This is a genomic window from Pseudomonas canadensis (assembly GCF_000503215.1).
Taxonomy (GTDB): domain Bacteria; phylum Pseudomonadota; class Gammaproteobacteria; order Pseudomonadales; family Pseudomonadaceae; genus Aquipseudomonas; species Aquipseudomonas canadensis.
The window spans coordinates 685,057-766,715 of record NZ_AYTD01000017.1 but is presented as its reverse complement, the minus strand read 5'-3'; the positions used below and the strand labels follow the sequence as shown (position 1 = coordinate 766,715).

At 60.2% G+C, this 81,659-nt stretch carries 83 protein-coding genes (1 of these 83 running past the window's edge); 43 read left to right on the top strand and 40 right to left on the bottom strand.

Going from position 1 to position 81,659, the window contains the following annotated elements; all coding sequences use genetic code 11:
- Positions 1-509 precede the first annotated feature (509 nt).
- Entirely contained in the window at positions 510-1,730 is a 1,221-nt protein-coding gene (locus U367_RS0122305) for a CaiB/BaiF CoA transferase family protein (RefSeq protein ID WP_028618677.1), read from the bottom strand.
- A gap of 12 nt (positions 1,731-1,742) precedes the next feature.
- Positions 1,743-2,924: an acyl-CoA dehydrogenase gene (locus U367_RS0122300; protein ID WP_003187423.1), complete on the bottom strand. Its 1,182-nt coding sequence runs from the start codon at positions 2,922-2,924 to the stop codon at positions 1,743-1,745.
- A gap of 157 nt (positions 2,925-3,081) precedes the next feature.
- On the opposite strand from U367_RS0122300, the gene U367_RS0122295 reads away from it, so the two are divergent.
- From U367_RS0122295 to U367_RS0122200, 20 genes are all read left to right on the top strand, one after another.
- Positions 3,082-3,981 (top strand): LysR family transcriptional regulator, encoded by a 900-nt coding sequence (locus U367_RS0122295; protein ID WP_028618676.1) that lies wholly within the window; start codon positions 3,082-3,084, stop codon positions 3,979-3,981.
- Positions 3,982-4,433: 452 nt separating this feature from the next.
- Complete coding sequence (locus U367_RS0122290) at positions 4,434-5,555, top strand: Re/Si-specific NAD(P)(+) transhydrogenase subunit alpha (protein ID WP_028618675.1); 1,122 nt, start codon at positions 4,434-4,436, stop codon at positions 5,553-5,555.
- Positions 5,556-5,570: 15 nt separating this feature from the next.
- Positions 5,571-5,891, top strand: a complete 321-nt coding sequence (locus U367_RS0122285) for an NAD(P) transhydrogenase subunit alpha (RefSeq protein ID WP_003187417.1) — start codon at positions 5,571-5,573, stop codon at positions 5,889-5,891.
- The gene (locus tag U367_RS0122280) at positions 5,891-7,327 is read left to right on the top strand and encodes an NAD(P)(+) transhydrogenase (Re/Si-specific) subunit beta (protein ID WP_028618674.1); all 1,437 of its coding nucleotides are present in this window, start codon (positions 5,891-5,893) and stop codon (positions 7,325-7,327) included. Before U367_RS0122285 ends, U367_RS0122280 begins: the two co-directional genes overlap by 1 nt.
- A 179-nt stretch (positions 7,328-7,506) precedes the next feature.
- Complete coding sequence (locus U367_RS0122275; RefSeq protein WP_028618673.1) at positions 7,507-9,000, top strand: acetyl-CoA hydrolase/transferase family protein; 1,494 nt, start codon at positions 7,507-7,509, stop codon at positions 8,998-9,000.
- A gap of 318 nt (positions 9,001-9,318) precedes the next feature.
- Complete coding sequence (locus U367_RS0122270) at positions 9,319-9,534, top strand: DUF1127 domain-containing protein (RefSeq protein ID WP_010168694.1); 216 nt, start codon at positions 9,319-9,321, stop codon at positions 9,532-9,534.
- Positions 9,535-9,796: 262 nt separating this feature from the next.
- Entirely contained in the window at positions 9,797-9,982 is a 186-nt protein-coding gene (locus U367_RS0122265) for a DUF1127 domain-containing protein (protein ID WP_028618672.1), read from the top strand.
- Between the two features lie 136 nt (positions 9,983-10,118).
- Entirely contained in the window at positions 10,119-10,439 is a 321-nt protein-coding gene (locus U367_RS0122260; protein WP_028618671.1) for a DUF2388 domain-containing protein, read from the top strand.
- A gap of 80 nt (positions 10,440-10,519) precedes the next feature.
- Positions 10,520-10,828, top strand: a complete 309-nt coding sequence (locus tag U367_RS0122255) for a DUF2388 domain-containing protein (protein WP_028618670.1) — start codon at positions 10,520-10,522, stop codon at positions 10,826-10,828.
- A 38-nt stretch (positions 10,829-10,866) separates the two neighbouring features.
- On the top strand, positions 10,867-11,187 hold the full coding sequence (locus U367_RS0122250; protein ID WP_028618669.1) for a DUF2388 domain-containing protein: 321 nt from the start codon (positions 10,867-10,869) through the stop codon (positions 11,185-11,187).
- Positions 11,184-13,145 carry a DUF7844 domain-containing protein gene (locus U367_RS0122245; protein WP_028618668.1) on the top strand — a complete coding sequence of 654 codons (1,962 nt, stop codon included), beginning with the start codon at positions 11,184-11,186 and terminating at the stop codon, positions 13,143-13,145. Before U367_RS0122250 ends, U367_RS0122245 begins: the two co-directional genes overlap by 4 nt.
- Before the next feature lie 239 nt (positions 13,146-13,384).
- Complete coding sequence (locus tag U367_RS0122240; RefSeq protein WP_028618667.1) at positions 13,385-14,692, top strand: CitMHS family transporter; 1,308 nt, start codon at positions 13,385-13,387, stop codon at positions 14,690-14,692.
- A 64-nt stretch (positions 14,693-14,756) separates the two neighbouring features.
- Positions 14,757-15,524, top strand: a complete 768-nt coding sequence (locus U367_RS0122235) for a TerC family protein (protein WP_014716354.1) — start codon at positions 14,757-14,759, stop codon at positions 15,522-15,524.
- Positions 15,525-15,734: 210 nt separating this feature from the next.
- A complete protein-coding gene (locus U367_RS0122230; RefSeq protein ID WP_016978808.1) occupies positions 15,735-17,393 on the top strand; it encodes a Na/Pi cotransporter family protein in 1,659 nt (552 codons plus the stop codon).
- A 57-nt stretch (positions 17,394-17,450) separates the two neighbouring features.
- Positions 17,451-18,833 (top strand): M16 family metallopeptidase, encoded by a 1,383-nt coding sequence (locus U367_RS0122225; protein WP_028618666.1) that lies wholly within the window; start codon positions 17,451-17,453, stop codon positions 18,831-18,833.
- Positions 18,834-18,905: 72 nt separating this feature from the next.
- A complete protein-coding gene (locus U367_RS0122220; protein WP_028618665.1) occupies positions 18,906-19,937 on the top strand; it encodes a DUF5924 family protein in 1,032 nt (343 codons plus the stop codon).
- 54 nt (positions 19,938-19,991) lie between these two features.
- A complete protein-coding gene (locus U367_RS0122215; RefSeq protein ID WP_028618664.1) occupies positions 19,992-21,140 on the top strand; it encodes an ABC transporter permease in 1,149 nt (382 codons plus the stop codon).
- A complete protein-coding gene (locus U367_RS0122210) occupies positions 21,137-21,940 on the top strand; it encodes an ABC transporter ATP-binding protein (protein WP_028618663.1) in 804 nt (267 codons plus the stop codon). Before U367_RS0122215 ends, U367_RS0122210 begins: the two co-directional genes overlap by 4 nt.
- A 1-nt stretch (position 21,941) precedes the next feature.
- Positions 21,942-22,880 carry an MlaD family protein gene (locus U367_RS0122205; RefSeq protein ID WP_028618662.1) on the top strand — a complete coding sequence of 313 codons (939 nt, stop codon included), beginning with the start codon at positions 21,942-21,944 and terminating at the stop codon, positions 22,878-22,880.
- Positions 22,877-23,488, top strand: coding sequence for an ABC-type transport auxiliary lipoprotein family protein (locus U367_RS0122200; RefSeq protein ID WP_028618661.1), 612 nt, complete (start codon positions 22,877-22,879; stop codon positions 23,486-23,488). The genes U367_RS0122205 and U367_RS0122200 overlap by 4 nt, the downstream gene beginning before the upstream one ends.
- A 103-nt stretch (positions 23,489-23,591) precedes the next feature.
- Here the strand turns inward: U367_RS0122200 and U367_RS0122195 are convergent, their stop codons facing one another.
- The 5 genes from U367_RS0122195 to U367_RS0122175 form a co-directional block, all read right to left on the bottom strand.
- A complete protein-coding gene (locus U367_RS0122195; protein WP_016978801.1) occupies positions 23,592-24,821 on the bottom strand; it encodes a nucleoside recognition domain-containing protein in 1,230 nt (409 codons plus the stop codon).
- Positions 24,822-24,919: 98 nt separating this feature from the next.
- A complete protein-coding gene (gltP, locus tag U367_RS0122190; protein WP_028618660.1) occupies positions 24,920-26,251 on the bottom strand; it encodes a glutamate/aspartate:proton symporter GltP in 1,332 nt (443 codons plus the stop codon).
- Between the two features lie 719 nt (positions 26,252-26,970).
- Positions 26,971-27,438: an inhibitor of vertebrate lysozyme family protein gene (locus tag U367_RS0122185; RefSeq protein WP_028618659.1), complete on the bottom strand. Its 468-nt coding sequence runs from the start codon at positions 27,436-27,438 to the stop codon at positions 26,971-26,973.
- Positions 27,439-27,440: 2 nt separating this feature from the next.
- Positions 27,441-27,605 carry a DUF1328 domain-containing protein gene (locus tag U367_RS1000000131110; protein ID WP_003170804.1) on the bottom strand — a complete coding sequence of 55 codons (165 nt, stop codon included), beginning with the start codon at positions 27,603-27,605 and terminating at the stop codon, positions 27,441-27,443.
- A 77-nt stretch (positions 27,606-27,682) separates the two neighbouring features.
- The gene (locus U367_RS0122175) at positions 27,683-27,967 is read right to left on the bottom strand and encodes a hypothetical protein (RefSeq protein ID WP_028618658.1); all 285 of its coding nucleotides are present in this window, start codon (positions 27,965-27,967) and stop codon (positions 27,683-27,685) included.
- Positions 27,968-28,345: 378 nt separating this feature from the next.
- Between U367_RS0122175 and algB the strand changes: the two genes are divergently transcribed.
- Complete coding sequence (gene algB / locus U367_RS0122170) at positions 28,346-29,692, top strand: sigma-54-dependent response regulator transcription factor AlgB (protein WP_028618657.1); 1,347 nt, start codon at positions 28,346-28,348, stop codon at positions 29,690-29,692.
- Positions 29,693-29,702: 10 nt separating this feature from the next.
- Positions 29,703-31,490 (top strand): KinB sensor domain-containing domain, encoded by a 1,788-nt coding sequence (locus U367_RS0122165; protein ID WP_028618656.1) that lies wholly within the window; start codon positions 29,703-29,705, stop codon positions 31,488-31,490.
- Here U367_RS0122165 and U367_RS0122160 read toward each other — a convergent pair.
- The 6 genes from U367_RS0122160 to U367_RS0122135 form a co-directional block, all read right to left on the bottom strand.
- Positions 31,487-32,263, bottom strand: a complete 777-nt coding sequence (locus U367_RS0122160; RefSeq protein ID WP_028618655.1) for an N-acetylmuramoyl-L-alanine amidase — start codon at positions 32,261-32,263, stop codon at positions 31,487-31,489. The two genes, U367_RS0122165 and U367_RS0122160, sit on opposite strands and share 4 nt — an antisense overlap.
- Positions 32,264-32,351: 88 nt before the next feature.
- Positions 32,352-34,400: a diguanylate cyclase gene (locus U367_RS0122155; RefSeq protein WP_028618654.1), complete on the bottom strand. Its 2,049-nt coding sequence runs from the start codon at positions 34,398-34,400 to the stop codon at positions 32,352-32,354.
- A complete protein-coding gene (locus U367_RS0122150; protein WP_028618653.1) occupies positions 34,397-35,275 on the bottom strand; it encodes an endonuclease/exonuclease/phosphatase family protein in 879 nt (292 codons plus the stop codon). The genes U367_RS0122155 and U367_RS0122150 overlap by 4 nt, the downstream gene beginning before the upstream one ends.
- Positions 35,276-35,285: 10 nt before the next feature.
- Positions 35,286-35,921: a thiol:disulfide interchange protein DsbA gene (gene dsbA / locus U367_RS0122145; protein ID WP_010207835.1), complete on the bottom strand. Its 636-nt coding sequence runs from the start codon at positions 35,919-35,921 to the stop codon at positions 35,286-35,288.
- A gap of 168 nt (positions 35,922-36,089) precedes the next feature.
- Positions 36,090-36,701 carry a c-type cytochrome gene (locus U367_RS0122140; RefSeq protein WP_016978792.1) on the bottom strand — a complete coding sequence of 204 codons (612 nt, stop codon included), beginning with the start codon at positions 36,699-36,701 and terminating at the stop codon, positions 36,090-36,092.
- A gap of 34 nt (positions 36,702-36,735) precedes the next feature.
- The gene (locus U367_RS0122135; RefSeq protein ID WP_016978791.1) at positions 36,736-36,957 is read right to left on the bottom strand and encodes a c-type cytochrome; all 222 of its coding nucleotides are present in this window, start codon (positions 36,955-36,957) and stop codon (positions 36,736-36,738) included.
- A 192-nt stretch (positions 36,958-37,149) separates the two neighbouring features.
- Here U367_RS0122135 and yihA point away from each other — a divergent pair, with 192 nt between their 5' ends.
- Positions 37,150-37,791 (top strand): ribosome biogenesis GTP-binding protein YihA/YsxC, encoded by a 642-nt coding sequence (gene yihA / locus U367_RS0122130; RefSeq protein WP_028618652.1) that lies wholly within the window; start codon positions 37,150-37,152, stop codon positions 37,789-37,791.
- A 269-nt stretch (positions 37,792-38,060) separates the two neighbouring features.
- Here yihA and polA read toward each other — a convergent pair whose 3' ends face one another.
- Positions 38,061-40,838 carry a DNA polymerase I gene (gene polA / locus U367_RS0122125; RefSeq protein WP_028618651.1) on the bottom strand — a complete coding sequence of 926 codons (2,778 nt, stop codon included), beginning with the start codon at positions 40,836-40,838 and terminating at the stop codon, positions 38,061-38,063.
- A 74-nt stretch (positions 40,839-40,912) separates the two neighbouring features.
- On the opposite strand from polA, the gene U367_RS0122120 reads away from it, so the two are divergent.
- Both U367_RS0122120 and U367_RS0122115 read left to right on the top strand, forming a co-directional pair.
- Positions 40,913-41,203: a DUF2782 domain-containing protein gene (locus U367_RS0122120; RefSeq protein ID WP_012721523.1), complete on the top strand. Its 291-nt coding sequence runs from the start codon at positions 40,913-40,915 to the stop codon at positions 41,201-41,203.
- A 56-nt stretch (positions 41,204-41,259) separates the two neighbouring features.
- Positions 41,260-42,213 carry a homoserine kinase gene (locus U367_RS0122115; protein WP_028618650.1) on the top strand — a complete coding sequence of 318 codons (954 nt, stop codon included), beginning with the start codon at positions 41,260-41,262 and terminating at the stop codon, positions 42,211-42,213.
- Between the two features lie 27 nt (positions 42,214-42,240).
- On the opposite strand, the gene znuA is transcribed toward U367_RS0122115, so the two are convergent.
- Positions 42,241-43,170, bottom strand: a complete 930-nt coding sequence (gene znuA, locus U367_RS0122110; RefSeq protein ID WP_032864434.1) for a zinc ABC transporter substrate-binding protein ZnuA — start codon at positions 43,168-43,170, stop codon at positions 42,241-42,243.
- 58 nt (positions 43,171-43,228) lie between these two features.
- Between znuA and U367_RS0122105 the strand changes: the two genes are divergently transcribed.
- Genes U367_RS0122105 through U367_RS0122090 form a run of 4 tightly spaced genes read left to right on the top strand, consistent with a single transcriptional unit; the run spans position 43,229 to position 46,034 of the window.
- Positions 43,229-43,711: a Fur family transcriptional regulator gene (locus U367_RS0122105; RefSeq protein WP_028618648.1), complete on the top strand. Its 483-nt coding sequence runs from the start codon at positions 43,229-43,231 to the stop codon at positions 43,709-43,711.
- Complete coding sequence (znuC, locus tag U367_RS0122100) at positions 43,711-44,496, top strand: zinc ABC transporter ATP-binding protein ZnuC (RefSeq protein WP_028618647.1); 786 nt, start codon at positions 43,711-43,713, stop codon at positions 44,494-44,496. The genes U367_RS0122105 and znuC overlap by 1 nt, the downstream gene beginning before the upstream one ends.
- Positions 44,489-45,277 (top strand): zinc ABC transporter permease subunit ZnuB, encoded by a 789-nt coding sequence (znuB, locus tag U367_RS0122095; RefSeq protein WP_028618646.1) that lies wholly within the window; start codon positions 44,489-44,491, stop codon positions 45,275-45,277. The genes znuC and znuB overlap by 8 nt, the downstream gene beginning before the upstream one ends.
- A gap of 37 nt (positions 45,278-45,314) precedes the next feature.
- Complete coding sequence (locus tag U367_RS0122090) at positions 45,315-46,034, top strand: PA5502 family lipoprotein (RefSeq protein ID WP_028618645.1); 720 nt, start codon at positions 45,315-45,317, stop codon at positions 46,032-46,034.
- A gap of 87 nt (positions 46,035-46,121) precedes the next feature.
- On the opposite strand, the gene katE is transcribed toward U367_RS0122090, so the two are convergent.
- Positions 46,122-48,335, bottom strand: a complete 2,214-nt coding sequence (katE, locus tag U367_RS0122085) for a catalase HPII (RefSeq protein ID WP_269078565.1) — start codon at positions 48,333-48,335, stop codon at positions 46,122-46,124.
- Positions 48,336-48,528: 193 nt separating this feature from the next.
- Between katE and U367_RS0122080 the strand changes: the two genes are divergently transcribed.
- Genes U367_RS0122080 through U367_RS0122070 form a run of 3 tightly spaced genes read left to right on the top strand, consistent with a single transcriptional unit; the run spans position 48,529 to position 51,032 of the window.
- The gene (locus tag U367_RS0122080; RefSeq protein WP_028618643.1) at positions 48,529-49,536 is read left to right on the top strand and encodes a methionine ABC transporter ATP-binding protein; all 1,008 of its coding nucleotides are present in this window, start codon (positions 48,529-48,531) and stop codon (positions 49,534-49,536) included.
- Positions 49,536-50,210, top strand: coding sequence for a methionine ABC transporter permease (locus U367_RS0122075; protein ID WP_010207814.1), 675 nt, complete (start codon positions 49,536-49,538; stop codon positions 50,208-50,210). Before U367_RS0122080 ends, U367_RS0122075 begins: the two co-directional genes overlap by 1 nt.
- A 51-nt stretch (positions 50,211-50,261) precedes the next feature.
- Complete coding sequence (locus tag U367_RS0122070; protein WP_028618642.1) at positions 50,262-51,032, top strand: MetQ/NlpA family ABC transporter substrate-binding protein; 771 nt, start codon at positions 50,262-50,264, stop codon at positions 51,030-51,032.
- Positions 51,033-51,192: 160 nt separating this feature from the next.
- On the opposite strand, the gene U367_RS0122065 is transcribed toward U367_RS0122070, so the two are convergent.
- The 5 genes from U367_RS0122065 to U367_RS0122045 are packed head-to-tail and all read right to left on the bottom strand — an operon-like array spanning position 51,193 to position 55,116.
- Complete coding sequence (locus tag U367_RS0122065) at positions 51,193-51,828, bottom strand: SCO family protein (protein ID WP_028618641.1); 636 nt, start codon at positions 51,826-51,828, stop codon at positions 51,193-51,195.
- Complete coding sequence (cyoE, locus tag U367_RS0122060) at positions 51,825-52,724, bottom strand: heme o synthase (RefSeq protein ID WP_028618640.1); 900 nt, start codon at positions 52,722-52,724, stop codon at positions 51,825-51,827. Before cyoE ends, U367_RS0122065 begins: the two co-directional genes overlap by 4 nt.
- Positions 52,712-53,791: a COX15/CtaA family protein gene (locus tag U367_RS0122055; protein ID WP_028618639.1), complete on the bottom strand. Its 1,080-nt coding sequence runs from the start codon at positions 53,789-53,791 to the stop codon at positions 52,712-52,714. The genes cyoE and U367_RS0122055 overlap by 13 nt, the downstream gene beginning before the upstream one ends.
- Positions 53,792-53,801: 10 nt before the next feature.
- Complete coding sequence (locus U367_RS0122050; protein ID WP_028618638.1) at positions 53,802-54,386, bottom strand: hypothetical protein; 585 nt, start codon at positions 54,384-54,386, stop codon at positions 53,802-53,804.
- Positions 54,352-55,116 (bottom strand): SURF1 family protein, encoded by a 765-nt coding sequence (locus U367_RS0122045; protein WP_028618637.1) that lies wholly within the window; start codon positions 55,114-55,116, stop codon positions 54,352-54,354. Before U367_RS0122045 ends, U367_RS0122050 begins: the two co-directional genes overlap by 35 nt.
- Before the next feature lie 28 nt (positions 55,117-55,144).
- On the opposite strand from U367_RS0122045, the gene U367_RS0122040 reads away from it, so the two are divergent.
- Entirely contained in the window at positions 55,145-55,348 is a 204-nt protein-coding gene (locus U367_RS0122040) for a twin transmembrane helix small protein (RefSeq protein ID WP_016978774.1), read from the top strand.
- A 6-nt stretch (positions 55,349-55,354) separates the two neighbouring features.
- Here U367_RS0122040 and U367_RS0122035 read toward each other — a convergent pair whose 3' ends face one another.
- Genes U367_RS0122035 through coxB form a run of 4 tightly spaced genes read right to left on the bottom strand, consistent with a single transcriptional unit; the run spans position 55,355 to position 59,623 of the window.
- Positions 55,355-56,242, bottom strand: a complete 888-nt coding sequence (locus U367_RS0122035) for a cytochrome c oxidase subunit 3 (protein WP_028618636.1) — start codon at positions 56,240-56,242, stop codon at positions 55,355-55,357.
- Positions 56,243-56,277: 35 nt separating this feature from the next.
- Positions 56,278-56,829: a cytochrome c oxidase assembly protein gene (locus tag U367_RS0122030; RefSeq protein WP_028618635.1), complete on the bottom strand. Its 552-nt coding sequence runs from the start codon at positions 56,827-56,829 to the stop codon at positions 56,278-56,280.
- A gap of 21 nt (positions 56,830-56,850) precedes the next feature.
- Complete coding sequence (ctaD, locus tag U367_RS0122025) at positions 56,851-58,437, bottom strand: cytochrome c oxidase subunit I (RefSeq protein WP_028618634.1); 1,587 nt, start codon at positions 58,435-58,437, stop codon at positions 56,851-56,853.
- A gap of 58 nt (positions 58,438-58,495) precedes the next feature.
- Positions 58,496-59,623, bottom strand: coding sequence for a cytochrome c oxidase subunit II (gene coxB / locus U367_RS0122020; protein ID WP_028618633.1), 1,128 nt, complete (start codon positions 59,621-59,623; stop codon positions 58,496-58,498).
- Between the two features lie 367 nt (positions 59,624-59,990).
- On the opposite strand from coxB, the gene U367_RS0122015 reads away from it, so the two are divergent.
- Positions 59,991-60,638, top strand: coding sequence for a hypothetical protein (locus U367_RS0122015; protein ID WP_028618632.1), 648 nt, complete (start codon positions 59,991-59,993; stop codon positions 60,636-60,638).
- A gap of 68 nt (positions 60,639-60,706) precedes the next feature.
- Here U367_RS0122015 and U367_RS0122010 read toward each other — a convergent pair whose 3' ends face one another.
- The 6 genes from U367_RS0122010 to U367_RS0121985 all read right to left on the bottom strand — a co-directional run bounded on the left by U367_RS0122010 (position 60,707) and on the right by U367_RS0121985 (position 68,280).
- Complete coding sequence (locus tag U367_RS0122010) at positions 60,707-62,248, bottom strand: SulP family inorganic anion transporter (RefSeq protein ID WP_028618631.1); 1,542 nt, start codon at positions 62,246-62,248, stop codon at positions 60,707-60,709.
- An 85-nt stretch (positions 62,249-62,333) separates the two neighbouring features.
- A complete protein-coding gene (locus U367_RS0122005) occupies positions 62,334-63,065 on the bottom strand; it encodes a carbonic anhydrase (protein WP_028618630.1) in 732 nt (243 codons plus the stop codon).
- A 227-nt stretch (positions 63,066-63,292) separates the two neighbouring features.
- Entirely contained in the window at positions 63,293-64,351 is a 1,059-nt protein-coding gene (locus U367_RS1000000131930; protein ID WP_028618629.1) for a PA0069 family radical SAM protein, read from the bottom strand.
- 81 nt (positions 64,352-64,432) lie between these two features.
- Positions 64,433-65,728, bottom strand: coding sequence for a cytochrome c (locus tag U367_RS0121995; RefSeq protein ID WP_028618628.1), 1,296 nt, complete (start codon positions 65,726-65,728; stop codon positions 64,433-64,435).
- A 12-nt stretch (positions 65,729-65,740) separates the two neighbouring features.
- Positions 65,741-67,525: a GMC family oxidoreductase gene (locus U367_RS0121990; protein WP_028618627.1), complete on the bottom strand. Its 1,785-nt coding sequence runs from the start codon at positions 67,523-67,525 to the stop codon at positions 65,741-65,743.
- A gap of 2 nt (positions 67,526-67,527) precedes the next feature.
- Positions 67,528-68,280: a gluconate 2-dehydrogenase subunit 3 family protein gene (locus tag U367_RS0121985; protein WP_028618626.1), complete on the bottom strand. Its 753-nt coding sequence runs from the start codon at positions 68,278-68,280 to the stop codon at positions 67,528-67,530.
- A gap of 230 nt (positions 68,281-68,510) precedes the next feature.
- Between U367_RS0121985 and U367_RS0121980 the strand changes: the two genes are divergently transcribed.
- Positions 68,511-69,191, top strand: a complete 681-nt coding sequence (locus U367_RS0121980) for a phosphatase domain-containing protein (protein WP_028618625.1) — start codon at positions 68,511-68,513, stop codon at positions 69,189-69,191.
- 25 nt (positions 69,192-69,216) lie between these two features.
- Here the strand turns inward: U367_RS0121980 and U367_RS0121975 are convergent, their stop codons facing one another.
- Both U367_RS0121975 and prlC read right to left on the bottom strand, forming a co-directional pair.
- A complete protein-coding gene (locus tag U367_RS0121975) occupies positions 69,217-69,492 on the bottom strand; it encodes a YheV family putative zinc ribbon protein (protein ID WP_010207776.1) in 276 nt (91 codons plus the stop codon).
- The gene (prlC, locus tag U367_RS0121970; protein WP_174890971.1) at positions 69,489-71,588 is read right to left on the bottom strand and encodes an oligopeptidase A; all 2,100 of its coding nucleotides are present in this window, start codon (positions 71,586-71,588) and stop codon (positions 69,489-69,491) included. The genes U367_RS0121975 and prlC overlap by 4 nt, the downstream gene beginning before the upstream one ends.
- 54 nt (positions 71,589-71,642) lie before the next feature.
- Between prlC and U367_RS0121965 the strand changes: the two genes are divergently transcribed.
- Complete coding sequence (locus U367_RS0121965; protein ID WP_016978759.1) at positions 71,643-72,185, top strand: gamma carbonic anhydrase family protein; 543 nt, start codon at positions 71,643-71,645, stop codon at positions 72,183-72,185.
- Entirely contained in the window at positions 72,182-72,841 is a 660-nt protein-coding gene (locus U367_RS0121960; RefSeq protein ID WP_028618623.1) for an HAD family hydrolase, read from the top strand. Before U367_RS0121965 ends, U367_RS0121960 begins: the two co-directional genes overlap by 4 nt.
- A 76-nt stretch (positions 72,842-72,917) precedes the next feature.
- Here the strand turns inward: U367_RS0121960 and U367_RS0121955 are convergent, their stop codons facing one another.
- Positions 72,918-73,961 carry an aminopeptidase gene (locus U367_RS0121955; protein ID WP_028618622.1) on the bottom strand — a complete coding sequence of 348 codons (1,044 nt, stop codon included), beginning with the start codon at positions 73,959-73,961 and terminating at the stop codon, positions 72,918-72,920.
- Between the two features lie 141 nt (positions 73,962-74,102).
- On the opposite strand from U367_RS0121955, the gene U367_RS0121950 reads away from it, so the two are divergent.
- The gene (locus tag U367_RS0121950) at positions 74,103-74,525 is read left to right on the top strand and encodes a PA0061/PA0062 family lipoprotein (protein WP_028618621.1); all 423 of its coding nucleotides are present in this window, start codon (positions 74,103-74,105) and stop codon (positions 74,523-74,525) included.
- On the opposite strand, the gene U367_RS0121945 is transcribed toward U367_RS0121950, so the two are convergent.
- Entirely contained in the window at positions 74,526-74,765 is a 240-nt protein-coding gene (locus U367_RS0121945) for a DUF1161 domain-containing protein (RefSeq protein ID WP_016969660.1), read from the bottom strand.
- 216 nt (positions 74,766-74,981) lie between these two features.
- Positions 74,982-75,413: an OsmC family protein gene (locus tag U367_RS0121940; protein WP_003170750.1), complete on the bottom strand. Its 432-nt coding sequence runs from the start codon at positions 75,411-75,413 to the stop codon at positions 74,982-74,984.
- A gap of 217 nt (positions 75,414-75,630) precedes the next feature.
- On the opposite strand from U367_RS0121940, the gene U367_RS0121935 reads away from it, so the two are divergent.
- A complete protein-coding gene (locus U367_RS0121935; protein ID WP_028618620.1) occupies positions 75,631-76,632 on the top strand; it encodes an LLM class flavin-dependent oxidoreductase in 1,002 nt (333 codons plus the stop codon).
- Between the two features lie 59 nt (positions 76,633-76,691).
- On the opposite strand, the gene U367_RS0121930 is transcribed toward U367_RS0121935, so the two are convergent.
- Both U367_RS0121930 and U367_RS0121925 read right to left on the bottom strand, forming a co-directional pair.
- Positions 76,692-76,919 carry a DUF1161 domain-containing protein gene (locus U367_RS0121930; protein ID WP_028618619.1) on the bottom strand — a complete coding sequence of 76 codons (228 nt, stop codon included), beginning with the start codon at positions 76,917-76,919 and terminating at the stop codon, positions 76,692-76,694.
- 115 nt (positions 76,920-77,034) lie between these two features.
- Positions 77,035-77,250, bottom strand: a complete 216-nt coding sequence (locus U367_RS0121925; protein WP_007953919.1) for a dodecin — start codon at positions 77,248-77,250, stop codon at positions 77,035-77,037.
- A gap of 156 nt (positions 77,251-77,406) precedes the next feature.
- Here U367_RS0121925 and U367_RS0121920 point away from each other — a divergent pair, with 156 nt between their 5' ends.
- Positions 77,407-77,733 carry a DUF883 family protein gene (locus tag U367_RS0121920; RefSeq protein ID WP_003170746.1) on the top strand — a complete coding sequence of 109 codons (327 nt, stop codon included), beginning with the start codon at positions 77,407-77,409 and terminating at the stop codon, positions 77,731-77,733.
- Here U367_RS0121920 and U367_RS0121915 read toward each other — a convergent pair.
- Positions 77,730-78,626 (bottom strand): LysR family transcriptional regulator, encoded by an 897-nt coding sequence (locus tag U367_RS0121915; protein ID WP_028618618.1) that lies wholly within the window; start codon positions 78,624-78,626, stop codon positions 77,730-77,732. The two genes, U367_RS0121920 and U367_RS0121915, sit on opposite strands and share 4 nt — an antisense overlap.
- 109 nt (positions 78,627-78,735) lie before the next feature.
- On the opposite strand from U367_RS0121915, the gene trpB reads away from it, so the two are divergent.
- The 3 genes from trpB (at position 78,736) to U367_RS0121900 (ending at position 81,348) form a co-directional block, all read left to right on the top strand.
- On the top strand, positions 78,736-79,962 hold the full coding sequence (trpB, locus tag U367_RS0121910; protein ID WP_028618617.1) for a tryptophan synthase subunit beta: 1,227 nt from the start codon (positions 78,736-78,738) through the stop codon (positions 79,960-79,962).
- Positions 79,962-80,771: a tryptophan synthase subunit alpha gene (trpA, locus tag U367_RS0121905; protein ID WP_028618616.1), complete on the top strand. Its 810-nt coding sequence runs from the start codon at positions 79,962-79,964 to the stop codon at positions 80,769-80,771. The genes trpB and trpA overlap by 1 nt, the downstream gene beginning before the upstream one ends.
- A gap of 136 nt (positions 80,772-80,907) precedes the next feature.
- Positions 80,908-81,348: an anti-virulence regulator CigR family protein gene (locus U367_RS0121900; RefSeq protein ID WP_028618615.1), complete on the top strand. Its 441-nt coding sequence runs from the start codon at positions 80,908-80,910 to the stop codon at positions 81,346-81,348.
- Positions 81,349-81,372: 24 nt separating this feature from the next.
- On the opposite strand, the gene U367_RS0121895 is transcribed toward U367_RS0121900, so the two are convergent.
- Positions 81,373-81,659 carry the final stretch of an MFS transporter gene (locus tag U367_RS0121895; RefSeq protein WP_028618614.1) on the bottom strand. Its footprint extends 1,021 nt past the window's final position, so the window shows 287 of its 1,308 coding nt (coding positions 1,022-1,308); the start codon falls outside the window, past its right edge; the stop codon is at positions 81,373-81,375.

The window sequence follows — 81,659 nt, the reverse complement described above, 5'->3', positions numbered from 1 at the left end:
TTTCTCGCGGAGTAACTTGTGATGCTGATAATCTTGTTGACTATCAGTCTGACTCCACAAGCACCCACACGAATTGCTTGATTCAGTTGTTAAAGAGCGGTTGGTTAAGATCTTTCGTCTCAACCGAGGCGCGCATTCTACAGCAGCCTCATTTGCTGTCAAGTGATTATTTTCAGAAGCTTTCGAAGATTTCTTCAACAACTTCAACCACTTGCGCTTCCGATCTCTCGTCAGCGGGAGGCGAATTCTACAGCGTTACACGCTGCTGTCAACACCTCTTTTTCAACTACCTTTTAGCTTCGATGAACTGAAGCAACCTGCTGCCGAAACTTACATAACTCATTGTTTACCAAGGAGTTTTCCGTTTCGACTGCGCCGGAATTGGGGCGAATTATAGACGTCTGAAATCTGCCGTCAACCCTTGATTTTGCTTTTCTATCGATTACTTAAAACTGATTAAAAAACCACCAATAAAGGGCCATCAGCATCTTCTATATAGAAGATGCGACTCAGATAACACCTGCCGCCTTGAGAGCAACCACATTCGCCGCGCCCAACCCCAATACATCCTGAAGCACTTGAGCCGTGTGCTCACCCAGCAGAGGAGGCGCATTGCGGTACTCCACCGGCGTCTTGGACAACCGTATTGGACTGGCAACCTGAGGCACCATCCCCGCCAACGCATGGGGCAGCGCCATTGCCAACCCGCGCGCCTTGACCTGAGGGTCGGCGAACACCTGCGCCAGGTCATTGATCGGCCCACAAGGCACGCCCACGCGCTCCAACTGCGACACCCACTCAGCCGTCGTCTTGAACACCGTCGCCTGACGAATCAAAGGAATCAGTTCCGCCCGATTCGCCACCCGCACCTTATTAGTAGCGAAGCGCGGATCATCCGCCCACTGTGGCTGCCCAGCCACTTCGGCAAACTTACGAAACTGCCCGTCATTACCCACCGTCAGGATGAAATCACCGTCGGCGGTAGGGAAGTCCTGATAGGGCACGATATTCGGATGCGCATTACCCAGCCGCTTTGGCGACGCCCCTGTTGTCAGGTAATTCATCGCCTGGTTGGCCAGACAGGCCACCTGCACATCCAGTAACGCCATATCGATGTGCTGCCCGCCACCGTCATGATCCCGATGAGCCAGTGCCGCCAGTATCGCCACTGTAGAGTAAAGCCCCGTAAGAATGTCCGTCAGCGCCACACCCACCTTTACTGGCCCGGCACCGTCATCCCCCTCAGGGCGACCGGTCAGGCTCATGAGGCCGCCCAACCCCTGAATCATGAAGTCATAGCCCGCCCGCGCCGCGTAGGGCCCGGTCTGGCCAAAGCCCGTGATCGAGCAGTAGATCAGCTCGGGATTGATCTCCCTGAGCGACTCATAGTCCAACCCATACGCGGCAAGCCCGCCCACCTTGAAGTTTTCAATGAGGATGTCCGACTTGGCCGCCAGCTCACGCACCAACGCCTGCCCCTCCGGCCGCGTGAAATCGATCGTCACCGACTGCTTGTTGCGATTGGCTGACAGGTAGTACGCCGCCTCACTGGTATTCTCGCCATAGGCATCCTTAAGGAAGGGCGGCCCCCAGGCGCGCGTATCGTCGCCGCTGCCCGGCCGCTCAACCTTGATTACCTCAGCCCCAAGGTCCGCAAGGATCTGCCCGGACCAGGGGCCCGCCAGTACTCGCGATAGATCCAATACCCGCAGATGCGAAAGCGCGCCCATACCGTGCTCCTATTAATAGAACGCTTGAAGACCGGTTTGCGCGCGCCCCAGAATCAGAGCATGCACGTCATGAGTACCTTCATAGGTATTCACGACCTCCAGGTTGACCAGGTGGCGCGCCACGCCGAACTCGTCGGAAATACCGTTGCCGCCGAGCATGTCGCGTGCCATACGCGCGATATCCAGGGATTTGCCACAGGAGTTGCGCTTCATGATCGAGGTGATTTCAACCGCTGCCGTACCCTCATCCTTCATACGCCCCAGACGCAGGCAGCCTTGCAGGGCCAAAGTGATCTCGGTCTGCATGTCGGCCAATTTCTTCTGGATCAGTTGAGTTGCAGCCAATGGACGGCCGAATTGCTGGCGATCCAGGGTGTATTGGCGAGCGGTATGCCAGCAGAACTCAGCAGCACCCAAAGCCCCCCAAGAAATGCCATAACGCGCAGAGTTGAGACAGGTGAAAGGCCCCTTCAGACCACGCACGTCCGGAAAAATGTTCTCCTCCGGCACGAACACATTGTCCATGACGATTTCACCGGTGATAGAAGCGCGAAGCCCGACTTTGCCATGAATCGCCGGCGCACTCAGGCCCTTCCAGCCTTTCTCCAAGACAAAGCCACGGATGTCACCGGCGTCGTCCTTGCCCCACACCACAAACACATCCGCGATCGGGCTGTTGGTGATCCACATCTTCGCGCCCGTCAAGCTGTAACCGCCGTCCACTTTTCGAGCCCGGGTAATCATCGCACCTGGATCAGACCCATGATTGGGCTCGGTCAGGCCAAAACAGCCGATCCATTCCCCAGACGCCAACTTCGGCAAGTACTTCTGTTTCTGCGCCTCGGTGCCGAACTCGTTGATCGGCACCATCACCAGCGAAGACTGCACACTCATCATCGAGCGATAGCCGGAGTCGACGCGCTCCACTTCGCGCGCGATCAACCCATAACTGACGTAATTCAAGCCACTGCCGCCGTACTGCTCAGGAATCATCGCACCGAGCAAACCGGTCTCGCCCATCTCGCGAAAAATCGCAGGGTCGGTCTTTTCATGGCGAAAGGCTTCAAGCACGCGCGGCGCCAGCTTGTCCTGGGCGAACTGCTCAGCACTGTCGCGCACCATGCGCTCTTCTTCGGTGAGCTGTTGATCCAGCAGCAGTGGATCGATCCAGTTGAAGCTTGCCTTGCCAGCCATGAATAAGTCCTCGCGGGAAGAAACGAATGTCGTGGAACCAGCCTAGGCGCGACAAGCGCTCAGAGCAAACGAGGTTTCCGAATAGGGTTGTGCTAATTTCTCACTTCGAAACCGCCGAAAAGCGCGCATATGCGCTTTAGATGTGAGGACACGGTATATGCGCAGAAAAATTCCCAGTACTACCGCCTTGGTCAGTTTTGAAGCGGCGGCCCGCCACGAAAGCTTTACCAAGGCCGCACACGAGCTTTCGATCACTCAAGGCGCCATCTGTCGACAGATCGCCAGCCTTGAGGAGTTTTTGAGTGTCGAGCTGTTTCGTCGCTCACGCCGAGGGGTAAAACTGACGGAAGCCGGGCTGTCGTACAGCCGCCGCGTAGCCACGCAACTGGATGCGGTGGAGCGCGACACGCTTTCCGTCATGGGTCAGCAGGGCGCTAACACCATCGAGTTGGCCGTGGTCCCGACATTTGGTACTCAGTGGCTGATCCCTCGCCTCAAGGATTTCCAACGCCAGCATCCTGAAGTCACGGTCAACCTGACGAACCGAACACGGCCCTTCCTGTTTGCCGATACCGAATTCGACGCCGCAATCTACTTCGGCGATGCCGATTGGTCCGGTACGGAATCGCACCGCCTGATGGGAGAGAATCCTGTCCCCGTGTGCAGCCCGCGACTGCTGGGTAACAGCACGCAACTCAGCCCCCAGGAAATCGCAGAACTGCCCCTCCTGCAGCAAACGACGAGACCTTACGCGTGGCGCCAGTGGTTCAACGCCCAGCAGCTGAGCGTACCTCGCGACATGACAGGCCCCCGTTACGAGCTATTCTCGATGTTGTCTCAGGCCGCCATGCATGACATGGGGATCGCGCTGATCCCGCCGTTCCTCATTCAACGCGAACTAGAGGACGGCCAACTGGTAATCACAAACCCCGAAGCACTGAGCAGTTCTAAGGCCTATTACTTGATGATTCCTGACAGAAAGGTCGAATCCGCCTCATTACACGCATTCAGGGACTGGCTGATCGACCAGTCACACCGCTACAGCCCTTGTATTTAAAGGTCAAAACAACATTATTGACTCTGTAGTCAGCAAATTTTAAATCCTACAGATATACATATATGTCGCATTTCAAAAGACTGTATCTGTCAGGCGAAAATAGGACTCAAAGCCATGATCTATATGGCTTGCAGCGACTAATACAAGCCAATGACCGACTATTCACACCAACGATGTCAAAAGATTGCAAAAGCGCCTGTAGCCCTTTAAGCCCATGTATTTGAAGAGGTTATTTCAGCGTGTTGCGACAATCAGTCACAGGGTGACTTGTAGTTAATTTTTCGTCACCCGTCATAATCCCTTGAAGGCCGTAAAGTTCGCCTGCAAAATGCCGCGCCCCGCTGTCATTTCAGCGGGATCGTGCTGATCGGCCGCCCCAGTTGCGCCACTCGCGGTGCACTGGCCTTTTTACAAAAAGATCAAAAGCAAAAAGATCATGCAGGAGATTTGACGTGCACATTGGTGTTCCTCTCGAAACCCAGACCGGTGAAACGCGGGTGGCTGCCACCCCGGAAACCATCAAGAAGCTGATCGGCCAGGGCCATAAGGTCACTGTACAAAGCGGAGCCGGCATCAAAGCCAGCGTCGTCGACAGTGCCTATGAAACGGCAGGCGCAACCATTGGCAGTGCCAACGATGCGTATGGCGCCGAGCTGATCCTCAAGGTGGTAGCCCCCAGCGACAGCGAACTTGCGCTGATCAAAAGCGGCACCGTATTGGTGGGCATGCTCAACCCGTTCAGTAACGAAACCATCGCCAAGCTCGCCGAGCGCGGCATCACCGCCTTTGCCCTCGAAGCTGCGCCGCGGACCTCGCGCGCTCAAAGCCTCGACGTGCTGTCGTCCCAGGCCAACATTGCCGGCTATAAAGCCGTGCTGCTCGCCGCTCATCACTACCCGCGCTTCATGCCGATGCTGATGACCGCCGCAGGCACCGTGAAGGCCGCACGCGTGCTGATCCTCGGCGCCGGCGTTGCAGGCCTGCAAGCCATCGCCACCGCAAAACGCCTCGGTGCAGTGATCGAAGCGTCTGACGTACGCCCGGCCGTTAAAGAGCAGATCGAATCCCTCGGCGCCAAGTTTGTCGACGTGCCTTACGAGACCGATGAAGAGCGCGAATGCGCCGTCGGTGTCGGCGGCTACGCCCGCCCAATGCCGACCAGTTGGATGCAACGCCAGGCCCTGGCCGTGCACGAACGCGCCAAGCAGGCCGACATTGTCATTACCACCGCCCTGATTCCCGGCCGCAAAGCGCCGACCTTGCTCAGCGCCGAAACCGTCGCACAGATGAAGCCCGGCTCCGTGGTGATCGACCTTGCCGCTGCCCAAGGTGGCAACTGCCCGCTGACGGTTGCCGACCAGGTAGTCGTCGAGAACGGCGTGATCATCTGCGGCCCGACCAACCTGGCCGGCGCTGTCGCCGCCGATGCGTCAGCCTTGTACGCGCGCAACCTGCTGGACTTCCTGAAGCTGGTCTTCACCAAGGAAGGGCAGTTTGAAATCAACCTCGAAGACGACATCGTCGCCGCGTGCCTGATGTGCCGCGACGGCCAAGTCATCCGCAAAAACGCCTAAGCAGGGATTCAGACGATGGAAGAGCTTATCTCCCCCGGTATCTACAACCTGATCATCTTTGTGCTGGCGATTTATGTCGGTTACCACGTGGTCTGGAACGTAACCCCCGCGCTGCACACACCATTGATGGCGGTAACCAACGCCATTTCCGCCATCGTGATCGTCGGCGCCATGTTGGCTGCGGCCCTCACTGTCACGCCACTGGGCAAGACTATGGGCACCCTGGCCGTGGCACTCGCCGCAGTCAACGTGTTCGGCGGCTTCCTGGTCACCCGCAGAATGCTTGAGATGTTCAAGAAGAAAGCCCCGAAAGTAAAAGAAGAGGCGCCTAAGTAATGAGCATGAATCTCGTCACGACGCTCTACTTGATCGCGTCGATCTGCTTCATCCAGGCTCTCAAGGGCCTGTCGCACCCCACCACGTCGCGACGCGGCAACCTGTTCGGCATGCTCGGCATGGCGCTGGCGGTGCTCACCACCGTGGGCCTCATCTATAAGCTGGGCGCTGAGTTGGCTACCGCAGGCATTGGCTACGTAATCGTTGGCCTGCTGATCGGCGGCACCGCCGGCTCGATCATGGCCAAGCGCGTAGAAATGACCAAGATGCCTGAACTGGTAGCGTTCATGCACAGCATGATCGGCCTGGCTGCAGTGTTCATCGCGATTGCCGCGGTGGTCGAGCCGCAGTCCCTGGGCATCGTCAAACACCTGGGCGACTCGATTCCTGCCGGTAACCGCCTGGAACTGTTCCTCGGCGCGGCCATCGGTGCCATTACCTTCTCCGGTTCGGTGATCGCCTTCGGCAAATTGTCCGGCAAGTACAAGTTCCGCCTGTTCCAGGGCGCACCGGTACAGTTCGGCGGCCAGCACAAACTGAACCTTGTGCTCGGCCTCGCTACGCTGGGCCTGGGCCTGGCGTTCATGTTCACCGGCAACCTCACCGCCTTCGCGCTGATGCTGGCCCTGGCCTTCGTGCTTGGCGTGCTGATCATCATCCCGATCGGCGGCGCGGACATGCCTGTGGTCGTCTCGATGCTCAACAGCTACTCCGGCTGGGCAGCGGCGGGCATCGGTTTCTCGCTGAACAACTCGATGCTGATCATCGCCGGCTCGCTGGTGGGCTCCAGCGGCGCGATCCTGTCGTACATCATGTGCAAGGCGATGAACCGTTCCTTCTTTAATGTACTGCTCGGCGGTTTCGGCAATGCGCCGGATGCCGGTGCAGCGGCGGGCTCTAAAGAAGCACGCCCGGTCAAATCCGGCTCGGCTGACGACGCGACCTTCCTGCTGACCAACGCCGACACCGTGATCATCGTCCCGGGTTACGGCCTTGCCGTAGCACGTGCACAGCATGCGCTCAAGGAACTGACCGAGAAGCTGACCCACCACGGCGTCACCGTGAAGTACGCGATCCACCCAGTGGCCGGCCGTATGCCAGGGCACATGAACGTCCTGCTCGCCGAGGCCGAAGTGCCTTACGACCAGGTGTTCGAGATGGAAGACATCAACTCCGAGTTCGGCCAGGCCGACGTGGTGCTGGTGCTGGGCGCGAACGACGTGGTCAACCCGGCCGCCAAGAACGATCCGAATTCACCGATCGCAGGCATGCCGATTCTCGAAGCCTTCAAGGCCAAGACGATCATCGTCAACAAACGCTCAATGGCCAGCGGCTACGCCGGCTTGGACAACGAGCTGTTCTACCTGGACAAGACCATGATGGTCTTCGGTGATGCCAAGAAGGTCATCGAAGACATGGTCAAAGCCGTCGAGTAACACTGCTTCAGCGCAATACTCGAAACCCCGGCCTCCAGTAGGCTGGGGTTTTTTATTACTGCATGAAACCCGACCAAAGGCTCTAAATCGCTGCCTGGCATTCGACCATGGTAGCGGGCCGAATTTTTTTGAAATCACTAAACTGCGCACCTTGCTTCCGTAGCCTGAGATAACAATCCATGTACCGTGATCGTATCCGCTTGCCTTCGTTGTTGAACAAGGTCATGAGCGCGGCAGACGCCGCCGCACTGATCGAGGACGGCATGACCGTCGGCATGAGCGGCTTCACCCGTGCCGGTGAAGCCAAGGCCGTCCCCCACGCTCTGGCCGAACGCGCCAAGACCTCGCCGCTGAAAATCACCCTGATGACCGGCGCCAGCCTGGGAAATGACCTGGACAAGCAACTGACCGAAGCGGGCGTACTGTCGCGACGCATGCCGTTCCAGGTCGACAGCACCTTGCGCAAGGCGATCAACGCCGGCGAAGTGATGTTTATCGACCAGCACCTGTCGGAAACCGTCGAGCAACTGCGCAACAATCAGCTCAAGCTACCGGATATTGCGGTGATTGAAGCGGTCGCGATCACTGAGCAAGGCCATATTGTGCCCACCACGTCTGTGGGCAACTCGGCCAGCTTTGCGATTTTCGCCAAGCAGGTGATCGTCGAGATCAACCTGGCGCACAACCCGAACCTGGAAGGGCTGCACGACATTTATATCCCGACGTACCGGCCAACCCGTACGCCGATCCCGCTGGTGAAGGTCGATGACCGGATTGGCAGCACTGCTATTCCGATCCCACCGGAAAAGATCGCCGCCATCGTCATCACCAACCAAGCCGATTCCGCCTCGACCGTGACGCCACCCGACAGCGACACCCAAGGCATCGCCAATCATCTGATCAACTTCCTCAAGCAGGAAGTCGACGCCGGCCGCATGACCAACAAACTCGGCCCGTTGCAGGCCGGCATCGGCAATATCGCCAACGCAGTGATGTGTGGCTTGATCGAATCGCCGTTCGAAGACCTGACCATGTATTCGGAAGTGTTGCAGGATTCGACCTTCGACCTGATCGACGCGGGCAAGCTGAGCTTTGCTTCGGGCAGCTCGATCACCTTGTCAGAACGGCGCAATGCCGACGTGTTCGGCAACCTGGAAAAGTACAAGGACAAACTGGTGCTGCGCCCGCAAGAGATCTCCAACCATCCGGAAGTGGTGCGTCGCCTGGGCATCATCGGCATCAACACCGCGCTGGAGTTCGATATCTACGGCAACGTCAACTCCACCCATGTCTGCGGCACGCGGATGATGAACGGTATTGGCGGCTCCGGGGATTTCGCGCGCAATGCGCACCTGGCGATCTTTGTTACCAAATCCATTGCCAAAGGCGGGGCGATTTCCAGCGTGGTGCCGATGGTCAGCCATGTGGACCACACCGAGCATGACGTCGATATCCTGGTCACCGAAGTTGGGCTTGCCGACCTGCGTGGCCTGGCGCCACGGGAACGGGCCCGGGTGATCATCGATAACTGTGTGCACCCTGCCTATCGCGATGCCCTGAACAGTTACTTCAACGCTGCTTGCGCCGTCGGCGGGCACACGCCCCACATCCTGCGCGAAGCACTGAGCTGGCACATCAACCTGGAAGAAACCGGGCATATGCTCAAGGCGTGATTGATACAGATCCGGGCTGATGCAGAAACAGTTTCATCAGCCCGGCATCCTCAACGCCATTCCTGCAAAAAACTGTACTGCTGTACCGGTCATTTCCTACCGAAATATCCCACACATCACTACGAAAACACCAATTTCGCACCACTTCAGTGCAGATAGGTACAGTTGCCTCATTTCTGTACAGTACAGCACCCATAAACAGTTAACTGGCCCCTCACAATACAGGGGAACTGTATCTAGAGAGTCTTGCGTCGGAAGAGGATCATTGGCATCAGTTAAACCACTACCTAATCCCGCCACAAGCGGAAGGATGTCATCATGGAACGTACACTCAGTTCCGATCTGTTCTTCGAAGAAAAAGCTGTAAACACCCAGGCCTCCCTGCCTCTGCGCGTTATCGCCAACCTGATGTTGTGGCAGCGCCGCATCTCCAGCCGCCACCAATTGGCTCGTCTGGATTCGCGTCTGCTGGCTGACGCAGGCATCAGCGAAGCTCAACGCTACGAAGAGCTGAGCAAGCCGTTCTGGCGCTAATTTAGCGCTCGCTGGCCCTGACCTACCGGGTCCACCGCCAGCACCCTGATTTGTCAAAGCAAAGCCCGCCCCGGGAAATCGGAGGCGGGCTTTGTTGTTTTCGGGGCTTGGGTTTTCAACGGAAAACAGTGACACAATTCGTGGACAGGTACAGTTTAAAAAATACAACAGTTAAGCAGTACAATTTAACTCCAGTGTATCTGTATCGGTCACATCCTCTCGCTGAACATGGTGTTCCAAGACCTCATGAAAGGTGCACGCCATGGACACGCCATCCCACAGCTATAAGCGGTTGTTAAGTCGAGCCGCTTCGATCCTCGCCAAATGGCTACGCCAGGCCTATGAACGGCGCCAACTGTCTCAGCTTGATAGCCGTGAACTGTCCGACCTGGGCATCAGTCCTGGCGACCGAATGAACGAGCTGTCCAAACCGTTCTGGCGTGACTAGGCAGTCAAGACGCTTCCCGAACGGATAAACGGCGGCTTAATATCCAGTCACCACGTGGCGAACCGCGTAGTACGGGCGTCTGATCCCCAATGGCTGCCCTGCGCCACCTTATCCGTTCATCTACAGGAGTCATCCCATGTCCCGTCTTCGCCTGCTGAGTGCCGCCGCCCTGTTGGCCCTGGCTGCCAACGCCAACGCGACCAGCTTCATCGTGACCACCGACTCCATCGTCGGCGCGCTGAAGGCCACCTCCGACGCTACTTCCGATGCCACGTCGTCCCTGCGCGACAATAAAGTCGTGCGCGCCGCCCGTGACGACGCCGCCAGCTTTGTTGCTAGTGAAGGCGCCATCCGTGGCGTGAAACTGGAGAGCGCCCTGGCACAGATTCGCCAACAAGCGCCGCAGTTGAACACCGCGACTGACGCACAGTTGGCCCAGGCCATCCTGGCGATCTGAATACAGGGCTGATGCCTGGGCGCTGGCTCTCGCCCGGGCATTACGCTAGCCTTGGCGCTCGTTTTAAGTTGTCGAGTCCCATGGCTTTTTCATACCGCCTTTTAATAGTTCCACTATTGCTTTGGGGCGCCTGGTCGCCCGTGGCTTCGGCTTTCGACCTGAGCACCCAAAGCACCGTCGCCAGTGCGTACGCCACCAGCAAGGTGACGTCCGCGCCCTTCGACAGAAAAGTGGTTATGGCCGCCCAGGACGACGCGGCTGCGTTTATCGCCACTGACGGCCAATGGCGGGGCGCACGGCTGGAATCCGCGCTGGATTATCTGCGCCGCAGCCAACCAAAACTTAACGCCAGCGACCTTGAACTGGCGCAAGCAATTCTCGTCCAATAATCATCTTTGTATTCCATCTTTTTCATTGGAGTCATCTCATGCGTAGCCCGCTGATCGCCGCCGCCCTTGGCCTGCTGTTATTGGCCGACGTTGCCCAGGCACAAACCCTGGTGGCCACCAGTAACATCATTGTTCGCGCCTCTGGTCGCACCATTGATTTCACCTCGGACACCACCACCTCCATACGCGACTCCAAAGTCGTGCGCGAGGCCCACGACGACGCTGCCAGCTTCGTCGCCACCAACGGCGAGATCCGTGGCGCACGCCTGGAAGCCGCCTTCGACACCCTGCGCACACGTCTGCCGGAAGCCCGCGACGCCAGTGACCAGACCCTCGCCGAAGCTATTCTCGCACTGTGAGGCGAATTGCCGCCTGGCTCCTGGCCGGGGTTGTGCTGCTGTGTGCCAGCGCAGCCCAAGCCGGCCTGCAACTGCGACTCAAGACCGATGGCTTGAGCCCTGCTGAACTGCAGGCCAGCCAGGCGTTGCTCGACGAAGCGATGCGCGCTTTACCGCCTAGCTTCGTCGAGCAGTTGGACCGGCGCATCGATGTCGGCTGGACCGACAAGATGCCCGAGAACGCCTACGGGCAAGCCTCCCTGGTGTCCGAGCTGGACCTCAACCGCAACTTGCTCGCCAGCCTCACCGACGGCAGCGCCGCCACCCAGAAAACCAATCGCCCCCACGGCACCGTGCGCCGCGAAATGCTCGCCACCGTGCTGCATGAGCTGACCCACATTTATGACCGTGCACGCCTGTGGTCCAAAGCAGACCGCGCACTGATCAACCGCTGCAGCCGCCAGAACAATCTCACCGGCCTGATCGGCCTGCCTGATCAATGCCGGGGCCAGAATGGCCGACGCTTTACCCTCAGCGATGACCCGCGCCTGCTAGACCTTGCCGGCTGGCCGCAATACGTCGGTCGTCGTGGCGAACGCGAACAGAACAACCATCAGGTCGCGCGCAGCCCGGACATCTACGAAACCACCAGCCCCTTGGAATTCGTCGCAGTCAACATGGAGTACTTCCTGCTTGACCCGAGCTACGCCTGCCGCCGTCCCTCGCTGTTCCGTTATTACAAAGAACACTTTGGCTGGGCGCCGCCGAACCAAGAAACCTGCGCCAACACCTATGCTTTCCTGAACGCCGGCAACGATTTCGCCAAGACGCCGCTGGGCCATGTCGACCCGGAGCGCGTCTACGAAATCGACTACCTGCTGGCCGAAGCCAACCAAAACCTGGTGAGCCGCTGGGGCCACAGCATGCTGCGCCTGGTGATCTGCGCGCCAGGCCGTCCGCGTGGTCCGGATTGTCGGCTGGATCTGGACCAGCACCTGGTGTTGTCCTACCGCGCGTTTGTCGGTGACGTACAGCTGTCGAGCTGGGACGGCCTGGTCGGCAAATACCCGTCGCGCCTGTTTGTCCTGCCGTTGGCGCAAGTGATCGACGAGTACACCAAGACCGAGTTGCGCGGCCTGGCCTCCGTGCCGTTGAAACTGACCCGCCAGGAAATCAACGACACCGTCGAGCATGCCGCCGAGATGCACTGGAGCTACGACGGTAATTACTTCTTCATTTCTAACAACTGTGCGGTGGAGAGCCTGAAACTGTTACGCAGTGGCAGCGCCAACCCGCAACTGACCGGCCTGGACAACATAACCCCCAACGGTTTGCTTGAGGTATTGAGTGCTCGTGGCCTGGCCGACACCAGCGTACTGGACGACAAACGCCGGGCGTTACGCCTGGGCTATCACTTCGACTCCTTCCGCGAACGCTACCAAGCGATGTTCGATGTACTGCGCAAGCATCTGCCGATCCAGCAGACCCAGGTCGAAGACTGGCTGTCCCTCAGCGCAGAGGAGCGCCGCCAGTGGTTCGGCCAGGCAGATCTGCGCACCAGCGCCGCATTACTGCTGCTTGAACAGGCGAGTTTTCGCAAGCAGTTGATGCTGGCCCAGGACGAAGTCAAACAACGCTACCTCGGCGCCCGCGAGCTGAAAAACGGCGGCATGGAGAAAGCCAACGCTACGCTGCAACAGATCCTCGCCAACAGCGGCTTCCTCAGCCGTCCGGCAGAACTCTTGGGCAGCGGCGGCTACGGCCTGCCGCAGCCTTCGGAAGCCAAGCGCCTGGAATCGGAAAGCGCCGAGCGCCAGAAGCAACTGCAATCACTGACTGGCGAGTTGGATAAAGAGGTGAGGGCGCTGCTGGACCCTTCGCGCTCCGCCGAGATTGCCGCCTGCGAAGCCAATCTCAAGCAGGTAGGCGAGCATTTGCGGGCCTTGCACAAGGCGGCGGGCGGCCTGGAGCTGCCCTGAAACGCCGAGTAACCCTTCATCAGCCTTTCATCCAGCGAAAGCTGGCTGAAAGCTTACCCGTCTAGGATCGCCCCCACTGCCGGCAACAGACCGGCTGTTAACAACAACAATGGTGATTCCCGATGTCCGCTCGTACCCGCCTGTTCGCCCCAACTCCACCCGTACGCCTCGTGCCTTTCGTTCTGCGCTGACCCCCTCGGTTCGCCATTCCCTAGCCGCGCTACGCCTGGAGTATTCCTATGCTGACTTTCCTTGGCTTTGCCATGGTCATCACGTTCATGTTCCTGATCATGACCAAGCGCCTGTCCGCGCTGATCGCCCTGATCATTGTGCCGATCCTGTTCGCGCTGTTCGGCGGTTTCGCGCCGGAGATCGGTCCGATGATGCTCGCGGGCATCACCAAGCTCGCGCCGACCGGCGTGATGCTGATGTTCGCCATTCTCTACTTTGCCCTGATGATCGACTCCGGCCTGTTCGACCCGGCCGTGCGCAAGATCCTCAAGATGGTCAAGGGCGACCCGCTGAAAGTCTCGGTCGGCACCGCTGTGCTGGCCCTGGTGGTGTCCCTCGACGGTGACGGCGCCACCACCTACATGATCTGCGTGGCCGCCATGCTGCCGCTGTACCAGCGCATCGGCATGAGCCCGCGGATCATGGCTGGCTTGATCATCCTCGCCGGTGGCGTGATGAACATGACCCCCTGGGGTGGTCCGACCGCCCGCGCCGCCAGTGCGTTGCATGTGGACCCGTCGGACATTTTCGTACCGATGATCCCGGCAATGGCCGCCGGCGTCGTCGCAATCCTGGTGATCGCCTACATGTACGGCCTGCGCGAACGTGCACGCCTGGGTGAATTGCACCTGCAAGGCGACGAGATCGACCACAGCGAAATCAGCGTGTCGCAATTCCCGGACGCTCGTCGCCCGAAACTGATCTGGTTCAATGGCGCGCTGACGTTCGCCCTGATGTGCACGTTGATCGCCGGCCTGTTGCCGCTGCCGGTGCTGTTCATGGTGGCGTTCAGTATTGCGATGATCGTCAACTACCCGTGCCTGCAGATGCAGAAAGACCGCGTCGCCGCTCACTCCGGCAGCGTATTGGCGGTGGTGGGGCTGATCTTCGCGGCCGGTATCTTCACCGGCATCCTGTCGGGCACCGGCATGGTCGATGCCATGTCCAAGAGCCTGCTGGCCGTTATCCCTGACGCGCTGGGCCCGTACCTGGCCGTGATCACCGCGCTGGTGAGCATGCCGTTTACGTTCTTCATGTCCAACGATGCGTTCTACTACGGCGTATTGCCAGTACTCGCCGAAGCCGCCAGCCACTACGGCATCACTGCGGCAGAAATGGGACGTGCGTCGATCGTCGGCCAACCTGTGCACCTGTTGAGCCCGCTTGTACCCTCGACCTACCTGCTGGTCGCTTTGGCGGGTATCGAGTTTGGCGATCACCAGCGCTTTACCCTCAAGTGGGCAGTGCTGGTGTGCCTGTGCATAATGGTCGCCGCTTTGCTGATGGGGATTATTCCGCTGTTCAGCACTCTATAATCCAAACACCCAACCGCGCGGCGCTGCAGCTTGCGCGGTTTAACACTCGCTCAAAGGAATACACATGGAATGGCTGACCAATCCGGAAATCTGGATTGCCTTCTTCACCCTGACGGCCCTCGAGATCGTCCTGGGCATCGATAACATCATCATGATTTCGATCCTGGTCAGCCGCATGCCCAAGCATATGCAGGCGCGCACCCGGATCTTCGGCCTGGCGCTGGCCATGGTCACGCGCATTCTGTTGCTGCTGTCGATCACCTGGGTGATGCAACTGACCGCCGACCTGTTCGTGGTCTTCGGCCAAGGCATTTCCGGTCGCGACCTGATCCTGTTCTTCGGTGGCCTGTTCCTGCTGTGGAAAAGCTCCCAGGAGATGTACCACGCGCTGGAAGGTGAAGACGAAACCCACGACGAGCCGAAGGGCGCCGGTGGCAAGTTCATCTACACCATCATCCAGATCGCGATCATCGACATCGTGTTCTCCCTGGACTCGGTCATCACCGCTGTCGGCATGGTGTCCCACGTTCCGGTCATGGTCGCGGCGATTGTCGTGGCGGTATTGGTGATGATGTTGGCTGCTGGCACCATCAGCGAGTTCATCGACAAGCACCCGTCGCTGAAAATGCTGGCGCTGTCGTTCCTGCTGGTCGTGGGTACCGTGCTGATCGCGGAATCCTTCGATGTGCACGTGCCAAAAGGCTACGTCTACTTCGCCATGGCGTTCTCGCTGGCGGTGGAAGCGGTGAACATCAAGATGCGCACCGCCATCGCGAAAAAGAAAAAACAGCAGGATCCGGTGAAACTGCGCAAAGACATTCCGGGTCAATAAACCCGAGCCAGACAAAAAGGGGCTTTTTAAGCCCCTTTTTTGCATCCACAAAAAGTTGATTTCATGACAGTTTTGTTTCAATCCCCACTTTAGCTATGCGATGCTGGCGCAGAGCCCATTCGCCAACTACAGCTTAAGTACAAGACGTAGAGCGGCACGCGGCAACTTTCCTTCGCTCACTTTAGAGCGCACCCACACGGGGGGCCGAGCATGCTGACCTTGCTCAATCTGCTTTCCGCCGTGACCCTGCTTATCTGGGGCACGCACATCGTCCGTACCGGCATCCTGCGGGTCTACGGTTCCAACTTGCGCCAAGTCATCGGGCAGAACATGTCCAAGCGCTGGCTGGCGTTTATCGCCGGTATCCTGGTGACGGCCATGGTGCAGAGCAGCAACGCCACGGCGATGCTGGTGACCTCCTTCGTCGGCCAGGGCCTCATGGGCCTGATGCCCGCCCTGGCGACCATGCTCGGCGCCGATGTCGGTACTGCGTTGATGGCGCGGGTGCTGACGTTCGATTTGTCCTGGCTGTCGCCGCTGCTGATTTTTCTTGGGGTGATTTTCTTCCTGTCGCGCAAGCAAACGCGGGCAGGGCAGTTGGGACGCGTGGGGATCGGCCTCGGGCTGATCATCCTTGCGCTGCAACTGATCGTGGAAGCCGCCGGCCCCATCACCCACGCCCAAGGCGTGAAAGTGTTGTTCGCATCGTTGACCGGCGACATCTTGCTCGACGCCCTGGTCGGCGCCTTGTTCGCGATGATTTCCTACTCCAGCCTGGCCGCCGTCCTACTGACCGCGACTCTGGCCGGCGCAGGCGTGATCGGCTTGCATGTCGCGATCGGCCTGGTGATCGGCGCCAACATCGGCAGCGGCGTGCTGGCCTTCCTCAGTACCAGCATGCAGAACGCGGCCGGGCGCCAGGTCGCGCTGGGCAGCCTGCTGTACAAATTGATCGGCCTGTTGCTGATCATTCCTGTGCTGGACCCGCTGGTGCTGTGGATGGATGGCTTGGACTACAGCGCCCAAGGCATGGTCATCACCTTCCACCTGCTTTACAACGTGAGCCGTTGCCTGATCCTGTTGCCCACCATCGGCCCGATGGCAAAACTGTGCGCCTGGCTGCTGCCCGAGCGTGAAGAGGTCAACGGCAAAGCCAAGCCGCGCCATCTGGACCTGACGGCACTCAGCACCCCAAGCCTGGCCCTGGCCAACGCCGCCCGTGAAACCCTGCGCCTGGGCGACCTGATCGACAACATGCTGACCGCCATGCAGGAAGTGCTGCGCGGCAAACAGACCGCCATCACCCAGGAAATGCGCAGCCTCAGCGACGACGTCGAATCGCTGTACAGCGCGATCAAGCTCTACCTGGCGCAAATGCCCCGCGAAGACCTCAGTGAGCAGGACAGCCGGCGCTGGGCCGAAATCATCGAGCTGTCGATCAACCTGAAACTGGCCGGCGACCTGATCGAACGCATGCTGCGCAAAGTTCAGCAGCAGAAAACTTCCCAGCGTCGCCAGTTTTCGGAAGTGGGCCTGGAAGAACTCACTGGCCTGCACAGTCAGTTGATCGCCAACCTGCGCCTGGGCCTGTCGGTGTTCCTCAGCGCCGACCCGGAAAGTGCCCGCCAGTTGCTGCGCGAAAAACGCCGATTCCGCGCCCAGGAACGCCGCCTGGCCCACGCGCACGTGAGTCGCCTGCAGAGAAAAATCGTACAGAGTCTGGAGACCAGCTCCCTACACCTGGAGCTGATTGCGGACATGAAACGCCTCAACTCGTTGTTTTGCAGCAGTGCTTATGTAGTGTTGGAAACATCCGACACCGGCGCGCTCTCCGCCGAAGATATTGCCGACATCACACATTCGCCCTGAACGTACTATGGCCCGCGAAGTCAGTTAAAACTGACCTCACTCGCCAGGAAGCTTGTTATGCGTCGCCTGTTGTTCGCCTGTCTGCTCATGGGCTCTGCCCATGCCTTTGCCTTTGACCGCCTGCAAGTCGAGGGCTACACCTTGCCCAATGGCCTGCAATTGCTGCTCAAGCCGGGCACCGAACGCGGGCATGTGGCGATCCGCCTGGTGGTGGGCGTGGGTCTGGATGACTTCAGTTGCGAGGACAAAGAGCTGCCGCACCTGCTGGAACACTTGCTGTTCAGCGGCATCGACGGCGGTGGAGAAGGTGAGCTGGAAGACCGCATGCAAGCCCTGGGCGGCGAGTGGAACGCCTATACCAGCAACGCCGACACCACCTTCGTGATCGAGGCGCCCGCGCAAAACCAGCGCAAGGTGCTGGACCTGCTGCTGGCGATCCTCACCCGCACCGAATTGACCGACGCCAATATCAACGCCGCCAAGCGGGTGGTGGAGCGCGAAGACGGCGGCCACTACTCACACCTGCAACGCCTGCTGGACCGCCAGGATCTAGGCCACACCGCCAGCAATCAACTGGCCGTCGAGCTGGGCCTCAAATGCGCCGAACGCGCCGAGGTCGACCATCTGACTCGCGACCAGTTGGAGAACCTGCGCAAAAACTGGTACGCGCCCAACAACATGACCCTGATCATCGTCGGTGACCTCGACAAATTGCTGCCGGCCTATCTGGAACGTACCTATGGCCAGCTCGACCCGGTCGAACCCACGGAACACCCGGCACTCCCGGAAATCCAGCATGCCGCCGCCGCCCACCGCGAACTGATCCACGGCTGGGTCGGCGATAGCGCCAAACTGCACTGGATGCTCCCTGAGCCAGTACTGGACGACGGGCATGATGAAACCTACGACCTGCTCAAGGACTACCTCGACTGGGCGTTGTACCGCCAACTGCGCCTCAAGCACGGCTTGTCCTACGGCCCGTGGAGCGAACGCGAAGTGCTCGGCGGCGTCGGCTTCCTCAGCCTGAATGCCGACCTTGAGCGGGAAAACCTCCCCGAAGCCGAACAGGTGCTCCAGGACCTCAGGGCGCAGCTGCTCAAAGACGGTCTCGACCCGGCGGTATTCGCCCGCCTGCAACAGGCCGCCGTCGCCCGTCAGGCCTGGGCCGTGCAGGGCAACAGTGCACTGGCCGACTATTACTGGAGCGCTTCCGGCGATTACAACAACGGCCACTTCAGCGACCCGGTCAAACGCATCAAGGCCGTGAGTCTGGACCAGACCAACCAGGCCATGCGCCAAGTGTTCAAGCAACCCGGCTACTGGCGTATCGAGAAGCCGCTGCTCAGTTACGACCTGCTGAGCTGGATCGGCGCCGGTGTCCTAGGGCTGATCGCCTTTGTGTTGATCGGCGTACGGCTTTATCGCAAACGGATCGCGTAATGACGCAACGGACGACGGACTAAGACGTTATTCTGTCTAGGATTTTTTCCTAAAAAGACTGCGAACCGCCAGATGCCAAACCTGACCCACGTAATCCAGCGCATTCTCGAGCTGATGAAGCGCTACCCAGGGGTGATTGCACTCGGCGGCTTCATCTCGGGTGTGGGCAGCTTCATCCTGGTGGACCGCCAACAGGGCATGGCCAGTTGGATCGCAGTGATCATGCTGGTGAGCTGGCTGTGGCTGATGCTGGAAAACAGCTTCACCCAGCTGTTCACCAAGGTCTTCAAGCGCGAAATCCCCGAACCGCTACTGCGCTATGCAACCCAGATGATCCATCAGGAAAGTCTGTTTTTTGTGCTGCCGTTCTTTTTCATCACCACCGCCTGGAACAGCGGCCAATCGATTTTTACCGGCCTGCTCGGCGCGGCGGCGCTGGTGTCGATTGTCGACCCGCTGTACTACAAATGGTTGGCGCCCAAACGTTCACTGTTCCTCGCGCTGCACACCTTCACACTGTTCGCCGCGCTGCTCACCGCGCTGCCGATCATCCTGCACCTGACCACGGCCGAGAGTTACAAGCTGGCCCTCGGCGTGGCCATGGCGTTGTCGATTCCGAGCCTGGCCGTCAGCATGCCGCTACGCAGCCTTAAAGGCTGGGCGATGTTGCTCGGGGTCACGGCCGCCATTGGTTGCGCCGGATGGTTCCTGCGCAGTTGGGTGCCACCGGCCACCTTGTGGATGACTGAAGTGGCCATCAGCACACAGTTGCAAGACCGCACGCCGGGCGACGACCTCAAGGAAGTCACCGCCGCCCAACTGCGCAGCGGCGGGCTGTATGCCTACACCGCGATCAACGCGCCGCGCGGGTTGGATGAGCGCATCTACCATGTGTGGCAATTCAACGGCAAAGAGGTCGACCGCATCGCCTTGGATATCCATGGCGGACGCAAAGAGGGCTACCGCGCCTGGACCCACAAGCAGAACTTCCCCGGCGACGCCGTGGGTCGCTGGCAAGTACGCGTGCTGACTGAAGACGGGCAGGTAATCGGCGTGCTGCGCTTCAAAGTGACGGACTCAGCACAAACGGACAACCCAAAGTAGGCAGGTTCGTGCTATTACGTAGGAATTGTGGATAGCCAAACAAGCTCGGAGCTTATGACCCCCCCTACGACGGCCGGTGCAGCCCACCTCGATACGTCCACCACCCCGCCACAGCTGAGGATTACGGGGGACTGGACGCTTGCCCACTATGCCAACCTAAAGAAGCTGTCGGACAAGCTCGACGGCCAATACGACGCCGGCGCGCGCATCGATCTCAACGGCCTCGGTGCCCTGGATACTGCCGGCGCGTCGTTGCTGGTGGAGTTGCTGGGGCCAAGCCGCATCGAGCAATCCGCCGAACAGACCGACTGCAGCCTCTCTGCCGCCGACCGCGCCCTGCTCAAGACCGTCTACCGCTCCCTGAATGACTTTTGCGTACCGGACAAAGCACCGGAAGAAGCCGCTGGCATTCAGGTGCTGGCGCGCATTGGCCGGGCGGTGGACACCGTCTGGCAGGACAGCAAGAAACTGCTGGGTTTTATCGGCCTGATTCTCGAAACCTTCGCCCGTGGCATTTTCCGTCCCAAGCGCTGGCGCATCACGCCCATGGTCGCGCATCTGGAACAGGTCGGCCTCGACGCCGCGCCCATCGTGGCCCTGCTGACCTTTTTGGTGGGTGCCGTAGTGGCATTCCTCGGCGCCACCGTGCTCAAGAGTTTTGGCGCGACTATTTTCACCGTCGACCTGGTGGCGTTCTCTTTCCTGCGGGAGTTCGGCGTGTTGCTGACGGCGATCCTGATCGCCGGTCGCACCGCCAGTGCCTTTACCGCCCAGATCGGCTCGATGAAGGCCAACGAAGAAATCGACGCAATCCGCACCCTGGGCCTGGACCCGATGGAGTTGCTGGTGCTGCCTCGCGTACTGGCGCTGCTGGTGGCATTGCCGATGCTGACCTTCCTGGCGATGCTCTCGGGGATTGTCGGCGGCGGCGTGGTCTGCGCCGTGGCCCTGGATATTTCGCCGGCAATGTTCCTGTCGCTGCTGCAATCGGACATTGGCGTCCAGCACTTCCTGGTGGGCATGGTGAAAGCGCCGGTTTTTGCGTTCCTGATTGCCGCCATTGGCTGCTTGGAGGGCTTCAAGGTCAGCGGCAGTGCCGAGTCGGTCGGTGCCCACACCACCTCCAGCGTGGTGCAATCGATCTTTGTGGTGATCGTGCTGGATGCGGTCGCCGCGCTGTTCTTCATGGAGATGGGCTGGTGAGTCGTCTACACCGAGCGCCCGCCGAGGCGGTGATTGAAGTGCGCGGCCTGTGCAATCGCTTTGGCAGTCAGAGCGTGCACGAGAACCTCGACCTGGATTTGTACAAAGGCGAGATCCTCGCGGTGGTCGGCGGCTCCGGCAGCGGCAAGTCGGTGCTGCTGCGCAGTATCGTCGGCCTGCGTCGACCCAGCGAAGGCGAAGTGCGGGTGTTCGGCAAGAACCTGCCGAGCCTGCCGGAACATGAGCGTTCCCTGGTGGAACGGCGCTTCGGCGTGCTGTTCCAGAAGGGCGCGCTGTTTTCTTCGCTGACCGTGACCGAAAACGTCGCGCTGCCGTTGATCGAACATGCCGGCCTCAGCCGCCGCGACGCCGAGCACTTGGCCGCGGTGAAACTCGCCCTGGCCGGGTTGCCATTGTCGGCGGCCGACAAGTACCCGGCTTCACTGTCCGGCGGCATGATCAAGCGCGCCGCCCTGGCCCGCGCGCTGGCGTTGGACCCGGACATCCTGTTCCTCGACGAACCCACCGCCGGGCTCGACCCGATCGGCGCGGCGCAATTCGACCAACTGATCCTGACCCTGCGCGATGCGCTGGGCCTGAGTGTGTTTCTGGTCACCCACGACCTGGACACGCTGTACACCATCACCGACCGCGTGGCGGTGCTGGCGCAGAAGAAAGTGCTGGTGGCCGATGCCATCGATGTTGTCTCGGAAACGGACGACGCATGGATCCACGAATATTTCCACGGCCCCCGTGGCCGCGCGGCATTGGATGCCGCTCAATCGCTTAACGAGGTATGACATGGAAACCCGAGCCCATCATGTGATGATCGGTCTGTTCAGCGTGATCGTGGTGGTCGGCGCGATGCTGTTCGGCCTGTGGCTGGCCAAGTCCAGCGTCGACAGCGCCTTTCAGGACTACGAAGTGATCTTCAACGAAGCCGTCAGTGGCTTGTCCCAGGGCAGTTCGGTGCAGTACAGCGGAATCAAGGTGGGCGATGTCATCAGCCTGAGCCTGGACCCCAAGGATCCGCGCCGCGTCCTGGCACGTATCCGCCTGGCCGGGCAGACGCCGGTCAAGGAAGACACCCAGGCGAAGCTGGCCCTGACCGGCATCACGGGTACCTCGATCATCCAGCTCAGTGGCGGCACCCCGCAGAGTCCGGAACTCAAGGGCAAGGACGGTAACCTGCCACAGATCATCGCCTCACCATCGCCCATTGCGCGCCTGCTGAACAATAGCAACGACCTGATGACCAGCATCAACCTGCTGCTGCACAACGCCAACCACATGTTCTCCCGCGAGAACGTAGAGCGCCTGAGCAACACCCTGGAAAACCTGCAACAAACCACCGGCGCCATCGCCGACCAGCGCGGCGATATCAAGGTGGTGATGCAGCAACTGATGCAGGTGAGCAAACAAGCGAGCGCCGCCCTGGAGCAGACCACTGTGCTGATGCGCAACGCCAACGGTTTGCTCAACGAACAAGGCAAGCAGGTCTTCGGCAGTGCCGAACAGGCCATGAAATCCCTTGAACAAAGCACCGCGACCATCAACACCTTGCTGACAGACAACAAGGACTCGGTGAACAGCGGCATGCAAGGCCTCAATGAACTGGCGCCGGCCGTGCGCGAACTGCGCGAAACCCTCGGTTCGCTACGCGCCATCTCCCGCCGCCTGGAAGCCAACCCCAGCGGTTACCTGCTGGGCAGCGACAAGAACAAGGAGTTCACGCCATGAAGCGTGCTTACCAAATGATCGCCCCTGTGGCCTTGGCGCTGGTGAGCGCGTGCTCGATCCTGCCCAAGGCCGACCCTTCGGATGTGTATCGCCTGTCCTCGGCCCAGACAGTCAGCCAGGCCACGCCGGTCAGTTGGTCGCTGCGTGTGAACAAGCCGCAGACCAGCGAATTTCTCGACAGCCCGCGCATCGCCGTGGTGCCCAATGGCGACCTGATCAGCAGTTATGCCAACTCGCGCTGGAGCGACCCGTCGCCGGTGCTGCTGCGCAACCGCTTCATGGACGGCTTCCAGCGCGATGGCCGGGTGACGCTGCTGAGTACCGACGACACCAACCTGCAGTCCGACTATGAGCTGGGCGGGCAATTGCAGGCGTTCCAGAGTGAATACCACGGCAGTGCGGTGGAGGTGGTGATTCGCCTGGATGCGCGGTTGGTGCGCGGCAGTGACCAGCGAATTGTTGCCAGCCGACGGTTTGAGGTGCGGCAGCCGGTGAGCGACACCAAGGTGCCAGCGGTGGTGGCCGGGTTTGGGCAGGCGGGGGATCAGTTGAATAAGCAGGTGGTGGATTGGGTGGTGGCGCAGGGCAATAGTGCACCGAAACGCTGAGGGCCTCTTCGCGAGCAAGCCCGCTCCCACATTTGACCGTGTTCATCCTGACGAAACGCGGTCGAATGTGGGAGCGGGCTTGCTCGCGAAAGCGGTATAAGCCTCAGCCAAAGAACCAGTAGCACACCGCAATAGCAGCAACGACACCGGCCAACTCCGCCAGCAACGCACACCCCACCGCATGCCTGGCGCGCTGGATACCCACCGACCCAAAGTACACCGCCAACACATAGAAGGTGGTCTCGGTACTGCCCTGAATCGTCGCCGCCACCAGCGCCGGGAAGCTGTCTACACCTTGAGTCTGCATGGTCTCGATCAACATCGCCCGCGCAGCGCTGCCGGAAAACGGCTTGACCATCGCAGTCGGCAAGGCATCGACAAAGCGTGTGTCCATACCGGTCCAGGCGACCACATGGCGAATGCCTTCCAGGCCGAAATCCAGGGCGCCCGAAGCGCGCAACACACCCACGGCACACAGCATCGCCACCAGGTAGGGCAGCAGGTTCTTGGCCACGTCGAAGCCTTCTTTTGCGCCTTCGACAAATGCCTCGTAGACCTTGACCTTGCGCAACGCGCCGATCACCAGAAACAGCATGATCAACCCGAACAACGTGAGGTTGCCGAGGATCGACGACAAGCCAGCCAGCGCCGTCGCGGAAAGGGTCGCCAGCAATGCCATGAAGCCGCCCAACACCAGTGCGCCCGGAATCAGATAGGCCAGCACCACCGGGTCCCACAGCCGCAGGCGCTGCATGATCGCCACCGAGAGCAGGCCGACCAGGGTTGAGGCGCTGGTCGCCAGCAGGATCGGCAGAAACACCAGCGTCGGGTCCGCCGCGCCTTGCTGGGCGCGGTACATGAAGATGGTCACCGGCAGTAGCGTCAGCGACGACGCGTTGAGCACCAGGAACAGGATCTGCGCATTACTCGCGGTGTTGGGGATGGGGTTGAGTTCCTGCAGCGCCTTCATCGCTTTCAAGCCGATAGGCGTCGCCGCGTTATCCAAGCCCAGGCCGTTGGCGGCGAAGTTGAGGGTGATCAAACCGATCGCGGGGTGGCCGGCAGGCACTTCCGGCATCAGGCGGCGAAACAGCGGGCCAAGGGCCTTGGCCAGCCAATCGACAATTCCGGCCTTCTCGGCGATGCGCAAGAAACCCAGCCACAGGGTCAGGGTGCCGAACAGCAGCACCATCACTTCCACCGACAGTTTGGCCATGGCGAAAATGCTTTCGACCATTGCCGCGAAAATTCCGGCGTTACCGCCGACCAGCCATTGCGCCAGTGCCGACACCATTGCCACGACAAAGAAGCCAAGCCACAGGCCATTGAGCATCAGTTGAATCCCCCGAAGAATGGAGCGAATGATAGCGGGGCTGGCAGAAACGACAAACCCCGGAATTATCCGGGGTTTGTCTTAGAGCTGTAGTGCTATCAGCTGCGGGTCGCTTGGGCGGCCGGCGCGGCTTCCTTGCTGCGCCAGTGCGGCAGCGAGTTCCAGTAGCGCTCGCCCTTGGCGTCGTCGTACATACCTTCCCAACGGGAGATGACCAATACGGCCAGGGCGTTGCCGATCACGTTCAAGGCGGTACGCGCCATGTCCATGATGCGGTCGACACCGGCGATGAACGCCAGGCCTTCCAGCGGAATGCCCACGCTGCCCAGGGTCGCCAGCAGCACCACGAAGGACACGCCCGGCACACCAGCGATGCCTTTGGAGGTGACCATCAGGGTCAGGACCAGCATCAACTGTTGGCCAACCGACAGGTCGATGCCATACAGCTGGGCAATAAAGATTGCCGCGATGCTCTGGTAAAGGGTCGAACCGTCGAGGTTAAACGAGTAACCGGTCGGCACAACGAAGCTGCAGATGGCTTTCGGCGCGCCGTAGGCTTCCATCTTCTCGATCACGCGCGGCAGCACGGTTTCGGAGCTGGCGGTGGAGTAGGCCAGGACCAGCTCATCCTTGAAGATACGGATCAGCTTGAGGATCGAGAAACCAAACAGGCGAGCGATCAGGCCCAGTACTGCAAAGGCAAAGAACAGGATGGCGACGTAAACCAGGATCACCAGCTTGGCCAGCGGCAGCAAGGAGGCGAAGCCGAAGTTGGCGACGGTCACGGCGATCAGTGCGAATACGCCGATCGGGGCGTACTTCATGATCATGTGGGTGACTTTGAACATGCTCTCGGACACGCCCTGGAACATGGTCACCAGTGGCTCGCGCAGCTCAGGCTTGAGGCTCGACAAGCCCAGGCCGAACAGCACCGAGAAGAAGATGATCGGCAGCATTTCGCCACGGGCAACAGCGGCGAAGATGTTCGACGGGATCAGGTTGAGGATGGTCTCGATGAACGCATGCTCATGCTGCACTTCGGCGGCGGTGGCGGTGTACTTGGAGATGTCGACGGTACCCAGGGTACTCATGTCGATGCCGGCGCCGGGGTGGAACAGGTTGGCCAGCAGCAGGCCGACCACGATGGCGATAGTGGTGACGATTTCGAAGTAAAGGATGGTTTTGACGCCGATACGCCCGAGCTTCTTCGCATCACCGACACCGGCAATGCCGACGATCAGCGAGGAGATCACAATCGGGATCACGATCATCTTGATCAGGCGGATAAAGATATCGCCCGCTGGCTGCAACACATTGCTGATCCACCAGGCCTTTTCAGCACTGAAATGGTTGAGCACTGCACCGATTGCGATCCCCAGCACCAAACCGATGAGGATCTGCCAGGCGAGGCTTAGCTTTGCCTTCTTCATGTCATTACCCTTACTTCAAGTGAACTTAAGGCAAATGCGCCAGCTGCAACGCTCGAGAGCGAAAAAGTGTGTGCATCTGCCTCCATGGAAGGTCACCGCAGCGTGGCCGAAATGGCTTACTGGCAGGCGAAAAAAGGCGCAACTATTCCCATGCAAGGGAGCGACGTCTAATGCCGTAAACGCCTACCCTATGCCGAATCGGCATGGCTTTTTTTCATAATAACTGTCCGAACGGTCAGTTCAAATGTGACATTTTGTCCGACATACATGCCGTGAACCGGCCAAACCCGGCTCGCTCAGAGAATTAGGACGTCTTTCAAGCGCCGGCAGAAATGTCTGGGAATTCCGTCGTTTAGTGTCGGAAATGTCCTATGGGCACCCTCAAATTTTATCGATAGATGGTCGACCGGACATACCAAGAAATGGTTCTGAACAAGCAGAAGGGAAATATTCGACTAAGGAGGGCATAACAAAAGAGAAATAAGCCCGCCGCAAGTTCAGCAAGCCGTGAGCTTGTGAACCTGCGTCGCAGCTTTTCGCCTGACCCGGCCCTTGCGCAGGCACTCCCTGTGCCCGTAGGTCACGCCGATCCAGATTGATCAGAGCAACCCGACCCCTTGGTCATGCACCGCCCTTGGCGAGCGATGCAAACAGAAAGAAGCGAGAGGCTTCTTTCTATGGACGCAGGCTTCGCAGACGACAGACGCGTCAGACGGAACCTAATACCAATTCGGATCTTTCTTCAGCTGCTCCATGAGCAACTTCTGCATGCCTTCATCCGGCTTACCGATAAAACGGTAATCGGCATGCCGCGTCGGGGATTTGTCCGCCGGAAGACCGGCCGGGACTTCCACCAACATGGCGTAGGCATCTTCCTTGTCGAGGCTGAAGGCAACGATCAGGCGTTTGTTCAGGCACGTGTCAGCGGTTTCGCATAGCGGCCCGACCAAGTACTTGTCGCCATCTTCTTCCACGGCATTCATTTGTTCGGCCGTACCCGACAGGTTCATCACCCATTCCGGCAGCCGTTCTTCTTTCTTCACCACGCCTTGCCAGGTTTCGCGGTATTGCGGGTCCGCACTGAGCAATTCGTTGGCCCGGGATTGGCCGTCATTGGCGGCCATCGCCAAGCCGCTGCCGCCCAGGAGCAGGGCGGCAGCAATAGCTTTAAGAGGCAAAGTCGTCATGTTCAGCCTCGGCCGCGACGACCAAAGAAGAAGGAAGCGATGAACATCACCAGGAAGACCACAAACAGAATTTTTGCGATACCCGTGGCGGTGCCCGCGATACCACCGAAGCCCAGGACTGCAGCCACAATGGCGATGATCAGAAACGTGATTGCCCAACTCAACATGGTGATTCTCCTTACGCTTTTATAGGGGTAACAGCGGTAGTGCCGTGCAGCCGCTCAATACAAGCGGCTGTTGGTGCCTAAAACACCCAACGCTCCTGGGATGGCAGTTCACTCAGGGCAGACTCCTGATCAACCATCCGCAATTGCGGGGCTGTTGCATCGGCAGCAACACTGCCAACGGAACGGAAATGGGTTTGGGTCATGGCCGGACGTTCAAACTGGGGGATCTGCTGCTGACTCTGCTGCCAATGTTGCAACTGCTGGCCGCCAATCAGCGTGACCATCAGGGCCAGGCTGGCAAACAGGCCTTGTTGCAAGCGCAGTGGCGATACACGCAATTGGCTGAGGCTTTGGCGAGTCATGCTGCTGTTCTCCCGCATTTTGATTATTCGTTGGGAGAGGTATTGCAGAGTGCATGCCAGCTTTTTTACAAAATAAAACTCAATAAAATCAATGAGTTGAATATTGACGATTGGGTTGACCCCCAGCATCCTGCACGATGCCCGTCTGGGCGCCGTGCGAAATGCACGATGGCCAGCGGTCGGATCAATGGATAGAACACGGAATGAGTGCTGCCGAAGTGGCAAGACGGCATGAAAACGCCATCAGCCGGGGCTTTGTAGGCAACGATGCAGATAGCTGCACGACGCTGCCTTTTATGGATCAGAATAAACCATGCAACTTGCCCGATTATTCCGGGACTAAACACCATCATTCATAGTTTAAGGAGCGCGGGACAGATGGAATCAGCCAAGGAACTTCAAGGCCGTATTCTTTTAGTGGATGACGAATCCGCGATCCTCCGCACCTTCCGTTATTGCCTGGAAGATGAAGGCTACACCGTAGCCACCGCGAACAGCGCCGCTCAGGCCGATGCCTTGATGCAGCGCCAGGTGTTCGACTTATGCTTCCTCGATCTGCGCCTGGGCGAGGACAATGGCCTGGATGTACTGGCCCAGATGCGCGTTCAGGCGCCGTGGATGCGTGTTGTGATTGTGACCGCCCACTCTGCAGTCGATACCGCCGTTGATGCGATCCAGGCCGGCGCTGCCGATTACCTGGTCAAGCCTTGCAGCCCTGATCAACTGCGCCTCGCCACCGCCAAGCAGTTGGAAGTACGCCAACTCTCCGCACGCCTCGAAGCCCTTGAAGGCGAAGTGCGCCAGCCGAAAGACGGCCTCGATTCCCATAGCCCTGCAATGATGGTGGTACTGGAAACCGCGCGCCAAGTGGCCGGCACCGATGCCAACATTCTGATCCTGGGCGAATCCGGTACCGGTAAAGGCGAACTCGCCCGCGCCATACACGGCTGGAGCAAGCGCTCGAAAAAATCCTGCGTCACCATCAACTGCCCGTCGCTGACCGCAGAACTGATGGAAAGCGAGTTGTTTGGTCATAGCCGCGGTGCGTTTACTGGCGCCAGCGAAAGTACCTTGGGCCGCGTTAACCAAGCGGACGGCGGCACGCTGTTTCTCGATGAGATCGGCGACTTTCCCCTCACATTGCAACCCAAGTTGCTGCGCTTTATTCAGGATAAGGAATACGAGCGGGTGGGCGATCCGGTCACTCGCCGTGCTGACGTGCGTATCCTGGCAGCCACCAACCTGAATCTGGAAGACATGGTCCGCGACGGCCGCTTCCGCGAAGACTTGTTGTACCGCCTCAATGTCATCACCTTGCACTTGCCGCCGCTGCGCGAGCGCAGTGAGGACATCCTGACCCTGGCCGATCGCTTCCTGGCGCGCTTCGTCAAGGAATACGCCCGACCGGCGCGTGGCTTCAGCGATGAAGCGCGCGAAGCACTGCTCAACTACCGCTGGCCGGGCAATATCCGCGAACTGCGCAACGTGGTGGAGCGCGCCAGTATTATCTGCCCGCAAGAGAAGGTGGAAATCACCCACCTGGGCATGGCCGAACAACCCGGAAACAACGCCCCACGCATTGGCGCGGCGCTCAGCCTGGATCAGTTGGAAAAAGCCCATATCGGCGCCGTGCTCGCCACCAGCGACACACTGGACCAGGCCGCCCGCACCTTGGGCATCGACGCATCGACCCTGTACCGCAAACGCAAACAGTACAACCTGTGAGCTGCACCTTATGAAGTTAGCGATGAAGCTGCGTACTCGGTTGTTCCTGAGTATCTCAGCGTTGATCACCGTCGCCCTGTTGGGTTTGATCCTGGGCCTGGTCAGCGTCATGCAAATGGCCAAGACCCAGGAATCCCTGATTCGCAGCAACTTCATCACGCTGGACTTGGGGCTGAAGCTGCGCCAGAGCTTGGGCGATCAACTGATCATGATGCTGGAGGAGCGCCCCGACCCTGAGGCACTGCAAGCCTCCAAGCAACGCTACTTCGACCTGCTGGACCAGGGCATCGCCCATGAGCAGCGCGACGATCGCGGGACTGGGTTCAGTAAGGCCCGAGGCCAGTATCAGGATCTGCTGGACGCCTTTGACGAATCCCAGCAACCGACGCCTCCTCCAGGCTCCAAGGAAAAGCTCACCGAAACCTTCAATAAGTTGCGCAACGGCCTGATCAACGAACACAAGCAGGCGTTGGAGAACATCAGCAACAGCGAGCACAAATCACGTGAGCGCGCGTTGCTGATCGCCGGCTTGCTGGGCTTGGTGGGGCTTGCAGTGCTGATCATCGGGTTTGTGACCGCCCATGGCATTGCCCGGCGCTTCGGCGGGCCGATCGAAGCTCTGGCCAAAGCCGCCGACAAGATCGGCCAGGGCGATTTCGAGGTCACGCTGCCGATCTCATCCGCAGCAGAAATGAACCAGCTGACACGCCGCTTCGGCATCATGGCCGAAGCATTGCGCCAGCATCAGGCAACCAATGTCGATGAGTTGCTGGCCGGCCAACAACGTCTGCAAGCTGTACTCGACAGCATCGACGATGGCCTGCTGATGATTGACCGCCAAGGCCGTCTGGAACACCTCAACCCCGTGGCCCAGCGTCAATTGGGCTGGGACGAGGAACGCCTCGGTCAAGGTCTTGGCGAAGCACTGGCACGCCCCGAGCTGGATGAGCAACTGCAACTGGTACTGCGCGGCGGCAACCTGGAGCGGGCGCCGGACGATTTGGAAGTGGAAGTGGAAGGCGAACTGCGCCTGCTGACGTACAGCTTGACCCCGGTGAGCCATACCCAGGGGCATATCCTCGGCGCAGTGATGGTGCTGCACGATGTCACCGAACAACGCGCCTTCGAACGGGTACGCAGCGAGTTCGTATTACGCGCCTCCCATGAGCTGCGTACGCCGGTGACCGGCATGCACATGGCATTCGGGCTGTTTCGCGAGCGTGCGAAGTTCCCGGCCGAGTCCCGTGAAGCGGACTTGCTGGATACGGTCAATGAAGAAATGCAGCGCCTGATGCAGTTGATCAATGACCTGCTGAATTTCTCGCGCTACCAGAACGGTCTGCAGAAGCTAACGCTGGGGCCGTGCGATGTGACTGACCTGCTGGAGCACGCCCGTGCACGCTTCGTAGAGCCGGCCAATGCTCAGAACATCGAATTGCTGGTGGAAGCTCAATCCGACCTGCCTCGGTTGTATGCAGACCAGGCACAGCTTGAGCGGGTGTTGGACAACCTACTGGGCAACGCCCTGCGCCACACGGCGGCGGGTGGGCAGATTCGCCTGCAGGCGCGCCGTCATGGTGAGCGAGTGATTGTCAGCGTCGAGGACAACGGCGAAGGCATCGCTTATGGGCAGCAGGGACGGATCTTCGAACCCTTTGTCCAAGTGGGCCGCAAGAAAGGCGGCGCCGGCCTGGGCCTGGCGCTTTGCAAGGAAATCGTGCAACTGCACGGCGGCCGCATGGGCGTGTATTCGCGGCCGGGGCAGGGCACTCAGTTTTATATGGCGTTGCCGCTTTAGGTTCGATTCAACGCGCGCAGGATTGCGGCACTCTCCGCATCCGGTGTGCCGTCAAACAGCGACGGCCGGAAATGCATCTGGAACGCCGCAATGACATGGCGCGTGGCGACATCCAACTCCCCTGTCTGAGGCGTCTGGTAACCCAGACGGGCCAATTCTTCCTGGAACCAGGTAATGCTCGGTAGCTCTGCCGCGTATTGCATCTGGAACCGCGCAACAGCCTGGGCATTCGGCCACACGCCCAACCCTTCATCGGCCAGGCGTTTCCAAGGGAACAATGGGCCCGGGTCCAGCTTGCGCAACGGTGCGATGTCACTGTGGCCAATGATGTTCTTGGGGTCGATGCCGTTGCGCTTGCTGATGTCCTTGAGCAATACCACCAGGGATTTAACCTGCGCTTCGGAGTACGGGTACCACAAGCGACCGGTCGGGGTGTCCTTGTAGCCAGGGTTCACGATCTCGATACCGATGGAGCTGGAGTTGAGCCAGGTGCGGCCCATCCATTCGCTTTCGCCGGCATGCCAGGCGCGCTGGCTTTCATCCACCAGCTTGTAGATGGTGCCGGAGGCGTCGTCGCCGATCAGGTAATGGCTGCTGACCTGGCCGTGCGTAAGCAATGCCAGGGAGCGTTCAAGGTTGGTGGAGGTGTAGTGGACAATCACGAACTGCACGCGGTTGTCGTGGTTCACCGAAGGATGGCTGGTGTCCAGGCGCGGGCCGCTGGCACAACCTGCGAGCAGAAGAAATACAAAGGCGAAGTACAAAGATTTCATGGCGGAAGACATTACACTGAAGACGATAATGCAACAGTGTAACGTACCCTTTGTGACCCCACCGTCAAATTACAAAATGGAACATCTTTTAGGCGGCCTGCACCTGATTCCGTCCCGCCGCCTTGGCCCGGTACAGCGCCTCATCGGCACGTTTGAGCGCCAGGTCACTGCGCTCTCCCGGCTGGAACTGCGCTACCCCCATTGAAACGGTGATAGTCACCGGTTCGCCCTTGAAGTGAAATGGGCACGCTTGAATCGCTGCGCGCAACACTTCGCCCGCCGCCAGCGCATCCGACAGAGATGAGTTTGGCATCAGCAACACAAACTCTTCCCCGCCAAAACGCGCGATAAAGTCGCTCGGACGCAGGCGCTTGCGCAGCACGTTGGCGATGATCTTCAGTACCTTATCGCCGGCCAAATGGCCGTAACCATCGTTGATACGCTTGAAATGATCCAGGTCCAGCATCGCCAGCGACAGGTTGTTGCCGCGCTGATGCCAGGTGTTGACCTCCTGATCCAGGCGTTCACTCCAGGCCGCGCGGTTGGGCAGCCCGGTGAGCGGATCGATCAGGGCCTTCTGGCGCTGCACCTCCAGGTGCTCGCGGTAGCCCTGGGCTTCCTGCTCCATATTGGCAACACGCTCGGCCAAGCCTTTCAGACGCGCTGCCGTTTCCTGCTCGCGCTGGTCACGCTGCTGCTGGTGCTCATCCATTGTGCCCAGCAGGCCTTCGAGGTGGCTTTCCAGCACGTGCTTGAGGCTGTCCAGGTCGGCAGCTTCCTGCACGCTGCTTTGCAGGCCATCGACCTGTTCGCGGATCTGCGTGTCCAGCTCGCGGGCGGCAGAACGGCTGTCGGCGTGTCCGTCGCTGGCGACCTGCAAGTGCCCCTGAAAGGCTTCAAGCCGCTCGTTGAGCTGCTTGAGATATGCCTCGAACTCATGCTGACCACTGTCGGTGATCGCCAGCATCAATACGGCCAGGTCGTCGAGGATCGGCAGCAGTTCGTACCAGTTCAGACCGTGGGCCAGGCGCTCGCGCATGGCTTCGGCCTGGGGACGGTGGCGCTCGGGCAGCGAGAGTTCCTCCAGCAAGCCGAGCAGGGTGTCCTCGATGTGCTTGGCCACGGAGCTGTAGGACGGTTCCGGCGAGTCGGGCAAGGCATAGGCGCCATCCGCTTGCAGCTCGTCGGGATCTGGCTCTTCGACCTCCAGCACCGGAGGCAGCGACAGACTACCGATGACGGTCTCATCCGGCGCTTCGACCTGAACCTCAGGCATTTCGATGAAGGCGGCGAGCGCGCTTTCCGGCGCAGGCTCTTCGACTTGAGCCTCGGGCTCGACCCGCGCTACTGGCGTTTCAATAGGTGCGGCTTGAGGCGGGGCCTCGTAGACGAAGGTTTCGCTGGAGGGCTCGGCCAGCTTGGCGGGCGCTACGGGCTCACTGACAGGGGCAAGCGTTTCTTGAGGCTGCGGCGCAAAGGCGCGCAACGCTTGCGTCAGTTCCTCGGATTGCTCGGGCGGCTGTGGCTCGGCATCCGCAGGCTTGGCTACCGCAGGCTGCGGGGCCGGGCGGGGCGTCGGTTCATTTTCCACCGCCTCGTTCACGACTTCTTTGGAGCCAAACAAGCGCTGCAAAAGCCCTGGCCCCGGACGCGGGGTTTCGCCGTCCGGCTCCAGGTTGTTCAACGCCTGGCCTTGCAGGCCACTCAATTCGCTGAGCAGCAAGGGAATCTCGCGCGCCTGGCTGACTCGGCCGTCTAGCTGCTTGGCGAACGTCTTCAGCGGACGGGCCACTTCACGCGGTAGCGGCAGCTTTTGCAGTTGCGTGACCAGGGACGTCAGCGCCGTGCTGATCTGGTCCACCCGGGTTTCACGGCGCTGTTCCGAATCCAGCACGGCCTTTTCCAGGCGCGGCAGCAAGGCGGCAAGGGCGGCGTCCATATCATCGGTGCGGACAACGTCGCGCATTTCTTTCATGCATTGATCGACCGCGCGGTCGGTGCCCTCAGCGGCCAGGGTGCTGCGCACCAGCCCACGGCGCAGCAGGTCGAGGCGGGCCGCCCAACGGCGTTCGAGCTTTTCTTGTTGCTCGATGCTTTTAAGGTATTTTTCTTTCCAGCGCTGGGCGTCGTCGCTCATGCAAGAGGTCCGCGAGGGCCGGAACTCAACGCGGGCAACGCATCAGCCGTGAGCGACCCCGGCAGACGAATCTCTACCGCGACCGGCAGGTGATCGGAGATGGGCTGCGCCAGCACCTGCACACTTTCAAGTGTGAGGGTAGGACTGAGCAGGATATGGTCAAGACAGCGTTGCGGGCGCCAGCTGGGGAACGTGGCTTCGGCTTGTGGCGCCAGTAGCCCGAGGTCGCGCAACGGAGAATTCTGCAACAGATCGCTGGCGTGGGTGTTCATGTCCCCCATCAGCACCTGATGTTTGTAATTGCCGATCAGCTCTCGGATGTAGGCCAGTTGCAGGGTGCGGGTGCGGGCACCCAGCGCCAGGTGCATCATCACCACCACCAAGGCTTCCGGGCCTTCGCCAAACCGTACGAGGATCGCGCCCCGGCCCTTGGGGCCTGGCAGCGGGTGATCTTCGATGGCGGAGGGTTTCAAGCGGCTGAGCACGCCATTGCTGTGCTGCGCCAGGCGCCCGAGGTTGCGATTGAGTTGCTGGTACCAGTAGGGAAAGGCACCCAGCTGGGCCAGGTGTTCGACCTGGTTGATGTAACCGGAGCGCATGCTGCCGCCGTCGGCTTCCTGCAGGGCAACCAGATCGAAGTCGCTCAACAGGTTGCCGATCTTCTGCAGGTTGCCAGCTCGACCGTTGTGGGGCAGCAGGTGCTGCCAGCCACGGGTGAGGTAATGCCGGTACTTCTCGGTACTGATACCCACCTGGATATTGAAGCTCAGCAGACGCAGGCGGCTGTCTGCCGGCAGGCCTGTGGATTCCAGGTGATGTTCGTTGACCTGCGGGTCATGCAGGCCAACCACACGTTCGGTACCCCAGCGACGCATGACAGGCCCCTTACTTGGCTGCGCGCTCTTTGGCGATCAGCTGGTCGGCAACATTGAGGGTCTGCTCAGGACCACCGGAGGTGCCCAGGTCGAAACGGTATTTGCCGTTGACGATCATGGTCGGAACGCCTTGCACGCCGTACTTCTGCGCCAGCTCTTTGGCCTGTTTGATCTGGCCCTGGATGGCGAAGGAGTTGAAGGTGGCCAGGAACTTGTCCTTGTCGACACCTTGGGTGGCCACGAAGTCAGCCATTTCGTCTGGCTTGGTCAGGCGCTTGCCCTGTTTCTGGATCGCATCGAATACTGCGTTGTGGACCTTGTGCTCCACACCCATGGCTTCCAGGGTCAGGAACAGCTGGCCGTGGGCATCCCATGGGCCGCCGAACATGGCGGGGATACGTCTGAAGTTGACGTCCTTAGGCAGTTTCTCAACCCATGGGTTGATGGTCGGCTCAAAGGCGTAGCAATGCGGGCAGCCGTACCAGAACAGCTCCACTACTTCGATCTTGCCGGGCTCCGAAACCGGAACCGGGTTAGCCAATTCAACATAGGTTTTACCGGCTTCAAGCGGCACGTCGGCAGCTTGTGCGGTCATGCCGAAGAGGCTGGCAGTGACGAGAGCGGCGCTGAGGATCAGATTACGCATGCTTTACTCCTGGACAAATAAAGTCGCCTCACGCGACCTTTGTTGTGACAGGTCTACGCGGGCATGAGTTCGTTAGTGTAACGGTAGCGGCCACAAAAAAGGGCAGCCTAAGCCACCCTTTTTATGCTTGCATCGATGGATTAATCGAGCGTTAACGTAGTGTGCATCTCAGTGCAGGCCCTGGATGTAGCTGGAGACCGCCGCGATGTCTTCATCACTCAGCTTGCGAGCAATGGTGCGCATGATTGCCGCGTCGCCATCGTTGGCACGCCCGGCCTCTTCCTTGCGGAAATCGGTCAACTGCTTGGCGATATAGGTGGCGTGCTGGCCGCTCAGGTGCGGGAAGCCGGCGGCGGCGATGCCCGCGCCATTGGGCGAGTGGCAACCGGTGCAGGCAGGCAGGCCTTTTTCCAGGTCACCGCCACGGAACAGTTTCTCGCCACGGGCGACCAATTTCGGATCAGCAGCTCCCACGCTGCCCTTCTGGCTGGCAAAATACGCCGCGATGTCTGCCAGGTCCTGATCGCTGAGGTTGGTCAACAAGCCGGTCATTTCCAGGACCGTGCGCTTGCCGGACTTGATATCCTGCATCTGCTTGGTCAGGTAACGTTCGCCCTGGCCGGCCAGTTTGGGGAAGTTCGGCGCCGGGCTGTTACCATCCGGTCCATGGCAAGCACCACATACGGCGGCTTTCGCCTGGCCCGCTGTAGCGTCGCCTGCAGCATGGGCAACACCGGTGATGCCCAAGGTCAACAGCAGACTCACGATCAGTTTGTTCATCAGCTAATCCAACTACGGCTAAGGGGTTTAAGAGTTATCTACCGGGTTTACTCACCATCAATTGAATGACGGCCTGGTAATCCTCAGTACTGCAGTCCATGCACAAACCACGCGGCGGCATTGCCTTGAAACCCTGGGTCACGTGCTGCACCAGCGTGTCCACGCACACTCGGTTGTACACCGCTTCCGGATCCTGTGTAGCCTGAGCGCCGTAAAGCGGGACCAGGACACCGATAGCGAGCAACCACTTGGTCATACGTCGACCATTTCAGGGTTTGAGAGCGTTTTGCGTTCTAATGCGCAATAAAGGTCTATCGCTCCCGTGAACTTCATCCTTCGCTGGGACAAAGCACACACAAAATCTGCGGCATTATATACTGGCGCTACTGAAACGGAAACGACACCGCTTGCCGCACCCTTTTTCGGCACCGCCCACATCGGAAATCTCATGCAACTCAAGAATCCCATCCTCGGTCTGTGCCAACAGTCCACGTTCATGCTCAGCGCCGCCAAAGTTGACCAATGCCCCGATGACGAAGGCTTTGAAGTCGCCTTTGCCGGCCGCTCCAACGCTGGCAAGTCCAGCGCGCTGAACACCCTGACCCACGCCAGCCTGGCACGCACCTCGAAAACCCCGGGCCGCACGCAACTCCTCAATTTCTTCAAGCTAGACGATGATCGGCGTCTGGTCGACCTGCCGGGCTACGGATACGCAAAAGTACCTATCCCGTTGAAGCTGCACTGGCAGCGTCACCTAGAGGCTTACCTGGGTGGCCGCGAGAGTTTGAAGGGTTTGATTCTGATGATGGACATCCGCCATCCGATGACCGACTTCGACCTGTTGATGCTCGACTGGGCCGTCGCCAGCGGCATGCCAATGCACATCCTGCTGACCAAGGCCGACAAGCTGACCTACGGCGCAGCCAAGAACACCCTGCTCAAAGTGCAGTCCGACATCCGCAAAGGTTGGGGTGATGCGATCACTATCCAGCTGTTCTCGGCGCCCAAACGCATGGGCCTGGAAGAGGCTTACACGGTGCTGGCAGGCTGGATGGAATTGGCAGACAAGGGCGCAGAACTGGCCGAGTAACTTTTCTGCAGGCAAAAAAAACCCCGGACTTCTTATGGGGAGGGGAAGTTCGGGGTTCAAGTTCCGGACCGCTAGGGCGGGGTCCAGATATCTGCCAACACTTAACACAACATAGGAGCATTGAAGGGCTTCACCACCCATTCAGTAACTCTGAGTAGCAGTTCACGGGTTAAGTTCCGGCAGGTTCGAAAAACTATTTGAAATAACCGACGGCGATTTCCGGACTAAAGCACTCTGCCAGCACGCAAGGTGATGGCAGAGTCCCAGACTCAGTGCGCTTCGTCCCAGTTGTTGCCCACGCCCACTTCCACCAGCAGCGGTACATCCAACTGCGCGGCAGCGCTCATATGCTCGCGAATCTTCTCGCTGACCTGCGCTACCAGATCCTCACGCACCTCCAGCACCAGTTCATCGTGCACCTGCAGGATCACCTTGGCATCCAAGCCTGAGTCGGTCAGCCAATTGTCCACCCGCACCATGGCTTTCTTGATGATGTCCGCCGCTGTGCCCTGCATCGGCGCATTGATCGCGGTACGTTCTGCCGCTGCGCGCTCTTGGGGCTTATTCGAGTTGATGTCCGGCAAGTACAGGCGGCGGCCGAAGAACGTCTCGACATAACCCTGATCAGCCGCCTGGGCGCGGGTGCGCTCCATGTACTCGCGAACCCCGGGATAACGGGCGAAATACACATCGATATACGCCTTGGCCGTCTTGGTATCGACGCCAATGTCCTTGCCCAGCTTCTGCGCACCCATGCCATAGATCAGGCCGAAGTTGATCGCCTTGGCGCTGCGGCGTTGATCCGAAGTGACCTCGCCCAGTTCAACCTTGAACACTTCTGCCGCCGTGGCGGTGTGCACGTCCAGGTTGTCGCGGAAGGCGTTCATCAGGCCTTCGTCCTTGGACAGGTGCGCCATGATCCGCAGTTCGATCTGCGAGTAGTCCGCCGCCAACATTTTGTAGCCCTTGGGCGCGACGAACGCCTGGCGGATCCGCCGCCCTTCGGCGGTACGCACCGGGATGTTCTGCAGGTTCGGATCACTGGAGGACAACCGCCCGGTCGCCGCCACCGCCTGGTGATAGGACGTGTGGATGCGCCCGGTGCGCGGGTTGATCTGCTCCGGCAGGCGATCGGTGTAGGTACTTTTCAGCTTGCTCATGCTGCGGTACTGCATCAGCACCTTGGGCAGCGGGTAGTCATCTTCGGCCAGCTTGGCCAGCACTTCTTCAGCCGTGGATGCTTGGCCCTTGCCGGTTTTTTTCAGTACCGGCAGGCCGAGTTTCTCGTAAAGGATCGCGCCGAGCTGTTTGGGCGAGCCCAGGTTGAACTCCTCGCCAGCGATCTCGAACGCCTGGCGCTCCAGTTCGACCATCTTGTTGCCCAACTCGATGCTCTGGATGCCCAGCAAATCCTTGTCGACCAGCGCGCCTTGGCGCTCGATACGGGCCAGCACCGGCACCAACGGGATTTCGATATCCGTGAGCACACTCGCCAGGCTTGGGATGGCGGCCAGTTGCGCAAACAACGCCTGATGCAGGCGCAAGGTGATATCGGCGTCTTCTGCCGCATACGGGCCAGCCTGCTCCAGCGCGATCTGGTCGAACGTCAGCTGCTTGGCGCCTTTGCCGGCGATGTCCTGGAAAGCGACAGTGTCGTAGTCCAAGTACTTCTTGGCCAGGCTGTCCATGTCGTGGCGGGTGGCCGTGGAATTGAGCACATAGGATTCGAGCATGGTGTCGAAGGCGATGCCGCGTACGGTTATGCCGTGCGCCGGGTCGCCACCGATGGCGCAGTTGGCCAGGATGTTCATGTCGAACTTGGCATGCTGGCCGACCTTGAGCTTGGTCGGGTCTTCCAGCAGCGGCTTGAGGGCCAGCAGTACGGTGTCGCGATCCAACTGCTCCGGCGCGCCAATGTAGGAATGGGTCAGCGGGATATAGGCCGCTTCGTGGGGCTGGACGGCGAAGGACACGCCGACCAACTGCGCCTGTTGGGCGTCGATACCGGTGGTTTCGGTGTCGAAAGCGAACAACTTCGCGTCGTTGAGCTTTTTCAGCCAGACATCGAAGGTCGCCTGGTCGAGGATAGTGGTGTAGCTCGCCTCTGTCGGCGCCACTGCCTCAACGACTTCCTCAGCAACAGGTGCCGCCTTGAGCTCCACACGCTTGGCGTCGCGCTGGATTTCATCAAACCAGCTCTTGAACTCCAGCAGCGTATACAGCTCCAGCAGCTTCTCGCGATCCGGCTCGATCAGGTGCAAGTCATCCAGGCCCACATCCAGCGGCACATCACACTTGATCGTCGCCAACTGGTAGGAAAGAAACGCACTCTCGCGATGTTCTTCCAGCTTGGCCGGCAGCGTCTTGGCGCCACGGATAGGCAGGGTCGGCACGATATCCAGCTGTTCATAAAGCTCTTTGATGCCACCGTTCACACCGACGAGCAAGCCGGAAGCAGTCTTGGGACCAATGCCCGGAACGCCTGGAATGTTGTCGGACGAATCCCCCATCAGCGCCAGGTAGTCGATGATCTGCTCCGGAGCGACGCCGAATTTCTCCTTTACGCCGTCGATATCCATCGAACTACCGGTCATGGTGTTGACCAAGGTAATGTGCCCGTCGACCAACTGCGCCATGTCCTTGTCACCGGTCGAGATCACCACCGGGCGGTTGGCAGCCGCGCTGCTGCGCGCCAGGGTGCCAATCACGTCATCGGCTTCGACGCCTTCGACGCAGAGCAACGGGAAACCCAGGGCGATCACGCTCTGGTGCAGGGGCTCGATCTGCAGGCGCATGTCATCGGGCATGCTCGGGCGGTTGGCCTTGTATTCGGCGTACATGTCATCGCGAAAGGTCCCACCCTTTGCGTCAAAAACCACCGCGAACGGGCTGCCCGGATACTGCTTGCGCAGGCTCTTGAGCATGTTCAACACGCCCTTGACCGCACCGGTGGGCAGGCCTTTGGAGGTGGTCAGCGGTGGCAACGCGTGGAACGCGCGGTACAAATAAGAAGAACCGTCCACCAGGACGAGGGGTGCTTGGCTCATGAGCAGAATCAACCTTTTCGGCGGGTCAGGCGCTAGAATAGCCGGACCAATGACGACAAAGGGACAAGGTTATCATGCGTACATTCAATCGCCTGCTGTTGACCGGCTTGATTGCACTCGCTCCGATGGCTGCCATGGCGGCAGACGATGCGCCTGGAGGCGATCCGGAAGTGACCATTCGCACGGAAGGCGACAAGACCATCCAGGAGTACCGTCAGAACGGTTTCCTGTATGCGATCAAGGTAACGCCGAAGGGCGCGCCTCCGTATTTCCTGGTGCGCGCGGATGGAACCGATGCGAACTTCATCCGCTCTGACCAGCCGGATATGCTGATCCCGTCATGGAAGATTTTCGAATGGAAATGATTTCTTAACTTAAATTGGCGCCGCGCACTGCGGCGCCCGTACTGGCAGTTTTAACCATGTCTGTGTTCACCCCCCTGGCTCGGCCCGAGCTGGAAACCTTTCTCGCCCCTTACGGCCTCGGCCGCCTGATCGACTTCCAGGGGATTGCCGCCGGTAGTGAAAACACCAATTTCTTTATCAGCCTGGAGCAGGGCGAGTTCGTCCTGACCCTGGTTGAACGCGGTCCGGTCGCGGAAATGCCGTTCTTCATTGAACTGCTCGACGTGCTCCACGACGCCGACCTGCCCGTGCCCTACGCCCTGCGCACCACCGACGGCGTGGCCTTGCGCGAGCTGAAAGGCAAGCCGGCACTGCTGCAACCGCGCCTGGCCGGCAAGCACATCAAGGATGCCAACGCCCAGCACTGCGCCCAGGTGGGTGACCTGCTGGGTCATCTGCACCTGGCAACACAGGGCGAGAAGGTGCTGGAGCGTAAAACCGATCGGGGCCTGGACTGGATGCTCAGCGAAGGCGCGCAGTTGATTTCGCACTTGGACGACGCACAACAGCGTCTGCTGCAGGATGCGCTGAGTGAGATCGAAGCCCACAAGGCCCAGATCCTCGCCCTGCCGCGCGCCAACGTCCACGCCGACCTGTTCCGTGACAACGCGATGTTCGAAGGCACGCACCTTACAGGCTTGATCGACTTCTACAACGCCTGCTCTGGGCCAATGCTCTATGACGTGGCGATCGCCTTGAATGACTGGTGCTCGGACGCCGATGGCGTGATTGATGGGCAACGCGCACGGGCATTGCTGGGAGCCTATGCGGGCCTGCGACCGTTTACCGCCAAGGAAGCCGAGTTGTGGCCGACGATGCTGCGCGTGGCCTGTGTGCGGTTTTGGTTGTCACGCCTGATCGCGGCGGAGTCGTTTGCCGGGCAGGACGTGTTGATCCATGACCCGGCGGAGTTCGAGCATCGGCTGGTGCAGCGTCAGCACGTGACTGTGCAACTGCCCTTCGCACTCTAACCTTTGTAGGAGCCGGCTTGCCGGCTCCTACAAGGACTCCAGGCAACCCGCCAAGTCATTACCCAACTTCTCCAACACCTGCTCATAACCCTGAGCGGTAGCCGGGGTATACCCGCCCAACGCATCCAACTCCGCCAGCTTCACCGGCAAACCGGAGACCAGTGTTTCAGCCAGGCGCGGACGCAACGGCGGCTCGCTGAACACGCAGGTCTTGCCCACTTCCTGCAAACGCGTACGCATCGCCGCTATATGCTGGGCACCAGGTTGTACCTCAGCAGCTACGCTGAAAACGCCGGTGTGCTTGAGGCCGTAAGCGTCTTCGAAGTAATCGAAGGCTTCGTGGAACACGAAGTAAGGCTTGCCATCGATCGGCGCCAGGCGGGCTTTCAGGCGAGCGTCCAGCGCATCGAGGCGCTCTTCGAAGGCCTTAGCGTTGCTCTGATAACGCGCGGCATTGGCCGGGTCGGCGGCAGCCAGGTCAGCCGCCATGCGCGCAGCAATCACCCGAGCATTCACCGTCGACAACCACAAGTGCGCATCCAGGCTGCCCGGGCGGTGATCGTGGTCGTGTTCGTCGGCTTCATCGGCGTGTGAGTGGCTATCTTCGGCAAAACGACGCAGCTTCATGCCTGGCAGATCCTGCACTGCCACTGTCGCGGCCGTACGACCTTTCAGCACGCGCGGCAGGAAACTCTCCATATCCGGGCCGATCCAGTACAACAGGTCCACCGACTGCACGCGCCGTACGTCGGATGGACGCAGCGCATAGTTATGCGGCGACGCACCCGGCGGCAATAAAACCTCAGGAACGGCTACTCCGTCCTGCACAGCTGCGGCAATCAGTTGCAACGGTTTGATGCTGGTCAGCACTTTGACCTCGGCCTGAGCGGCGCTCGCGATGAACAAACTGGTGACAAATACGACAAAAACGGGAAAAAGTCGGGACACGATGACCACTCAATGGCGTAGGAACGGGTAACATAATAACGTCTCTATCAAATGTCTGCCGCCGCTCATGCCTAAAACACCGCTTGCCAGCCGTCCCCACGACCACTCTCACTGCGTGCATACCGCGCTGTCGGAGGCCGATACCCTGTGCACACAGAAGGGTCTGCGCCTGACCGCCTTGCGTCGCCGCGTGCTGGAACTGGTGTGGCAGAGCCACAAGCCGTTGGGCGCCTACGACATCCTGGGCGTGCTCAGTGAGCAGGATGGCCGCCGCGCCGCGCCGCCAACCGTGTACCGTGCGCTCGACTTCTTGCTGGAAAACGGCCTGGTGCACCGTATCGCTTCGTTGAACGCCTTTGTCGGTTGTAGCCACCCGGAACACGCGCATCAGGGCCAGTTCCTGATCTGCCGCGAGTGCCACGCCGCCATCGAGCTTGAACAAAAAAGCATCAGCGACGCCATTATCAAGAGCTCTGCCGACGTCGGCTTCCGGGTCGAAGGGCAAACGGTCGAAGTGGTCGGCCTGTGCGCGGGCTGCCAGGGGGCTTGATGAGCAACGCGTTAATCCGCCTGGAACAGGTCGGGGTCACGTTCGCCGGGCAAGCCGTGTTGGACAACATCGCGCTAAGCGTCGAGCCTGGGCAGATCGTCACCCTGATCGGCCCCAACGGCGCCGGCAAGACCACCCTGGTGCGCGCCGTACTCGGCCTGCTCAAGCCCGACACCGGCAGTGTGTGGCGCAAGCCCAAGCTGCGGGTCGGCTACATGCCGCAGAAGCTGCACGTGGACCCGACCCTGCCACTGTCCGTGTTGCGCTTCCTGCGCCTGGTGCCGGGCGTGGACCGTGCCCGCGCGCAAGCGGCGCTCAAAGAAGTCGGCGCCGAACAGGTGATCGACAGCCCGGTGCAAAGTATCTCCGGCGGCGAAATGCAGCGCGTGCTGCTGGCCCGCGCCTTGTTGCGCGAGCCGGAACTGCTGGTGCTGGATGAGCCCGTGCAAGGCGTCGACGTCGCCGGCCAGGCCGAGCTGTACAGCCTGATCACCCGTCTGCGCGACCGCCATGGCTGCGGCGTGTTGATGGTGTCCCACGATTTGCACCTGGTGATGAGCACCACCGACCAGGTGGTGTGCCTCAACCGTCACGTGTGCTGCTCTGGCCACCCGGAACAAGTCAGCGGCGACCCGGCCTTCGTCGAGCTGTTCGGCAAGAACGCCCAGAGCCTGGCGATCTACCACCACCATCACGACCACGCCCATGACCTGCATGGCGCCGTGGTCGACGATCCCGCAACACCTCATACCCACGTTCATGGAGATAGCTGCAAGCATGGCTGATTTTCTGCTCTACGCCCTGCTGGCAGGCTTGGCTTTGGCGTTGGTGGCGGGCCCATTGGGTTCGTTCGTGGTGTGGCGACGCATGGCCTATTTTGGCGACACGTTGTCACATGCCGCGCTCTTGGGCGTCGCCATGGGCTTTTTGCTGGATGTCAGCCCGACTATTGCGGTAACCGTGGGCTGCCTGCTGCTGGCGGTATTGCTGGTGACCCTGCAACAGCGCCAGCCGCTGGCCTCCGACACCTTGCTGGGCATCCTGGCACCCAGCACGCTGTCGCTGGGCCTGGTGGTGCTGAGCTTCATGCATGAAGTGCGCATCGACCTGATGGCCTACCTGTTCGGCGACCTGCTGGCAATCAGCACCACTGATCTTGCGTGGATCCTAGGTGGCAGCGCGGCCGTGCTGGTCTTGCTGGTGGCCCTGTGGCGACCGTTGCTGGCAATCACCGTGCATGAAGAACTGGCCACGGTGGAAGGCTTGCCCGTGCCAAGCCTGCGCATGGCCCTGATGTTGTTGATCGCCGTGGTGATTGCTGTCGCGATGAAGATTGTCGGCGTATTGTTGATCACATCGCTGCTGATCATTCCCGCAGCCGCCGCCCAGCGCCATGCCCGTTCGCCGGAGCAGATGGCGGTCGGCGCCAGTGTGCTGGGGATGCTTGCCGTGTGCGGGGGCCTGGCGCTGTCCTGGTTCAAGGACACGCCAGCCGGGCCATCGATTGTGGTCACGGCCGCCGCCCTGTTTCTGCTGAGTTTTGTCCTGCCCCGTCGAGGGGTGTAGACTTGCTCGCTTTTTGCGCAAATAGAGAGTCGCAGGAATGAAGCCGTTCACCTCCCGTTATCTGCTCCTTGCCGCATTTTCCCTGCTGCTGGGCGCCTGTCAAAGCACACCGCCCGCCGCCCCCGAGGCCCCGGACGCACGCGCTGCGGCCATCGCGCAGCTGGAACAAAACCTGGCCAGCAGCGAGTTGGCCACTGCCGAAGACCAGCTGGCGGCACTGCAAGCCCAGTCGCCCAACGACCCGGTGCTGGAAAACTATCAGCGTCAGTTGGCGGAAGCCTACCTGCAGCGCAGCCAGATCGTGCTGCAAAAGGGTGACGTCAACGCCGCTGCAACCGCCCTGAGCCGCGCCCGCGCCCTGATGCCCAAGGCGCCCGCACTGACCGGCGGCGTCAACAGCGCCATCACCCACGCCCGCAAAGTCGAGCTGGATAAAGCGGAGGAGGCCCTCAAGGCCGCCGAAGCCAAGCCCGCCGCCAAGGTCATCGACCCAGCGGCGCCAAGCACCACCGTGGCGCTGAACCTCACCAATATCGAAGAACTGCGCCACCAGCTGGATGCAATTGCCACCGACGTAGTGAATTACCAGTGCGACGTGAGCATCCAGGCGCCGCGCACAGAGGATTACCCGTGGCTGGCCACGTTGCTGACCAAACGGGTGAAGCGTATCGATTCGGGATATGACCTGAAGATTCACCGTCAGATTCTGAAGAGCATTCCGGCGCAGGTCGTGCTGATTCCGCGCAAGGCGGACTAAAAAAGCATCGCCGGCAAGCCGGCTCCTACCCTTCAACCTGTAGGAGCCGGCTTGCCGGCGATAGCGATCTAACCGACAACCAATACCTTAAGCTGGAATCGCCTTGGCCTTAGGCTCGCGATCCCAGACCCGATGCTGGCCGATCGCGGCAAAAAACGCCTTGAACGCCTTGGCATCCGATCCCACGATCAGCCCCGCATCCACCTCAAGTTTAAGCAGGTCCAACAACGGCTTCGCGTCACTGGCGACTGTAATCGCCTTGAGGTGCTTGTACGCCTCTAACAGGAAGTGCAACGCCACCCCATCACCGCTCAAGGCTTTCACCGAGTCCTTCCCGCCAGGGACGAACACCGCATCAAACGCAATGGACGGCATGCCTTCCATCGACGCATCCACCGGCAGGCTCTTGCCATCGGCCGTCTTCACCGGCGCCGAGGTTGGCCCCAGCAGCTTGGCGTGCGCCCCTTCTGCTTCCAGTGCTTTTTTCAGCGCGGCAATCGCCACGCCGTCCACGCCATTGGCTGCCAGGATCGCCACCTTGCGGGTCTTGATATCGCCCGGCAGCAGGTTCGCCTGGCTCAACGCTGGCGAGCGCTCCGGCTTGGTTTGACGCTCCGGCACGGTGCCTTTGGTCGGTGCTGGCAGCCCCAGGTTCTGGGCCACGCGCTTGGCCAGTTCCAGGTCGATATTCGCCAGGATCTCGTTGACTTGGCGGGCACGAATGAACTCACGCTCTACCTTGCCCAACTCAAAGCTATACGCCGCGATGATGTGCTCTTGCTCGTGCTTGCTCATGCTGCGGAAGAACAGGCGCGCTTGGGAGAAGTGATCGCCGAATGACTCGCTGCGCTCACGGATCTTGTGGGCATCGATGCGCTCCGGATAAGTCTCGAAGCCACCATCCTGTGCCGCAGGCGGAGTTTCTTTAGGCCAGCCACCATCAATCGAATTCGGCTCGTAGGACGCACGACCTTTATCGATGGTGCTGCGGTGCATGGCATCACGCTGGTTGTTGTGCAGCGGCGTCACGGGCTGGTTGATCGGCAACTGGTGAAAGTTCGGGCCGCCCAGTCGGCTGATCTGTGTATCGGTGTAGGAAAACAACCGACCTTGCAGCAGCGGGTCATTGGAGAAGTCGATACCCGGCACGATATGGCCCGGGCAAAACGCGACCTGCTCGACTTCTGCAAAGAAGTTATCCGGGTTGCGGTTCAACACCATCTTGCCCAGCGGGGTGATTGGCACCAGCTCTTCCGGAATCAGCTTCGTGGGGTCGAGAATGTCGAAGTCGAAGGCATGCTCCTTATCCTCGGGGATAACCTGCACACCCAACTCCCACTCGGGGTAGTCGCCCATTTCAATGGCTTCCCAGAGATCGCGACGGTGGTAGTCGGTATCTTTACCGGCCAACTTCTGCGCCTCGTCCCACACCAGCGAGCAAGTACCCGCCGTAGGGCGCCAGTGGAATTTGACGAAGTTGGATTTGCCCTCGGCATTCACCAGTCGGAAGGTGTGCACACCAAAGCCCTGCATGCTGCGCAGGCTTTTTGGAATGGCGCGGTCAGACATTGCCCAGATCACCATATGAGCGGATTCAGGCTGCAGCGAAACGAAGTCCCAGAACGTATCGTGCGCCGATCCGCCGGTAGGAATTTCATTGTGTGGTTCAGGCTTTACGGCGTGCACGAAGTCAGGAAACTTGATCGCGTCCTGAATGAAAAACACCGGCATGTTGTTGCCCACCAGGTCGAAGTTGCCTTCTTCGGTGAAAAACTTAACCGCAAAACCGCGCACATCACGCACCGTATCCCCTGAGCCACGCGGGCCCTGCACGGTGGAAAAGCGCGTGAATACCGGCGTTTTATGCCCAGGGTCACGCAGGAACCCAGCCTTGGTCAGCGCCGAATGGTTCTCATACGTCTGGAAATAACCATGGGCGCCGGTGCCACGGGCATGCACGATGCGCTCCGGGATGCGCTCATGGTCAAAGTGCGTGATTTTTTCACGCATGATGAAGTCTTCCAGCAGCGATGGGCCACGGGAACCGACTTTCAAGGTGTTCTGGTTGTCGGAAATCTTCACGCCTTGGTTGGTACGCAGGGCCTGGCCGGTCGCATCGGAACGGAATGTCTCCAGGGCCTGCAGCTTGGCGTTGGTGTTGCCACGGTCCAAGGTATCGGTGCCCGCGAGTTCACTCTTCGGCGGGGTGGCTGGCTTCTTGGTACTCATCAGACAAAACTCCTTATTCAAATTGGCCAGAGCGATCCCCGGCTCGTTTGAGCAAAACCCCAGGCACGGCACCTGGGAAATCGAGTTGCTTAAGTAGTGACTGACGAGGTTTTGGGCCGTTCCTTTTTTATGACCTTTGATCGCGTTATTGCCAAATCGCTGGATGAATGCGAAATAAATGCTAAGAAACGCTATACGGACAGGCTAAAATGCGCGCCCGGCTAACCGCTGATCCCTTTTCCATGCGCCCCACAAGGTTCGCTACGTGATCGAGTTTCAAAACGTCCATAAAACCTACCGCGTCGCCGGTAGGGATATTCCCGCGCTGCACCCCACCAGCCTGACCGTCGCGAACGGCCAGGTGTTTGGTCTGATCGGTCATTCCGGCGCGGGCAAAAGTACACTGCTGCGCCTGATCAACCGCCTCGAAGAACCGAGTGGCGGCAAGATCACGGTGGATGGCGAAGAAGTCACTGCCCTGGACGCCAACGGCCTGCGCCGTTTCCGCCAGCAGGTCGGGATGATCTTCCAGCACTTCAACCTGCTGGCGTCCAAGACTGTCGCCGACAACGTGGCGCTGCCACTGACGCTGGCTGGCGAGTTGTCGCGTAGGGATATCGACCTGCGCGTCGCCGAATTGCTCGCCCGTGTCGGCCTGTCGGACCACGCCAAGAAGTACCCGGCGCAGTTGTCCGGTGGCCAGAAGCAACGCGTCGGCATCGCCCGCGCCCTGGCGACCAAACCAAAGATCCTGCTGTGCGACGAAGCCACCAGCGCCCTCGACCCGCAGACCACCGCCTCAGTGCTGCAACTGCTGGCCGAGATCAACCGCGAGTTGAAGCTGACCATCGTACTGATCACCCATGAAATGGATGTGATCCGGCGCGTCTGCGACCAGGTGGCGGTGATGGACGCTGGCGTGATCGTCGAGCAAGGCTCGGTGGCCGACGTATTCCTGCACCCCACGCACCCGACCACCAAGCGCTTCGTGCAAGAGTCCGAGCAGGTCGACGAAAACGAGCAACGCGACGACTTCGCCCACGTGCCAGGCCGTATTGTGCGCCTGACGTTCCAGGGCGAAGCGACCTACGCGCCGCTGCTGGGCACCGTCGCCCGCGAAACGGGTGTGGACTACAGCATCCTCGCTGGCCGTATCGACCGCATCAAAGACATCCCTTACGGGCAATTGACCCTCGCCGTCACCGGTGGCGACATGGAAGCCGCCTTTGCGCGCTTCACCGCCGCTGACGTCCACATGGAGATCCTGCGCTAATGGACGTCCTGTTGAGTTTCTTCGCCAATATCGACTGGTCTGAAATCTGGCTCGCCACCGGCGACACCATGACCATGCTGTTCGGTTCGCTGTTCTTCACCGTGGTGCTCGGCCTGCCGCTGGGCGTGCTGCTGTTCCTGACCAGCCCGCGCCAACTGTTCGAACAGAAAGGCTTGTACGCGCTGCTCTCGCTGATCGTGAACATCCTGCGTTCGCTGCCGTTCATCATCCTGTTGATCGTGATGATCCCGTTCACCGTCCTGATCACCGGCACTTCGCTGGGCGTGGCGGGTGCGATTCCGCCGCTGGTCGTAGGTGCAACGCCATTCTTTGCGCGCCTGGTGGAGACCGCGCTGCGTGAAGTGGACCGCGGCATCATCGAAGCCACCCAGTCCATGGGCGCCAGCACGCGCCAGATCATTACCAACGCCTTGCTGCCCGAAGCCCGTCCTGGCATTTTCGCGGCGATTACGGTGACGGCGATTACACTGGTGTCCTACACGGCAATGGCCGGTGTGGTCGGTGCCGGTGGCCTGGGTGACCTGGCGATCCGTTTCGGTTACCAGCGCTTCCAGACCGATGTGATGGTGGTCACCGTGGTGATGCTGCTGATTCTGGTGCAAATTCTGCAAACCGTCGGCGACAAGCTGGTGGTGCACTTTTCTCGAAAATAACGGCCATTGCCGGCCGCACGCCGGTACATGCCCGAACAAGGAGCTTGTTGGATGAAAAAACTACTGGTTGCTTTCGCCGCCGTTGCCGCGTTTTCCGCCCACGCCGAGACCATTACGGTCGCCGCTTCGCCGGTGCCCCATGCGGAAATCCTGGAATTCGTGAAACCTGCCCTCGCTAAAGAAGGCGTAGACCTGCAGGTCAAAGTCTTCACCGACTACGTGCAGCCGAACGTACAAGTGGCTGAAAAGCGCCTGGACGCCAACTTCTTCCAGCACCAGCCGTACCTGGATGAGTTCAACAAGGCCAAGGGCACTCACCTGGTGAGCGTTGGCGCCGTGCACCTGGAACCCTTGGGCGCCTACTCCAGCAAGTACAAGAAGCTGGATGAGCTGCCAAGCGGCGCTAATGTCGTGATCCCGAACGACGCCACCAACGGCGGCCGCGCGTTGTTGCTGCTGGCCAAGAACGGCCTGATCACCCTGAAGGACCCGACCAACATCCTGTCGACCATCAAGGACATCACCGGTAACAGCAAAAACCTGAAATTCCGTGAACTGGAAGCCGCGACCCTGCCGCGCGTGCTGACCCAGGTCGACCTGGCACTGATCAACACTAACTATGCGCTGGAAGCCAAGCTGGACCCGTCCAAGGACGCACTGGTCATCGAAGGCAGCGACTCGCCTTACGTGAACATCCTGGTGACCCGTGAAGACAACAAAGACTCGGACGCCGTGAAGAAGCTGGTTGCAGCCCTGCACACGCCTGAAGTGAAGAAATTCATCGAAGAGAAGTACAAAGGCGCGATCAAGCCGGCGTTCTGACCTGACTCGATCTCCCAAAACTGGAGATCAAAAAATGTGGGAACGGGCTTGCTCGCGAATGCGGTGTATCAGTCGACGGAGATGTTGACTGGCACACCGCTTTCGCAGGCAAGCCCGCTCCCACATTTGTTTTGTGGTGCTGGCCAGGCTGGCGCCCGGCTTATTTACGCTGCAACAGCACCGGCAGTTGCGCTACGAGCTTCTGGTTATTCAACGGCGCACGAATAAACCCACGCTGCGTCCCGTCCGGTCCGATCAGCGCCAGGTTTCCGCTGTGGTCAACGGTGTAGTTCGGTTTGCTGGTGTCGGCCGGTATGAACGGAATGCTGACGGCATTCGAAACCTTCTGCACATCCTCCACATTCGCGCCGGTCAGGCCCTGGAACTGCGGGTCGAAGTAGCCCAGGTACTGCTTGAGCTGGGTCGGCGTATCGCGGTTCGGGTCGACGCTGACCAGGATCACCTGCAACTTATCCACAACGTCCTTGGGCAGTTCGCTCTTGATCTGGCGCAGTTGGGCGAGGGTGGTCGGGCAGATGTCCGGGCAGAAGGTGTAGCCGAAGAACAACAGGCTCCACTTGCCTTTCAATTCGTTGACCACCACCGGCTGGCCTTCCTGGTTGGTCATGGTCACCGGTGGCAACTGACGGCTTTGCGGCAACAGGATGATGCCGGCGTCGATCAAGGCAGTGGGGTCGCCCTGGCCCTTGCCCGAGAGCACTTTGTTAACGGTCAGGCCCATGATCAATGCCACCAGGGCTACCAGGATGAAGACAGTTTTTTGAGTTCGAGTCATAGGTTCAACAGTAGGTAGTGGTCGAGGAGCAGCGCGATAAACAGCAGCAGCAAGTACCAGATAGAGTACTTGAAGGTGTTGATCGCCGCGTGCGGCCGACCGCCACGGTACAACACCCAGGCCCATTGCAGAAAGCGCCCGCCCAATACCAGTGCACACGCAAGGTACAGCAGGCCGCTCATGTGAATCACATAGGGCATCAGGCTCACCGCCAGCAGGGCGAAGGTGTAGAGCAGGATATGCACCTTGGTGTAATGCTCGCCGTGAGTGACCGGCAACATCGGAATATCGGCCTTGGCGTATTCCTCCTTGCGGTGAATGGCCAGGGCCCAGAAGTGCGGCGGGGTCCAGGCGAAGATGATCAGCACCAGCAGCAGGGGCTCGGCGCTGATATGCCCGGTGACCGCGACCCAGCCCAGCAAGGGCGGCGCAGCACCTGCCAATCCACCGATGACGATATTCTGCGGTGTCGCCCGCTTGAGAAAGCCGGTATAGATCACGGCGTACCCCAACAGCGAAGCCAACGTCAGCCAGGCTGCCAGCGGGTTGGTGAACGCCAGCAGCAGCGCCAATCCTGCAACAGCTAGAAACAATGCAAAGGCCAGCGCCGCCAGCGGCGATACACGGCCCTCTGCCAACGGCCGCTTATGGGTGCGCGCCATTACGGCGTCGATCCGCCGGTCCACCACATGGTTCACCGCCGCCGCGCCGCCCGCACACAGAGCAATCCCCAGGTTGCCGAACACCAACACCGTCCACGGCACACCCGCACGGGTCGCCAGGAACATCCCCACCAATGAGGTAATGAGCATCAACACCACCACTTTCGGCTTGGTCAGCTCCAGGTAGTCACGCCAGATTGCCTGGCCGTGACGCGCGCCGATCAAGGTCGCCATGGCATCTCTCCTTTAAGGGTGATGAGGCCCGATACGTGTTTGCGTGGGATAAAACGCCAGCCGAAGGGCAGTTGGTTGCGCACCCGGACCAGGCTGGTGCGGGCGTGGTAATTGACCAGCACCAGACTGAGCAACAACGCGGCGCCACCGGCGTTATGGCCTACAGCCACCGCCAGCGGCAGCCCGAAAGCCACATTGCTCAGGCCCAGGCAGATTTGCGCGGCCAGGGCGACCAGCAATAAGCCCGCCAAACGCGTCATGCCCACCGCGCGCAATTGCCAGGCCAGGCCGAGCAACACCAGGCTGACGATGACAGCGCCGATGCGGTGGGTCAGGTGGATGGCGGTGCGTGCCTCGCTGTCCAGTTGGCCGCCCAGGTAGTTGGGCCCGATGTGCTGGGTGAGATGAAAACCGTTGGCGAAATCCGCTGCCGGCCACCATTCGCCATGGCACGTCGGCAAATCAACGCAGGCCACCGCCGCGTAGTTGGAACTGACCCAGCCGCCCAGCGCGATCTGGCCGATCACCAGCACCAGGCCCGCCGTCGCCCAGTATTGCAGGCGCTTGGGCACGATTAACGCGGGCAATACGCCGGACAAGCGCAGGGTCAGCAGAAACAGCAGGCTCAAGGTCGCAAAGCCGCCCAATAAATGCCCCGTCACCACCTGCGGCCATAACTTCAGCGTCACCGTCCACATGCCAAACGCCGCCTGGGCAAACACCACCGCCAGCAGGAACAGCGGCAGCTTCACCGGCTGGCCCGGATCACGCCGATGACTCCAGGAACGCGCGGCCAGCAACACAATCAGCAAGCCCAGGGTGCCAGCGAAGTAGCGATGAGTCATCTCGGCCCAGCCCTTGTCGGCCTCCACCGGCGTATCGGGGAAATGCAGCTCGGCATGGGCCAACTGGGCTTCGGTCTTGGGCACGCTGATGAAGCCGTAGCAGCCCGGCCAATCCGGGCAACCCAGGCCCGCGTGTGTCAGGCGCGTATAGGCGCCGAGCAGCACGACGATCAAAGCCAACAAGGTGGCAAACAACGCGAGGCGAAATCCAGGTTTGGCCATGACGGTGCCCTTATCCGATGTTCGACAGTTTCAGCAGGTGGCGCAGGTCGTTGAGCAAATCCTTGCCCTTGACCTTGGCGTCGTAACGCAACACCAGGTTGCCGTGGGGATCGACGATCCACAGCTGCGCGTCACCCGGCGCGGCGGCGCCTTTGCTGAAAGTCGGCAAATCCAGTGAGTAGCGTTGCAGTTGCGGGTATTCAACGTTCAGCTTGGTTTCATACTCCGCGCTCAGCGGCTGCGCACTGGCCAAGGCATGGCTGGCGCGGGAGGCATCACGGCCCAGGCTGATTTGCAGTTGGCGTGCGAGGTACACCAGTTGCTGGCAATCCGCCGCGCAGGCAGTGGGCGCGGTCACCAGCAGTTGCCAGCGCTGCTCATCGGTTTGTACGCCAATATCGGCGCGGCTCTGGCCGTTGCCGATCATCTCGCCGTGATAGCTGCGGCTTTCCGGCACCCAGAACTGCAGCTTGTACATGAAGGTGGCCAGCGCCATCGGGCCGATCACCATCATCAGGATCAGGATCAACTGCCAGCGGCCTTTGCGCCGATTCGGGGCTTCAGACATGTTGAGTGGATTCGTGGCCGCTCCCATGGGGCTTCTCCTTTTTGTTGTGCCATCCGAGGTAGAGGTAAAGCGCCAGCAACGCCAGCGACATGGCGAACCACTGCACGGCATACGCCAAGTGTTTTTCCGGGCCCATGGCGACGATCGGCCAGGTAGTTTCATAGGTGCCGGGGCCGGCTTCGGCCCGCAACTCATAGGCGAAACCGTTGCGACCCAACTCGGGCCAGAGCGCGGCAGGGTGCAAGGCCGTGAGCAGACGCGGCCATTGCGCGGTCGTAGGGTCCGGGTGCAACTGGAAGGTTTCGCCGGGAGCGACGTACACCCAGGCATCGAGATTCACTGGCTGATCCGGCGTGGTGTAGGCGGGTGGCGTGCGCCGATCCGGCCAGGGCAGCCAACCGCGATTGAGCAACAGCCACAGGCCACTGGCCTGGTCGTGGAAGGGTTGCAGCAGCTCTACGCCGGCCTTGCCGTCGCGCATGCGGTTGTCGAGGAATACGCTGTGTTCGGCGTCGAATTGGCCGCGCAGACGAACGCGGCGGAAGGCCGGGTCCGCCATGTCGCTAAGTTGCGCGCTGCTGATCGGATCTGCCCGGCGCCGCTCGGCGTAGCTGTCCACCAGCAGCTGTTTTTCATGGCCGCGAGACAACTGCCAGAACCCCAGGCCGACCATCAACGGCAGCAGCACCAACACCACCAATGTCGGTGCGATTCCTGGCCGAAAGCATTTTATGGCGCTGGCTATACTTGTTTTCATTGCCCGCCCATCCCGTTGGAGCCAGACCATGCTCAAAGCCGCTATTGCCCTGATGCTGATCGCGACCGTTGTGAGCCTGTTCAGTGGCTTGTTCTTTCTGGTCAAGGACGAGGGCAACTCCAATCGCCTCGTCACTGCCTTGACCGTGCGTGTCGTACTGGCCGTGATCACCGTGGCGCTGATCGCCTGGGGCTTTTTCAGCGGCCAGCTGGTGTCTCACGCACCGTGGTAAGGCTTCTCACAGCACATAGACGAAGAAAAACAGCCCGATCCACACCACATCCACAAAGTGCCAATACCAACTGGCCGCCTCGAAACCGAACTGGTGCTCGGCATTGAAGTGCCCCTTTAGGATGCGCATCAGCATCACGAACAGAATGATCGTGCCGATGGTGACGTGGGCACCGTGGAAACCGGTGAGCATGAAGAACGTCGCGCCATACACCCCCGAGCCCAATGTCAGGCCCAGCTCTTTATAAGCGTGGATGTATTCCTCGGCCTGAAACCCCAGGAACGCCAGGCCGAGCAGCACGGTGATCGCCAACCAGAGTTTCAGCGCGCCGCGATGACCTTTGCGCAGCGCGTGGTGGGCGATGGTGATGGTCACGCTGGAACTCACCAGCAGAATGGTGTTCACCAGCGGCAGGCCCCACGGGCTGATGGTGCCTTCCGGTGCCGGGTACATTTTCGGGTCGGGGTTGTTCAGCAACGGCCAGGCAAACTCAAAGTTCGGCCACAGCATGTGCGCAATGCCCTTTGAGCCTTCACCCGCCAGCCAGGGCGCCGACATGTGCCGCACATAAAACAGCGCACCGAAGAAGGCGATAAAGAACATCACTTCGGAAAAGATGAACCAGGTCATGCCCCAGCGGAAAGAGCGATCCATCTGCGAACTGTACAAACCGGCGCGGCTTTCCTTGATCACCGCGCCGAACCAGCCGAACAGCATGTAGGCCAATAACAGCCCGCCGACGAAAAAGATCCACGGACCGTGGGATTCCGCCCGCGCGGCCTTGAGGTCGTTGAACCACAGGCCCAGCCCGTACACCGTGATCAACAGGCCAAACGTAGCAATTATTGGCCATTTGCTTTGCGCTGGTACGTAGTACGTATCATGAGACGACATGTATTCGCTCTCCTGATTGAGGGGGCAAACAGTAGCTAGCCGCCGCTGTGGGCAGCCACCGGCGGTTGGCGCGCAGTAATATCAAACAGCGTGTACGCCAGGGTCAGATGCTTCACATCCTTAGGCATGTCGCGGTCGACAATGAAACGCACCGGCATCTCGATGCGCTGGCCCGGTTGCAGCACTTGCTGGGTAAAGCAAAAGCACTCGGTCTTGTGGAAGTACATCGCCGCTTCGGCCGGGGAAATACTGGGCACGGCCTGGGCAGTCATCGGCTTGTCGGTGGGGTTGTGGGCCACGAACAGCATCTCGGTCACCGCACCCGGATTGACCACCACTTCGTCAGCCTTGGCGTAAAAATCCCAGACCATGTCGATGGCGTTGGTGGACAAAAACTGCACCCGCACCTGGCGCGTTGGGTCGACGATCTGCTCGCCCTCGTACTGCCCAGCCGTCTTTCCGTTGATGCCGAACGCCTTGCACATCACGTCGTAGATCGGCACCAACGCAAAGCCGAAGGCGAACATCGCCACCACCAGGATCAGCAGGCGGGTGACCAGGCGCTTCGTGGGCACGGAGTCAGCCATGGCAGCCTCCCGTCATCCTGTTCACTTGACCTCCGGCGGGGTGGTGAAGGTGTGGTACGGCGCAGGCGAGGGGACGCTCCACTCCAGGCCTTCGGCGCCATCCCACGGCTTGGCCGGTGCGGGCGCACCGCCACGGATGCACTTGATCACAATGAACAGGAAGAAGATCTGCGTGGCGCCGAACATGAACGCACCAATCGACGAGACCATGTTGAAATCTGCGAACTGCAAGTTGTAGTCCGGCACCCGCCGCGGCATGCCCGCCAGCCCGACGAAGTGCATGGGGAAGAACGCCATGTTCATGCCCACGAAAGACAGCCAAAAGTGCAGCTTGCCCAGGGTTTCGTCGTACATGTGGCCGGTCCATTTCGGCAGCCAGTAGTAGGCCGAGGCGAAGATGCCGAAGATCGCGCCAGGCACCAGTACGTAATGGAAATGCGCCACTACGAAATAGGTGTCGTGGTACTGGAAGTCCGCCGGGGCTATCGCCAGCATCAGCCCGGAAAAGCCGCCGATGGTGAACAGAATCACAAAGGCTACGGCAAACAGCATCGGCGTCTCGAAGGTCAGCGAGCCCTGCCACATGGTGCTGACCCAGTTGAACACCTTCACCCCCGTGGGCACGGCGATCAGCAGCGTCGCGTACATGAAGAACAACTCGCCCACCAGCGGGATGCCCACCACGAACATGTGGTGCGCCCACACGATGAACGACAAAAACGCGATGCTCGCCGTGGCGTAGACCATCGAGGTGTAGCCGAACAGCGGTTTGCGCGAGAAGGTCGGGATGATCGAGCTGACGGCGCCGAAGGCCGGCAGGATCATGATGTACACCTCAGGATGGCCGAAGAACCAGAACACGTGCTGGAACAGCACCGGGTCACCACCGCCAGCCGCACTGAAGAAGCTGGTGCCGAAGTGGATGTCCATCAGCATCATGGTCACGCAACCCGCCAGCACCGGCATCACCGCGATCAGCAGGAACGCGGTGATCAGCCACGTCCAGACGAACAGCGGCATTTTCATCAAGGTCATGCCCGGCGCACGCAGGTTGAGAATGGTGGCGACCACGTTGATCGCACCCATGATCGAACTGATGCCCATCAGATGGATCGCGAAGATGAAGAACGTCACGCTTTCCGGGGCATAGGTGGTGGATAGCGGCGCGTAGAAGGTCCAGCCGAAGTTCGGCCCGCCACCGGGCGTGAACAGCGTCGAGACCAGCAGCAGGAACGCTGCCGGCAACAGCCAGAAGCTGAAGTTGTTCATGCGCGGCAGGGCCATGTCGGGCGCGCCGATCATCAGCGGGATCATCCAGTTGGCCAGGCCGACGAACGCCGGCATCACCGCGCCGAACACCATGATCAACCCGTGCATGGTGGTCATCTGGTTAAAGAAGGCCGGCTGCACAATCTGCAGGCCGGGCTGGAACAACTCGGCGCGGATGACCATGGCAAACGAGCCGCCGAGCAGGAACATGGCAAAGGCGAACCACAGGTACATGGTGCCGATGTCTTTGTGGTTGGTGGTCAGCACCCAGCGCATCAACCCCTTGGCGGGGCCGTGGGCATGGTCGGCGTGACCATGGTCATCGATCACAGCGCTCATGGCCGTTCTCCTGCAAGCGGGTGGGCGGGGCGGGTCGAGGTAAACGCCTTGAGAGAGGTCATTTGCTTTCCGCCTGCTTGATGGCCAGCACGTCTTTAGGCGTGACCATGTCGCCTTTGTTGTTGCCCCAGGCATTGCGCTCGTAGGTCACTACGGCGGCGATGTCCACTTCCGAGAGTTGCTTACCGAAGGCCGCCATCGCGGTGCCGGGCTTGCCGTGGTAAACAATGCTCAGGTGGTCAGCCGCAGGGCCGGTGGCGATCTTCGAGCCCTTGAGCGCCGGGAACATCGGCGGTAAGCCCTGGCCTTCGGCCTGGTGACAGGCCACGCAGGTGGTGTGGTAGACCTTGTCGCCACGTGCCACCAGCTCTTCCAGCGTCCACTCTTTGGAGGTCAGCTCCTTGAGCTTGGCGGCCTCTGCCTTGCGCTCGCCCAGCCATGTCTCGTAGTCGGCCTTGGACTTGACCTCGACCACGATGGGCATGAAGCCGTGGTCCTTGCCGCACAGTTCGGCGCACTGGCCACGGTAGATGCCGGGTTTCTCAACGCGGGTCCAGGCCTCGTTGACGAAGCCGGGAATGGCGTCGCGCTTGACCGCAAAGGCCGGCACCCACCAGGAGTGGATCACGTCGGCGGCCGTCACCAGAAAACGCACCTTGGCGCCCACCGGCAGCACCAGCGGCTGGTCGACTTCCAGCAGGTAATGTTCGCCCTTGGTGGCCTGGTTATGGATCTGCTCGGCGGGCGTGGCCAGGTTGCTGAAGAACTCCACGTCCTGGCCCAGGTATTTGTAATGCCACTTCCACTGATAGCCGGTGACCTGGATATCGATATCCGACTCACTGCTGTCGTAGATATTGATCAGGGTCTTGGTGGCCGGAATGGCCATCGCGATCAGGATCAGCAAGGGCACGACCGTCCAGAGGATTTCCACGGTGGTGCTCTCGTGGAACTTGGCCGCGACCTGGCCCGTGGACCGGCGATGAACGATCATCGACCAGAACATCGCGCCAAACACGATGATGCCGATCACCACACAGATCCAGAATATGGTCATGTGCAGGTCGAACACAGCGTGACTGACTTCTGTCGCCCCTGGCGCCATATTCGTTGTCCAGGCGGCATGTGCCTGACCGAATACCGACCACAACAGGAGGCCCATCCAAACGTGTGGATGTCGCATCATTGCGGGTTCCCCTTATCGTTCTTGTTATCCCGCCGGTTTGCACCTGCGTCGAAGGGAGCGGCTTCCATACTGCTTACAACCGCCTGGCCTTGCCTGCTTATGCAGTCTGGCGTCATCAGCTAATCGCGTACAAATCCGAGTATAGACAGGCTCTGCAACCCCGCAATGTGTGGGGGCAAATGAGTAGAAATGATGCGTCTGGGCTAATAAAACCGGGTGCGGAATCGTTTATCCGACGAACGATGGCAATTCGATATAACGCGGGCGCATAACCATGAAATAATTATGACAAATGCGTCTTAGACGCTCGTATAAACGAGCTACCTTATCCTCTCCCTTTTCCTACGCCTGCATCACTGGAGCCTTCATGAACACCGCCGCATTGCGCGAGCAGATTTCCCGTGCCCATCAACACGAAGCCACCACGGGCCAGCTTGCCCAGCAACTGGAAAAACAATTGCCGCACCTGCATTCGGCCATCTCCCTGGCTGACGGTGATCGCAACATTGTCATGACCCGCTTTGTCAGCGCCTACATCGACCTCGTCCCGGATTTGCTGGACGCCGCCAACGACGTGGCCCGCGAAGCCGGTATCGAAAGCCAGATCAAGCCGGTGCTGAAGATTGCCGAGCATTTCTTCCTGCAGCCACCCGCGATCCTGGCTGGCCATGAAGGGCTCGACAGCCTGCTGGACGAGGCTTACCTGGCTCATCGGTTGGTTGAAGAGGTGAACGATCTGTACATCAAGCACTTTGGCCAGCCTTTGATTCCGGCCGACACTACCGTGGCCAATGTCATCGCCCACCAACTGATCGGCGAGACCTTCGCCAACCAACTGGATGAAGCCGTGCATCACGCGGTGGATGAAATGCTCAATGAAGACAGCTTTGCGCTGGAGTCGGTGGAGGCTTATCGCGAGACACTCAAGAGCCCGAATACGGAAGCGGCGTGGAAGCGCTGGCCGTGCCTGTCGCGGCAGCTGGGGGTTGAGCTGGCGTTGGATCAGCCGGCTTAATTTCCTGGGTCGCAAACGATCAAATGTGGGAGCCGGGTTTGCCCGGCTCCCACAGGGTTGCTTTGTGGTTAAGCTGGCGCGGAACCTATCCCCGTCGTCATCCTGACCCGACCTTCCAGCCTTCGCTTCAACCCACGCGCCTCGATCACCAGCGTCGAGCCCTTGGCCGCATTGGCTCGCCCCCATTCCTCCAGCAATTCCAGGCAGGAATGGTCGATGTAACTCAAGTTGCTCAACGGCACATGCACGGTGGTCCCCGCAGGCACCGTCGACAGCACCTGGGTCAGCGCCGGCACCTTCAAGAAGGTGGCCGCGCCTGTCAGACGCAACTCCATCTCTCCTTCCTGGGGCAAATCGATCAAGCTCACTTTCAGGCGTGACGCCTTGAACGCCAGCTTGACCAACGTCAACCCGAAGCCCACCAGCACACCGGTCAGCAGGTCGGTAAAGATGATCGCCAACGCCGTGGCCGCGTAGGTAAACATCGGCATCCGCCCATAACGTCCCAGTGCCTTGAACGCCTTGATGTCCACCAACTTGATCCCGGTGTACACCAACACACCCGCCAGGCTCGCCACCGGAATGCTTTGCAGCACACTCGACAGCAACAGCACGAACGCCAGCAGCCACAGGCCGTGGAACATCGCCGAAAGACGGGTGGTCGCACCGGCTTGCACGTTAGCCGAGCTGCGCACAATCACACCGGTCATCGGCAAGGCACCGACCAGACCACAGAGCATGTTGCCTACACCTTGGGCAGATAATTCCTTGTCAAAATCAGAACGCTGACCACTGTGCATGCGGTCGACCGCCGCAGCGGAAAGCAGGGTTTCGGCGCTCGCAATGAACGCTACGGCAAAGGCGGCGATCAGCAGTTGAGGGTCGGCGAGGTTGAGCAGGTCGCTGGGACGCAGCCAGTCAATGGCATCCGCGAGGTTTTCCGGGACTTCCACGCGCTTGACCTGCAGCGCCAGCACCAGGCTGACCACAGTAGTCAGGCCCACACCCAATAAGGCCCCCGGCACAAAGCGCAGGCGTTGCGGGCGTAATTTGTCCCAGGCGTACATCACCAGCATCGTCGACAAGCCGAGCAATCCCGCCTGCCACCCCAGGCCGCCGCCCAGGGCTGGGATCGCCTCGGCCAACGCCGCCGGGAACCCCGCCAGGTTATCCAGCCCGGAAGGCTTGGGCGCGCCGTCGAGCATCACGTGAATCTGGGATAGCACAATCAACACGCCAATCCCCGCCAGCATGCCGTACACCACCGCCGGCGCTGTGACGCGGAACCAGCAACCCAGGCGCAAACGCCCGGCCACCAGTTGCAGAAAGCCCGCCAGCAACAGGATCGGCCCGAGCATCAGCATGCCGTGCTGGCGCACCAATTCGAACACCAACACCGCCAGGCCCGCCGCCGGGCCACTGACCTGCAGCGGCGATCCCGCCAGCCAACCCACCACCAGGCCACCGATAATCCCGGTGATCAGGCCTTTAGCCGGGGGCATGCCGGAGGCAATCGCGATCCCCATGCACAGGGGCAGGGCGACCAGAAACACAACCACGGAAGCCAGCAGCTCCCGTGGCAGTACAGCTTTCAATTGAGCAGCACGCATGATGACTCTCCCGAGGCATTCGCCGGGCGCGGCAAAGCCTGGCTGCGTCCATGGCAGCCACCGCTTTACCCGGCAGGGAAGTGTTTTAGAAGCGCGCTTTAGGCGTCGCGGAAGGAATCGGCCCGTCGCCGCTCAGCGATCGGAACGCTGACTGGTCCGCATCGTAGGCCCGGATTTCACTGGTCTCGATGTTGTAGATCCAGCCATGGATAAACAGCTGACCATTGGCCATGCGCGAAGCCACGGAAGGGTGGGTGCGCAAGTGTTGCAACTGGGCGATGACGTTTTCTTCAGTCAGCACTTTCATGCTCTCGCCTTCATTGGCACAGTCGCAGTTGTCCTCGACCATGGACCTTGCGACCTCGGCGTGCCGCAGCCAGGCCCTGACTGTTGGCATCTTCTCCAGGCTGGCGGGGTTGAGTACCGCACGCATGGCGCCGCAATCGGAGTGCCCGCAGACAATGATGTGCTGCACGCCCAGGGCCAGCACCGCGTACTCGATAGCCGTGGACACACCACCGTTCATCTGGCCGTAAGGCGGCACTACGTTACCGACGTTACGCGTCACGAACAGGTCGCCAGGCGAACTTTGTGTGATCAACTCAGGCACGATGCGCGAGTCGGCACAGGTAATGAACATCGCACGCGGGCTTTGGGCCGTGGCGAGTTTCTTGAAGAGTTCTTCCTGCTGGGGGAAGACGTCGTGATGGAAATGCAAAAAGCCGTCAACGATATGCTGCAGCGCTGCATCGGCGGTTTCAGCCAACGGAGAGGCAGAAGCCGACGCAGCCAACGGCTGTTTATCCTTGTCACTCATGATTCATCCTCTTGATTAATGCAGGGGAGTGCTCAAATCAGTTCGACGCCGGGCCAGGAGAACAGTTGCAAACGTCTCAAAACCGGGCCGCCGACTTATCAGTCACTCGCTGAACAAGGTAACCGCCGAAACTTAACTCAAACTGAATGAACCGCTCTAGATCGCGGGTCTCAGTGATATCAAAACGCGACTATTCCTACAGGAAGGGTGCATTTCTCCTCTTAAGTCTACAACAAAGCCATCTGCCTGCCCGGTGGACAGAACGCAGTGCAATCCAGATTGAAACCTTCTCGCTGATTAAGCCCCAGGCGCTTGATTGCCTTGCTGAAGCGCTGGGCCAGCAAGTCGGCAAACGGCCCTTCACCGCGCATGCGTACGCCGAAGCGACTGTCATACACCTCACCGCCACGCACCTGGCGCACCAAGCTCATCACATGGGCCGCGCGCTGCGGGTAGTGCGCCGCCAGCCACTCCTCGAACAGCGGTGCCACCTCCAACGGCAAGCGCAGCATCATGTACGCCGCGCTTTGCGCGCCCGCAGCATGGGCCTCGGTCAGCAGGCTCTCCAATTCGCTGTCGTTGATCATCGGAATCATCGGCGAACACAACACGCCCACCGGAATCCCCGCCTCACGCATCACCCGAATCGCCCGCAACCGCGCCTTGGGTGCTGCCGTGCGTGGCTCCAGGATTCGCTTGAGTTCATCGTCCAGGCTGGTGAGGCTGATCATCACCGCCACCAATCGCTGGCGCGCCAACTCGGTGAGCAGGTCCAAGTCTCGCAAAATCAGCGAGCCCTTGGTGATGATGGTCACCGGGTGTCGATAGCGCAGCAGCACTTCGAGGGTTTGCCGGGTAATCCTGTACTCGCGCTCGATCGGCTGGTACGGGTCGGTATTGGAGCCCAGGTTGATCGGCGCGCACACGTATCCTGGCTTCGAAAGCTGCTGCTCCAACACGTCCGCGGCGTTGGTCTTGGCGATCAGTTTGGTTTCGAAATCCAACCCCGGTGACATGTCCCAATAGGCATGGCTGGGCCGTGCGTAGCAGTAGATACAGCCATGCTCGCAGCCACGATAAGGGTTGATGGAGCGATCGAAAGGCAAGTCCGGCGAGTTGTTACGGGTGATGATGCTCTTGGCCGTTTCGATACGCACTTCGGTGCCCTGGGTCGGTGGCACTTCCTGAAACCAGCCATCATCCTCGGCCACGCTCACCGTAGGCGCAAAGCGGTTATGCAGATTGGTGGCCGTGCCCCGGCCACGGGGCGGCAGCGGAGTAGACATGAAAGCGCCTCGATACTGTTTTTATATACAGTATCGAGGCGCGAGGGTTCTGACCAGTGTCGTTTGGCGGTCAGGCAAGCCTCAGTGCTTCTGCGTCACTTGCCCCAGGTCATCGCCGGAGGTGGTGCGCATATCGTTGTGGCGCAGGTCCTTCACATCGCTGGCCTTCACCGGCGCGCCCTGATTGCCCCAACTGCCACGTATGAAGCTGACCACATCCGCCACTTCCTGATCCGACAGCCGCCAGGCGAACGCCGGCATGGTGAAGGTCGAAGGTGCCGCGTGGGTCGCCGGCAAAGTGCCGCCGTTCAACACGATGTTGATCAACGACGTGGCATCCGCCGTTTGCAACACCGGGTTGCCCGCCAGCGCCGGAAACACCCGCGTGTAGCCATGGCCGTCGGTACGGTGGCAAGCCGCGCAGTTGTCGATATACACCGAGGCGCCGCGCTGACTGTCATCGCCTTTCCACAACGCCTCGGCCGCTTGCTTGTCGTACTGATGCGGCTGATCCTTGGGATCCACCGCCGGCAGGCTCTTGAGGTAACGGGCGATAGCGGTCAGGTCATTTTCCGACATGTACTGCATGCTGTGGACGACAACGTCGCTCATGCCACCAAACACCGCGCTGCGGTCACTGCGGCCGGTTTTGAGGAACTGCACCAGTTGTTCCTCGCTCCAGCTGCCGAGGCCATCCTTGTGGTCACCGCGCAGGCTCTTGGCGATCCAACCTTCCAGCGGCGCGCTGCCGGACAAGAAGGCGTTTCCGTCAGTGGCACCCAGGGCTTTTTCCTGCATGGTCAACGCCCGCGGCGTGTGGCACGCACCGCAATGGCCAAGGCCTTCCACCAGGTAGGCGCCTCGGCTGATGACCGGGTCGGCGGCTTGGACCTGATGCTCCTCGACAGAAGGCGCAAACATCCAGCGCCATGCCGCCAACGGCCAGCGCATGCTCAAAGGCCACGGAATATCGCTGTCCTTGTTCTCCTGGGCGACGGGCTCGACACCTTTCATGAAGTACGCATACAACGCCTGCATATCGCTGTCGCTGACGCGTGCGTAAGACGGGTAGGGCATCGCCGGGTAAAGCGTACTGCCGCTCTTGGCGACGCCATGGCGCACGGCCTTGTCGAAGTCCTCGAAGCTGTAGTCGCCCAGGCCGGTCTTGTCCGGGGTGATGTTGGTGGAATAGATCACGCCAATCGGGGTTTCCATTGGCAGGCCGCCGGCAAAGGGTTTACCACCTTTGGCCGTGTGGCAAGCCACGCAGTCACCCGCGCGGGCCAGGTATTCACCTTGCTTGATCAAGTCCGTTTCAGCGGCGCTCACAGAGCAACTGCTGAAAAGCGCGAAGGTCGCGATAACAAGTGCTTTCATGGTCATCGCTCCTTATGCCTGAACCAGTGGGCCGGGGTTTTTCAGATACTGCTCACGGATTGCCCGCGCCGACCAGTAGGTCAACGCCGCCACCAAGCCTGTAGGGTTGTAGCCCAAACCTTGTGGGAAAGCGGACGCGCCTGGGACAAACACGTTGTGCACATCCCAGCACTGCAGGTAGCGATTCAACGCACTGGTTTTCGGGTCGGTGCCCATGATCGCGCCACCGTTCAAGTGGGTGGTCTGGTACGACGCCGTGTTGAAGTGCTCGCCGACTTTTTTGCCGAGCACAGCAATGGCCTTGGGGTTCATCGCCTCAGCGACCTTGCCCATTTTCTCGACCATGAAGCGGTTCATCTTGATGTCGTTTTCCTGCCAATCGAACGTCATCCGCAGCAAGGGCTGGCCGTAGGCATCGCGGTACACCGGGTCCAGATCCAGGTAGTTACCCCGGTAGGACTGATGGGCACCGTGGGCATCCATCGACACCTGGTGGGTGTAGTAATCGGCGGTGGCACGCTTCCAGGCACTGCCCCAGGCCGGAGTGCCCGGCGGGTTTGACGTACCGGCAATCGGTCGGCTGCCAGCCTGGTTGACCCACATCGGCGAACCGCCCACAAAACCATGGGGCCCGTGGTCGAAATTGTCGGCGTTGAAGTCATCAATGGCCACGCCGTTGCCGCCCGCACCGATGAAGTTGTTGGTGTGAGTGTCTTTGTCGAAGAAGGCCTTGATGGTCGCCATGTTCTGGTAGGCGAAGTTTCTGCCCACCACGCCCTCGTTGGTGATCGGATCGTAGGGCTTGCCAATGCCGGAGAGCAGCATCAAACGCACGTTATGGAACTGGAAGGCGCCGAGGATCACCAAGTCCGCCGGTTGCTCGCACTCCCGGCCCTGGGCGTCGATGTAAGTCACGCCAGTGGCCTTGCTCTTGGTGCTGTCGAGGTTGACCTTGAGCACGTGGGAGTTGGGCCGCAGTTCAAAATTCGGCACCTGGCGCAGCGCTGGCAAAATGTTCACGTTCGGCGAGGCTTTGGAATACATGTAGCACACGTAGCCGCTGCAAAAACCGCAGAAGTTGCAAGGGCCCATCTGGGCGCCATAGGGGTTGGTGTAGGGCCCCGAGGTGTTGGCAGACGGCAGGTTGTAGGGTTTGTAACCCACTTCACTAGCCGCTTTCTGAAACAGCTGTGCGGAGACGGTGTTTTTCTGCGATTCCAACGGGAACGGGTTGGAACGGTCGGGCGCATAGGGGTTGCCGCCACGGCCTTCGCCGACCAACTGGCCTTTCACGGTCCAGGCTTGCCCAGAAGTGCCAAAGACTTTTTCCGCGTAGTCGAAGAACGGCTCCAGCTCTTCGTAGCTCACGCCGAAGTCCTGGATGGTCATGTCCTTGGGAATGAAGTGCTTGCCGTAACGTTCCTCGTAGTGGCTGCGCATGCGCAACTCGATCGGGTCGACACGGAAATGCACGCCCGACCAGTGCAGACCCGCGCCGCCCACGCCATTGCCCGGCAGGAACGCACCCAACTGACGGTTGGGCAGGGCGACGTCATTCACGCTATGACGAATGGTCACCGTCTCCTTGGAGATATCCTGGAAGAGTTTCTTACGCACGCTGTAGGTCAATTCGTCGATGACCTGGGGATAGTTGCCATCCGGATAAGTGTCCTGCATCGGGCCGCGCTCCAGCGCTACCACGTTGAGGCCTGCTTCCGTCAGCTCCTTGGCCATGATCGCGCCGGTCCAGCCGAAGCCTACGATTACTGCATCCACTTTCTTCATGATGGTCGCCACGTTTATGCCCTCTCGCCGCGGATGGAAACTGCCGGGAAGGGGTATTGCTCGTTGCGCTCAACCCAGTCCATGAAGTCGGCGCGGGCGCCGGGGAAGCCGATCATGGTCCAGCCGACCATGCCTTTGTTGCCGCCGTGGATCGGGTCGCAGAAGAAGCCTTCCTTGGTGTTTTGTAGCAACAAGTTGAAGAAAATCTTTGGCGGCACCGCATCAAAATGCGCCGTTACCTCACTACCGCCAGCCTCCAGACGCCGCAACATATCGTCTCGGGTAGCGCTGTCTTGCGCGGCAAAAACTTTGCCGTTGAACGCCTTCGACCATGCATCCGTCGCGGCAATGCCCAGGCGATAGATCTCTTTGGGCACCAGTTTGGACTGCCAGCCCATCTCCGACGGCGCGTCGGCGTTGAAAGGACCTTGCATGAACCACAGGGCACCGCTGGCGTACGGCGTGTTCATCTGGCGGTCGATATATTCCGGTGCACCGGCTTCCAGAGCACCTGGACCTTGGGCATCAGCAGGGATTAATTGCGCGACGGCGGCGTTGATGAACGCCCATTCCTCGGCGGTGAAATAAGTTGGCTCGTAGGCCTTTTCGCTGGTTGTAGGCTTGGCTGGCGCGGCTTGCGCCGGCTCAGGCGTCGCCATCAGCATTGAGCCGCCAAGGCCGGTGCTGGCAACCGTGACCACCGGGATCAAGGTCAAGGATTTGCGCAAAAAGTCACGCCGCGGGTTGTCTTGATCTTGATCAGACATGGTGGCACCTCATCATGTGGTCACGGGTTTATTAGCCAACTTCTAGCGAGCGGCTTGGTTTTTTCGGCAATCAATAGTTACAAATGATAGCAGGCTATGCATCGGAGGAATCGTTTCAGCGACTAAAGACTGATGATTCACGATTCTTTGACGCCCCCCTCACGCCTCATTGACCCCCCTTGGACCAACCTGAGCGGCATTCACCAATCTCCTGCCCGGTCATGTCATCCATGCTCAAGAATCAATGGCTGCCGGCCTTCGGCCTCGTGTTCATCGCGCTGTTCTCTAGCGCTTTCGCTCAAGCCGACGAGCCCATCTCCATCCGTTCCCCCGAGTGGGCACAACCGGTGGGAAGTCAGTACAACCTTCACCAGATGACGCCCACGCTCTATCGCAGCGGGTTACCCGACAGCAACGCAGCGCCGCTGCTGGAAAAGCTCAAGATCGGCACCGTGATCAATTTCCTGCCGGAATCCGATGCTGACTGGCTCAAATCGCCCGATATCCGACAAGTACAGCTGACTTATCGCACCAACCATGTGGATGATTCCGACGTGCTGGCAGCGTTGAGAGCCATCCAGGAAGCCGAAACCAATGGCCCGGTGCTGATGCATTGCAAGCACGGCTCTGACCGTACCGGCCTGATGGCGGCGATGTATCGGGTGGTGATTCAAGGGTGGAGCAAGGAAGATGCGCTGAACGAGATGACCTTGGGCGGCTTCGGCACCAGTAACGGCTTCAAGGACGGCGTTCGCTACATGATGAGGGCCGATGTCGACAAGTTGCGTACAGCCTTGGCGAACGGCGATTGCAGCACCAGCGCGTTTGCGCTGTGCTCGATGAAAAGTTGGCTGAATCCGGCGAAGGATGAAGCAACAGAAGAAAAAACCGCGCTAGTGGTGACCCCCTGAGATAGGCTCCCAGGGGGTAAAAGGGTCAGTCTTTTTTCAGCTTCGGATTCGGAAAGAACTGAACCGCCTGCACCTTGGGGTCCGCCGGCGCTTTCAATGCAGACGTATTCACCCGCGTGCCCAATTCCTTGGGCACCGACAACCCCTGGTCATTCAGCGTGTCGGTATAACCGCAGGCCACGCACTCGCGATGGGGCACGTTGTCTTCGGTCCACATCTTCAACTTGTCCGGCTCGCTGCACGCCGGACAGACCGCCCCGGCGATAAATTGCTTTTTGGTGATCACAGGCCCTTCACTCATGCTGCCGCGTCCTCACTCAGGCCGCTGTGACGCAAGAGTGCGTCAATCGACGGCGCACGTCCGCGGAAGTCGACGAACAGCACCATCGGTTCCTGGGAACCGCCACGCGCCAGGATCGCCTCGCGGAAGGCGCGGCCGGTCTCAGCGTTGAGCACGCCCTCTTCTTCAAACTTGGAGAAGGCATCCGCCGACAACACTTCAGCCCACTTGTAGCTGTAGTAACCCGCCGCGTATCCGCCAGCGAAGATGTGCGCGAAACTATTGGGGAAACGGTTGTAGGCCGGCGGACGCATCACCGACACCTCATCGCGCACGCCTTCCAGCACCTGCGCCACGCGTCGGCCATCACCGTGGGTGGCATGCAGTTCGAAGTCGAACAGCGAGAATTCCAGCTGGCGCACCATCATCAGGCCAGACTGGAAATTCTTCGCCGCGAGCATTTTTTCCAGCAGGTCCTGAGGCAGCGCTTCGCCGGTTTCGTAGTGACCGGAGATCAGCGCCAGGCCTTCGGGCTCCCAGCACCAGTTCTCCATGAACTGGCTCGGCAGCTCCACCGCATCCCAGGCCACGCCGTTGATGCCGGACACGCCAGCATGTTCAACGCGGGTCAGCAGGTGATGCAGGCCGTGGCCGAATTCGTGGAACAGCGTGGTGACTTCATCGTGGGTCAGCAGGGCAGGCTTGCCGCTGTCAGCCGGGGTGAAGTTGCACACCAGGTTGGCCACCGGGCTTTGCAGTACACCGTCGATCGTGCGGCGACGGTCGCGGGCGCCGTCCATCCAGGCACCGCCACGCTTGTTGGCGCGGGCGTAGAGATCGAAGAAGAAGCGACCGACATGCTGGCCGTTTTCCTTGATTTCAAACAGGCGGACATCCGGGTGCCAGGTGTCGAAGCCTTTCTGCTCGGCGATCTCGATGCCGTACAGGCGTTGCACGATGGCAAACAGGCCGCCCAGCACCTTATCGATCGGGAAGTAGGCGCGCAGGGCTTCCTGGGACACGCTGTAGCGTTGCTCACGGAGTTTTTCGCCGTAGAAACCGCTGTCCCAGCTTTGCAGCTCGGCGCAGCCTTGTTCGGCGGCGTAGGCCTTGAGCTGTTGCAGGTCTTGGGCGGCAAACGGCTTGCTGCGCTTGGCCAGGTCGCGCAGGAAGCTCAGCACCTGGTCACTGGACTCGGCCATCTTGGTCGCCAGGCTCAGTTCGGAGAACGACGCGTAACCGAGCAACTGGGCCAGTTCCTGACGCAGGTCGAGGATCTGTTCCATCACTGGGCCGTTATCGTTCTGACCGGCATTCGGGCCTTGGTCCGACGCACGGGTGCAGTAGGCCGCGTAGACCTCTTCACGCAGGGCGCGGTCCTGGGCGTAGGTCATCACCGCGTAGTAGCTTGGGAACTCCAGGGTGATCAGCCAGCCGTCGACGCCTTTGGCCTGGGCGGCGGCAGCCATTTGCGCCTTGGCCGAATCGGTCAGGCCGGCGAGGGTGGCTTCGTCGGTGACGTGTTTGGTCCAGGCCTGGGTGGCGTCCAGCAACTGGTTGGAAAATTTGCTGCCCAACTCGGACAGTTTGCTCTGCACTTCGGCGTAGCGCTTTTGCTGCTCGGGCGGCAGATCGATGCCGGACAGGCGGAAGTCACGCAGCGAGTGTTCCAGGATAGTTTTCTGCGCCACATCGAAACCGGCGGCTTCCGGGCTGTTGGCCAGGGCTTCGAAGGCCTGGAACAGCTCGCGGTTCTGGCCCATCTCGGTGGAGTAGGCGCTCAACGCCGGCAGGCAACTTTCGTAGGCTTCGCGCAGTTCAGCGCTGTTGCACACGGCGTTGAGGTGGCTGACCGGGCTCCAGGCGGCGCCCAGGCGGTCATTCAGTTCATCCATGGCCAGGACCAGGCCGGCCCACGTCGGATTTTTCCCCTGGCTTTGCAGGATGCCTTCGATGGCGACACGGTTGTCGGCGAGGATCTGTTCGATGGCCGGCTGGACGTGCTCGGCACGGATCGCTGAGAACGGCGGCAGGTCGTAGGACTGCAGAAGAGGGTTGTTCGCGCTCACGGTTGGCACCTTGGCTGAAGAAACATGTAAGAACAAAGATGGGGCCATCTTAATTACAATCAACGTCCACCGCAGCTATCAGCAGAAGAGAGAGAGGCTATCGTGACCCTTCGCACCTATCAGAACCACACGCCAGCCCTGGGCGCCGGGGCTTTTGTCGATATTTCGGCGGTGGTGATCGGCGATGTCGAAATCGGCGCCGACAGCTCGGTCTGGCCGCTGACCGTGATCCGTGGCGACATGCACCGCATCCGCATCGGTGCGCGCACCAGCGTGCAGGATGGCTGCGTGCTGCACATCACCCACGCGGGTCCGTTCAATCCGGATGGCTTCCCACTGCTGATCGGCGACGATGTGACCATCGCCCACAAAGTCATGCTGCATGGCTGCACCGTGGGCAACCGCATCCTGATCGGCATGGGCAGCATCGTGATGGACGGCGCCGTGGTGGAAGACGACGTGATCATCGGCGCTGGCAGCCTGGTGCCGCCAGGCAAGAAACTCGAAAGCGGCTTCTTGTACGTGGGCAGCCCGGTTAAACAGATCCGCCCACTGACTGACAAGGAGCGCGCCTTTTTCACCTACAGCGCCGCGAACTACGTGAAGCTCAAAGACCTGCACCTGGCTGAAGGATTCGACCGATGACCCTGCACTACCAAACCGTGCTATTCGACCTGGACGGCACTCTCACCGACCCGCGCGAAGGCATCACCCGCTCGATCCAGTACGCCCTCGGCAAACTCAGCATTGATGAGCCGGACCTGACCAAGCTGGAACACTTCATCGGCCCACCGTTGCTGCAAGCCTTCATGCAGTTCTACGGCTTTGATGAAGCCAAGGCCTGGGAGGCGGTGAATTTCTACCGCGAGCGTTTCAAGGTGACCGGCCTGTATGAGAACCACGTGTTCGAGGGCGTGATGCCGTTGCTGGAGGAGTTGAGCGGCCAGGGGCGCCAGCTCTACGTCGCGACGTCCAAGCCTTGGGTATTCGCCCGCGAGATCGCGCGGCACTTCGATTTTGCCAAGCACTTCAAGGTGATTTACGGCAGTGAACTGGACGGCACGCGCACCAATAAAGTCGAACTGATCGCCCACCTGATGAGCGAGGAAGGTCTGGACCCAGCAACCACTCTGATGATTGGTGACCGCAAGCATGACCTGATCGGCGCACGCAGCAACGGGTTGGATTCGGCAGCGGTGGGGTATGGCTTTGGCAGTTTTGAAGAGCTGAATGCCGAGGCGCCGACCTGGCATTTTGAGACGTTGGCGCAGATGCACCAGGCATTTTTGCAGCGTCCTTGAGACTGCTATCGCCGGCAAGCCAGCTCCTACAAAGATCGCGAAACCCTGTAGGAGCCGGCTTGCTGGCGATAGGTCCCTAACGACCAACACCCTCCAACTGCCTCAACGCCGCCTTGCGCTGCTCCACCGGCAACCTTCCCAACCGCTCCACCGCCGCATAAAACCTCACCCAATCCCCACTTTCCTGCGCAAACAACGCCGCAAACGCCGGCACCCACTGGTCGTACAGCCCAAATGGCAACAGCCGCGCATTGTTCATGGGCTGGTTGATCCACGCGTCATAACGTTTATCGCCGCCCCATTGGCTGTCGCGCAGTTGTCGGTAATCGCTGCGCAAACGCTCGAATTGCGCCGCCTTGGCCTGACGCATCGCATCCTCAGCCAAGGGTTGGGCGTAGAGCTTTTGCAAGCGTTGACGGGTATCGAGGACCAACTGGATAAACTGGTCACGCTGCTTGGACGTGGACAAGCTATCAGGCGCCAGCCCCCGCGCAGCGCGCCATTGGCGTGTACCTTCCTGCTCGACGAAATTGGCAAACGACTCGTTGAACTCGGTGTCGTCCTTCACATAGAAACGCTGGTGCGCCAGCTCATGGAAGATCAGCGTGGCCAGGCGTTCATCGCCCCAGTTCATCATCGAGTTCATGATCGGGTCGTTGAACCAGCCTAAGGTCGAGTAAGCCTCTACGCCACCGATCGACACGTCCATGCCACGCTGCTTCAACAACGCAGCCTCACCACGCGCCGCACCTTGGTTGTAATAGCCGCGATAGGCCACACAACCAGCAATTGGGAAGCAATGGGTTTCAGGGGACAGGGAAAATTCCTGCGTGGCGAAGACATTCCAGACCACATAGGGCCGACCGATATCGGCGTACAACCTGTAGCTCTGGTTGTCCGGCAGGTGCAAATGCTCACTGGCGAACGTGCGCGCTTTTTGTGATTGCACCAAGTGTTCGCGCAACAGCGGTGGGCGGGAAGGATCGGCAATGACCTGCGCCACCGGCTCTCGGGCCCGCAACAATTGCCATTGGCCGCTGGCCAACTGGCTGTAATAACTGACACTGGAACAGCCGCTGAGCAGCACAACCATCAACCCTGGAAGAAAACGCCTGACCATGCCGCGACCGCTCCTGGGTAATTTGCTCGCCAGACTATCGCGCCTGTGCGGAATTTTTCCATGGCTCGACGTGTTTATACTCATAGGAAGTCTGCCGCCGTCGCAGCAGGCTCAATTCTTTCTTCCCGTTGAGTGCCTGCCATGCGCCAGCTCTTGTTACCCGTCGCCGCTTTGTTCCTCAGCGCCTGCACGACAACACCCGTGCCACCGATGGATCCGCAACAGGCGTGGGTCGATTTCACTACGCCGACGCCGGGCTCCAAGCTGGTCATGGCGCAGCGCCTGGACGGCAAGAACCTGGATGACGGACGTTTCTTCCAATTCCCGCCCGGCCATCACGAATTGATGGTGCGCTTCGACTTTGAAGTCCCGGCCGGCGGCGGTTTGGGTGGGCTCAGCCAGATGATGTATCGCACCTGCTTCATGACCCTGGAATATGACCACTTCCAGGCCGGCCAGCGTTATGTGCTGGAAGGGCGCTCGTTGGCCTTCACGCCGAATATCCGGTTGTATGATTCGGCGCGTCAGTTGCTCGCGGAGGAACGCAGCGTCAACTGCATCTGATCAGTCGTTGTTTTTCTGGTAGATGATGCGCTTGGTGCCGTTTTCGCATGAACCGACAATCATCGCACTGTCATGATTCTTGGCTTCTTCGGCGGTGATGATTTCCAAGGTGTACGAAGGAATCGCCTTGGCCTGGATCTTCACTTCAATCTCTTTCCTGAGCTCTTCACAATCTTTTGGCGCGGCCACGGCCGAAGTGGCCAATACACCGCAAATGATCGCCAAGGCAAAACGTTTCATGTGTGAAGCTCCCTGAATGCATTGCGCACGGGTGTGCGCCTAGGCTGCATGGTAATAGGACCACACTTACAAAACACGAGTTCTGATTTGAAGCAGATGTTTTAGCCACCCCAAAAACCACTGTAGGAGCTGGCCTGCCAGCGATGACGACCTCAAAAACCATGTGAATCTAAGGGCCTCATCGCCGGCAAGCCGGCTCCTACCGGTTTAGCGGTGTCAATTTACGAGCGTGCCATCCAGGGTGATAGTCGCATTCAGCACCTTGGACACCGGGCACCCTTCCTTGGCCTTTTTGCTCAACTCATCGAACTGCGCCTGGCTCGCGCCCGGAATCTTGGCCTTGAGGATCAGGTGCACAGCGGTGATCGCAAAACCGCCGTCCACCTGGTCCAGGGTCACTTCGGCCTGGGTGTCGATGCTGTCAGCCTTGAGCCCGGCATCGCCGAGAATCATGGAAAATGCCATGGAGAAACAGCCCGCATGGGCCGCACCGATCAGTTCTTCCGGGTTGGTACCCTTGCCGCCTTCGAAACGGGCCTTGAAGCCGTAGGGCGCTTCACGTAGCACGCCGGTTTCCGTGGAAATGGAACCCAGGCCAGTCTTCAGGTCACCTTCCCAATGCGCGGATGCTTTTTTCACGATACTCATAGCGGTCTCCTCGAACGGTGGTTTTGCGTCAGTAAGGGTTCTGAGGATAGACGGCGTGGCAAAGTTCATCTTGTCGGAGAAACCGAGCGATTCAGTAGGAAATTTCCGACTCAACTATTGAATCTCGGGTATATGCCCTCATTGCATAGGTATGCACATGAAGCGGCAGGTTTTGGTTCGTCTAAAAAGCCTGCGGCCCCCTTGGAGAAGCAGGCTTATGAAATCGCTGTCCGACGTAAAGTTCTCGACCCTCGACCTGGTGCCCGTGCGGGCCAATGGCAGTCCGGCGCAGTCGCTGCGCAATTCCCTGGACCTGGCCCAACATGTGGAAAAGTTCGGCTACAACCGTTTCTGGGTGGCCGAACACCACAATATGGATGGTATCGCCAGTTCGGCGACTTCGGTGTTGCTGGGCTATCTGGCGGGTGGTACCTCGACCATTCGCGTCGGCTCCGGTGGTGTGATGCTGCCCAACCATGCGCCGCTGGTGATTGCCGAACAGTTCGGCACCTTGGAGAGCCTCTACCCCGGCCGTATCGACCTGGGGCTGGGCCGCGCACCTGGCTCCGACCAAATGACCGCCCGCGCCCTGCGACGTGAGCGCTCCGGCAGCGCGGATGAATTCCCGGAAGACGTGGCCGAGCTGATGGCCTACCTGGGCCCACGCACCCCCGACCAACGGATCATCGCCGTGCCTGGCACGGGCACTAATGTGCCAGTGTGGCTGCTCGGTTCCAGCTTGTTCAGCGCACAGCTGGCAGGTGAACGCGGTTTGCCCTACGCCTTTGCCTCACATTTCGCACCCCGCCTGATGCATGAAGCGATTCGCGTGTACCGCAATCACTTCAAACCTTCAGCCGTGCTGGATAAACCCTACGTGATGCTCGGCATTCCCTTGGTGGCGGCGGATACCGACGAGCAGGCTGATTATTTGGCAACTTCGGTCTACCAGCGCATCCTCGCCCTCATGCGCGGGCAAAGCCTGGTGCAGCGCCCGCCGGTTAAAACCATGGATGGCCTGTGGCTGCCCCATGAAAAGGATGCGGTCGGCAGTTTCCTTGGCCTGGCCATGGTAGGCAGCCCGGCGAAGATCCGCGCCAAACTGGAAGTGCTGATCGAGCAGACCGGCGCCGACGAGTTGATCTTTACCTGCGACCTGTACGAACACGCCGACCGGATTCATTCCTACGAACTGCTGGCGCAGGTGATGAAGGGCTAAAACCTGCAGACATAAAAAACCGACGCAGCGCGTCGGTTTTTTATGTCTGCAACACGGGGTTAACCGCGCTTGTAGGCAATTTCCTTGGTGCCACCCTCGCAGGTGCCGACCACGGTGTGATCGCTCGGCGCAGCGCCTTTATCCACCACTTCCAGCGAATAACCCGAAGCGCCCTTGGCGTCGATTTTCGCTGCAATTTCGCTTTTCAGCTCTTCACAAGGCTTGCCCGCCGCCAGGGCTGTGCCGGCAATGCTCAACAAACCTACCGCTAACAGGAACTTCTTCATCCGTTACTTTCCTTGCGCTGATCTAAAAGAGCGTGCCGACGCTTGTGGCATCGGCACCCATTGGTTGTAGCGCAGGTTATGGCAATCGGCCAGTCAGCAAGTTCAACCGACGCGATCAACTACTGGCAATTCGGAACCCCACCTTTAGGGTGACCTGAAAGTGCGCAGCCTTGCCGTCCTTGATGTGACCACGGGTTTCAGTCACCTCGAACCATTCCAGATGCTTGATGCTTTTATTGGCCTCGGCCAGCGCATTGTTGATGGCGTCTTCAATGCTGGAGGTGGACGAGCCCACCAGTTCGACTTTCTTGTAAGTGTGATGATCACTCATGGCAGTTCTCCTAAGGGTCGTTAAGCAAGCGTAGCAGTCAATGTTCGTACTGCTTCTGGCGACTGTTCGTACCCGAAAGTTCAGATTTACTGCACTTTCTGAAACGGCCGTAGTCGGTATCTACACACGCCACTCAATCACTTCAGGAGAGTCCACATGGCCAACACTTCTTTACGCAAAGCGTCGCTGGAAAGCATGGAAGCCGAGATTTCGAGCCTGCTCAAGTCTTTGGAAAGTCTCAAGGACGATGCATCCGACGAGTCGCGCAAAACCTTGAAGGCCCTGAAAAGCAATGCCGAGAATGCCCTCAAGCATTCCCGCCACCTGATCAGCGACGCCTACGAAGAAAGCAAAGTCAAAATCCGCGAAACCGGTGTTGCAACCCGGGACTACGCACAAGAGCACCCATGGACCACAGCCGGCGTTGCCGTCGGTGCACTGGGCCTGCTCGCGGCTTATCTGCTGTGCAAACGCGGCGATTAAACCGGTTCGCGCAATAGCTCAGCCTTGAGCCACTGCGCCAGTTGCCCGGCGCGCCCGTCTGCGGCGCGCTTTGGCAGCCACAGCGCCAGGTGCGCCGGGGTTTCGCTGAACCCCCAGGGCGCCACTAGGCGACCCGCGCGCAAGTCTTCAGCCACCAGCGGCTGAGGCGCGATCGCCACGCCCAATCCTGCCACTGCCGCCTCCAGTAAATAATACAGATGCTCAAACCCCTGGCCGTGTTTCAACGCGCCGGGCTCGATGCCGTGCTGCGCTGCCCAACTGGGCCAAGCTTGCGGGCGTGACGTGGTGTGCAACAGCTTTTCACCACACAAGGCCTCGGCGGGCGCATTGCGCAAGTGTTCATAGCCGGCAAAGCGCGGGCTCATCACCGGGCCGATGCGTTCACTGGCCAGCTCATACACCTGCATATCCGCCGGCCATGGCGGTTCAGCGAACACCAACAGCGCGTCCAGGCCTGGGCGGCGCGGGTCCAGATCCCCATCGCCCGCCGACAGGTGCAGGCGCAGGTCCGGCAAGTCGGCGTTCAAGCGGCCCAGGCGCGGGATCAACCAGCGCGCGAGCAGGCTGCCCGAACAGCCGAGTACAAAAGGTGCATCGGCGCTGGCCTGGGTCAGCTCGGCACACACATCCCTCAGGCGCTCGAATGCCTCCGCGCTGGCATCCCGTAGCCGGACGCCTGCATCTGTGAGTTTAAGGCCGCGACCTTCCTTGACGAACAAGCTGATACCCAAATGCTCCTCCAGCACCTTCAGCTGCCGGCTGACGGCGCCGTGGGTCACATGCAATTGCTCGGCTGCCTGACTGACGCTGTTCAATCGCGCAGTCGCTTCAAAGGCACGCAGGGCATTGAGGGGCGGAAGGTCTCGGCTCATCTGTGAGTTTTCCTGACAGGTTGCGGCGATCTTATCGGTTTTCAGCATAGAACGTCAGGGGTAGAGTGACCCTCATTGCTTTCCACACCCTTCTTTCCTGGAGCGTCCCATGACTCAGTCCCAGACCGATCTACGCAACGGCCCAGACGCCAACGGCCTGTTTGGCGCGTTCGGCGGCCGTTACGTCGCTGAAACCCTGATGCCGTTGATCCTCGACCTGGCCCGCGAATACGAAGCGGCCAAGATCGATCCGGCTTTCAATGAAGAACTTGCCTACTTCCAGCGCGACTACGTCGGACGCCCAAGCCCGCTGTACTTCGCCGAGCGCCTGACCGAATTCTGCGGCGGCGCCAAGATCTACCTCAAGCGTGAAGAGCTGAACCACACCGGCGCGCACAAGATCAACAACTGCATCGGCCAGATCCTGCTGGCTCGGCGCATGGGTAAGAAACGCATCATCGCCGAGACCGGCGCCGGCATGCACGGCGTGGCCACTGCCACCGTGGCTGCGCGCTTCGGCCTGCAATGCGTGATCTACATGGGCACCACTGACATCGAGCGCCAGCAAGCCAACGTGTTCCGTATGAAGCTGCTGGGCGCGGAAGTGATCCCGGTGGTTGCCGGCACCGGCACCCTGAAAGACGCGATGAACGAAGCCCTGCGTGACTGGGTGACCAACGTCGACAGCACCTTCTACCTGATCGGCACCGTGGCCGGCCCGCACCCGTACCCTGCAATGGTGCGCGACTTCCAGGCCGTGATCGGCAAGGAAACCCGCGACCAGTTGCAAGCCCAGGAAGGTCGCCTGCCGGACAGCCTGGTGGCGTGCATCGGCGGTGGCTCCAACGCCATGGGCCTGTTCCACCCGTTCCTGGACGACACCAGCGTCGAGATCATCGGCGTTGAAGCGGCCGGCCACGGCATCGAGACCGGCAAGCACGCCGCCAGCCTCAACGGTGGCGTACCCGGCGTACTGCACGGCAACCGTACGTTCCTGCTGCAGGATGAGGACGGCCAGATCATCGACGCACACTCCATCTCCGCAGGCCTGGATTACCCTGGCATCGGCCCGGAACACGCCTGGTTGCACGACATCGGTCGCGTCCAGTACACCTCGGTGACCGACGACGAAGCCCTCGACGCCTTCCACAAATGCTGCCGCCTGGAAGGGATCATTCCTGCCCTGGAAAGCGCCCACGCCCTGGCCGAAGTGTTCAAACGCGCACCGACCCTGCCGAAGGATCACCTGATGGTGGTCAACCTGTCCGGCCGTGGCGACAAAGACATGCAGACCGTGATGCACCATATGGAAACCGCCAAGCAGGAGAAACACTGATGAGCCGCCTGCAAACCCGCTTCGCACAGCTTAAAGAACAAAACCGCGCTGCCCTGGTGACCTTCGTCACGGCCGGCGACCCTGGCTATGACACCTCGCTGGCGATCCTCAAGGGCTTGCCGGCCGCCGGCGCCGACGTGATCGAGTTGGGCATGCCGTTCACCGATCCGATGGCCGACGGCCCGGCGATCCAGCTGGCCAACATTCGCGCGCTGGAAGCCAAGCAGAACCTGCTGAAAACCCTGCAGATGGTCCGCGAGTTCCGCCAGGACAACAACGACACGCCGCTGGTGTTGATGGGCTACTTCAACCCGATCCACAAATACGGCGTGCCGCAGTTCATCGCCGACGCCAAGGAAGCCGGCGTGGACGGCCTGATCGTGGTCGACATGCCGCCCGAGCATAACGGCGAGCTGTGCGACCCGGCCCAGGCCGCTGGCATCGACTTCATCCGCCTGACCACGCCGACCACTGACGATGTGCGCTTGCCGACAGTTCTGAATGGCAGTTCCGGTTTCGTGTACTACGTGTCGGTGGCCGGTGTGACCGGTGCTGGCGCTGCGACCCTGGAGCACGTCGAAGAAGCCGTGACCCGCCTGCGTCGCCATACCGACCTGCCGATCAGCATCGGTTTTGGTATCCGCACCCCGGAACAAGCGGCAGCCATCGCCCGCCTGGCTGACGGTGTCGTCGTAGGTTCGGCACTGATCGACCATATCGCCAATGCCAAGAATGACCAGCAAGCCATCGACGGCGTGTTGAGCCTGTGTGCGGCATTGTCGGAAGGCGTTCGTAACGCGCGTAAGTAAGGGCCCCGTAAGCAGTAGGTAAAGTTCCTGATACAGAGGAATCAACCCGCTCGGGCACGGCCTAAACAGCAAGACCAAGGGATTTCGAACCTCGTTCGAAATCCCTTTTTTGCTTGTGTGCCCTGAGGAATACCCGATGAAAATGCCTAAATCCGTGATTGCAGGCCTTGGCGTGCTGGTGCTTGGCGCCAGCGCCCTGGTGCAGGCCGCGCCTTATGACCAAGGCGGCCCTGATCGTGGCGGCCCGCAGGGCCAGCACGAACAACGCGGCGACGACCATCGCGGCCCGCAGGACAACCGTCGCGGCGGCCCGCCCCAGGATTTCGGCCCGGTCCGCCAGATCATCCACGACAACCACGGCCAGTTCGCCCGTGGCGCACCGCCACCGCCGAATGTGCGCCTGGTGCGTGGCCAGCCGCTGCCCCGCGGCTACTACGGCGAACGCCTCGATAACCGCGCCCTGGCACGCCTGCCGGTGTATCCCGGTTATGAATGGCGCCGTTCGGGGCCGGATGTGGTGTTGATCGCCGTGGGTACGGGCATCGTCTACGAGATCCTCGACGGCGTCCTCAACTGAAACCCGGCTCCTACAGGGCAGTGGTTATTTGAGTTCGATGCGTTCGACTTTGCCTACGAGCAACACGTAGGACAGCGCCCCGAGCAACGCCAGCACCGCGATATAGGTAATCGCCGGTGCAAACGAATCGCCACTGGCGAGAAAACCAATCACGATCGGCGTGGCAATCGCCGACAGGTTGCCGATGAAGTTGAACACCCCACCGGTCAGCCCCAACAGGCGGGCCGGTGCCAGGGTCGACACCAGCGACCAGGTAATCGACGCCAACCCATTACCAAAGAACGCCACCGCCAGGAACGCAATCACCCACG

Coding starts and splice junctions, on each gene's coding strand:
- U367_RS0122295 (WP_028618676.1), top strand. CDS start 3,082: ATGCGCAGAAAAATTCCCAGTACTACCGCCTTGGTCAGTTTTGAAGCG.
- U367_RS0122035 (WP_028618636.1), bottom strand. CDS start 56,242: ATGTCGTCTCATGATACGTACTACGTACCAGCGCAAAGCAAATGGCCA.
- U367_RS0121975 (WP_010207776.1), bottom strand. CDS start 69,492: ATGAGTGAAGGGCCTGTGATCACCAAAAAGCAATTTATCGCCGGGGCG.
- znuB (WP_028618646.1), top strand. CDS start 44,489: ATGGCTGATTTTCTGCTCTACGCCCTGCTGGCAGGCTTGGCTTTGGCG.
- U367_RS0122300 (WP_003187423.1), bottom strand. CDS start 2,924: ATGGCTGGCAAGGCAAGCTTCAACTGGATCGATCCACTGCTGCTGGAT.
- U367_RS0122200 (WP_028618661.1), top strand. CDS start 22,877: ATGAAGCGTGCTTACCAAATGATCGCCCCTGTGGCCTTGGCGCTGGTG.
- U367_RS0122230 (WP_016978808.1), top strand. CDS start 15,735: ATGCTGACCTTGCTCAATCTGCTTTCCGCCGTGACCCTGCTTATCTGG.
- znuC (WP_028618647.1), top strand. CDS start 43,711: ATGAGCAACGCGTTAATCCGCCTGGAACAGGTCGGGGTCACGTTCGCC.
- algB (WP_028618657.1), top strand. CDS start 28,346: ATGGAATCAGCCAAGGAACTTCAAGGCCGTATTCTTTTAGTGGATGAC.
- U367_RS0122235 (WP_014716354.1), top strand. CDS start 14,757: ATGGAATGGCTGACCAATCCGGAAATCTGGATTGCCTTCTTCACCCTG.
- U367_RS0122055 (WP_028618639.1), bottom strand. CDS start 53,791: ATGGCCAAACCTGGATTTCGCCTCGCGTTGTTTGCCACCTTGTTGGCT.
- U367_RS0122205 (WP_028618662.1), top strand. CDS start 21,942: ATGGAAACCCGAGCCCATCATGTGATGATCGGTCTGTTCAGCGTGATC.
- ctaD (WP_028618634.1), bottom strand. CDS start 58,437: ATGAGCGCTGTGATCGATGACCATGGTCACGCCGACCATGCCCACGGC.
- U367_RS0122010 (WP_028618631.1), bottom strand. CDS start 62,248: ATGCGTGCTGCTCAATTGAAAGCTGTACTGCCACGGGAGCTGCTGGCT.
- cyoE (WP_028618640.1), bottom strand. CDS start 52,724: ATGGCGACCTTGATCGGCGCGCGTCACGGCCAGGCAATCTGGCGTGAC.
- U367_RS1000000131110 (WP_003170804.1), bottom strand. CDS start 27,605: ATGTTGAGTTGGGCAATCACGTTTCTGATCATCGCCATTGTGGCTGCA.
- U367_RS0122005 (WP_028618630.1), bottom strand. CDS start 63,065: ATGAGTGACAAGGATAAACAGCCGTTGGCTGCGTCGGCTTCTGCCTCT.
- U367_RS0122155 (WP_028618654.1), bottom strand. CDS start 34,400: ATGAGCGACGACGCCCAGCGCTGGAAAGAAAAATACCTTAAAAGCATC.
- U367_RS0122280 (WP_028618674.1), top strand. CDS start 5,891: ATGAGCATGAATCTCGTCACGACGCTCTACTTGATCGCGTCGATCTGC.
- U367_RS0122150 (WP_028618653.1), bottom strand. CDS start 35,275: ATGCGTCGCTGGGGTACCGAACGTGTGGTTGGCCTGCATGACCCGCAG.
- U367_RS0122050 (WP_028618638.1), bottom strand. CDS start 54,386: ATGGGAGCGGCCACGAATCCACTCAACATGTCTGAAGCCCCGAATCGG.
- U367_RS0121930 (WP_028618619.1), bottom strand. CDS start 76,919: ATGAAGAAGTTCCTGTTAGCGGTAGGTTTGTTGAGCATTGCCGGCACA.
- U367_RS0121925 (WP_007953919.1), bottom strand. CDS start 77,250: ATGAGTGATCATCACACTTACAAGAAAGTCGAACTGGTGGGCTCGTCC.
- U367_RS0122065 (WP_028618641.1), bottom strand. CDS start 51,828: ATGACTCGAACTCAAAAAACTGTCTTCATCCTGGTAGCCCTGGTGGCA.
- U367_RS0122045 (WP_028618637.1), bottom strand. CDS start 55,116: ATGAAAACAAGTATAGCCAGCGCCATAAAATGCTTTCGGCCAGGAATC.
- gltP (WP_028618660.1), bottom strand. CDS start 26,251: ATGAAGAAGGCAAAGCTAAGCCTCGCCTGGCAGATCCTCATCGGTTTG.
- U367_RS0121960 (WP_028618623.1), top strand. CDS start 72,182: ATGACCCTGCACTACCAAACCGTGCTATTCGACCTGGACGGCACTCTC.
- U367_RS0122175 (WP_028618658.1), bottom strand. CDS start 27,967: ATGACTCGCCAAAGCCTCAGCCAATTGCGTGTATCGCCACTGCGCTTG.
- U367_RS0121900 (WP_028618615.1), top strand. CDS start 80,908: ATGAAAATGCCTAAATCCGTGATTGCAGGCCTTGGCGTGCTGGTGCTT.
- U367_RS0122040 (WP_016978774.1), top strand. CDS start 55,145: ATGCTCAAAGCCGCTATTGCCCTGATGCTGATCGCGACCGTTGTGAGC.
- U367_RS0122075 (WP_010207814.1), top strand. CDS start 49,536: ATGGACGTCCTGTTGAGTTTCTTCGCCAATATCGACTGGTCTGAAATC.
- U367_RS0122015 (WP_028618632.1), top strand. CDS start 59,991: ATGAACACCGCCGCATTGCGCGAGCAGATTTCCCGTGCCCATCAACAC.
- U367_RS0122265 (WP_028618672.1), top strand. CDS start 9,797: ATGGACACGCCATCCCACAGCTATAAGCGGTTGTTAAGTCGAGCCGCT.
- U367_RS0121920 (WP_003170746.1), top strand. CDS start 77,407: ATGGCCAACACTTCTTTACGCAAAGCGTCGCTGGAAAGCATGGAAGCC.
- U367_RS0122030 (WP_028618635.1), bottom strand. CDS start 56,829: ATGGCTGACTCCGTGCCCACGAAGCGCCTGGTCACCCGCCTGCTGATC.
- U367_RS0121985 (WP_028618626.1), bottom strand. CDS start 68,280: ATGTCTGATCAAGATCAAGACAACCCGCGGCGTGACTTTTTGCGCAAA.
- U367_RS0122185 (WP_028618659.1), bottom strand. CDS start 27,438: ATGACGACTTTGCCTCTTAAAGCTATTGCTGCCGCCCTGCTCCTGGGC.
- U367_RS0122225 (WP_028618666.1), top strand. CDS start 17,451: ATGCGTCGCCTGTTGTTCGCCTGTCTGCTCATGGGCTCTGCCCATGCC.
- U367_RS0122120 (WP_012721523.1), top strand. CDS start 40,913: ATGCGTACATTCAATCGCCTGCTGTTGACCGGCTTGATTGCACTCGCT.
- U367_RS0122250 (WP_028618669.1), top strand. CDS start 10,867: ATGCGTAGCCCGCTGATCGCCGCCGCCCTTGGCCTGCTGTTATTGGCC.
- U367_RS0122165 (WP_028618656.1), top strand. CDS start 29,703: ATGAAGTTAGCGATGAAGCTGCGTACTCGGTTGTTCCTGAGTATCTCA.
- U367_RS0122305 (WP_028618677.1), bottom strand. CDS start 1,730: ATGGGCGCGCTTTCGCATCTGCGGGTATTGGATCTATCGCGAGTACTG.
- U367_RS0122260 (WP_028618671.1), top strand. CDS start 10,119: ATGTCCCGTCTTCGCCTGCTGAGTGCCGCCGCCCTGTTGGCCCTGGCT.
- U367_RS0121935 (WP_028618620.1), top strand. CDS start 75,631: ATGAAATCGCTGTCCGACGTAAAGTTCTCGACCCTCGACCTGGTGCCC.
- coxB (WP_028618633.1), bottom strand. CDS start 59,623: ATGATGCGACATCCACACGTTTGGATGGGCCTCCTGTTGTGGTCGGTA.
- U367_RS0122160 (WP_028618655.1), bottom strand. CDS start 32,263: ATGAAATCTTTGTACTTCGCCTTTGTATTTCTTCTGCTCGCAGGTTGT.
- U367_RS0121915 (WP_028618618.1), bottom strand. CDS start 78,626: ATGAGCCGAGACCTTCCGCCCCTCAATGCCCTGCGTGCCTTTGAAGCG.
- polA (WP_028618651.1), bottom strand. CDS start 40,838: ATGAGCCAAGCACCCCTCGTCCTGGTGGACGGTTCTTCTTATTTGTAC.
- U367_RS0121995 (WP_028618628.1), bottom strand. CDS start 65,728: ATGAAAGCACTTGTTATCGCGACCTTCGCGCTTTTCAGCAGTTGCTCT.
- U367_RS0122195 (WP_016978801.1), bottom strand. CDS start 24,821: ATGCTCAATGGCCTGTGGCTTGGCTTCTTTGTCGTGGCAATGGTGTCG.
- U367_RS0121940 (WP_003170750.1), bottom strand. CDS start 75,413: ATGAGTATCGTGAAAAAAGCATCCGCGCATTGGGAAGGTGACCTGAAG.
- U367_RS0122240 (WP_028618667.1), top strand. CDS start 13,385: ATGCTGACTTTCCTTGGCTTTGCCATGGTCATCACGTTCATGTTCCTG.
- U367_RS0121955 (WP_028618622.1), bottom strand. CDS start 73,961: ATGGTCAGGCGTTTTCTTCCAGGGTTGATGGTTGTGCTGCTCAGCGGC.
- trpB (WP_028618617.1), top strand. CDS start 78,736: ATGACTCAGTCCCAGACCGATCTACGCAACGGCCCAGACGCCAACGGC.
- U367_RS0122115 (WP_028618650.1), top strand. CDS start 41,260: ATGTCTGTGTTCACCCCCCTGGCTCGGCCCGAGCTGGAAACCTTTCTC.
- U367_RS0121950 (WP_028618621.1), top strand. CDS start 74,103: ATGCGCCAGCTCTTGTTACCCGTCGCCGCTTTGTTCCTCAGCGCCTGC.
- U367_RS0122105 (WP_028618648.1), top strand. CDS start 43,229: ATGCCTAAAACACCGCTTGCCAGCCGTCCCCACGACCACTCTCACTGC.
- U367_RS0122215 (WP_028618664.1), top strand. CDS start 19,992: ATGACCCCCCCTACGACGGCCGGTGCAGCCCACCTCGATACGTCCACC.
- U367_RS0121980 (WP_028618625.1), top strand. CDS start 68,511: ATGCTCAAGAATCAATGGCTGCCGGCCTTCGGCCTCGTGTTCATCGCG.
- yihA (WP_028618652.1), top strand. CDS start 37,150: ATGCAACTCAAGAATCCCATCCTCGGTCTGTGCCAACAGTCCACGTTC.
- prlC (WP_174890971.1), bottom strand. CDS start 71,588: ATGGCCCCATCTTTGTTCTTACATGTTTCTTCAGCCAAGGTGCCAACC.
- U367_RS0122220 (WP_028618665.1), top strand. CDS start 18,906: ATGCCAAACCTGACCCACGTAATCCAGCGCATTCTCGAGCTGATGAAG.
- U367_RS0122070 (WP_028618642.1), top strand. CDS start 50,262: ATGAAAAAACTACTGGTTGCTTTCGCCGCCGTTGCCGCGTTTTCCGCC.
- trpA (WP_028618616.1), top strand. CDS start 79,962: ATGAGCCGCCTGCAAACCCGCTTCGCACAGCTTAAAGAACAAAACCGC.
- U367_RS1000000131930 (WP_028618629.1), bottom strand. CDS start 64,351: ATGTCTACTCCGCTGCCGCCCCGTGGCCGGGGCACGGCCACCAATCTG.
- U367_RS0122285 (WP_003187417.1), top strand. CDS start 5,571: ATGGAAGAGCTTATCTCCCCCGGTATCTACAACCTGATCATCTTTGTG.
- dsbA (WP_010207835.1), bottom strand. CDS start 35,921: ATGCGTAATCTGATCCTCAGCGCCGCTCTCGTCACTGCCAGCCTCTTC.
- U367_RS0122270 (WP_010168694.1), top strand. CDS start 9,319: ATGGAACGTACACTCAGTTCCGATCTGTTCTTCGAAGAAAAAGCTGTA.
- U367_RS0122275 (WP_028618673.1), top strand. CDS start 7,507: ATGTACCGTGATCGTATCCGCTTGCCTTCGTTGTTGAACAAGGTCATG.
- U367_RS0122255 (WP_028618670.1), top strand. CDS start 10,520: ATGGCTTTTTCATACCGCCTTTTAATAGTTCCACTATTGCTTTGGGGC.
- U367_RS0122090 (WP_028618645.1), top strand. CDS start 45,315: ATGAAGCCGTTCACCTCCCGTTATCTGCTCCTTGCCGCATTTTCCCTG.
- U367_RS0121945 (WP_016969660.1), bottom strand. CDS start 74,765: ATGAAACGTTTTGCCTTGGCGATCATTTGCGGTGTATTGGCCACTTCG.
- U367_RS0122140 (WP_016978792.1), bottom strand. CDS start 36,701: ATGAACAAACTGATCGTGAGTCTGCTGTTGACCTTGGGCATCACCGGT.
- U367_RS0122135 (WP_016978791.1), bottom strand. CDS start 36,957: ATGACCAAGTGGTTGCTCGCTATCGGTGTCCTGGTCCCGCTTTACGGC.